General features: G+C 61.8%; 108 protein-coding genes and 5 pseudogenes (2 of these 113 only partly in view). 51 read left to right on the top strand and 62 right to left on the bottom strand.

The window, feature by feature from the left end; genetic code table 11:
- From ACOI7D_RS10245 to ACOI7D_RS10215, 7 genes are all read left to right on the top strand, one after another.
- Window positions 1–945, top strand: the 3' portion of a protein-coding gene (locus tag ACOI7D_RS10245; RefSeq protein WP_109547252.1) for an ABC transporter substrate-binding protein. It extends 759 nt beyond the left edge of the window; 945 of the gene's 1,704 nt are visible here — the last part of the coding sequence; its start codon lies off the left edge, out of view; its stop codon occupies window positions 943–945.
- Window positions 946–989: 44 nt separating this feature from the next.
- Complete coding sequence (locus ACOI7D_RS10240) at window positions 990–1,949, top strand: ABC transporter permease (RefSeq protein WP_008804589.1); 960 nt, start codon at window positions 990–992, stop codon at window positions 1,947–1,949.
- Complete coding sequence (gene opp4C / locus ACOI7D_RS10235) at window positions 1,946–2,896, top strand: oligopeptide ABC transporter permease (protein ID WP_072421577.1); 951 nt, start codon at window positions 1,946–1,948, stop codon at window positions 2,894–2,896. The genes ACOI7D_RS10240 and opp4C overlap by 4 nt, the downstream gene beginning before the upstream one ends.
- A complete protein-coding gene (locus tag ACOI7D_RS10230) occupies window positions 2,893–3,873 on the top strand; it encodes an ABC transporter ATP-binding protein (protein WP_109547251.1) in 981 nt (326 codons plus the stop codon). Before opp4C ends, ACOI7D_RS10230 begins: the two co-directional genes overlap by 4 nt.
- Window positions 3,870–4,841, top strand: a complete 972-nt coding sequence (locus ACOI7D_RS10225; RefSeq protein WP_109547250.1) for an ABC transporter ATP-binding protein — start codon at window positions 3,870–3,872, stop codon at window positions 4,839–4,841. The genes ACOI7D_RS10230 and ACOI7D_RS10225 overlap by 4 nt, the downstream gene beginning before the upstream one ends.
- A 367-nt stretch (window positions 4,842–5,208) precedes the next feature.
- Complete coding sequence (locus ACOI7D_RS10220) at window positions 5,209–5,742, top strand: anti-virulence regulator CigR family protein (protein ID WP_023289974.1); 534 nt, start codon at window positions 5,209–5,211, stop codon at window positions 5,740–5,742.
- A gap of 119 nt (window positions 5,743–5,861) precedes the next feature.
- Complete coding sequence (locus ACOI7D_RS10215) at window positions 5,862–6,350, top strand: DinB family protein (protein WP_032453143.1); 489 nt, start codon at window positions 5,862–5,864, stop codon at window positions 6,348–6,350.
- Between the two features lie 8 nt (window positions 6,351–6,358).
- On the opposite strand, the gene ACOI7D_RS10210 is transcribed toward ACOI7D_RS10215, so the two are convergent.
- From ACOI7D_RS10210 to ACOI7D_RS10200, 3 genes and pseudogenes are all read right to left on the bottom strand, one after another.
- Window positions 6,359–6,496 carry a hypothetical protein gene (locus tag ACOI7D_RS10210; RefSeq protein WP_229583961.1) on the bottom strand — a complete coding sequence of 46 codons (138 nt, stop codon included), beginning with the start codon at window positions 6,494–6,496 and terminating at the stop codon, window positions 6,359–6,361.
- 822 nt (window positions 6,497–7,318) lie between these two features.
- Window positions 7,319–7,432: pseudogene (locus tag ACOI7D_RS10205) on the bottom strand (LuxR family transcriptional regulator); the annotation flags it as partial.
- Between the two features lie 159 nt (window positions 7,433–7,591).
- Window positions 7,592–9,124, bottom strand: a complete 1,533-nt coding sequence (locus ACOI7D_RS10200) for an MFS transporter (protein ID WP_050533368.1) — start codon at window positions 9,122–9,124, stop codon at window positions 7,592–7,594.
- Between the two features lie 120 nt (window positions 9,125–9,244).
- Here ACOI7D_RS10200 and ACOI7D_RS10195 point away from each other — a divergent pair.
- The 3 genes and pseudogenes from ACOI7D_RS10195 to ACOI7D_RS10185 all read left to right on the top strand — a co-directional run bounded on the left by ACOI7D_RS10195 (window position 9,245) and on the right by ACOI7D_RS10185 (window position 11,505).
- Window positions 9,245–10,181: pseudogene (locus ACOI7D_RS10195) on the top strand (LysR family transcriptional regulator).
- 487 nt (window positions 10,182–10,668) lie between these two features.
- The gene (locus tag ACOI7D_RS10190; protein ID WP_130940495.1) at window positions 10,669–11,241 is read left to right on the top strand and encodes a hypothetical protein; all 573 of its coding nucleotides are present in this window, start codon (window positions 10,669–10,671) and stop codon (window positions 11,239–11,241) included.
- Window positions 11,242–11,331: 90 nt separating this feature from the next.
- Complete coding sequence (locus tag ACOI7D_RS10185; RefSeq protein ID WP_165453616.1) at window positions 11,332–11,505, top strand: hypothetical protein; 174 nt, start codon at window positions 11,332–11,334, stop codon at window positions 11,503–11,505.
- A gap of 626 nt (window positions 11,506–12,131) precedes the next feature.
- On the opposite strand, the gene ACOI7D_RS10180 is transcribed toward ACOI7D_RS10185, so the two are convergent.
- From ACOI7D_RS10180 to ACOI7D_RS10165, 4 genes are all read right to left on the bottom strand, one after another.
- Window positions 12,132–13,121: an isopenicillin N synthase family dioxygenase gene (locus ACOI7D_RS10180; RefSeq protein WP_101867504.1), complete on the bottom strand. Its 990-nt coding sequence runs from the start codon at window positions 13,119–13,121 to the stop codon at window positions 12,132–12,134.
- A gap of 20 nt (window positions 13,122–13,141) precedes the next feature.
- Complete coding sequence (locus ACOI7D_RS10175; protein ID WP_023289989.1) at window positions 13,142–14,560, bottom strand: amidohydrolase family protein; 1,419 nt, start codon at window positions 14,558–14,560, stop codon at window positions 13,142–13,144.
- Between the two features lie 11 nt (window positions 14,561–14,571).
- On the bottom strand, window positions 14,572–15,561 hold the full coding sequence (locus ACOI7D_RS10170; RefSeq protein WP_109547246.1) for an ABC transporter substrate-binding protein: 990 nt from the start codon (window positions 15,559–15,561) through the stop codon (window positions 14,572–14,574).
- Between the two features lie 295 nt (window positions 15,562–15,856).
- On the bottom strand, window positions 15,857–16,756 hold the full coding sequence (locus tag ACOI7D_RS10165; RefSeq protein WP_004202952.1) for a LysR family transcriptional regulator: 900 nt from the start codon (window positions 16,754–16,756) through the stop codon (window positions 15,857–15,859).
- A 205-nt stretch (window positions 16,757–16,961) separates the two neighbouring features.
- Between ACOI7D_RS10165 and ACOI7D_RS10160 the strand changes: the two genes are divergently transcribed.
- The 11 genes from ACOI7D_RS10160 (at window position 16,962) to ACOI7D_RS10110 (ending at window position 26,289) form a co-directional block, all read left to right on the top strand.
- Window positions 16,962–17,930, top strand: coding sequence for a PDR/VanB family oxidoreductase (locus ACOI7D_RS10160; RefSeq protein ID WP_050533360.1), 969 nt, complete (start codon window positions 16,962–16,964; stop codon window positions 17,928–17,930).
- Window positions 17,931–17,941: 11 nt separating this feature from the next.
- The gene (locus ACOI7D_RS10155; RefSeq protein WP_109547245.1) at window positions 17,942–19,225 is read left to right on the top strand and encodes an amidohydrolase family protein; all 1,284 of its coding nucleotides are present in this window, start codon (window positions 17,942–17,944) and stop codon (window positions 19,223–19,225) included.
- Window positions 19,215–19,694, top strand: a complete 480-nt coding sequence (locus ACOI7D_RS10150) for a RidA family protein (RefSeq protein WP_016161230.1) — start codon at window positions 19,215–19,217, stop codon at window positions 19,692–19,694. The genes ACOI7D_RS10155 and ACOI7D_RS10150 overlap by 11 nt, the downstream gene beginning before the upstream one ends.
- Window positions 19,691–20,572, top strand: coding sequence for a creatininase family protein (locus ACOI7D_RS10145; RefSeq protein ID WP_032453162.1), 882 nt, complete (start codon window positions 19,691–19,693; stop codon window positions 20,570–20,572). Before ACOI7D_RS10150 ends, ACOI7D_RS10145 begins: the two co-directional genes overlap by 4 nt.
- Window positions 20,572–21,555 (top strand): ABC transporter substrate-binding protein, encoded by a 984-nt coding sequence (locus tag ACOI7D_RS10140; protein WP_109547244.1) that lies wholly within the window; start codon window positions 20,572–20,574, stop codon window positions 21,553–21,555. Before ACOI7D_RS10145 ends, ACOI7D_RS10140 begins: the two co-directional genes overlap by 1 nt.
- A complete protein-coding gene (locus tag ACOI7D_RS10135; protein ID WP_023289995.1) occupies window positions 21,552–22,382 on the top strand; it encodes an ABC transporter ATP-binding protein in 831 nt (276 codons plus the stop codon). The genes ACOI7D_RS10140 and ACOI7D_RS10135 overlap by 4 nt, the downstream gene beginning before the upstream one ends.
- A 1-nt stretch (window position 22,383) precedes the next feature.
- A complete protein-coding gene (locus ACOI7D_RS10130; protein WP_023289996.1) occupies window positions 22,384–23,199 on the top strand; it encodes an ABC transporter permease in 816 nt (271 codons plus the stop codon).
- 26 nt (window positions 23,200–23,225) lie between these two features.
- Window positions 23,226–24,647, top strand: a complete 1,422-nt coding sequence (locus ACOI7D_RS10125) for an FAD-binding oxidoreductase (RefSeq protein ID WP_162543115.1) — start codon at window positions 23,226–23,228, stop codon at window positions 24,645–24,647.
- Window positions 24,648–25,038: 391 nt separating this feature from the next.
- Entirely contained in the window at window positions 25,039–25,515 is a 477-nt protein-coding gene (locus ACOI7D_RS10120) for a hypothetical protein (protein WP_109547594.1), read from the top strand.
- Between the two features lies 1 nt (window position 25,516).
- The gene (locus tag ACOI7D_RS10115; protein ID WP_032453166.1) at window positions 25,517–25,948 is read left to right on the top strand and encodes a hypothetical protein; all 432 of its coding nucleotides are present in this window, start codon (window positions 25,517–25,519) and stop codon (window positions 25,946–25,948) included.
- Between the two features lie 41 nt (window positions 25,949–25,989).
- The gene (locus ACOI7D_RS10110; RefSeq protein ID WP_109547243.1) at window positions 25,990–26,289 is read left to right on the top strand and encodes a hypothetical protein; all 300 of its coding nucleotides are present in this window, start codon (window positions 25,990–25,992) and stop codon (window positions 26,287–26,289) included.
- 89 nt (window positions 26,290–26,378) lie between these two features.
- Here the strand turns inward: ACOI7D_RS10110 and chrA are convergent, their stop codons facing one another.
- From chrA to ACOI7D_RS10090, 4 genes and pseudogenes are all read right to left on the bottom strand, one after another.
- The gene (chrA, locus tag ACOI7D_RS10105; protein ID WP_109547242.1) at window positions 26,379–27,746 is read right to left on the bottom strand and encodes a chromate efflux transporter; all 1,368 of its coding nucleotides are present in this window, start codon (window positions 27,744–27,746) and stop codon (window positions 26,379–26,381) included.
- Window positions 27,715–28,004, bottom strand: a pseudogene (locus ACOI7D_RS10100) (chromate resistance protein ChrB domain-containing protein); the annotation flags it as partial. The gene chrA and the pseudogene ACOI7D_RS10100, both read right to left, overlap by 32 nt.
- 172 nt (window positions 28,005–28,176) lie before the next feature.
- Window positions 28,177–29,370, bottom strand: coding sequence for an MFS transporter (locus ACOI7D_RS10095; RefSeq protein ID WP_226453144.1), 1,194 nt, complete (start codon window positions 29,368–29,370; stop codon window positions 28,177–28,179).
- Between the two features lie 198 nt (window positions 29,371–29,568).
- A complete protein-coding gene (locus tag ACOI7D_RS10090) occupies window positions 29,569–29,805 on the bottom strand; it encodes a tautomerase family protein (RefSeq protein WP_004202976.1) in 237 nt (78 codons plus the stop codon).
- Between the two features lie 60 nt (window positions 29,806–29,865).
- Here ACOI7D_RS10090 and ACOI7D_RS10085 point away from each other — a divergent pair, with 60 nt between their 5' ends.
- Both ACOI7D_RS10085 and ACOI7D_RS10080 read left to right on the top strand, forming a co-directional pair.
- Window positions 29,866–30,327, top strand: coding sequence for a winged helix-turn-helix transcriptional regulator (locus ACOI7D_RS10085; RefSeq protein ID WP_023290003.1), 462 nt, complete (start codon window positions 29,866–29,868; stop codon window positions 30,325–30,327).
- A 253-nt stretch (window positions 30,328–30,580) separates the two neighbouring features.
- Window positions 30,581–31,798, top strand: a complete 1,218-nt coding sequence (locus tag ACOI7D_RS10080; protein WP_048297674.1) for an MFS transporter — start codon at window positions 30,581–30,583, stop codon at window positions 31,796–31,798.
- Window positions 31,799–31,858: 60 nt separating this feature from the next.
- Here the strand turns inward: ACOI7D_RS10080 and ACOI7D_RS10075 are convergent, their stop codons facing one another.
- Window positions 31,859–32,767: a DUF535 family protein gene (locus ACOI7D_RS10075; RefSeq protein ID WP_050533352.1), complete on the bottom strand. Its 909-nt coding sequence runs from the start codon at window positions 32,765–32,767 to the stop codon at window positions 31,859–31,861.
- 289 nt (window positions 32,768–33,056) lie between these two features.
- Between ACOI7D_RS10075 and ACOI7D_RS10070 the strand changes: the two genes are divergently transcribed.
- Complete coding sequence (locus tag ACOI7D_RS10070) at window positions 33,057–33,197, top strand: hypothetical protein (protein WP_002908189.1); 141 nt, start codon at window positions 33,057–33,059, stop codon at window positions 33,195–33,197.
- Between the two features lie 45 nt (window positions 33,198–33,242).
- Here ACOI7D_RS10070 and ACOI7D_RS10065 read toward each other — a convergent pair whose 3' ends face one another.
- Window positions 33,243–34,133 carry a LysR family transcriptional regulator gene (locus ACOI7D_RS10065; protein ID WP_023290006.1) on the bottom strand — a complete coding sequence of 297 codons (891 nt, stop codon included), beginning with the start codon at window positions 34,131–34,133 and terminating at the stop codon, window positions 33,243–33,245.
- 140 nt (window positions 34,134–34,273) lie between these two features.
- Between ACOI7D_RS10065 and ACOI7D_RS10060 the strand changes: the two genes are divergently transcribed.
- From ACOI7D_RS10060 to ACOI7D_RS10035, 6 genes are read left to right on the top strand one after another with little or no spacing between them, the layout of a single operon-like run.
- Complete coding sequence (locus ACOI7D_RS10060) at window positions 34,274–34,981, top strand: CoA transferase subunit A (RefSeq protein ID WP_023290007.1); 708 nt, start codon at window positions 34,274–34,276, stop codon at window positions 34,979–34,981.
- Between the two features lies 1 nt (window position 34,982).
- Window positions 34,983–35,639: a CoA transferase subunit B gene (locus ACOI7D_RS10055; protein WP_021312467.1), complete on the top strand. Its 657-nt coding sequence runs from the start codon at window positions 34,983–34,985 to the stop codon at window positions 35,637–35,639.
- 9 nt (window positions 35,640–35,648) lie between these two features.
- Window positions 35,649–36,830: an acetyl-CoA C-acetyltransferase gene (locus ACOI7D_RS10050; protein ID WP_109547240.1), complete on the top strand. Its 1,182-nt coding sequence runs from the start codon at window positions 35,649–35,651 to the stop codon at window positions 36,828–36,830.
- Window positions 36,831–36,841: 11 nt separating this feature from the next.
- Window positions 36,842–37,765 carry a 3-hydroxyacyl-CoA dehydrogenase family protein gene (locus tag ACOI7D_RS10045; RefSeq protein ID WP_050533350.1) on the top strand — a complete coding sequence of 308 codons (924 nt, stop codon included), beginning with the start codon at window positions 36,842–36,844 and terminating at the stop codon, window positions 37,763–37,765.
- Window positions 37,766–37,809: 44 nt separating this feature from the next.
- Window positions 37,810–39,204, top strand: coding sequence for a GntP family permease (locus tag ACOI7D_RS10040; RefSeq protein WP_197743183.1), 1,395 nt, complete (start codon window positions 37,810–37,812; stop codon window positions 39,202–39,204).
- Window positions 39,205–39,227: 23 nt separating this feature from the next.
- Window positions 39,228–39,998, top strand: a complete 771-nt coding sequence (locus ACOI7D_RS10035; RefSeq protein WP_023290011.1) for a 3-hydroxybutyrate dehydrogenase — start codon at window positions 39,228–39,230, stop codon at window positions 39,996–39,998.
- Window positions 39,999–40,017: 19 nt separating this feature from the next.
- Here the strand turns inward: ACOI7D_RS10035 and ACOI7D_RS10030 are convergent, their stop codons facing one another.
- Window positions 40,018–40,890, bottom strand: a complete 873-nt coding sequence (locus tag ACOI7D_RS10030) for a LysR family transcriptional regulator (RefSeq protein WP_004145376.1) — start codon at window positions 40,888–40,890, stop codon at window positions 40,018–40,020.
- Between the two features lie 106 nt (window positions 40,891–40,996).
- Between ACOI7D_RS10030 and budA the strand changes: the two genes are divergently transcribed.
- Genes budA through ACOI7D_RS10015 form a run of 3 tightly spaced genes read left to right on the top strand, consistent with a single transcriptional unit; the run spans window position 40,997 to window position 44,259 of the window.
- Complete coding sequence (gene budA / locus ACOI7D_RS10025; protein ID WP_002908205.1) at window positions 40,997–41,776, top strand: acetolactate decarboxylase; 780 nt, start codon at window positions 40,997–40,999, stop codon at window positions 41,774–41,776.
- 9 nt (window positions 41,777–41,785) lie between these two features.
- Window positions 41,786–43,465, top strand: coding sequence for an acetolactate synthase AlsS (gene alsS, locus ACOI7D_RS10020; protein WP_244341687.1), 1,680 nt, complete (start codon window positions 41,786–41,788; stop codon window positions 43,463–43,465).
- A 23-nt stretch (window positions 43,466–43,488) separates the two neighbouring features.
- A complete protein-coding gene (locus ACOI7D_RS10015; RefSeq protein ID WP_004151179.1) occupies window positions 43,489–44,259 on the top strand; it encodes a (S)-acetoin forming diacetyl reductase in 771 nt (256 codons plus the stop codon).
- A gap of 172 nt (window positions 44,260–44,431) precedes the next feature.
- Here ACOI7D_RS10015 and ACOI7D_RS10010 read toward each other — a convergent pair whose 3' ends face one another.
- The gene (locus tag ACOI7D_RS10010; RefSeq protein WP_109547239.1) at window positions 44,432–44,794 is read right to left on the bottom strand and encodes a TonB family protein; all 363 of its coding nucleotides are present in this window, start codon (window positions 44,792–44,794) and stop codon (window positions 44,432–44,434) included.
- A gap of 74 nt (window positions 44,795–44,868) precedes the next feature.
- Here ACOI7D_RS10010 and ACOI7D_RS10005 point away from each other — a divergent pair, with 74 nt between their 5' ends.
- A complete protein-coding gene (locus ACOI7D_RS10005; RefSeq protein ID WP_142905842.1) occupies window positions 44,869–45,054 on the top strand; it encodes a hypothetical protein in 186 nt (61 codons plus the stop codon).
- Between the two features lie 1,808 nt (window positions 45,055–46,862).
- On the opposite strand, the gene ccmI is transcribed toward ACOI7D_RS10005, so the two are convergent.
- The 12 genes from ccmI to ACOI7D_RS09945 all read right to left on the bottom strand — a co-directional run bounded on the left by ccmI (window position 46,863) and on the right by ACOI7D_RS09945 (window position 57,372).
- Window positions 46,863–47,705: a c-type cytochrome biogenesis protein CcmI gene (gene ccmI, locus ACOI7D_RS10000; RefSeq protein ID WP_101992876.1), complete on the bottom strand. Its 843-nt coding sequence runs from the start codon at window positions 47,703–47,705 to the stop codon at window positions 46,863–46,865.
- Window positions 47,702–48,148, bottom strand: a complete 447-nt coding sequence (locus ACOI7D_RS09995; protein WP_162543153.1) for a cytochrome c-type biogenesis protein — start codon at window positions 48,146–48,148, stop codon at window positions 47,702–47,704. The genes ccmI and ACOI7D_RS09995 overlap by 4 nt, the downstream gene beginning before the upstream one ends.
- 11 nt (window positions 48,149–48,159) lie before the next feature.
- Window positions 48,160–48,714 carry a DsbE family thiol:disulfide interchange protein gene (locus ACOI7D_RS09990; protein WP_032453183.1) on the bottom strand — a complete coding sequence of 185 codons (555 nt, stop codon included), beginning with the start codon at window positions 48,712–48,714 and terminating at the stop codon, window positions 48,160–48,162.
- Window positions 48,711–50,663 carry a heme lyase CcmF/NrfE family subunit gene (locus ACOI7D_RS09985; protein WP_109547235.1) on the bottom strand — a complete coding sequence of 651 codons (1,953 nt, stop codon included), beginning with the start codon at window positions 50,661–50,663 and terminating at the stop codon, window positions 48,711–48,713. The genes ACOI7D_RS09990 and ACOI7D_RS09985 overlap by 4 nt, the downstream gene beginning before the upstream one ends.
- A complete protein-coding gene (gene ccmE, locus ACOI7D_RS09980) occupies window positions 50,660–51,118 on the bottom strand; it encodes a cytochrome c maturation protein CcmE (protein ID WP_049014463.1) in 459 nt (152 codons plus the stop codon). The genes ACOI7D_RS09985 and ccmE overlap by 4 nt, the downstream gene beginning before the upstream one ends.
- Window positions 51,102–51,332 carry a heme exporter protein CcmD gene (ccmD, locus tag ACOI7D_RS09975; protein ID WP_023290024.1) on the bottom strand — a complete coding sequence of 77 codons (231 nt, stop codon included), beginning with the start codon at window positions 51,330–51,332 and terminating at the stop codon, window positions 51,102–51,104. Before ccmD ends, ccmE begins: the two co-directional genes overlap by 17 nt.
- Window positions 51,329–52,066, bottom strand: a complete 738-nt coding sequence (locus tag ACOI7D_RS09970) for a heme ABC transporter permease (RefSeq protein WP_072413315.1) — start codon at window positions 52,064–52,066, stop codon at window positions 51,329–51,331. The genes ccmD and ACOI7D_RS09970 overlap by 4 nt, the downstream gene beginning before the upstream one ends.
- Before the next feature lie 49 nt (window positions 52,067–52,115).
- The gene (ccmB, locus tag ACOI7D_RS09965) at window positions 52,116–52,775 is read right to left on the bottom strand and encodes a heme exporter protein CcmB (RefSeq protein WP_023290026.1); all 660 of its coding nucleotides are present in this window, start codon (window positions 52,773–52,775) and stop codon (window positions 52,116–52,118) included.
- Entirely contained in the window at window positions 52,772–53,395 is a 624-nt protein-coding gene (gene ccmA, locus ACOI7D_RS09960) for a cytochrome c biogenesis heme-transporting ATPase CcmA (RefSeq protein ID WP_109548198.1), read from the bottom strand. The genes ccmB and ccmA overlap by 4 nt, the downstream gene beginning before the upstream one ends.
- Window positions 53,396–53,478: 83 nt before the next feature.
- Window positions 53,479–54,819, bottom strand: coding sequence for a c-type cytochrome (locus ACOI7D_RS09955; RefSeq protein ID WP_074186185.1), 1,341 nt, complete (start codon window positions 54,817–54,819; stop codon window positions 53,479–53,481).
- 10 nt (window positions 54,820–54,829) lie between these two features.
- Window positions 54,830–56,614: a GMC family oxidoreductase gene (locus tag ACOI7D_RS09950; protein WP_002908285.1), complete on the bottom strand. Its 1,785-nt coding sequence runs from the start codon at window positions 56,612–56,614 to the stop codon at window positions 54,830–54,832.
- Window positions 56,615–56,616: 2 nt separating this feature from the next.
- Window positions 56,617–57,372: a gluconate 2-dehydrogenase subunit 3 family protein gene (locus ACOI7D_RS09945; protein WP_004175724.1), complete on the bottom strand. Its 756-nt coding sequence runs from the start codon at window positions 57,370–57,372 to the stop codon at window positions 56,617–56,619.
- 501 nt (window positions 57,373–57,873) lie between these two features.
- Between ACOI7D_RS09945 and ACOI7D_RS09940 the strand changes: the two genes are divergently transcribed.
- On the top strand, window positions 57,874–58,245 hold the full coding sequence (locus ACOI7D_RS09940) for a VOC family protein (protein WP_060592596.1): 372 nt from the start codon (window positions 57,874–57,876) through the stop codon (window positions 58,243–58,245).
- Window positions 58,246–58,252: 7 nt separating this feature from the next.
- Here the strand turns inward: ACOI7D_RS09940 and ACOI7D_RS09935 are convergent, their stop codons facing one another.
- The 3 genes from ACOI7D_RS09935 to ACOI7D_RS09925 all read right to left on the bottom strand — a co-directional run bounded on the left by ACOI7D_RS09935 (window position 58,253) and on the right by ACOI7D_RS09925 (window position 62,248).
- Window positions 58,253–59,323 (bottom strand): ABC transporter ATP-binding protein, encoded by a 1,071-nt coding sequence (locus ACOI7D_RS09935; RefSeq protein ID WP_109547233.1) that lies wholly within the window; start codon window positions 59,321–59,323, stop codon window positions 58,253–58,255.
- A complete protein-coding gene (locus tag ACOI7D_RS09930; RefSeq protein ID WP_004189548.1) occupies window positions 59,316–61,085 on the bottom strand; it encodes an ABC transporter permease in 1,770 nt (589 codons plus the stop codon). The genes ACOI7D_RS09935 and ACOI7D_RS09930 overlap by 8 nt, the downstream gene beginning before the upstream one ends.
- A gap of 74 nt (window positions 61,086–61,159) precedes the next feature.
- Window positions 61,160–62,248, bottom strand: a complete 1,089-nt coding sequence (locus tag ACOI7D_RS09925; RefSeq protein ID WP_023290032.1) for an ABC transporter substrate-binding protein — start codon at window positions 62,246–62,248, stop codon at window positions 61,160–61,162.
- Window positions 62,249–62,551: 303 nt separating this feature from the next.
- On the opposite strand from ACOI7D_RS09925, the gene ACOI7D_RS09920 reads away from it, so the two are divergent.
- A complete protein-coding gene (locus tag ACOI7D_RS09920; RefSeq protein ID WP_023290033.1) occupies window positions 62,552–63,631 on the top strand; it encodes a malate/lactate/ureidoglycolate dehydrogenase in 1,080 nt (359 codons plus the stop codon).
- A 246-nt stretch (window positions 63,632–63,877) separates the two neighbouring features.
- Window positions 63,878–66,028, top strand: a complete 2,151-nt coding sequence (gene fdhF / locus ACOI7D_RS09915; protein ID WP_048335933.1) for a formate dehydrogenase subunit alpha — start codon at window positions 63,878–63,880, stop codon at window positions 66,026–66,028.
- Window positions 66,029–66,075: 47 nt separating this feature from the next.
- Here fdhF and ACOI7D_RS09910 read toward each other — a convergent pair whose 3' ends face one another.
- Complete coding sequence (locus ACOI7D_RS09910; protein ID WP_023290035.1) at window positions 66,076–67,233, bottom strand: M20 aminoacylase family protein; 1,158 nt, start codon at window positions 67,231–67,233, stop codon at window positions 66,076–66,078.
- 296 nt (window positions 67,234–67,529) lie between these two features.
- Between ACOI7D_RS09910 and ACOI7D_RS09905 the strand changes: the two genes are divergently transcribed.
- From ACOI7D_RS09905 to ACOI7D_RS09895, 3 genes are all read left to right on the top strand, one after another.
- Window positions 67,530–68,729, top strand: coding sequence for an MFS transporter (locus ACOI7D_RS09905; protein WP_044523748.1), 1,200 nt, complete (start codon window positions 67,530–67,532; stop codon window positions 68,727–68,729).
- Window positions 68,730–68,843: 114 nt separating this feature from the next.
- Window positions 68,844–69,278, top strand: coding sequence for a VOC family protein (locus ACOI7D_RS09900; RefSeq protein WP_109547232.1), 435 nt, complete (start codon window positions 68,844–68,846; stop codon window positions 69,276–69,278).
- 40 nt (window positions 69,279–69,318) lie between these two features.
- Window positions 69,319–69,711, top strand: coding sequence for a VOC family protein (locus ACOI7D_RS09895; RefSeq protein ID WP_109547231.1), 393 nt, complete (start codon window positions 69,319–69,321; stop codon window positions 69,709–69,711).
- A 129-nt stretch (window positions 69,712–69,840) separates the two neighbouring features.
- Here ACOI7D_RS09895 and ACOI7D_RS09890 read toward each other — a convergent pair whose 3' ends face one another.
- The 9 genes and pseudogenes from ACOI7D_RS09890 to ACOI7D_RS09850 all read right to left on the bottom strand — a co-directional run bounded on the left by ACOI7D_RS09890 (window position 69,841) and on the right by ACOI7D_RS09850 (window position 77,883).
- Window positions 69,841–70,428 carry a DUF1062 domain-containing protein gene (locus tag ACOI7D_RS09890; protein WP_162543152.1) on the bottom strand — a complete coding sequence of 196 codons (588 nt, stop codon included), beginning with the start codon at window positions 70,426–70,428 and terminating at the stop codon, window positions 69,841–69,843.
- Window positions 70,429–70,727: 299 nt separating this feature from the next.
- Window positions 70,728–71,450: an amino acid ABC transporter ATP-binding protein gene (locus ACOI7D_RS09885; protein WP_004189541.1), complete on the bottom strand. Its 723-nt coding sequence runs from the start codon at window positions 71,448–71,450 to the stop codon at window positions 70,728–70,730.
- Complete coding sequence (locus ACOI7D_RS09880) at window positions 71,437–72,201, bottom strand: amino acid ABC transporter permease (protein ID WP_004151161.1); 765 nt, start codon at window positions 72,199–72,201, stop codon at window positions 71,437–71,439. The genes ACOI7D_RS09885 and ACOI7D_RS09880 overlap by 14 nt, the downstream gene beginning before the upstream one ends.
- A gap of 63 nt (window positions 72,202–72,264) precedes the next feature.
- Window positions 72,265–73,032 (bottom strand): basic amino acid ABC transporter substrate-binding protein, encoded by a 768-nt coding sequence (locus tag ACOI7D_RS09875; protein WP_008804504.1) that lies wholly within the window; start codon window positions 73,030–73,032, stop codon window positions 72,265–72,267.
- Window positions 73,033–73,124: 92 nt separating this feature from the next.
- Window positions 73,125–74,058, bottom strand: a pseudogene (locus ACOI7D_RS09870) (MurR/RpiR family transcriptional regulator).
- Window positions 74,024–75,001: an ABC transporter substrate-binding protein gene (locus ACOI7D_RS09865; protein ID WP_072413321.1), complete on the bottom strand. Its 978-nt coding sequence runs from the start codon at window positions 74,999–75,001 to the stop codon at window positions 74,024–74,026. The pseudogene ACOI7D_RS09870 and the gene ACOI7D_RS09865 overlap by 35 nt, the downstream one beginning before the upstream one ends.
- Window positions 74,991–76,043, bottom strand: coding sequence for a FecCD family ABC transporter permease (locus tag ACOI7D_RS09860; RefSeq protein WP_109547228.1), 1,053 nt, complete (start codon window positions 76,041–76,043; stop codon window positions 74,991–74,993). Before ACOI7D_RS09860 ends, ACOI7D_RS09865 begins: the two co-directional genes overlap by 11 nt.
- Window positions 76,040–77,065 (bottom strand): FecCD family ABC transporter permease, encoded by a 1,026-nt coding sequence (locus tag ACOI7D_RS09855; protein ID WP_109547227.1) that lies wholly within the window; start codon window positions 77,063–77,065, stop codon window positions 76,040–76,042. Before ACOI7D_RS09855 ends, ACOI7D_RS09860 begins: the two co-directional genes overlap by 4 nt.
- Window positions 77,062–77,883, bottom strand: a complete 822-nt coding sequence (locus tag ACOI7D_RS09850) for an ABC transporter ATP-binding protein (RefSeq protein ID WP_109547226.1) — start codon at window positions 77,881–77,883, stop codon at window positions 77,062–77,064. Before ACOI7D_RS09850 ends, ACOI7D_RS09855 begins: the two co-directional genes overlap by 4 nt.
- Before the next feature lie 504 nt (window positions 77,884–78,387).
- Between ACOI7D_RS09850 and ACOI7D_RS09845 the strand changes: the two genes are divergently transcribed.
- Window positions 78,388–80,460, top strand: coding sequence for a TonB-dependent siderophore receptor (locus ACOI7D_RS09845; RefSeq protein ID WP_109547225.1), 2,073 nt, complete (start codon window positions 78,388–78,390; stop codon window positions 80,458–80,460).
- 850 nt (window positions 80,461–81,310) lie between these two features.
- Here ACOI7D_RS09845 and ACOI7D_RS09840 read toward each other — a convergent pair.
- The 7 genes and pseudogenes from ACOI7D_RS09840 to ACOI7D_RS09810 form a co-directional block, all read right to left on the bottom strand.
- On the bottom strand, window positions 81,311–82,099 hold the full coding sequence (locus ACOI7D_RS09840; RefSeq protein ID WP_109547224.1) for an ABC transporter ATP-binding protein: 789 nt from the start codon (window positions 82,097–82,099) through the stop codon (window positions 81,311–81,313).
- Window positions 82,093–83,088 (bottom strand): ABC transporter permease, encoded by a 996-nt coding sequence (locus tag ACOI7D_RS09835; protein ID WP_044523768.1) that lies wholly within the window; start codon window positions 83,086–83,088, stop codon window positions 82,093–82,095. Before ACOI7D_RS09835 ends, ACOI7D_RS09840 begins: the two co-directional genes overlap by 7 nt.
- Window positions 83,069–84,106 (bottom strand): ABC transporter substrate-binding protein, encoded by a 1,038-nt coding sequence (locus tag ACOI7D_RS09830; protein ID WP_109547223.1) that lies wholly within the window; start codon window positions 84,104–84,106, stop codon window positions 83,069–83,071. The genes ACOI7D_RS09835 and ACOI7D_RS09830 overlap by 20 nt, the downstream gene beginning before the upstream one ends.
- Window positions 84,103–85,077 carry an ABC transporter substrate-binding protein gene (locus tag ACOI7D_RS09825; protein ID WP_023290055.1) on the bottom strand — a complete coding sequence of 325 codons (975 nt, stop codon included), beginning with the start codon at window positions 85,075–85,077 and terminating at the stop codon, window positions 84,103–84,105. Before ACOI7D_RS09825 ends, ACOI7D_RS09830 begins: the two co-directional genes overlap by 4 nt.
- A 5-nt stretch (window positions 85,078–85,082) precedes the next feature.
- Entirely contained in the window at window positions 85,083–86,234 is a 1,152-nt protein-coding gene (locus ACOI7D_RS09820) for an acyl-CoA dehydrogenase family protein (RefSeq protein WP_060592570.1), read from the bottom strand.
- A pseudogene (locus tag ACOI7D_RS09815) lies at window positions 86,221–87,316 on the bottom strand (LLM class flavin-dependent oxidoreductase). The gene ACOI7D_RS09820 and the pseudogene ACOI7D_RS09815 overlap by 14 nt, the downstream one beginning before the upstream one ends.
- A 144-nt stretch (window positions 87,317–87,460) precedes the next feature.
- Window positions 87,461–88,354, bottom strand: coding sequence for a LysR family transcriptional regulator (locus ACOI7D_RS09810; RefSeq protein ID WP_060592568.1), 894 nt, complete (start codon window positions 88,352–88,354; stop codon window positions 87,461–87,463).
- Between the two features lie 106 nt (window positions 88,355–88,460).
- On the opposite strand from ACOI7D_RS09810, the gene ACOI7D_RS09805 reads away from it, so the two are divergent.
- On the top strand, window positions 88,461–89,063 hold the full coding sequence (locus ACOI7D_RS09805; RefSeq protein WP_032453221.1) for a cysteine dioxygenase: 603 nt from the start codon (window positions 88,461–88,463) through the stop codon (window positions 89,061–89,063).
- A 5-nt stretch (window positions 89,064–89,068) separates the two neighbouring features.
- Window positions 89,069–90,649 carry a rhodanese homology domain-containing protein gene (locus tag ACOI7D_RS09800; RefSeq protein ID WP_109547222.1) on the top strand — a complete coding sequence of 527 codons (1,581 nt, stop codon included), beginning with the start codon at window positions 89,069–89,071 and terminating at the stop codon, window positions 90,647–90,649.
- 12 nt (window positions 90,650–90,661) lie between these two features.
- Here ACOI7D_RS09800 and ACOI7D_RS09795 read toward each other — a convergent pair whose 3' ends face one another.
- From ACOI7D_RS09795 to ACOI7D_RS09760, 8 genes are all read right to left on the bottom strand, one after another.
- Entirely contained in the window at window positions 90,662–91,387 is a 726-nt protein-coding gene (locus ACOI7D_RS09795; protein WP_032453224.1) for a polyphenol oxidase family protein, read from the bottom strand.
- A gap of 102 nt (window positions 91,388–91,489) precedes the next feature.
- Window positions 91,490–92,686: a 3-(3-hydroxy-phenyl)propionate transporter MhpT gene (gene mhpT / locus ACOI7D_RS09790; RefSeq protein WP_044523792.1), complete on the bottom strand. Its 1,197-nt coding sequence runs from the start codon at window positions 92,684–92,686 to the stop codon at window positions 91,490–91,492.
- 71 nt (window positions 92,687–92,757) lie between these two features.
- Entirely contained in the window at window positions 92,758–93,774 is a 1,017-nt protein-coding gene (gene mhpE / locus ACOI7D_RS09785; RefSeq protein WP_032453226.1) for a 4-hydroxy-2-oxovalerate aldolase, read from the bottom strand.
- Entirely contained in the window at window positions 93,771–94,721 is a 951-nt protein-coding gene (mhpF, locus tag ACOI7D_RS09780) for an acetaldehyde dehydrogenase (RefSeq protein WP_023290061.1), read from the bottom strand. The genes mhpE and mhpF overlap by 4 nt, the downstream gene beginning before the upstream one ends.
- Complete coding sequence (mhpD, locus tag ACOI7D_RS09775) at window positions 94,714–95,520, bottom strand: 2-keto-4-pentenoate hydratase (RefSeq protein ID WP_023290062.1); 807 nt, start codon at window positions 95,518–95,520, stop codon at window positions 94,714–94,716. The genes mhpF and mhpD overlap by 8 nt, the downstream gene beginning before the upstream one ends.
- A 9-nt stretch (window positions 95,521–95,529) precedes the next feature.
- Window positions 95,530–96,396, bottom strand: a complete 867-nt coding sequence (mhpC, locus tag ACOI7D_RS09770; protein WP_048297720.1) for a 2-hydroxy-6-oxonona-2,4-dienedioate hydrolase — start codon at window positions 96,394–96,396, stop codon at window positions 95,530–95,532.
- A gap of 17 nt (window positions 96,397–96,413) precedes the next feature.
- The gene (mhpB, locus tag ACOI7D_RS09765; RefSeq protein WP_023290064.1) at window positions 96,414–97,358 is read right to left on the bottom strand and encodes a 2,3-dihydroxyphenylpropionate/2,3-dihydroxicinnamic acid 1,2-dioxygenase; all 945 of its coding nucleotides are present in this window, start codon (window positions 97,356–97,358) and stop codon (window positions 96,414–96,416) included.
- A 1-nt stretch (window position 97,359) separates the two neighbouring features.
- Complete coding sequence (locus ACOI7D_RS09760) at window positions 97,360–99,024, bottom strand: bifunctional 3-(3-hydroxy-phenyl)propionate/3-hydroxycinnamic acid hydroxylase (protein WP_109547221.1); 1,665 nt, start codon at window positions 99,022–99,024, stop codon at window positions 97,360–97,362.
- 177 nt (window positions 99,025–99,201) lie between these two features.
- Between ACOI7D_RS09760 and ACOI7D_RS09755 the strand changes: the two genes are divergently transcribed.
- The 4 genes from ACOI7D_RS09755 to ACOI7D_RS09740 all read left to right on the top strand — a co-directional run bounded on the left by ACOI7D_RS09755 (window position 99,202) and on the right by ACOI7D_RS09740 (window position 102,908).
- A complete protein-coding gene (locus tag ACOI7D_RS09755; RefSeq protein ID WP_109547220.1) occupies window positions 99,202–100,014 on the top strand; it encodes a DNA-binding transcriptional regulator in 813 nt (270 codons plus the stop codon).
- Between the two features lie 92 nt (window positions 100,015–100,106).
- Window positions 100,107–101,165: an ABC transporter substrate-binding protein gene (locus tag ACOI7D_RS09750; protein WP_109547219.1), complete on the top strand. Its 1,059-nt coding sequence runs from the start codon at window positions 100,107–100,109 to the stop codon at window positions 101,163–101,165.
- Window positions 101,155–102,162: a FecCD family ABC transporter permease gene (locus tag ACOI7D_RS09745; protein ID WP_109547218.1), complete on the top strand. Its 1,008-nt coding sequence runs from the start codon at window positions 101,155–101,157 to the stop codon at window positions 102,160–102,162. Before ACOI7D_RS09750 ends, ACOI7D_RS09745 begins: the two co-directional genes overlap by 11 nt.
- Window positions 102,159–102,908 carry an ABC transporter ATP-binding protein gene (locus tag ACOI7D_RS09740; protein ID WP_109547217.1) on the top strand — a complete coding sequence of 250 codons (750 nt, stop codon included), beginning with the start codon at window positions 102,159–102,161 and terminating at the stop codon, window positions 102,906–102,908. The genes ACOI7D_RS09745 and ACOI7D_RS09740 overlap by 4 nt, the downstream gene beginning before the upstream one ends.
- On the opposite strand, the gene ACOI7D_RS09735 is transcribed toward ACOI7D_RS09740, so the two are convergent.
- The 4 genes from ACOI7D_RS09735 to ACOI7D_RS09720 all read right to left on the bottom strand — a co-directional run bounded on the left by ACOI7D_RS09735 (window position 102,892) and on the right by ACOI7D_RS09720 (window position 107,791).
- Window positions 102,892–103,635, bottom strand: coding sequence for an extracellular solute-binding protein (locus ACOI7D_RS09735; RefSeq protein ID WP_109547592.1), 744 nt, complete (start codon window positions 103,633–103,635; stop codon window positions 102,892–102,894). The two genes, ACOI7D_RS09740 and ACOI7D_RS09735, sit on opposite strands and share 17 nt — an antisense overlap.
- 56 nt (window positions 103,636–103,691) lie before the next feature.
- Window positions 103,692–104,528 carry a shikimate dehydrogenase family protein gene (locus ACOI7D_RS09730; RefSeq protein ID WP_109547216.1) on the bottom strand — a complete coding sequence of 279 codons (837 nt, stop codon included), beginning with the start codon at window positions 104,526–104,528 and terminating at the stop codon, window positions 103,692–103,694.
- A 15-nt stretch (window positions 104,529–104,543) separates the two neighbouring features.
- On the bottom strand, window positions 104,544–105,866 hold the full coding sequence (locus ACOI7D_RS09725) for an MFS transporter (protein ID WP_109547215.1): 1,323 nt from the start codon (window positions 105,864–105,866) through the stop codon (window positions 104,544–104,546).
- A gap of 71 nt (window positions 105,867–105,937) precedes the next feature.
- Window positions 105,938–107,791 carry a bifunctional sugar phosphate isomerase/epimerase/4-hydroxyphenylpyruvate dioxygenase family protein gene (locus ACOI7D_RS09720; protein ID WP_050533313.1) on the bottom strand — a complete coding sequence of 618 codons (1,854 nt, stop codon included), beginning with the start codon at window positions 107,789–107,791 and terminating at the stop codon, window positions 105,938–105,940.
- Between the two features lie 126 nt (window positions 107,792–107,917).
- Between ACOI7D_RS09720 and ACOI7D_RS09715 the strand changes: the two genes are divergently transcribed.
- On the top strand, window positions 107,918–108,556 hold the full coding sequence (locus ACOI7D_RS09715; protein ID WP_023290070.1) for a TetR/AcrR family transcriptional regulator: 639 nt from the start codon (window positions 107,918–107,920) through the stop codon (window positions 108,554–108,556).
- A gap of 17 nt (window positions 108,557–108,573) precedes the next feature.
- On the opposite strand, the gene fumD is transcribed toward ACOI7D_RS09715, so the two are convergent.
- On the bottom strand, window positions 108,574–108,786 hold the full coding sequence (fumD, locus tag ACOI7D_RS09710; RefSeq protein WP_004203074.1) for a fumarate hydratase FumD: 213 nt from the start codon (window positions 108,784–108,786) through the stop codon (window positions 108,574–108,576).
- Between the two features lie 236 nt (window positions 108,787–109,022).
- Window positions 109,023–109,154, bottom strand: coding sequence for a hypothetical protein (locus ACOI7D_RS09705; RefSeq protein ID WP_032428887.1), 132 nt, complete (start codon window positions 109,152–109,154; stop codon window positions 109,023–109,025).
- Here ACOI7D_RS09705 and ACOI7D_RS09700 point away from each other — a divergent pair.
- The 3 genes from ACOI7D_RS09700 (at window position 109,099) to ACOI7D_RS09690 (ending at window position 111,254) form a co-directional block, all read left to right on the top strand.
- Window positions 109,099–109,284 carry a hypothetical protein gene (locus ACOI7D_RS09700; RefSeq protein ID WP_418133804.1) on the top strand — a complete coding sequence of 62 codons (186 nt, stop codon included), beginning with the start codon at window positions 109,099–109,101 and terminating at the stop codon, window positions 109,282–109,284. The genes ACOI7D_RS09705 and ACOI7D_RS09700 overlap by 56 nt on opposite strands.
- Window positions 109,285–109,291: 7 nt before the next feature.
- On the top strand, window positions 109,292–110,704 hold the full coding sequence (pykF, locus tag ACOI7D_RS09695; RefSeq protein WP_023290071.1) for a pyruvate kinase PykF: 1,413 nt from the start codon (window positions 109,292–109,294) through the stop codon (window positions 110,702–110,704).
- A 313-nt stretch (window positions 110,705–111,017) separates the two neighbouring features.
- Window positions 111,018–111,254 carry a major outer membrane lipoprotein gene (locus tag ACOI7D_RS09690; protein WP_002908860.1) on the top strand — a complete coding sequence of 79 codons (237 nt, stop codon included), beginning with the start codon at window positions 111,018–111,020 and terminating at the stop codon, window positions 111,252–111,254.
- 61 nt (window positions 111,255–111,315) lie between these two features.
- On the opposite strand, the gene ldtE is transcribed toward ACOI7D_RS09690, so the two are convergent.
- Window positions 111,316–111,608 carry the end of a L,D-transpeptidase LdtE gene (ldtE, locus tag ACOI7D_RS09685; protein ID WP_065881334.1) on the bottom strand. 694 nt of this gene lie beyond the right edge of the window, so the window shows 293 of its 987 coding nt (coding positions 695–987); the start codon falls outside the window, past its right edge; the stop codon is at window positions 111,316–111,318.

Here is a 111,608-nt window from a genome sequence, read left to right as displayed (position 1 = left end):
TTCCATGCCAATAGCCACTTTTACCGTGGGACGCCGCCAACGCCACGTTTTATCTATCGCGTAACCAATCCGTCGACCAACTTCCAGCTGTTCCAGACCGGGGAGACCGACTACGACGCCTTTACCTCACGTCCTGACGATATCGAACAGCTGAAGATGCTCGGCTTCGCCAACATTAACCTTTACGGCTCCAGCGACTACAGCCAGGTGGAATTCAACGTTCATCGCCCGGCGCTGCAGGATAAGCGGGTGCGCCAGGCGCTGATTTACGGCCTGGACCGGCAAAAGCTGATCGACGTGGTCTATCAGGGGTACGGCAAAGTCGCCATCGAGCCGATCGCCCCTATCTCCTGGGCCTTTAACGCAGAAGGCGTCAATCCTTACTCTTACGATCCGGCGCAGGCGAAAAAGCTGCTGGATGAGGCCGGCTGGAAAGCTGGCGCCGACGGTATCCGCGTCAAAGAGGGCCAGCGTCTGGAGCTGACCCTGCTGGTGAGCAAGAAGGTGCTCAACGATGCGTTGATCCCCATCGCCAAAGAGAACTGGCGGCAGATCGGCGTGCTGCTTAAGCCGCAGGTGGTGGATTTCAACGCCCTGATGGCGCAGCGCAAAGCCGGAAATTACGATCTGGCCTCGTTCAGCACCAGCACCCTCAACGACCCGCACGATGGGGTATGGGATTTCTACAGCAGCGAAGCGAAAGCGTCCGGCTACCACAACGCGGAGGTCGATAAGCTGATTAACGCCGGCAACGCGGTGCTCGACATCGAACAGCGCAAGCCGATCTATCACCAGCTGTACAAAGTGCTGGCCGACGATCCGCCGGTGATCCTGCTCGGCTATCGCAACATTCTTTCCGCCAGCAGCGCCCGCGTCACCGGCTTTAAACCGGATATCTACAACGGCCTGACCGGCAGCCTGCCGGATGTGAAAATCGTCAAGTAAATCCCCTGGCCGCCGGGTTAACCGGCGGCTGATGCGAGATCGTCATGAAAAATTTCATCCTGAGGCGCCTGCTGCAAACGCTGCCGATGCTGCTGCTGGCCTCGTTCATTATTTTTATGCTGTTTGCCAAAACCCCCGGCGACTTTATCGATGGCAATATCACCCTGACCGCCGCCCGCGCCGCGGAGCTCAAGGCGATCTATGGCCTCGACCAGCCGCTGTTCACCCGCTATCTCCACTGGCTGGGACAGCTGCTGCGCGGCGATTTAGGCTTTTCGCTGCAGTATCAGATCCCGGTCAGCCAGCTGCTCAACCAGTACATCTGGAACTCTTTTCTGCTGGCCAGCGTCGCGCTGGTCTTTTACTGGGGCATTGGCCTGGCGGTCGGCGTGGTGTCAGCCCTGCGACCCGGCTCCTGGTTTGATCATCTGGTGAGCGTCGCGGTGTTTGCCGCCATGTCGTTCCCCACCTTTTTCCTCTGCCTGCTGTTGATTAAATGGTTTGCCGTCGATCTCCACTGGCTGCCGGTAGGCGGGATGACCAATACCGGCAGCGACGAGAGCGGCTGGCAGTATGTGCTGCAGGTGGCGGCCCACCTGGCGCTGCCGGTGCTGGCGCTGGTGATGCTGCAGGCGGGCAGCCTGACGCGCTATGTGCGCGCCAGTATGCTCGACGTGGTGAAAATGGATTTTATCCGTACCGCCCGCGCCAAGGGGTTGCAGGAGCGCACGGTGATCCTCAAACATGCGCTGCGCAACGCCCTGCTGCCGATCATCACCCTGCTGGGCTTCGAGCTGCCGGGGCTGTTCTCCGGGGCGATCATTACCGAAAAGGTATTCAACTGGCCGGGGGCGGGCCACATCCATATCGACTCGCTGGCCGCCCGCGACTATCCGGTGCTGATGGGGTTCACCCTGTTTCTGGCGGTGCTGACGATCGTCGGTAATTTGCTCGCCGACGTGCTGTACGCCTGGGCCGATCCGCGTATTCGGGTGAGGTCATGATGATCCTGTCTTACTTTGCTTCCCGTCGTCGCCAGCGGCAGGCGGCTATCCCGGCGCTGGCGCACATTACCCCCTCTCCCTGGCGCCAGGGGTGGCGACAGCTGCGCCGTAACCGGCTGGCCATGTTCTGCCTGATCCTGCTGGCGGTCATGGCGGTGTGGTGCGCGCTGGGGCCCGTCTGGTCGCCGTGGAAAGAGGATGCCACCGACGCCCTGAGCATCAACCAACCGCCCGGTGCCGAACACTGGCTGGGGACCGATTTCCTCGGCCGTGATGTTTACACCCGCCTGCTGCTGGCCGGGCGCATCTCGCTGATTATCGGCCTGCTGACCATGGTGATGTCGGTATTCCTGGGCTATCTGCTCGGCGCTCTCTCGGGGTATGTCGGCGGGTTAACCGACAGAGTGATCATGCGCGTGGCCGACCTGGTGATGACCATCCCCGGATTGCCGCTGTTGATCGTCGCCGGGGCGATGCTTTCCGAGCTCGATTTTTCTCCGGACTCGCGCATCTATATGGTGGTGGTGATGCTCAGCCTGCTGGAGTGGCCCCGACTGGCGCGGCTGGTGCGCGGACAATGTCTCTCCCTGCGCGAACGCGATTTTATGCTGGCCACCCAGGTGCTTGGCCTGTCGGCGCGTCGCCGGCTGTTTGGCCACCTGCTGCCGAATACCATTCCGATTCTGGTGGTGATGGCGACCATGGCTGTCGCCAACGCCATCCTCAGCGAATCCGCGCTGAGCTATCTCGGCCTCGGCGTGGTGCCGCCGACGCCGTCGTGGGGCAATATGATGGACGCCGCCAATAGCCTGATCGATTTCCAGCGCCGTCCCTGGCTGTGGATGCCGCCAGGGATCGCCATCTTTATCACCGTGATCGCCATTAACGTGCTGGGCGATGGCCTGCGCGACGCCATGGATCCCAATATGAAACCGAGGCTGAAATGAGCATACCGTTAGTCTCCTTTAATCATCTCTCCGTCTCTTTCGCTGGCGAACGCCATCGCGTGCGCGCGGTGCAGGACGTCTCTTTCACGATTCAGGCCGGGCAAACCGTTGGCGTGGTGGGCGAGTCCGGCTGCGGCAAAAGCGTCACCGCGATGGCGCTGATGGGCCTCCTGCCGCCGCAGACCGCGCGCATCGACGGCGGCGAGATCCGTTTCGCGGACCGCGATCTGCTGCGGCTAAAACCCAGACAGATGGCCGACCTGCGCGGCCACCAGCTGGCAATGATCTTTCAGGAACCGATGTCGGCCCTGAACCCGGTGTTGACCATCGGAGAGCAGCTGTGCGAACCACCGATCCGCCACCTCGGCGCCACGCCGAAAGCCGCCTGGCAGCAGGCTACCCGGCTGCTCAACGAGGTCGGCCTGGCGCGCGGCGACAGCCTGATGGTCAGCTATCCCCACCAGCTTTCCGGCGGCATGCTGCAGCGGGTGATGATCGCCATGGCGCTGAGCTGTCAGCCCAAACTGCTGATCGCCGACGAACCCACCACCGCGCTTGACGTGACCGTGCAGGCGCAGATCCTGCGCCTGCTGCGGGACCGGGCGCGGGCCAGCCAGATGGCGATGATGCTGATTACCCACGACCTGGGGGTGATCGCGCAGATGGCCGAGCAGGTAGTGGTGATGTATGCCGGACGGATTGTGGAACAAGGCGCCACCGCGGAGGTATTACGCCATCCGCAGCACCCTTATACGCGTGGGCTCATCGCCTCCCGCCCGGTGCCGGGCGAGCGGCGTCGGCGGCTGTACTCGATTCCCGGGCAGGTGCCGGATCTGGCCGCCCTGCCGACGGGCTGCGCCTTTGCCGGGCGCTGCGAGCGGGCGACGCCGCGCTGCCGGGAGGCGATTCCGCCGCTGCTCGGCGAGCGCCAGCGGGCCGCCTGCTTTTACAGCGAATTTGCGGAGGCGACAGCATGAGCGAACGCTATGTTATTGAAGTGGATGGATTGAAAAAATATTTTCCGCTGCGCGACGGCCTGTTTGGCCAACAGACCGGCGAGCTTCGCGCGGTGGACGGCGTCAGCTTTAACATCCGTCCGGGCACCATTTTTGGCCTGGTGGGCGAGTCCGGCAGCGGGAAAACCACCGTCGGCCGAACCCTGCTTGGCCTGTACGAGAAGAGCGCCGGCAGCGTGAAATTTCACGGTCAGGAGCTGGCCGACCTGACCGCGCCAGCCCTGCGCGCCATTCGGCCGAGGATGCAGCTGGTATTTCAGGATCCCTACAGCTCGCTGAACCCGCGGCTGCGCATTGGCGAGGCGATAGGCGAAGCTATGCTGCAGCACAAGCTCTGCGCCCGCGATCAGCTGTATGACCGGGTGATCGACGTGATGAAGATCTGCGGCCTGGCGCCGGAACACTACGCCCGCTTCCCGCATCAGTTTTCCGGCGGCCAGCGCCAGCGGATCGGTATTGCCCGGGCGTTGATCCTCAACCCGGATTTTATCGTCGCCGATGAGCCCATCTCGGCCCTCGATGTGTCCATTCAGGCGCAGATCATCAATTTGTTTTCCGACCTGCGCGACGACCGCGGCGTCACGTTTCTGTTTATCTCCCACGACCTCGGGGTGGTGGAGCATCTATGTGACGATGTGGCGGTGATGTATCTCGGGCAACTGGTGGAAAGCGCCAGCCGCGATGCGCTGTTCAGCCGCCCCCTCCACCCCTACACCCGCGCGCTTCTGGCCGCGGTGCCGACCCTCGACCCGCACAGCGAACCGCAGGCGCTGGTGCAAGGCGAGATCCCGGATCCGGTCAATCCTCCCGCCGGCTGCCGTTTTTCATCCCGTTGCCCGCAGGTCGGCGAGCGGTGCCGCAGAGAAGCGCCGGCGCTGCGCGAGGTGGCCCCTGGCCATCGGGTCGCCTGCCATTGGATCGCGTCCTGAGCGCGGTGGGCCGGGTTATTTATTTCTAAACAAGCGGCCGATTGTGCGCAGCGGCGCCAGGATTTACTATCCGCTCCGTCTTGTGAGACGCGTTATGAATGAAGCGTAATATTTTTATTCATTTTTGCCCGATGGCTTCGGGCATTTTTTTGCGACACGCCCGGGAGCGATCCTGCCGGCGACACATTTAGCGGGGCGCGGTCGCCCGTCTGTCAAAACGCAGCAATGGAACTGCTCGTCCGCGCCCCGCTATCCCTTTGTGACCTTCCCGTGAAAACCCGGCAAAAAATAAGACTATATGAGATTGCCTGGGGCATAGCTTTATCTTATTTTTTATGCGTGTACTCCACATTAAGGAATCAAGATCATGCTTAAGCGTCGCACTATTAAAACAGCACTGGCGGCGGTTATTTCTCTCGCCGTCATGGCGGCTCCGGCCTATGCCAACCCGGGTAACGGCAATGGCAATGGCGGCGGCGGTGGTAATCACGGGAACAGTGGTAACCATGGCAATAGCGGCAATCATGGTAACAGCGGTAACAGCGGCGACCATGGCAATAAAGGACAAAATAAAGGTCAGTCCAATGACGATCATGGCAACCGCAAAAACTACGGCAAGCCCGACCACGTCGACAGCGATATTAGCTTCTCACGGGCGCGCTCCCTTGCGGTGAACTACGGTCTGGTCGGTTATCAGGCGCTGCCTCCGGGTATCGCCAAAAATGTCGCCCGCGGCAAACCGTTACCTCCGGGTATCGCGAAAAAGACCCTGCCCGCTTCTATGATTAACGACCTGCCCTATTATCCGGGCTATGAATGGCGCGCGGTCGGCGATGACCTGGTGCTGGTCGCCCTGAGCACCGCCATCGTTACCGCCGTGATTAACGGTGTGTTTGACTAAATCACCTGCTGATTAAAAAGCCTCGCCCCGGCGAGGCTTTTTTGTGCCTGGCGCGGGAGAGTGACAACTCGCTGGCATCATCGCTAAGATAATGGCTTACAACCAACCCGGGACCGACAATGGACAAAGACACCGTAGTGACGCTGTTGAAATACAAGCGCTGGATTGACCTTGCCACCTTGCAGGCGATCCGCGCGATAGACGGTACAGTACATGGCGAAAAGCGTCACCTGACCCTCCGGCTGATGAACCATATCCATGTCGTTGACATGATTTTCCGGGCGAATCTGCGCGGCAAGACGCACGGTTACACCGCGCTGAATACCCCCGGGACGCCAACCGTTGATGAGCTGGAAACGGCCATGACCGCCTGTACGGACGAATACATTCAGTACGTCAGCGCCATGACGCCCGCCGATTTCCACGAACGTATCGCCTTCAAATTTGTCGACGGCGGCGACGGCAATATGACCGCGATGGAGATGCTGAATCACATGCTCTTTCACGGCGCCTATCACCGCGGCGCGGTAGGCTGGATGATTGGCGAATGCGGCGGCGTGCCGCCGAAAGAGGTACTGACCGTTTTCCTGCGCGACCATCATTCCTGAGCAAGCTGTCAGCCGTGGATCGCGCGGATGATCAGCAACAGTTCTGCCTGATTACGGGTGTGGGTTTTCCGGTACAGGGCGCTGAGGTGGGTTCTGATGGTGGCAATAGATACGCCCAGATGTAAGGCGCACTCATCCGGCGTCATGCCCCGCACCAACAGCTCCGCCACTGCGTTCTCGGCAGGCTTGACGTTAAACAGCTCCATCACGGCGCTGCCGGTGAGAAACGGCTCGGGAATAATCACGCAGGCCACCCCGGCAAGGCGGGCCGCCGGGATCACCAGGATCGGTTTCGGCTGGCACCCGGCGGTATAGCACAGCCCTGCCCTTGGCGGCTCTGCCGTTCGGGTGGCCAGCTCGATAGCCCGTTTCAGTTTTTTGCTGTCGGTATCAAGGCACAGCGTATCGCCCCCGCTGTACCAGGAGAGGCGGGCGTTGGCGCGCAGGTAGCGTTCGGCATGCGCGCTGGCGTAGAGAATGTTACCGCCATGATCCACCAGCCATACCGGGTAGATCCCATTGTCCATCACCGCGCTCTGGTATTTTATGGTGTCCCGCAGCTGTTCAAACCGGGCGTGTAGCTGGCAGGCGGTTTTTAGCGCCGGGATCAAGCGCCTGAACAGCTCAAACTGCGCCGGCTGCGGATAAGCTGCCGTATTGGCCGTCATCAGTGACAGATAGGTGGCATAGCCATTGAGGGTGCACAGCTTGACGCTGGTAAGATTATTCAGATCGTTGGGGTGATGAAACTCATTGTAATAGACGCTGCCGGCAATAAACTTATCGCCTAAATACTCGCGGTCCCGGTACATCTGCCCGACCGGTAACGCGGTCAGTATTTTTTCGGCGGGATCGATGGCCAGAAACACGTCGCGATAGGCGGTGAAAACCTTCTCCTCCAGCAGGAGTGAATCGGTCAGCAGGTGCGCGTTGCCTTTATCGTAGAACAGAAATGCCGCGTACTGATGGCCGGTGAGGAACGCCAGTTTCTGCAGCGCCGATTTCCACAAATCAGGATCCAGGGTGGCCATCAGCACCGTTTCAAGGATCTCGATGTAAATCAGTTCCGGATCGCTCGCCATACCGCCACCTGTGAGTCACTGTTTCCGCTGCCGGAGCGGCGCATGTGGCCGCCCTAATCAGCATAGTTCCGCCAGAGAAACAATGACAGTCCCGGTTCGCTGAGCAGACCGGAAAAGGCGATTGCCGGGAGCGTGACGCCAGTGCACCGTCATGGCGGTTCAGGATCCGCTGTGGCGGGTCTGGATAGCGCCCCCCTTGCGGCATAGCGTCCGCCAGACCATCAGGGCGCACAGCAGGGTGACGACCGCCAGCCCGCTAAACAGTACCGTATAAGCAGTGTCATAGCTCTCGCGCAGCGCCCGAAGGGAAAAGTCAGGCAAAAGCGCAGCCGCCTGCGGCACATTACCAGCCCCCAGCCAGCCTGCGGCGCGGTGAATCACCTCGGGCGCATACCCGTGAACGCGACTCTGCAGAGTCAGGTTATTGCTTGCCGTTAATACCGCGGTGACGACCGCCAGGGCGATCCCCTCGCCGGCAACGCGAACGGTGTTGAACAGGCCTGCCGCCATACCGGCTTTGGCGACCGGCACTGCGGATATCGCCAGGCCATCCATCAATCCCCAGGGAAGCGCCGCCCCCGCCCCGCACAGGATCAGCGCCAGCACCAGCTGCGGGAGGCGGTGGCTGTGAAAAGCATCGCCCAGCAATAGCAACCCGACGGAGGCAATCATCAGCCCCCCCGTGGCCACCTGCCCCGGTGAAAACCAGCGGGTGAGCAGGGCCGCAACGGATGGGAAAATCAGCATCGGCGCGGTCAGCGCCATCAGATACAGCGCGCTCTGCGACTCACTCATCCCCTCTCCGCCCATAAAATGCAGTGGAACGATAATCAGCAGGACAACGTAGCAACAGCAGGTGGCGACAGGCAGCAACAGTACGCCGACAAAACGCGGATGGCGCAGCAGGGTGAGTTCCAGCACCGGGTTGTTCACTCTTCGGCAGCGCACGGCAAACGCAACGAACAGCCCCCCCGATACGATGAACAAGGCCAGCGTGGTCAGCGATAAAAAACCGCGGGCCGGAATGACCATCAGCGAGGCAGTGAACAGCATCAGGGCCAGCGTAAACAGGGTTAAGCCGAGATTGTCGGGTGTCCGCGGCTCGCTTTTTTCTGCCGCGGGCAGATACGCCAGACCGATAAGCAGAACCATCGCCGAGAGCAGCGCAAACAGGGCGTATACGCCGCGCCAGCCCACCGCGTCGATCATGAAGCCGATCAGCAGCGGACCGAACGCCAGGCCGGCGCCGAACACCGTGCCCAGGATGCTAAATGCCCGCGTCCGCTGAGCGCCGTCATACAGTTGGGCCAGCGCCGCACTGCCGCTGGCTAAAATCATCGCCGCGGCCAGACCTTGCAGAGCCCTCAGCGCGCCTGACAGGAAGAGATCGTCCGTCAGGCAAAACAGCAGACTGCTCAGGCAAAACAGCGCGGCGCCGGCGAGAAAGATGCGTTTTCTGTCAATGGCATCCGCCGTCACGCCAGCGGCCAGCAAAAAGCTGCCGAAGGTCAGCATAAAGCCATTGGTCAGCCACGACAGCGCAGCGGGAGAGCCGCCCAGCGACTGCTGTATCGCCGGGGTGGTCATGACGCCGCCGGTAAAACTTAACGGCAGCAGCGTGGCCGCCATAAAGACAGAAAGCGCGGCCAGGGCGCTGGCGGATCGGGAATGTGTTCTGGCGGTGAGTAACATCAGGCGGCCCTCATCAGTCGGCAAGGAAGGAATGAATAAACTGCCGCCATCCTATTGCGGATGTTAATGCCGATAAATAGACTGAAAATATCTTCTTAAGAGATATAAGGTTTATAATCGATGGACAGTCTCACCTCGCTAACGTCCTTTGTCCGCACCGCCGAAACGCTAAGCTTTGTTCAGGCCGCCAGGCTGCTGGGCATTTCAGCCTCGGCGGTGGGTAAGAATGTCGCCCGGCTTGAGCATAAGCTGGGGGTCCGGCTGTTTAACCGCAGCACCAGAAACGTCAGCCTGACGGCGGAGGGGGCCGCGTTTCTGACCCGCTGCCAGAGTATCCTGGAGCAGATCCAGGAGGCCGAGTCTGAGCTGACGAGCAGTCTCACACAGCCCTCCGGCAAATTGAGAATTTCACTGCCTGTCATCGGCTACCGCCTGCTGCTCCCTGCCCTCACCGCCTTTAGCCGTCTTTATCCGCAGGTTGAACTGGATCTCGATTTTAGTGACCGGCTGGTCAATCTGATCGATGAGGGATTTGATATCGCTATCCGCAGCGGTGAACTAGCGGACTCCCGCTTGATCGCCAGAAAGCTGGGGGGTTTTCGTTTTGTGCTCTGCGCCAGCCCGGCATATCTGGCGGAATACGGCGTTCCCGGCTCGCCAGCGGAATTGGCGGCGCACAAGTGCATTTTTTTTCGCTTCCCTTCGACGGGGCTGATCCAGCCCTGGGAACTGCGCGATATGCGGCTGACGGGGGATTTCAGGGCCGCTTCCGTGATGAGGGTCAATAACATTGAGGCTGCCATTCGCTTAAGCGCGGCGGGGATGGGTATCGCCTATGTCCCTGATTTTGTTGTGCGTGAGGCCATCAATGAGGGACACCTGCAAGAGGTATTGCCCGGCTGTTGCGTCAAGGATGGGCATTTCTCCGTCCTGTGGCCTGCCAGCCGCTACCTGTCGCCGCGAATACGCTGTTTTATCGATTTTATGGCTGCGGCAGAAATACCCTTGTCACCCGCATCGACAACCCCCGTCCCTTATGTCTAACAATTTGTGGTGATTAGCTACCCCCACTGAAGCAGAGTGAGCCGCCCCCTTCCCTTAAGGTCAGTAAAGTCAGCACCGCTGAACCTTGATTCGCAGCACATGGCCCTCTGCTTCACCTTTCACGCCAGCACATCAGGTTGAACGGTTACCGGGAGCTCGACTCCGTATATCCAAGGCGAACAGGTGTGGAGTAAATCCGAGTTCTTCGTTTCATGACAACGTTCCCCCTTGATTAAGGAAAGCGCTGCATCGACCGATTGAACTCACAGAACGAATCGGACGTACTGGGTAAGTTTAAAGTCTGCTGCGAGCGATCATCAGTCGTTCATAATTGTATCGACATAAATCTTGCGAGCAATGCCGTGTGGCAATCAGCTGGGAACAGTCATGTCAGCCCTCTAGAACCACGTATAGCGAGCGGAACAGGTCAGAATAACTCGCCTACTTCCACACTTGAACGATATAATTGCTGTAGGACAAAAGATAAAGGATGACATGAAGTGAGCTTCCTATCTACTCAGCAAATACATGATCAATGTCTAGCAACAACACAAGAAGCTATTGAATCACTTGGATGGACTAATATCTCTGTAGGCGTTTTGAGCGATGAAGAGAGACGCCAGCTTGAAGATGCAAGTTTACAAAGCCACTTGGACTGGCGATGGGCGATGCAGACCTATCGCGGTGACGCTGAAGATGGAATACTGGATATAACGTTAAAGCTGATCGACCGTGATGAGCCCGAACAGCTTCATGCGGTTATCATTTGTAAATACGACTGGCGGCGAGAGCAATTCTCAATTTGCATGTTAGAAAACTTCATTTCAGATGAGGATACCGACCTAACAGGCAATGTGTTGATCATCGCACTTATTTACGCGACTACCTTCTGCCAGATCGCGGAGCTTGACGACGTTTATATTCAAGATCCTACTGAAGATGCACAACCGCGTTACAGGAGCTACGGATTTGCCCAAGTATGGAATGACCACAGTAAGATGTCTGCAGATGTGTGCGACATCCTCGACACCATACGACGGAAAGTGAATGGCATTGACCCAGATGAAGAATGACAGTCTCAATCAGCAGTCGATGGGCTGTTTGTTTAATGAACGCATTTGTTATAAAATTACCCATAGGGTCTATAGCCAAAGAGGTTAACCATGATCAAACAACATAAAAAAATCACTTCTGATAAAGCTATGGCCAGTGCAAGACGCTCTCTAGACTTCTGGGCTTCCATCGATGGCAACAAACTTGCCAAAGTTGGTCAGAAGGAAAAAGACATGGATATGGTCGGGCCGAAGAAAGGTGTAAAGCCAGTAAGCCTCGGATAATATTCATCATCCCTATCAAAAAATAAGGCTCCCATTGGGAGCCTTATTCATATCATAACGGTTTCCCGTTACCAGATTCGCTCTTCTCTTTGCTGAGCTGCTGTTTAGCATATGTGACCTTTCCCAAGGACGTAGGAGTTGTTAGCTGATCTACTCCCCTTAAACGAATGAAGCATGATGTTAGGAACTTCCGCTCTTGGCACAGAGCAGACGTTAACACCTACAGCATCAGGAAGCTTCTGAATGCCGCGTCAGCGGCATGGAGGCCCAGATGAGGTTACATGTGTCTCTGGAGTCAAATGGCGCCGAAAGCCCGGCGTAGCCGTTTACCGAGCTATAAATTCTGCCTCCCCCTGCCCTGGTTAGCCTTAACCCACTAACAGCAACAAAGAAGTTAAGGTAATCCCTTTAACCCCGGTGAGCTGGCTTTACGGCGTTTACGACATAAAGGGCGTGATTTCAGGGGCCTTTACCAAGGTAGCTTGCTGCTGACGCTTAGGGGGATGTTCTTAAGATATTTCAGCAACACCAGGAAACTTAACACGGTAGCTGAAAAGCCCAGCGCCGGATATCCTGCCGCGCGGCCAGCGAAAGCCGGCGACAGGAAAACCACTCAAGAGTACATCCTACCCTTTGGCGAAATTGGCCTGGATCCGCTGCTGCAGATAATCCTCGGCGCTGATGGGCGGGTACTTCCTCTGCGGCCCAAGGATCTCGACATCTTTATTGGCCTGGCAGAAAAACGCCAGGCTGTAGCGCGGCCCCTGATATTCGTGGGGCTGCGGGTTTCTCACCCGGTGGAAGTTAGACGGCAGCTGGTCGTCGCTCCAGCGCATCAGCATATCGCCGATATTGCAGGTGATGACCTCTTCCCTTGGCTCAATGCTGGTCCACTGCTGGCTTTCGCGGTCCTTGCCAGGGCAGACCTGCAGGCCGCCCTGACCGGGGCGCTGGAACAGCAGCGTCAGGCAGTCAAAATCGGTATGCGCGCCGGCCCGCCACATCCCCTGCTGCGACTGCTCGGTTGCATAGTAGTGCAGCATGCGCAAGGTGCTCTGATAGGTGTCACGCTGCGGATCGTGCGCGGTGGTAAAAAACGATTCCGGAAAACCGAGCTTTAAAGCAAAGCAGGAGAGGATCTTCATCCCCAGCTGCCAGCACTGCGATTCAAATCCGAGCATCGTCTGTCGGAAGCCTGGCAGCTCCCGATCGCTGGGCCAGCGCCCGTCCATCAGCGGACGGGTTATCTGATATGACTCTTTTTGATCCGGCGTGCGGGTCGATGGCCGGACCTGCGCCTTGCTCTCCCAGCCGGCGTTGCCGGCCAGCGGATACTGGCGCTTCACCTCGTCGGGCAGGTCGAAAAACGCCTCGGTCGTGCTGAACGCCTGGCGGATCGCCGCCAGCGGAATACCGTGATGGCTGACCTGGAAGAAACCGATCTCCACCGCCGCCTCCCACAGTTGTTCGGCAATGTCATTTTTTCTTTCGGCAAAGTTAGACAGGTCGATACAGCGCACTTCGCGGGCGAAGGTCTCTTCGCCCTGGGCGCCCATCAGCGCCTCTTTTTCCAGTTCCTGTAAGGCATAGCGTTGATTTTGGGTGGTTGTGTTCATCGTCATTATCCTGTGATCAGTTAAACAGCGGCGCGCTGTTGAAGGGTACGGACTGCCGCCAGCGCGTCGTGGCGCATCGCGTCAAGGTCGAGACCGGGAATGGCGTCATCTTCCACGATGGGCCGGCCATTCAGCAGCAGCGCCTTCAGCGCGGCGCGGCCGCCGCAGGCCACCGGGCCAATCGCCATATCATGCAGGCCGAAGTAGCGCGGATCGTCCAGCCGGTAAATGGCGAGGTCCGCCTGCATCCCGACCTGCAGGGTGCCGCTCTGCGCTAAGCCAAGGATCTGCGCCCCGCCGGCGCTGCCCCAGCGCACCACATCCTCCACCGTGGCCGCATCGGCTCCGCCCTCGAAGGTGCCTCCGGCGTAGCGCGGCTGCGCCAGCATCCCTTTGCGCGCGCGCTGCAGCAACCATGCGGCATGGGCTTCGCTTTGCATATCCGCCGCTTCATTGGAGGCAGCGCCGTCCACCCCCAGCGAGACCGGGACCCCGGCCTGCTCCAGCGCCAGCAGATCGGCGATGCCGCTGCCCAGCCGGCCATTGCTTTGCGGACAATGAGCAATGCCGGTTCCGGTGCGGCCCAGCAGGGCAATCTCCTCCGGCAGAAGCTTCACCAGATGGGCAAACCACACGTCATTTCCCAGCCAGTCGTGCTCCGCGCAGAACTGCACCGGCGTCATGGCGAATTTCTGCCGCGCGGCGTCAAGATAATCGACGGTTTCCGATAAATGGCTGTGCAGCCGGATCCCCAGCTGGCGGGCCAGCTTCGCCATCTCCCGCAGCTGGGCGCCCGGCGCGGAGTGCAGGACGGTAGTGGGCGCCATCACCACCCGGCGCAGCGAGTCGGGCCGCGGGTCGTGATAGCGGCTGACCAGCCGTTCAATATCCGCCATATAGCCGTCGAAGGTTTCCGGACGCAGCGCCACCGGCAGATCCTGCTCCACCGCCCGACCCTGGGTCGCCCCACCCCGGCACAGAACGATGCGCATCCCCAGCGCTTCCCCTTCGCTGAAGAGAATCTCCGACGTGTCGAAAGGCATATCCGGCCAGTACAGGTAGTTGTGATCCGCCACGCTGGCGCAGCCCGAGCGCAGGAGCTCCACCAGACCAATGCGCACCGCCAGACGAAAAGTATGTTCATCGAAAGCCGCGCGAAAGCGGTACGGCGTGGCGCTCAGCCAGGCCGTCAGGCTCTGGTTCAGCCCCTGCGGCTCGCCCTTCAGCAGCGACTGAAAAAGATGATGGTGCGTATTCACCCATGCCGGATAGATTACGCAGTCGCGGGCGTCGATCAGTCGCTCTTCCGGCAGCGGCGTCAGGCTGCCGATGGCCGCAATCTTGCCGTCGCGGATGCGAATATCCGGCCCGGCCAGCCGCGCCGCCTCTCCGGACAGACCGCTGAGGATGGCATGGGCATTTTTAATGATGAATGACATGGCGTCGCTCCTCAGGGTTTTACCTGCATGGTCTGGACAAAGTCGGTGGTATAGGCCTGTTTCCAGTCGGTGGCCGCCGCCAGCAGACCGGCGCTGACCATAAAATCGCGCGTCTTTTGCCAGCGGGCGTCGGTCATCGTCCCCCAGCCCTGGCTGGCGGCATCCCCGCCGTCGATCAGATGATGCTCACGGATCTGGGTCACGCCCCAGGCGAGCAGATCGTCGGTCATTTTCGGGTTGTCCTGCTTAATCAACGCATTTCCCGGCGCCGGATCCTTGAGATAGCTCACCCAACCCTCCATTGAGGCGCGGACAAACTTCGCCATCGCCGCTTTACGCTCAGCGATGGTGTCCGGGCGGGCGATGAGAATGCCGCCATAGGGAGGGTAACCATGCTCAGAAAAGAGGAAGAAGTTCGCCTTCACCCCGGCCTTCTGCACCTGGAACACCTCGGAGCTGACATAGGCCTGCTGGGCGACAGCGTCGTCGACGACAAAGGGTTGAATATTGAAGGTATAGGGGCGAACCTGAGCGTCGCTCAGCTGGTATTGCGCCTTCAGCCACGGCCACCATGTCGCCTGACCGGAGCTGGAGACCAGAATGGTTTTGTCTTTCAGCCCCTGCAGGGAGGTGACATCGGCGTGGGTCAGCAGCCCCTGGGGATCGTACTGAAAGGGCGCGGCAATGGCTTTCGCCTGGAAGCCGCGCTGAATGCCTTCCAGCAGCTGCAGATCGTAACCGATGATCACATCGGCCCGCTTCGACAACAGCAACTGCATGCCGTTGACCTGCGGTCCACCGGAGCGGATCTCGACGTCGAGACCATATTTTTTGTACAGCCCAGTGGCCTGAGCCTGATAATAACCCCCCTGCTCCGCCTGAGCGTACCAGGAGGTCAGCAGAACGATTTTTTCCTCGGCCTGAACGGCCAGCGAGACACCGCTGAGGGCCATCAGGCCCAGCCAGCGTAAGCCCCGGGGAAGGCGTGCGCCTGTTTTCATTATCCCTCTCCTCTTTACGCCGGGAGGGGGAGCGAGCGAATGTGGCTCAGCCTCCCATCCCGGTCAACATTGAACCGCGACATGGTGACTGAGCAATGTACCGTATGGATAACCCGTACTGACCGCTTCTACTCACACTCAGATATACAAAAACAATGCCAGATTTGATGGCCCGCGAGCGGCCGCGAAAAATCGCCTGCGCCGCCGCCCTTGGGCATGCAACCTTTGATTCATGCACACAATAAATGCACCACTTTGGTGCGTTGATGAATGATTTTAGTGCCTGTCCGGTCTCTCACAGCTGGCTGAAGAGCATCTCCAGCTGGTTCAGCATCATCGAGGCGGCAAGGGAAAGCTGGCGGGCGGGCGAGACGCACAGCGCCAGGGTGAAAGGCTTAAGCTGCGGATCGGTTAGCGGCACAAACGCCAGCTGGCCGGACTCGATCTCATCGAGAATATCCAGCCGGCACAGGATGCCGATGCCCATCTGCTCTTTGATCAGGGTGCGGATCATGTGGATGTTATTCGATACCGCCACCTCCTTCACCTCGTTGCCGCTGATGTTCACCAGCGCCTCCACCGGTTCGCTGATCATCAACGGGGCGGATGGCAGGATAAACGGGTAGTCGATGCACTGGCTAAAGCGCACAGCGCTGCGGCTGGCCAGCGGATGGCCGGTCGGCACTACGATCCCCATATTCATTTCGGCAAACGCCCGCACCTGCAGTTCGCGGGAGGTCTGCGGATTGAGCATGATGCCGAAATCCGCCTCGCCGGAGATCAGCGCCTGCTGGATGTGGATATTGTTGATGGTGGTCAATGTAAAAGAGATGTTGGGATAATGTTTGTGCACCTCTTTGAGCATCGTCGAAAAGAAATGCCGGTTAATGGCATCGATAGTGGCGATGCGCACATGCCCCCGCCGCAGTCCGCGCAGGTCATCCAGCTGCTCGCAGACCCGGGTAAAGTCCTTTTTCCAGTTATTGGCCGCGTGCAGCAGCAGCTCCCCGGCGGCGGTCAGCCGCAGCCCGGTGGGATGGCGCTCGAAGAGCGGCATCGCCAGCTCCTGTTCCACGCGCAAAATCTGACGGTCAATAGAAGACGCAGACACATGCAGCGCCTCTGACGCTTTACGAAACGACCCCTGACGGGCCACTTCGGTGAAATAGAGCAGAAATCGGGAGAAGGCAAACATCGTTTGGGTGCTCTCTTTTTTGCAACGGGTTGTGCGAATCAAAGCTCTGGACGCAACAGTTTTATCACAATACCGTAGCATTTATAGCGGAGAAACGATCGTTTCATCCATTTTTGCACGCCGGACAGTCACCGCGAAGGAGCGGGTATCCCTTCGCTGCCCCTGGCCGCCCTGCAGACAGCGGATTGAGGGAGAGAAAACGGTAATGCACAGCCACGATCTTATTTCGGTCTCGGTGGGGGAAATACGCCCCAACGGCGAGGGAAATCTATCTTTAATATTGCAGGCGGCGGCCGGGGAAATATTACCGGCCTACTCCGCCGGGGCGCATATCGATATTATTATTCCCGGCGTTGGCCCGCGGCAATATTCGCTGTGCGGCATGCCTGACCGCGGTAATCATTATGAAGTTTGCGTCCGGCTGACGGATGCGTCCACCGGCGGCTCACGCTATTTGCACCAGCAACTCAAACACGGCGATCGGCTCTCCATATCGTCGCCGCGCAACCATTTCCCCCTGCCGGAGGCCGGGCGCTACCTGCTGTTTGCCGGCGGTATCGGCATCACGCCTTTGCTGGCGATGGCCGAAGCGATTGCCGCCAGAAAAGGGGCGCTGGAGCTGCATTATTATGTCGCCAGCTCGCGCCAGACGGCCTTCACATCGCGCCTGGCCCAGCTGGCCGCGAGCGGCACGGTGGCGATCCACTGCAGCGAGGAAGGCGCGTCGTTTCGCCAGCGGATCCCCGAATGCTTAACCACGCCCCACCCTGATACCGCAGTGGTGGCCTGCGGCCCGGAGGGCTTTATTCAGCGACTGCGGTCAGTCATGGAGGAATATCGCTGGTCGCCGTCGCAATTCGTATTCGAGCGCTTTACTCCCGCGGCGGAAAATAATATCGCGGCGAACAACGCATTTTATATTGAGCTGGCCTCCAGCGGGCAGCGTCTGCTGGTCGCCGCGGATCAAACCATTGCTCAGGTATTACAGCATGCCGGGGTGGAGGTGATGCTCTCCTGCGAACAGGGAATGTGCGGATCGTGTATTACCGGGGTTCTCGACGGGCTCCCCGAACACCGGGACAGCGTGCTGACGGCGGAAGAGAAAGCCGGCAACGACCAGATCACGCTCTGCTGTTCGCGGGCGAAATCGCCGGGTCTGGTTTTGGATCTGTGAGGAGACTGACGATGACGTTCCCCTCCTCTTGCGCGCCGCTCGCCGGCATCAGCCGCGCCCGACTTCCGGCCTGGGCGCTGCCCGACGGCTGGCCGACGCAGGCCAACGGTGAACCGCGGCTGGCGGACCTGGCCTTTCGCGATGGACGGATCGCCGCCGTGACGCCGTCCGCCGAGCCGGCTCCCGGCCTGTGGGACCTGGCGGGGGCCCTGACGCTCCCCGGCCTGGTGGAACCCCATGCCCATCTGGACAAAACCTTTACCATTGAACGCTGCCGTCCGGCGCAGGCCGGGCTGCTGGCGGCGATCCACGCCATGCACGAGGATCGCCGACACTGGACCATGGCGGATATTCAACGTCGGGCGTCCGCCGCGCTGGCCCGGGCGGCAGCAAATGGCGTGACCCATTTACGCAGCCATATCGACTGGTTTACCGCCGACGCGCCGGACGCCTGGCAGGAGATCGCCCGTCTCGATACCGGCGGCATCACCCTGGAACGGGTGGCGCTGGTCCCGCTGCCCCTGTTTCGCGATCCGGCGGACGCCGAGGCCATTGCCCGGACGGTCGCCAACAGCGGGGAGCGCTGCCTGCTGGGGGGCTTCATTCACTCCTCCAACTGGGACGCCGCCGCCATGGCAAACCTGCTGCGCAGCGCGGCCCGCTGGGAACTGGATCTGGATTTGCATATCGATGAGGAGCTCAGCAAGGTGTCTCAGGGGCTGACCTGGCTGGCGGATCATCTCTCCCGCCACCCATTCCCCGGGCATATCTGCTGCAGCCACGGCTGCGCGCTGGCCGCCGGCAGCGACGCGCAGGCGGCGCTGATCCTGCGCCAGCTGGCGGCGCACGGCGTCACCCTTATCGCCCTGCCGATGACCAACCTGCTGCTGCAGGATGCGACGTTCGGCCGCACGCCGCGCCAGCGGGGGATCACCCTGCTGCACGAGGCGCAGGCCGCCGGCGTGGCCACCCTGCTTGGGTGCGACAACGTGCAGGACGCTTTTTGTCCGGCGGGAAGCTACGACCCGCTGGATACCCTGGCCTGCGGCCTGTTCAGCGCCCAGCTCAGCGACCCGTTCGACCGGCAGTCTCGGCTGATCTGCGATCGCGCGGCGCTGACCGGTTCGCCGGCAGACGCGGCCCCTTTTGCCGTCGGGGCGGCGGCCAGCGTGGTGATTTTCCCGGGTAGCGACCGTTTTACCTGGCCTTTAAACAGCGCCGCCCGTCTGGTGGTTAACCACGGCAGGTTAACCCACCGGCGAGTGTGGCAGGAGGAGATGGCACATGAGTCTTGAAGCAGGCGCAGGGGCGCCGCTGGCGCGGTATGCCGCCTGGCGCAGAGCCGGCGATTTTATTTTTCTCTCCGGCATTATTCCGGTCAATCCCCTGACCGGCACCATCGTCAACGGCTTTCAGGATGTGCCTGAGCCGGTGCGGGAGCTGCTGGGGGCGACCGGGGAATTTTCAACCGATGCGAAACAGGGGCCGATCCTCGCCCAGAGCTGGTACGTACTGGAAAGCATCCGCCGCACCGTGGCGTCCGCGGGGGGGCAGATGAGCGACGTTATCAAGCTGGTGCAGTACTTTCGCAACCTTGACCATTTTCCCTATTACAGCCGGGTCAGGAAGCTGTTTTATCCCGACCAGCCGCCCGTATCCACCGTGGTGCAGGTCAGCGAAATGCTGCCCGACGCCACGGTATTGATTGAAGTCGAAGCAACCGTCTGGTTACCCCAGCCAATTCACTCCGAGGCACCGCGATGATTAACGGTTACATTCCTGCAGCGCGCTTTCTCCCTTTCCTGAGCTGGACGGACGTGGCCGCCCTGCCGGATAAAAGCAATACGGTTATCGTCCTCCCCACCGGGGCGATCGAACAGCACGGCCCGCATCTGCCCTGCTCGGTGGACAGCGTGATATCTTCCGGCGTGGCGGGCCATGCCCTCGCCCGGCTGCCGGCGGCGATCCCGGCCTACGCCATCCCGCCGATCGTCTACGGTAAGTCAGAGGAGCATCTGCATTTTCCCGGCACCCTTACCCTCAGCGGCGATACCCTGCTGCATACCCTGCTGGAGATCGCCGAATCCCTCTATCGGGCCGGTTTTCGCAAGCTGCTGATGATCAACGGCCACGGCGGCCAGCCGCAGATCCTGCAGATCGCCTGCCGGGAAATGCGCCTGCGCCATGGGGATTTCATCGCCATCCCGCACGACGTGTTCAACGTGCCCAACTGCGAAAAACAGTTCCTCAGCCCGCATGAACAGCGGATGGCAATGCACGCCGGGCATAGCGAAACGGCGCTGATGCTGGCGCTGGCGCCGGAGTGCGTTCATATGGAGCGGGCGGTCGCCAACTTCCCGCCGGAATTCCCCTGTCCGACCCTGTCGAAAGGCCGCCCGGCGGCGGCGTGGGCGTCCTATGACTTTGGCCCCAGCGGGGTGATTGGCGACCCAACCCCGGCGACGCGGGAGCAAGGCGAAGGGCTTCTCGACTCCCTCGCCGCCAGCTGGGCGCAGGCAATCATCGAGATCCACCGCATGGCCTGGGTCGAACGTCGCGAACCGACCTGGGGCAAACAGCACTGGCACGGCTTTGTACAGTCCCTACCACCCTCTTTCGCTGCTGAATCCAAGGAGCCCTGATGAATACCAGATCAACGCCAGTTTTTACCCTGCTGACCGTGGCCGCCCTCGCGGCCTCAGCCTCCTGCGTCGCGGCGGAGAAGTTCACGTTTCTCACCAACTGGTATGCCCAGGCGGAGCATGGCGGTTTTTACCAGGCCCAGGCCACCGGGCTGTATAAGCACGCCGGACTTGATGTCGAGATTAAAATGGGTGGCCCGCAGATCAACGTCATGCAGCTGATGGCGGCCGGTCAGGCGGACTGCACCCTTGGCGACAACGGCCAGGCGCTGGAGACCTGGCAGGCCGGGGTGCATGCGGTAACCGTCGCCACCGTGTTCCAGCACTCGCCGACGGTGTTTATCACTCATGACAAAGTGAGCAACCCGGCGGAGCTTAAAGACAAAACCTTCCTGCTCGCCACCGAGGCCTATACCTCCTTCTGGCCGTGGGCGAAGAGCGAGCTGGGTCTGGCTGGCAGCAAAGTGCGCCCCTATACCTTTAACGTCCAGCCGTTCCTCGCCGATAAAAATCTGGTGCAGCAGGGCTACGTGACCTCCGAGCCGTTCTCCGTCGCCAAAGGCGGGCAGCCGTTCTATGTCTATCCGCTCAGCGACTGGGGCTACCCGCCCTACGGCAACTCGATTATCTGTATGGCGGACACCGTCCGCAAACGTCCGGCGGCGGTGGCGGCCTTCGTCAAAGCCTCCATGGAAGGGTGGAAAAGCTACCTGCAGGATCCTGGCCCCGGCAACAGCCTGATCGGCAAAGCGAACCCGCAAATGAGCGCCGAGCAGATCGCTTTTGGCATTGCCCAGATGAAGCAGTACCAGCTGGTGACCGGCGGCGACGCCATGACCGGCGGCATCGGCATCATCACCGAGCCACGGCTGAAGAAAACCTGGGACATGCTGGTGAAAAACAACCTGATCGACGCCAGCAAGGTGCCGTTTGAGCAGACTTACACCCTGGAGATGGTCAAAGACGCCGGAGTGATGCCATGAATACCGCCCCGAAACTGACCGTGATGAGCGACACCCGCTTTATACCCGCCTCCGCCACGCCGGCCATCGAGGTGCTGTCGGCGGAGAAGATCTACAGCAACGGCACCCGGGCGCTGCTGCCCGTCAATCTGACCATCAACCAGGGGGAGTTCATTACCCTGCTCGGCCCGTCCGGCTGCGGGAAGAGCACCCTGCTGAAGATGGTCGCCGGCCTGGTGGAGCCCAGCGACGGCAAGCTGATGCTGTGGCGGCGCGACAGCCGGGAAAAAGCCCAGCATCCGCTCTCGTTCGTCTTCCAGGAGGCCACCCTGATGCCCTGGAGCAGCGTGCGCAATAACGTCAGGCTGCCGCTGGATCTGGCCGGCGTGCCGCGCGCGGAGGGCAACACCCGGGTGAGTGAAGTCCTTGAGCTGGTGGGGCTCGGCAAGTTCGCCGACGTCCTGCCGCGCGAACTCTCCGGCGGCATGCAAATGCGCGTCTCCATCGCCCGCGGCCTGGTCACCCGGCCAAAGCTGCTGCTGATGGATGAGCCCTTCGGCGCGCTGGATGAAATTACGCGGAACAAGCTCGACAGCGATCTGCTGCGCCTGTGGCAGGAGCAGAATCTGACGGTGGTCTTCGTCACCCACTCGATCCACGAAGCGGTGTTTCTCTCGCAGCGGGTGATCATGATGGCGGCCCGTCCCGGACGGGTGGTGGAAGATATCGCCATCCGGGAGCCGTTCCCGCGCAGCGAGGCGTTCCGCGTCAGCCCGGCATTTTCCCTGTATGCCCGTCAGCTGCAGGACAGTCTGTTGCAGGCCAGCCAGTCCGGTATGGAGCCATAATATGAAGACCACAACCTCAACGCCGTGGATCCAGCATCCGCGTTTTCTCAAAATTCTCTATCCGACCCTCGTCGCGGTGGCGGTGGTGCTCCTCTGGCAGGGCGCGGTAAGCTATTTCCGCATCCCGGCCTTTCTGGTGCCGTCGCCGCTGGTGATGCTGGACAGCCTGTGGACGCATCTCACGCCGCTGCTGCTGGCGCTACTGTTCACCCTCAAGATCACCCTGATCTCGTTTCTGCTGTCGATTGTCATCGGCGCCGCCGTGGCGTTTATCCTGGTGCAGAACCGCTTTGTGGAGACCGCCCTGTTTCCCTACATCGTGTTTTTGCAGGTGACGCCGATCGTCGCCATCGCCCCGCTGATCATCATCTGGGTGAAGGACGCCACCCTCTCGCTGGTGGTGTGCGCCACCCTGATGGCGGTCTTCCCCATCATCTCCAATACCACCCAGGGACTGCGCAGCGTCTCCCCCGGCCTGCTGAGCTATTTCCGCCTCAATCACGCCAGCCGCTGGCAGACCCTGGTGCGGCTGCGTATCCCCTCGGCGCTGCCCTATTTCTTCGGCGCGCTGCGTATTTCCAGCGGGCTGTCGCTGATTGGCGCGGTGGTGGCGGAGTTTGTCGCCGGCACTGGCGGGACCAATACCGGGCTGGCCTATCAGATCCTGCAGGCCGGCTACCAGCTGGATATCCCGCTGATGTTTGCCGCGCTGCTGCTGATCTCTCTCGCCGGGATCGCGCTGTTCGGCGTGATGTCCTGGGTCTCGCGCCGGGCGCTCAGCGCCTGGCATGAAAGCGAAGCCGTGCAATCTCATTAATGTTTTGCTGACGAACAGGAAAAAGAATGATGACTGATGAACGACGTCAACAAGCGGTCGCGGCGATCCAGCAGGCACTCCCGGCGCTGGAGTGGACCCTGCAGCCGGCGAAACTCAAACGGCTTTCCCGCGATTTTCACTGGTTCAGTCCGGTACTCGCCGAGCAGCTGGCGGGAAAACAGGCGGACGCGGTGGTTCGCCCGCGCGATGAAGAGGAGCTGCGCCAGCTGGTCGCCGCCTGCGCGCAGCATCAGCTGCCGCTGACCTTGCGCGGCAGCGCCACCGGCAACTATGGACAGCTGGTCCCTCTCGAAGGAGGGATGCTGGTGGATATGACCGGGCTCAACCAGATCGTCGCCCTCGGCAACGGCACGGTGAGGGCCCAGGCCGGCATTCGCCTGGCGGACATCGAAACCGCCGCCCGCCCGACGGGCTGGGAGCTGCGCTGTATGCCGTCGACCTATCGACTGGCGAGCCTGGGCGGCCTTTACGGCGGCGGGTTCGGCGGCATCGGCTCCATCAACTATGGGCCGCTGGCGGCGCCAGGCAATGTGCTCAGCGTCAAAGTGATGACCGTCGAGCCGGTCCCTCGCGTACTGACCGTCCCGGCTCCCGAAGCGCTGCTGCTGCATCACGCCTACGGCACCAACGGCATCATTCTTGAGGTTGAGCTGGCGCTGGCTCCCGTGCACCAGTGGATAGAACGCCTGGACGTGTTTGACGATTTCGCCGATGCCCTGAACTATGCCAACGCCTGCGTCCGCTCGCCGGGGCTGGTGAAGCGCCAGGTCGCGCTGCTGGCCACGCCGATCGCTGACTATTTTAGCCACCTCAACGATCGTTACCGCGCCGGGCAGCATGCGGTTATCAGCCTGATCGCCGAAGAGAGCGAAGGCGTGTGCGCCAGCCTGTTACAGCGCCATCGCGGGGACAACGCCATCCGCCAGGCCAGCGATGAGGCCCGGGCGCACAATGGCTCGTTAATGGAATACTGCTGGAACCACACCACCCTGCATGCGCTCAAGGTGGACAATACACTGACCTATCTGCAGACCGCGTTTGATCCGCAGCGCTATCCGCAGCAAATTTTACAGATGGAACAGCATTTCGCCGGGGAGGTGATGTCTCATATTGAATTTCTGCGCGATATCGAAGGCAACCTCACCGCCAGCGGTCTGCAGCTGGTGCGCTATACCACGCCCGAACGTCTCAACGCGATCATGCAGATATTTCGCGATAACGACGTCAAAATTAACAACCCCCACGTGCTGCAGGTTGAGGACGGCAAACAAGGGGTGATTCGCCCTGACGTGGTGGCGGTGAAACAATCTCTCGACCCCGCGGGATTGCTTAACCCCGGCAAGCTGCGCGGCTGGGCGCTGCGCGACCAGCTGGAACTGGACAGCAACCCGCTGGCGCGGGCCACCCGCGAAACTCCCGCGACCTGATCGCGCCGCCCCGCTCCGCGTGCGGGCAAACGCGGAGCGGGCCCGTTTCTCTTCCCCCTGCCCGCACGGCGAGTTTTTTTACGCCACTCATTCATATGAATGAGTGGCGTCTCTGTTTCCTCCGTTATACTCATCAAAAAAGCGACGATAAATTTATTATCGCGGGTTAAATTCACGGTTCAATATTGCTCTCGAGTTAAATTGTCATTTCTGGCAGGTACTGGCAAATAGTTTATTATTCGCGATCATTAAATTATCACTTGCCCCTTGCCTACCTGAACAATAAAAAATGACCGTGAAACTTACCCGCCAGGAATTATTCCTGTGCAGTAAACACTTGTTAAAAACGTTGTCATTTATTTTTATTCAACACAGAAATAGTGAGGGTGATATGAGCGATGCCATTTCTTCGCAACTTGAAAACATCATTACGATGCTGATCGCCATTAGTATCGCCTCGGAAAGAGTGGTAGAGATTATTAAAGGATATTTTCCCTGGCTTAATCTGGAAAAGCAGGATCCAGTCATAGAAGGAAAACGCAAATCTGCCCTGCAGCTATTAGCGGTGGTGGCCGGAATTGTGACGGCGTTTTTGACGCAACCCTTCGTCGCCGGCAGTTTTTCGGCCTTTAAACACCCGGATCTGATGACATTATGTATTGGCTTGATGGCGAGCGGCGGGTCTGCGTTCTGGAACGCTATCCTTAATTATCTTTTGCAAGTGAAGAACCTGAAGAAGCAACAAGTCAACAGCGTGAAGGCGGATGCAGTAGTCGATCCTCTCCCCCCATCTCCGGTTTATCAGGACGTGGTTCCTGGCGCAGAACCGGTCAGCTCAAACCCCTGTTTCAATCCGGAGGGTAAATAACATGGTATGGCGTGTCGCAAAGAGTCTGCTGATACTCAGAGATCAGATTAATCAATATGCTCCGCACCGCAATAAGGCCAGCGATGGCACCATTGGTGATGAACATCATGCCCACACCAACTCGGATCATAACCCGCAGGTGTTGGATGGAAATATTGGTGTGGTTACGGCTATCGATATTACGCACGATCCCGCTCAGGGGTGTGATGCTCAGGCGATTGTCAATGCACTGGTCGACAGCAAAGACAAACGAATTAAATACATTATCTGGAACAAACATATTATTAGCGCTTCTGTCCAGCCATGGGTATGGCGCGATTACCATGGCGCCAGCCCGCACGATAAGCATTTCCACTTATCCGTAGTGCCGGTTAAAGCGCTGTACGATTACACCTTACCGTGGCTTTTCTTTAAGCCACAAACCTGGAAGTAAAAATGAGTTAATCCTCTTTCTCCTGTTACTACGAGGCTAATATGACACAACAAACTGATATTGAGAAAATAAAAGCGGCACTCAACGCCATCGAAGAACTCGAACAGATTGCCCGTTCAACGCAGCCAGCCGATATAAAGAATTTTTGCGTGGAATATAACAAAACATGGAAAAAGAAAGTGGATGCCGCGCTGACGCTGCTTGACGGATCTACGGGCTCACTGCTTGTTAAGTTCGTTCCGTACTTACCCATGCTGCTAATGATTATTAAGATGCTTAAAGAAGGAGTTGAACAATATTGTCAATTGCAGCTCGCGGTGGAGCCTCCCGTAGATAAATAAGTGCTCACCATCCGACCAGTGCCTGCACAGGCACTGGCCTCTTCCCCGCTACCGCATCTGGCGACGTTTCTCACAGCCCGACGCCGACCTTATCCTGCGCCGGACAGTCCCGCCATATGGACGATAAGGCCCACCGCGGCGGCGGCGGCCAGCACCCAGGTCAGCTTCCACTTATAGCGAAACAGCAGCCCGGCGGCGCCCAGGGCAATGGCCGCAGACCATGGGTCGAAACCGGACGGTCCCCAGACGCTATGCCAGATAAAAAACAGCGCCAGATTCAGGATAACGCCCACCACCGCGGCGGTGATAGCAGTCAACGGCGCGGTAAATCCCACTTTATTATGCGTGGTTTCAATAAACGGCCCGCCGGCGAGAATAAAGATAAACGAGGGCAAAAAGGTAAACCATGTCACCAGGCACGCCGCCGCGATGCCCCCCAGCAGCGCATCATCGACGCCCAATACCGCTTTGGTGTAGCCGCCGACAAACCCGACAAAGGTCACCACCATGATCAACGGCCCGGGGGTGGATTCCCCAAGGGCGAGGCCGTCCATCATCTGCCCTGCGGTCAGCCAGCCATAGTGGGTTACCGCCCCCTGGTAAACGTAAGGTAAGACGGCATACGCCCCGCCAAAGGTCATCAGCGCGGCTTTGGTAAAGAACCAGCTCATCTGGGTCAGCGGATGCGCCCAGCCCAGCATTAGCGTCAGAGCGGCCATCGGCACCAGCCACAGCAGCATCCCGGCGATCAGTACCTGGGCGGTACGCCGCCAGCTGAAAATGGCATGGGCCGGGATCGGCGTCGCGTCATCAATGATGGCGGCCCCGCCGGGATGACTCTGCGCAGGGTGGGCGTCGGCTTTGCCGAATGTCGCCGGCGCCATCCGTCCGCCGATAAACCCGACGATCGCCGCGGTCAGGACGATCAGCGGAAAAGGAACGTTCAGCGCAAAAATAGCGACAAAGGCTGCGGCAGCGATGGCCCAGTAGGCGCCATTTTTCAGCGTCCGCGAGCCGATGCGGTGCGCCGCCTGCAGCACGATCGCCGCCACGGCGGGTTTGATGCCATAAAAAATCCCCGCCACCACCGCGACATCCCCCCAGACGAGGTAGATCCACGCCAGCGCGATGAGTAACGCCAGCGAGGGCAAAATAAACAGCACCCCGGCGATGACGCCTCCCCAGGTTTTATGCATCAGCCAGCCGATATAGGTCGCCAGCTGCTGCGCCTCCGGGCCGGGCAGGACCATACAAAAGTTGAGCGCGTGCAGGAATCGTCCTTCCGAGATCCAGCGGCGGTTATCCACCAGCTCCTGGTGCATCATGGCGATCTGCCCGGCAGGCCCGCCGAAGCTGATAAAGCCGAGCTTCAGCCAGAAGCGAAAGGCCTGCCAGAAGGAGACGGAGGCGACGACGGAAGGACTGTCACTCTGCGGAAGAACCACCGTTTTGCTCATGATTGCCAGACCTCATTTCACAGGATCTCAGTATGCCGTCGAACAGCGAGCAGGCTGCCGCCAGCAGTTGGTCATCGTCCGTAATGGTTTCCCGCAGCTCTGCAAGAATGCTTTCTCCCCCCGCCTCCGGGGTCGGTTCCCCACCGACGTCCAGGAAGTGGATAAGCCGCCCCAGGGTATCGGGATCGCGGCCTCCAGAGCACTGCGTCGGGCCAGAACGTCGAAGGTCACCCGCGTGCCGACGTGCTCTTCAGGGCTCAGCGGCTTGAGACATCGTCAGGTTGAGGGTCAGGAGATGCATTGTCATGCTGTAGACATTACTACAGCATGTCGCGTATGTGACGTTTTCCCACGCGCTGGCTTTGATAAAGTTCGGCAACGCATTTGCGAAAAGCGCAAAAAGACGGCCCGCGCAGCAGCAGGCCAGGCGCTAAGCGCGGGGCGGCGATAACGGGCGCAGCAGCAGGGTGAACAGCGCCAGCCCCACCGGCACCAGGGAGCCCCACAGCACCGCGTTCCAGCCGAAGGCGTTGAGCAGAACGCCGGACGAAAACGAACCCACGATCATCACGCCGAAGACCAGAAAATCGTTGAGCGACTGCACCTGGGTCTTCTCTTCCGGGTGGTGGAAATCGATGATTTTCGCCGAGGCGCCGGTGAAGCCAAAGTTCCAGCCGATGCCGAGCAAAATCAGCGACAGCCAGTAATGATATACCCCGACGCCGCTGAGACCGACCGCCACCGACGCGCCGGTGATCAGCAATCCCGCCGCCGCCATGCGCACGGCGCCGAAGCGCTGGATCAACCGGCCGGTGACAAATCCCGGGCCGTACATCGCCATCACATGCCACTGGATCCCGAGGTTGGCGGCCTGCTGGGAAAGACCGTGCATATGCATGGAGAGCGGCGCGGCGGTCATCAGAAAATTCATCACCATATAGGCCACCGCCCCGCTGAACACCGTGGTGGCGAAGCCCGGCTGGCGGATAATCTCGCGCAGCGGCCGCCCTCCGCGCACGCTGGCCGCCGCGGGCTCTGCCGACGTCACGCCTGCCAGCAGAATGGCGGCGAGCGCCGCCACCAGCGCCTGAGCGAGAAAGGTGAAGGCGAAGGTATGGGTCGGCCAGAGGTGCATGGTGCCGGTGACCAGCATCGGGCCAATGATCCCGGCGGCCACGCCGCCGCCCATCACCAGCGACAGCGCGCGGGCGCGACGTTCCGGAGCGACGCCGTCGGTGGCGGCAAAGCGAAAACTGAGCGCCACCGCGGCATAGGCGCCGCCGAGCATCGCGGCGAAGCAAAACAGCAGAAAAGAGCCCAGCACCACCGCCAGAGCGGCCGCCAGACCGGTGACCACCCCGGCGCCGGTACCGGCCATAAACGCGGCTTTGCGGCCCCGCTTTCGTGCCAGCGCGCCGAAAGGCAAAATCGAGGCCGCCATCCCCAGCACAAACAGGGTGATCGGCAGCGTGGCCAGCGACGGGCTGGGGGCGAGGGTATTGCCGACGATAGCGCCGGTGGCGTAGAACACCACCGAGCTGGCGCCGGCCAGCGCCTGAGCGGCGGCCAGGCGGATGATATTTTTGTTCTGCGCCGCCAGCGGCAGCATCTGTTCTGTAGACATCCGTTGTTTTCACCGGTGTGAGAGTGACGCCAGGCTGGCCGTCTGGCATCGCGCCCTGTTTGTTGGGTTCCCTGACCGTTACCTTAGCCGCAAAATACGCTTTTGCACCATAGCGAATAGCAATATTACCCGGCGTTCTGACTCCTCTTCTGCGCCAGATCGCCGGGCCGGGCTTCGCAGCCCGGTTTATTCAGGGGATCAGTCGCGCCGCGCCGCGGCGAATTTAGCCGCAATCATCGCGGCCGTCGGCTGGACGCCCCCCAGGCTCCACTGTTCCGGGTCATGTTCATCAATGCGGATCCATACCGACTGGCGGAACTGCGGATCGCCCTGCCCCTCAATCTCCACCAGCAGATCGGTCATCCGCCGCAGCAGCTCACTTTTCTGTTCCGCGGTCATGATCCCTTTAATGGTTTGCACGTTAACAAATGGCACGCTATGCTCCTTAGCATCTAAGTCTAAAATTCAAACTCAGAGTAGAAGGTCAATCTCGCGATGTCAAAAAATAAATCACTGCCCTACCTCGATCCGGAGCTGTGCGGCCTGGCGGAAGGAGCCAAAATACTCGGTGACCGCTGGGTGCTGCTGATCCTCCGCGAGGCGTTTTACGGTGTGACGCGCTTTGAAACGATGCAGACGCATACCCATATCACCCGCCAGACGCTCACCACCCGGTTGAAAACAATGACCGAAATGGGATTGCTCCGCAAAGTCCCCTACCGGGAAGCGGGGGCTCGCGAGCGCTATGAATATGTTCTCACCGATAAAAGCCGTAGCCTGGCGCTGGTGCTGTTCGCCCTGATGGAATGGGGCCACCAGCAGGTGCTGCACAGCGCGCCGCATATTGCGCTGGTGGATAGCGTCAGCGGCGAGGCCGTCCATCCGGGGTTCGTCACCGCCAGCGGCAGCGTGGCGAATCCCGCCGCGCTGCAGATCGTTAAAGCAGACGAACGCTGATAGCCCCGCGGCGCAGGCAGCGGCGCGGTTGCCCCGTTACAGAACTTTCGTAGACCTCTGGCGGAAGCCACGACGAGCAGGTATGTTGCATTGCCACGTTACCCGAAGACAGCGGGACATTTTGCTTTCATCGAACGGTGCGATAAAGGATGACGCTCTCTGCCGGGTCCGTTCCCGGCCATTATCCGTGGCGCACGCCATGACCGCCCTGGTCCGCCGCTGATCCGCGGATCGCTCATGCTAAAGGTAGAAAATGTCGCTTCGTTCACTGCGGGCTTTATGTTTGACCAGCTTCTTTATCGCCGACGTTCGCGACGGCCTTGGGCCGTTTCTGGGGATCTTTCTCACCCAGCGTCATTGGCAGGCGGAGGATATCGGCCTGTTGATGACCATCGGCGGCGTTGCTGGCCTGCTGGCGACCCTGCCCGCCGGCTTCATCACCGACACCTCGCGGCATAAGCGCGTGCTGCTGGCCGTGGTCTGCCTGGTGATAACCCTGACCACCCTGCTGCTCTGGTTCAGTCAGAAGACCAGCGTGGTGGCCCTTTCGCAAGTCGCCAGCGGGATCTGCGCGGCCTTTGTCGGACCGTTAATCGCCGGGATCACCCTTGGGCTGACCCGACAGCGCGGCTTTAGCGCCCAGATGGGCAAAAACGAAGCCTTCAACCACGCGGGGAATTTCTTCACCGCGCTGATTGCCGGGGCCATCGCCTGGTACTGGGGCATCGGCGGCATTTTCATTCTGATGGCCGGTACCACCCTGTTCACCCTCATCGCCCTGCTGGCGATCCGCGGCAGCGATATCGACGATGACGCCGCCCGCGGCCTCGAGTCGGCCGTCCCGCCCTCTCTGCCTGGGTTTGCCATCCTGTTCCGCCATACGCCGCTGCTGATCGCCGGCGTGACCCTGATGCTGTTCCATCTCGCCAACGCCGCGCTGTTGCCGATGCTGAGCATGCGGATCGCCGCCGCGCCGGGACACCTCAATCCGGGGCTGTTTGCCGCCGCTACGGTGATTATTTCGCAGGTGGTGATGATCCCGGTAGCCATTCGGGTCGCCGGCAGCATCGACAAATATGGTTACTGGCGATGCATTCTGCTGGCGCTGCTGATCATGCCCATCCGCGCGGCGCTGGCGGCCTCCAGCGACGCCCCGGCGATGATGGTCCCGGTGCAAATTCTTGATGGTCTGGCGGCAGGGATTTTGGGGGTGGCGGTGCCCAGCTTTATCGTCTCGCTGCTGCGCGGCAGCGGGCACGTCAACGCCGGACAGAGCGTGGTGATGCTGATGCAGGGGGCCGGGGCGGCAATGAGTCCGGCGTTAACCGGCGCTATCGCCGGACGCTACTCCTTTGCCACCGCCTTCGGGGTGCTGAGCGTCATCGCGCTGGTCGCGCTGATGGTGTGGTGGCGCAGCGCCCCGCTGCTCGCCGCCTCCGCGTCGCCGCCGGTCGGCGAAAGCGGCCAGTAAAGAAAGGATTTCGTCAGGCGGACAACAGCCCCCTGCTGTCCGCTTGACGTATAAGAGGCGTTAATTCACCCGCGAACGCAAGGTGATTTGCCGCAGGGCGTTGGCCATATCGAGCTGAATCAGCTCTTTAATGCCTTCGCGCTTAATAAACTGGCTGCGGTGTTTACTTTTCACCTCTTCAATACTTTTTTTGATCTCTTGCGCCGGCAGTTTATACCAGCCGCGAGCCTGTTTCTCACCGCCCATTTCCAGCCACAGCGATGAGTAACTGGCTTTCACCAGATCGCTTTTCACGTGGTAATCGGAATCGATCGCGTAGACCGTGGTGATGTTGAAATAGCCTAAGAAACCATACAGCACGCTCATGATGATATTTTTCGGCCGCGCGCCATGCAGCTCTTTGGTCAGCGCCTTCACCTCTTCATTGGTGATATCTTTCCCGCCCTGAATACCGCCGATATAGGCGCGGCCATCGTCGGTACAGGAAAAACAGACGCTATAGACGCGACGGTCGCCGAGAAACAGCTGCAGCATCAGTTCACCCTCCTCCTGAAACGGCGACGCCAGCAGCTTAACGTCAAGCTTATCGCCAGTTTTCAAAGGAATAGCAAACATCGCCCGGCCAAAATCCGCCACGTTATAGAGCTGCGGCAGCACATCCGGCTGAAATGTTTTCTCGATAAAATTCAGCGAACCGTGGGCAATATCCAGCTTGCGCCGTTTTGACATCCGTTTATTAAGATAGGCCTTAAAGGGTTTATCCTCGAAAGGCACCAGCCCCTGGGTTACGGCGGTCAACCGCGCGCACTGATATTTGGCGCAAAGTCCTTGATATTCTCTGTACTTACCTCCTGCGAGCGAGAGCTCTCTGCATTTTCGTAAAATTTTTTTATAGTTTATTTTGACCTGACCGATCACTTTATTATGTTTACGCCATTCTTTGATGGCGCCTGCAACAGTATGTCCCATTGATTAAGATCCATAGATTCATCCATAATCGCGGCCATATTAACATAAAAGATATTCGTCAACGCTTAATTACACCTTCGTTGTCCTTTCATTTAATATTGCGGCAGGAAATTGTTCTGTCGACGATAATTAAAATTAACGCCATCCTGTCAACGGTTAATTATGGTAGGTGATGCCCGCCGCCCAGCGACTTAACGCTCTGTGCGTTCGGCGCGAAGCGCGGGTACATCCGCGGGCGGTTTTGCCCTATACTTGACGCTGATCCAAAACCAGCAACGATAGGTAACTTATGGAAATTGATCTCGACAACCTGGTCTTCAGCGGCCTGGATGAAGCGGAAGAGCGCAACGCGGAGCGTCTGGAAGAAGCGGACAAAAAAGCCCAGGCGATCGTTGCCGATGACGATTGCGGCGACGCCTGCAAAATCTGATTATCAAACCGGCCCGCGGGCCGGTTTTTTTTGCCTCCCGCTCCCTCAGCTGGGTAAAAACCCTTTCAGCGTATCCAGCAGCGCCTGCGCCGCCTTCGACAGCGGCAGATGTCCGGCATAAATAGCCCCAACGCACTTTTCAATCGGCGGATCGCTAAGCGGAATGCACACCGCCCCCAGCGAGGCCATCTGCGTTTTGCATAGCGCTGGCACCGCGCTGCCCCCCAGCCCGCTGGCCACCATTCTCCCCACCGTCACCAGCTGATGGCTCTCCAGGGCCACGTCCAGCTGACGCCCGCTGCGCGCCAGCGCCTCCTCCAGCATCAGGCGCACCGCCGAAGGGCGCTGGAGGGTAATAAAGTCGAGGGTTAACAGCTCCTGCCAGGTGAGCTTTTTTTTCTTCGCCAGCGGCGATTGCCGGGGAACGATCGCCACGAAGCGGTCCACCGCCAGCGGGGTAAACAGCAGGTTGTGGCTGGGCGATGGCTCGAAAGCGATACCCATTTCCACCCGCCCCTCGCGCACCATCTCGATCACCTGCTCATTTATCACGTCATGCACCGTGACGTTCACCCCGGCATAGCGGTCGCGGAAGGCTTTCAGCGCCTCCGGCAGAACGTTGGCGGCGAACGACGGCATCGCGGCGACCGAGATTTTGCCCCGCTGCAGGGTAAAGCTCTGACGCATCGCCTCCTCGACGTTATCCCAGTCGGCCAGCAGCTGACGGGCCATCGGCAGAAAGAGTTCCCCCTCCTGGGTGAGGGTCACTTTGCGGGTGCTGCGCTGCAGCAGCGCGCCCCCCAGCGCCTCCTCCAATCCTTTGATGGTCAGGCTGAGAGCTGGCTGCGACAGATTCAGCCTTTCGCTGGCGTGGGCGAAATTGAGAGTGTGAGCTACCGCTAAAAACGCGCGTAACTGTTTGACACTCATTCTCATTTTTCATCCTGTTAACTAATTGAAAGAAATTAGTTAACAGGAAATTAATAAAATTTCCAAATGAGTGGGTCACAAATTCAAAATTATCAAATCAGTCGCCAGCGCCAATGATAAGGCTATCGCAAGGCAGGAGAGACAAGATGGCAGGACTGGATAAACGCGTCGCCAGCTACGAAGCGGCGCTGGAAGGGTTAACGGACGGCATGACGCTGCTCGCCGGCGGCTTCGGCCTGTGCGGTATACCCGAAAATTTGATCGCCGAAGTGAAGCGCCGCCAGGTGCAGGGGTTGACGGTGGTTTCCAACAACTGCGGCGTCGACGGCTTCGGTCTCGGCATGCTGCTGGAATCGCGCCAGGTCAGCAAAGTGGTGGCCTCTTACGTCGGGGAAAACGCGCTTTTTGAACAGCTGGTGCTGAGCGGCGAGCTGGCGGTAGAGCTCACCCCGCAGGGAACGCTGGCGGAAAAAATCCGCGCCGGCGGCGCCGGGATCCCCGGCTTTTACACCGCCACCGGCTACGGCACCCCGGTCGCCGAAGGCAAAGAGGTGCGCCAGTTCGACGGTAAAAATTACATTCTCGAACAGGCCATTCGCGGCGATTTTGCCCTCGTGAAGGGCTGGAAAGCTGACTGGTACGGCAACGTGGTTTACCGCCACACCGCGCAGAATTTCAACCCGCTGATGGCCACCGCCGGGCGCATTACGGTGGTGGAGGTGGAAGAGATCGTGCCGCCGGGCGAACTGCCGCCCTCCGCCATTCACACCCCGGGGATCTATGTCGACCGGCTGATCGTCGGGCAATTCGAAAAACGTATTGAACAGCGCACCCTGCGCGCCGGAGGGCATTGAGATGCTAACCCGTGAACAAATGGCGATGCGCGTCGCCCAGGAGCTGCGCGACGGCGACTACGTTAACCTCGGGATCGGTATCCCGACGCTGGTGGCCAACTATATCCCCGCTGGTATTGAAGTGATGCTCCAGTCGGAGAACGGCCTGCTGGGGATGGGCGAATTTCCCGATGAGGAAACCATCGACGCCGACATGATTAACGCCGGCAAACAGACCGTCACCGCGCAAACCGGGGCGGCGATCTTCGATTCCGCCCAGTCGTTCGCCATGATCCGCGGCGGCCACGTCGATCTTACGGTTCTTGGCGCCTTTGAGGTCGACGTCGCGGGGAATATCGCCTCATGGATGATCCCCGGGAAAATGGTTAAGGGGATGGGCGGCGCCATGGACCTGGTGGCCGGCGCGCAGAACATCATCGTGGTGATGACCCACGCCTCAAAGAACGGCGAATCCAAACTGCTGCCGCAGTGCACCCTGCCGCTCACCGGCGTGGGCTGCATTCGCCGGGTGCTCACCGACCTGGCCCTGCTGGACATTGTCGACGGGGCGTTTGTCCTGCGCGAAGTGGCTCCGGGGGTCAGCCCCGACGAGGTGATGCGTAAAACGGCGGGACGGCTGATCGTCGCCGACGACGTGCGCGAAATGCGCTTCAGCTAAGGAGAGACCATGACCGATATTGCCATTGTTGCTGCAGTACGTACCCCGGTCGGCAGCTTTCGCGGCGCCTTCGCCCCGCTTTCCGCCGTCGACCTCGGCGCGGCGGTAGTGCGCAGCCTGCTTGAACGCTGCCAGCTGCCCGCCGCGGCGGTCGATGAACTGATTTTCGGCCAGGTGCTCACCGCCGGCTGCGGGCAGAACCCGGCGCGCCAGACCGCGCTGCGGGCCGGCCTGCCGGTGGACACCCCGGCGGTCACCGTCAATCTGGTGTGCGGCTCCGGGTTGAAAGCGGTTCAGCAGGCGGTGCAGGCGATCCGCTGCGGCGACGCCGGGATCGTTATCGCCGGCGGCCAGGAGAGCATGAGCAATGCTCCCTATTTGATGCACGGCGCCCGCGACGGCCTGCGTTTCGGCCACGCCAGCCTGCAGGACAGCATGATCCAGGACGGCCTGTGGGACGCCTTTAACGACTACCACATGGGCATGACCGCCGAGAACCTCGCCGATACCTTCGATATCAGCCGCGAGCGCCAGGATGCCTTCGCCGCCAGCTCCCAGCGCAAAGCGGCGGCCGCTATCGCCGCCGGACGCTTTCGCGAGGAGATCGTCCCGGTCAGCGTTCCGCAGGGCAAAAAGCCGCCGCGTGTCGTGACCGACGATGAACAACCGCGCCCGGAGACCAGCGAGCAGCAGCTGGCCCAGCTGCTCCCGGCGTTTCGCCCGGCTGACGGCAGCGTCACCGCCGGGAATGCCTCATCCTTGAACGACGGCGCCGCGGCGGTCCTGCTGATGAGCGTCGATAAAGCGCGCGAGCTTGGGCTGCCGGTGCTGGCGCGCATCGTCAGCGCGGCGGTCGCCGGGGTCGACCCGTCGGTGATGGGCATCGGCCCGGTGAGCGCCTGCCGCAAAGCGCTGCAGCGCGCCGGCTGGACGCTGGACGAGGTGGATCTTATCGAAGCCAACGAGGCCTTTGCCGTCCAGGCGCTGGCCGTCGGTCAGCTGCTCGAATGGGACAGCGAGAAGGTCAACGTCAACGGCGGCGCCATCGCCCTGGGCCATCCCATCGGCGCCTCCGGCTGCCGGATCCTCGTCAGCCTGGTGCATGAGATGCAGCGCCGGGGCGCCAGTAAAGGGCTGGCCACCCTGTGCGTCGGCGGCGGCCAGGGCATCGCCATGACCCTTCAACGTTAACAGGAGCCACTATGTTTACACCACGTCTGGCGGTACTCGGCGCGGGACTGATGGGCGTCGGCATCGCCTGCCATTTCGCCCGTCACGGTCACGCCGTCCGCCTGTATGACACCGATCCGCAACGTCTTGCCGAGGTGCCCACTGTGGCCGGGGCGATCCTGCGCGAGCTGGAGGCGAGCGGTCAGCAGGATCCCGCCGACCGCGACGCCGTGCTGAGCCGTTTAATCCCCACCCCGGCGCTGCAGGCGCTGGCCGACGCCACGCTGCTGATTGAAGCGATCCCCGAACGGCTGGCGCTGAAGCACGCCCTGTATGCCGAACTGGAAACGCTGCTCGCCGACGAGGCGATTATCGCCAGCAACACCAGCGGCCTGCCGCCGGATCGGCTGGCGCAGGGCATGCGCCTTCCGGAACGCCTGCTGATCGCCCATTTCTGGCATCCGCCGCACCTGATCCCGCTGGTGGAAGTGGTGCCCGGGAGCGCCACGCTGCCCCATCTGGCGCGCCAGGTAAGCGACTTTTGCGCCGGCTGCGCGCTGGAAGCGGTGGTGCTCAACCGCGCCGCGCCGGGCTTTGTCGGCAACCGACTGCAGTTCGCCCTGCTGCGCGAAGCGCTGCACATCGTCCACAGCGGCATCGCTTCCCCGGAGGTGGTGGACCAGGTGATGCGCGCCTCGCTGGGCCGTCGCTATGCGATGGTCGGCCCGCTGGAGGCGGCGGACATGACAGGCCTGGCGACGGTCCAGGATATCTGCCAGCACCTGCTGCCGGAGCTGGCCAGCGGTACGGAGATGATGTCGCTGGTGGCGGAGAAAGTGGCGCAAGGCGACACCGGCGCCCGCAGCGGGCAAGGCTTTTACCGCTGGGACGAGGCGCGGCGCCAGCGCATCCAGTCGCGCCGGGAACACCAGCTGCGCTTCGCCCTGAAACCCTAGTATCGCGTTCTGTACCCCTACAATAACAATGAGAGTGAGACGTCGTGATGAGTGTGATAATAGCCCTGGCCGCGCTGGCGTTACTGATGCTGGCAGCCTACCGTGGATACAGCGTGATCCTCTTTGCGCCGATCGCCGCCCTCGGCGCGGTGCTGCTCACCGACCCGGGCGCGGTCGGCCCGGCCTTTACCGGCCTGTTTATGGAAAAAATGGTTGGCTTTGTAAAGCTCTATTTCCCGGTGTTTCTGCTGGGCGCCGTGTTCGGCAAGCTGATTGAGCTGTCGGGATTCTCACGGTCGATTGTCGCCGCCGCCATCCGCATCCTCGGCCGCCGCCACGCGATCCCGGTGATCGTGCTGGTGTGCGCCCTGCTGACCTACGGCGGGGTGTCGCTGTTTGTGGTGGCCTTTGCCGTCTACCCTTTCGCCGCCGAGCTGTTTCGCCAGAGCGGGATCCCCAAGCGGCTGATCCCCGCCACCGTCGCCCTCGGCGCGTTCTCGTTTACCATGGACGCCCTGCCCGGCACGCCGCAGATCCAGAATATTATTCCCACCAGCTTCTTCGGCACCAATGCCTGGGCGGCCCCGTGGCTGGGGCTTATCGGCTCGCTGTTCATTATCCTCTTCGGTTTGCTGTGGCTGGAGCGCCAGCGCCGCAAAGCGCAGGCCAGCGGCGAAGGCTATGGGACCGATCTGCAAAATGAGCCGGAGACCCCGGATGACATCGACCTGCCGCATCCGCTGATCGCAATCGCCCCGCTGCTGCTGGTGGGGGTGCTGAATCTGCTGTTTACCCACTGGATCCCGCAATGGTACGGCGCCAGCCATGAGCTCACCCTGCCGGGTCTGGCGAAGCCTGTCGTCACCGAGGTGGGGAAAATCACCGCCATCTGGGCGGTGCAGGCAGCGCTGCTTTCCGGCATTGTGCTGGTGCTGGTCTGCGGCTATCGCAATATTCGCGGCCGGCTGGCGGAGGGGAGCCGGACGGCGGTGGGCGGGGCGATTCTCGCGGCAATGAACACCGCCTCTGAGTATGGCTTCGGCGCGGTTATCGCCGCCCTGCCGGGTTTCCTGGTGCTGTCGAAAGCCCTCGCGGCCATTCCCAATCCGCTGTTAAACGAGGCGATCAGCGTCACGGTGCTGGCCGGGATCACCGGCTCGGCCTCCGGGGGAATGAGCATCGCCCTGGCGGCGATGTCCGAAACCTTTGTCGCCGCCGCCCACGCCGCCAATATTCCGCTGGAGGTCCTGCACCGCGTCGCCGCCATGGCCAGCGGCGGCATGGACACCCTGCCGCATAACGGGGCGGTGATCACCCTGCTGGCGATCACCGGCCTGAGCCATCGCCAGGCCTACGGCGGCATTTTCGCCATCACGGTGATCAAAAGCCTCGCGGTGCTGTTTGTCATTGCCACGTTCTATGTGACCGGCATTGTCTGAGACCCGATTGAAGGAGTAATAAAATGAATTTAGACGGTAAAACGGCGCTGGTCACCGGCTCCACCAGCGGCATCGGCTTAGGGATCGCCAAAGTGCTGGCGCAGGCAGGCGCCCAGCTGGTGCTCAATGGCTTCGGCGACAGCAGCCACGCCCGGGCTGAAGTCGCCGCGCTGGGCAAGATCCCCGGCTATCACGACGCCGACCTGCGCGACGTCGGGCAGATCGAGGCGATGATGCGCTATGCCGAAAGCACCTTCGGCGGCGTCGATATCGTGATCAATAACGCCGGTATTCAGCACGTCGCCCCGGTGGAGCAGTTCCCGGTGGACAAATGGAACGACATCATCGCGATCAATCTCTCCAGCGTCTTCCACACCACCCGCCTGGCGCTGCCAGGCATGCGCCAGCGCGACTGGGGGCGCATCATCAACATTGCCTCAGTGCATGGCCTGGTGGCGTCGAAAGAGAAATCGGCCTATGTCGCCGCCAAGCACGCGGTGGTCGGCCTGACCAAAACCGTGGCCCTGGAAACCGCGCGCAGCGGCATCACCTGCAACGCCATCTGCCCCGGCTGGGTGCTGACCCCGCTGGTGCAGCAGCAGATCGATAAGCGCATCGCCGAAGGGGTCGACCCGCAGCAGGCCAGCGCGCAGCTGCTGGCGGAAAAACAGCCCTCCGGGGAGTTTGTCACCCCGCAGCAGCTGGGCGAAATGGCGCTGTTTCTGTGCAGCGACGCCGCCGCCCAGGTGCGCGGCGCGGCGTGGAACATGGACGGCGGCTGGGTGGCGCAGTAAACCGCAGGCGTCGCGACGATCAGAACATCGCCAGAAAGCGTTTCACCGTGCGCGAGCGCTCGAAGCGCCGCCAGGCGATGGCGATATCGGTCTTCAGCGGCGCCCCGCTGAGCGGGTGATAGCTGACGTTCGGCTGTTGAATGCAGGTCATCGACTGCGGGACCAGCGCGAAGCCGAACCCGGCATTGACCATGCTCAGCGATGACGAAATCTGCGACGACTGCCAGGCGCGCTCCATATCGATGCCGGCGCGCAGGCAGCTGTTGTACACCAGCTCATACAGCCCCGGGGCCACCTCCCGCGGGAAGAGGATCGGCGCCACGTCGCGCAGCTGCTCCAGGGCCAGGGTCGGCTGCGTCGCCAGCGGGTTATCGCGCGGCAGCGCGATAACCATCGGCTCCTCATCGATAATCCGCAGATTAAAGGCTTTACTGCTCTCGCACGGCAGACGGACGAAGGCGATGTCCAGCTCGGCCTCGCTCAGGGCGGTCATCAGATTGGCCATATTGTCTTCCATCTGGTGCAGGGTCACCCCGGGGTGATCGAGCTGAAAACGGTGCAGCAGCGTGAAGATTTGCGGGTGGAAAGCATCAGAACTGGTAATGCCTAGCGACAGGCTGCCGTTCATCCCGCGGGCAATGCCCTTGGCCTTCTCCAGCGCCGCATCGCTCATGGCGAGGATCTGGCGGGCATCCTCATAGAACGACTCACCGGCCTCGGTGAGCTCCACCCCGCGGGTCAAACGCCGAAACAGCGGGGTCCCCACCTCGCGCTCAAGCCGCTGAATTTGCTGACTTAACGGAGGCTGTGAAATACCCAGTTCCTTGGCGGCCTGGGTGAAGTGCCGCGTCCTGGCGACGGCGACAAAATAGCGAAGATAACGAAGTTCCATATCGAAAACGTCTCAAACCAGCATGGTTTCTATATTGGAACTGTGAGCTGAATCGGGTCAACATTTATTTAACCTTTCTTATATTTGTTGAACGAGGAAGTGGTATATGAATCATTCTGCTGAATGCACCTGCGAAGAGAGTCTATGCGAAACCCTGCGGGCGTTTTCCGCGCAGCATCCCGAGAGCGTGCTCTATCAGACATCGCTCATGAGCGCCCTGCTGAGCGGGGTTTACGAAGGCAGCACCACCATCGCGGACCTGTTGAAGCACGGCGATTTCGGTCTCGGCACCTTTAATGAGCTGGACGGGGAGCTGATCGCCTTCAGCAGTCAGGTCTATCAGCTGCGGGCCGACGGCAGCGCGCGCAAAGCCCAGCCGGAGCAGAAAACGCCGTTCGCGGTGATGACCTGGTTCCAGCCGCAGTACCGGAAAACCTTCGACCATCCGGTGAGCCGCCAGCAGTTGCACGAGGTGATCGACCAGCAAATCCCCTCTGACAACCTGTTCTGCGCCCTGCGCATCGACGGCCATTTCCGCCATGCCCATACCCGCACCGTGCCGCGCCAGACGCCGCCGTACCGGGCGATGACCGACGTCCTCGACGATCAGCCGGTGTTCCGCTTTAACCAGCGCGAAGGGGTGCTGGTCGGCTTCCGTACCCCGCAGCATATGCAGGGGATCAACGTCGCCGGGTATCACGAGCACTTTATAACCGATGACCGCAAAGGCGGCGGTCACCTGCTGGATTACCAGCTCGACCACGGGGTATTGACCTTCGGCGAAATTCACAAGCTGATGATCGACCTGCCCGCCGACAGCGCGTTCCTGCAGGCCAATCTGCATCCCGATAATCTCGATGCCGCCATCCGTTCCGTAGAAAGTTAAGGGGGTCACATGGACAAACAGTATCCGGTACGCCAGTGGGCGCACGGTGCCGATCTCGTCGTCAGCCAGCTGGAAGCCCAGGGGGTACGTCAGGTGTTCGGCATCCCTGGCGCCAAAATCGACAAGGTATTCGACTCACTGCTGGATTCCTCCATTCGCATTATTCCGGTACGCCACGAAGCCAACGCCGCGTTTATGGCCGCCGCCGTCGGGCGCATTACCGGTAAAGCGGGCGTGGCGCTGGTCACCTCCGGTCCGGGCTGTTCCAACCTGATCACCGGTATGGCCACCGCCAACAGCGAAGGCGACCCGGTGGTGGCCCTGGGCGGCGCGGTGAAACGCGCCGATAAGGCCAAACAGGTCCACCAGAGTATGGATACGGTGGCGATGTTCAGCCCGGTGACGAAATACGCCGTCGAGGTGACCGCGCCGGACGCGCTGGCGGAAGTGGTCTCCAACGCCTTCCGCGCCGCCGAGCAGGGCCGGCCGGGCAGCGCTTTCGTCAGCCTGCCGCAGGATGTGGTCGATGGCCCGGTCGGCGGTAAAGTGCTGCCGGCCAGCGGGGCCCCGCAGATGGGCGCCGCGCCGGATGCCGCCATCGACCAGGTGGCGAAGCTTATCGCTCAGGCGAAGAACCCGATCTTCCTGCTCGGCCTGATGGCCAGCCAGCCGGAAAACAGCGCGGCGCTACGCCGCTTGCTGGAGGCCAGCCATATTCCGGTCACCAGCACCTATCAGGCCGCCGGGGCGGTGAATCAGGATAACTTCTCTCGCTTCGCCGGCCGGGTCGGGCTGTTTAACAACCAGGCCGGGGACCGTCTGCTGCAGCTCGCCGACCTGGTGATCTGCATCGGCTACAGCCCGGTGGAATATGAACCGGCGATGTGGAACAGCGGCAACGCGACGCTGGTGCATATCGACGTCCTGCCCGCCTATGAAGAACGCAACTATACCCCGGACGTCGAGCTGGTGGGCGATATCGCCGGCACCCTCAGCAAGCTGGCGCAAAATATCGATCGCCGGCTGGTGCTCTCCCCGCAGGCGGCGGAGATCCTCCGCGACCGCCAGCACCAGCGCGAACTGCTGGACCGCCGCGGCGCGCAGCTGAATCAGTTTGCCCTGCATCCGCTGCGTATCGTTCGCGCGATGCAGGATATCGTCAACAGCGACGTCACGCTGACCGTGGACATGGGCAGCTTCCATATCTGGATCGCCCGCTACCTTTACAGCTTCCGCGCCCGTCAGGTGATGATCTCCAACGGCCAGCAGACCATGGGCGTCGCCCTGCCCTGGGCCATCGGCGCCTGGCTGGTCAATCCTGAGCGCAAAGTGGTCTCCGTCTCCGGCGACGGCGGTTTCCTGCAGTCGAGCATGGAACTGGAGACCGCCGTCCGCCTGAAAGCCAACGTGCTGCACCTGATCTGGGTCGATAACGGTTACAACATGGTGGCCATCCAGGAAGAGAAAAAATATCAGCGCCTGTCCGGCGTCGAGTTCGGGCCGATGGATTTTAAAGCCTATGCCGAGTCCTTCGGCGCCAAAGGGTTTGCCGTGGAAAGCGCTGAGGCGCTGGAGCCGACCCTGCGCGCGGCGATGGACGTCGACGGCCCGGCGGTAGTGGCCATCCCGGTGGATTATCGCGATAACCCGCTGCTGATGGGTCAGCTGCATCTGAGTCAGATTCTGTAAGTCATCACAATAAGGAAAGGAAAATGAAAAAAGTCGCACTTGTTACCGGCGCCGGCCAGGGGATTGGTAAAGCTATCGCCCTTCGTCTGGTAAAGGATGGATTTGCCGTGGCCATTGCCGATTATAACGACGCCACCGCCAAAGCGGTCGCCTCCGAAATCAACCAGGCCGGCGGCCGCGCCATGGCGGTGAAAGTGGATGTCTCCGACCGCGATCAGGTGTTTGCCGCTGTCGAACAGGCGCGCAAAACGCTGGGCGGCTTCGACGTCATCGTCAACAACGCCGGCGTGGCGCCGTCCACGCCGATCGAGTCCATTACCCCGGAGATTGTCGATAAAGTCTACAACATCAACGTTAAGGGGGTGATCTGGGGCATTCAGGCGGCGGTCGAGGCCTTTAAGAAAGAGGGGCACGGCGGGAAAATCATTAACGCCTGTTCCCAGGCCGGCCACGTCGGCAACCCGGAGCTGGCGGTGTATAGCTCCAGTAAATTCGCCGTACGCGGCTTAACCCAGACCGCCGCTCGCGACCTCGCGCCGCTGGGCATCACGGTCAACGGCTACTGCCCGGGGATCGTCAAAACGCCGATGTGGGCCGAAATTGACCGCCAGGTGTCCGAAGCTGCCGGTAAACCGCTGGGCTACGGTACCGCCGAGTTCGCCAAACGCATCACCCTCGGTCGTCTGTCCGAACCGGAAGATGTCGCCGCCTGCGTCTCCTATCTTGCCAGCCCGGATTCTGATTATATGACCGGTCAGTCATTGCTGATCGACGGCGGGATGGTATTTAACTAATAAATAATAAGCTCTGACATGGCTTGCCCCTGCTGATATGCAGGGGCTTTTTTTGTTTGAGAGTAAGCTTACGGTAAAACGAACCCTCTATTGATAGGTAGAGTCCCCTCCAGGCGCCCCGGGGACGTTAAAGACGTAGACGTTGCGTCAGGCGACTAGTCATTAAAAGTGCTTACTGCTTATTCGCGGGACCGCCGTCTGATTTGGGTGGGATCTTGACGACTAATCTTTGAGCTATTCCCGGTTTGCCCTTTTCAAAGCGCCATTTTTTAATCATTTTATCAATGATTTGATGTTCCAACTCCGGAGTCGTTGTCGATTCAAGTATCTTTACATTCTGAACTCTGCCATCTGAATCAACATCGTACTGAATCCGCAGGAAACTCGGCAGTAGGTTTCCGTTCTTATCACGAGTGGTAATTGATGTGTTTGCAGAGGAAATGCTGCCTGAAGGTGTGCTGGCGCTGGCCTCTGTGCTGGCGCAGAGTGTCAGTAACAATGGCAAAATTAAAGTGAATAGTCTGCTAGTTTTCATTAATCGTCTGAGTTCCAAAGTTAACCATGAATATTCACGTTACCAACGGCGCGAGTGACAGGTTACCAGATGAGATGATCCGTGAACACCGCGTCTTCAGCGGCAATCACGTTGACCACCTGACTAGGCGCTTCGTACTACATCCATTCCCGAGGACGTTTGGCTATCAGGACAAGTGGGCGCTGAGCGACTATATCAACGACTCTTTTGCCAGCTGTCAGCAGCGCGATCCGGCTCGTCGGGGAACATGGGCGAGCTAACCCCCTCAGGTGATTAGCATGGATTTGCGTCCCGCGCTGAAGACGTTCAGCTAATCCTTTTTCACTCCGGTGCTCGGGATCTACCGCGCTTGCAGCGTTAAGGGAGGGATATCCGGGGCCTAAGCGGCAGCCTGCTGCTGATGCTAAGGGGGATGTACTTCAGTGATTCATGCGACACCTGAAACTTAACACGGAAGCGGCTGAGCATCGCGCCAGCAGGGAGAATCCCGGAGAGCGATGCGTGACGCCTTATCCCGGCTACGCTGTTGGGCCGTATTTGTGCCGTATTTTTGCCGGGTGGCGGCTGCGCCTTACCCGGCCTGGAGGGTTCGTGCGACCTGTCGTTAATATATTCACCATGGCTACTGAAACTGCCGGTGCTGGCGGCCTCAAAATCGCTGAGACGTTCCCGGAAGGCCGGGGCAGCCCGCATGGATGCGGGCTGAGGGCCGTGTTTTGCACGGACGCTGCCTCGGCCCGACCCGAAGCCTGCAGGGATAAGTCGAAGGGACCACGCAGTGGCGATTTTGCTGGCCGGAGCCCGGGGGTACAGGGGGCGGCGGCGACTGGCCGCCCCCTGTGCGCTCCCTGCGCCATGCCAGACATAACGCAGACGATTAACCGGGAGCGCAAACTACGCTGAAGCCACGCGTGATAAACGCTTTCCCCGGGCTGAGAACCTGTAAAACCAATAACCGTCTCCCCCGCCGCCGGGCAAGCTATCGCTCCGTGGCCGCCATGTTGCCGGGTGGCGGCTGCGCCTTACCCGGCCTACAAAGGCCTCCCGTCAGCTCATATCCCTCAGGCCTACGCAAACGCGGCGCCTCCGGGCAAGCTATCGCTCCGTGCCCCCCATGTTGCCGGGTGGCGCTTCGCTTACCCGGCCTACAAAGGCTGCCCGCGATTTGGTGCTCTATTCGCGCCCTTCGTAGGCCCGCGCAAGCGTAGCGCCGCCGGGCAAGGACAGCTGGTACGGAGCCGATTTTGTGCCGGGTGGCGGCTGCGCCTTACCCGGCCTACAGGGTTCGTGCGACCTGTCGTTAATATATTCACCATGGTTGCTGAAACTGCCGGTGTTGGCGGCCTCAAAATCGCTGAGACGTTCCCGGAAGGCCGGGGCAGCCCGCATGGATGCGGGCTGAGGGCCGTGTTTTGCACGGACGCTGCCTCGGCCCGACCCGAAGCCTGCAGGGATAAGTCGAAGGGACCACGCAGTGGCGATTTTGCTGGCCGGAGCCCGGGGGTACAGGGGGCGGAGGCGACTGGCCGCCCCCTGTGCGCTCCCTGCGCCATGATTGACATAACGCAGAAGACTAACCGGGAGCGCAATACCCGCTGAAGCCACAGATAACATAAAAGACTTCCCAGCAGTACTTTCCCGCCCCTGGCCCTCTCCCGGAGGGAGAGGGAACCGTCCGGCAGTCGTTGCCGCTGCCATACTGCTCCCTGCGCCACGGAAAACCGGGTGCAGCAACACGAAGCGGGAGCATAAAGTACGCTGAAGTCACGCGTGATAAACGCTTTCCCCGGGCGGAGAACCTGTAAAACCGATAACAGTCTCCCCCGCCGCCGGGCAAGCTATCGCTCCGTGCCCACTATGTTGCCGGGTGGCGGCTGCGCCTTACCCGGCCTACAAAGACCTCCCGTCAGCTCATATCCCTCAGGCCTACGCAAACGCTGCGCCGCCGGGCAAGCTATCGCTCCGTGCCCGCCATGTTGCCGGGTGGCGGCTGCGCCTTACCCGGCCGACAAAGGCCTCCCGTCAGCTCATATCCCCAGGCCCGCGCAAGCGCAGCGCCGCCGGGCAGTTACTGCGCCTGCTGCTGCGCCTGCGCCAGCTGGCGGACAATCGCCTCGCGCCGCGCATCCCCTTCCGGCAGCCGGGCCAGCAACGCCTGCAGGGCCGCCACGGCTTCGGGGTAATCTTCATTACGCACCGCGCTCAAGGCCAGCATCTCCAGCACCGGCAGGCTGGTCGGCTGTCGCTGATGCAGGTCGCGCAGCAGCAGCTCGCCCATCCGGACCTGACCGCTATCCCCCGCCCGCACCAGCGCGCTGGCATAATCGAAAGCCGCCGCCGGGTCGTCCGCCGCCAGCGCATGCGCCCGGCCAAAAGCGCCGATCGCCGTCTCGCCATCGTTCAACAGCAGGCCCAGCCGCCCAAGCAGCTGCCAGCCGGCGAGGTCGTGCGGGGTATTCTGCAGATGGCTGCGCAGGCCAAGCCGCAGCTCCGCCAGCTCATCCATACGCAGAGGCGGCGCGGTCGGGTCCTTAACCTGCTGCAGCAGCGCAGGATAATGCCGCTCCGCCTGCTGCCAGAGCAGCACCTGGCCAATATCACTGGTTTTCAGATACAGGCCCAGGCTCAGGACCACCAGCAGCAGCGCGCCCGGAAACAGCGCCCAGCGGCTTAGCGGCCGTTCGCCAGGCTGTGCCTGGGGCGGGATATCCGTCAGCAGCGTGCGCTGCAGCTCGACGACCAGCGCCGGGTTGTCCTCGCCGCGCTCCTGCGCCAGCTCCTGCAGGCGCGACTGATACAGGGCGCGGTTGAGGGTATCGCGGTCCACCGCCCCTTTGCCCGACCACGGGAAGTACAGCAGCCCCAGCGCGCCAGCCAGCAGCAGCCCGGCGATAACCACCAACAGGCTCATCGTTCTTTTCCTTCTTTCAATAATGCCGCCAGCCGCTGGCGCTCTTCGGCGCTGAGCGCCGCGTCAGGAATGTCGCGACGACGCGCGCGGGCGATAATCACCCCCGCGCCCGCCAGGATGAACAGCCCCGGCCCCAGCCACAGCAGCGCCGTTCCCGCGGTCAGCGGCGGCTCGTAGCTGACAAAATTGCCGTAGCGGGCCACCATATAGTCAACGATCTGCCCTTTCGTTTTACCCTGCTGCATCAGCTCGTACACCTTCTGCCGCATATCGGCGGCAATCATCGCGTTCGAGTCGGCGATGCTGTTGTTCTGGCATTTCGGGCAGCGCAGCCGGGAGGTGATCTCGCGGAACGCCTGCTCCTGGGCCTCGTCTTTAAACTGCCAGGTATCGATGGCGGCCCACGCCTGGCCGGTCAGCATCAGCGCCAGCAGGATGGCTATGACACCTCTCATCAGCCCGCCCCCCGGTTGTATTGATTCCACAGCGGCTGGAGCTCCTCGCGCCACACCCGGTCGTTCAGGTCGCCGGCGTGCCGCCAGCGGATGATGCCCTGACCGTCGATGAGAAACGTCTCCGGCGCGCCATAAACCCCCAGATCCAGGCCGAGCATGCCGTTGCCGTCGTACAGGCTCAGCCTGTACGGATTACCCAGGCGCTGCAGCCAGCTGATCGCCTTCTGCCGATCGTCTTTGTAGTTCATCCCCACCACCCGCACGCCCTGCTGCGCCAGGCCGTTGAGAAACTGATGCTCGGCGCGACAGGTTGGGCACCAGGTGGCCCAGACGTTAAGCAGCAGCGGCTTGCCGTCAATCAGCGTCCGTCGGTCCAGCGTCTGGCCGGGGGTATCCAGCGCTTCAAGGCGAAATTCCGGCAGCGGTTTGCCAATCAGCGCCGACTCGAGGGTCGTCGGGTCGTCGCCATCGGCGTTACGCATCAGCTGCCAGAACAGCGCGGCGGCCAGCGCCAGAAACAGCACCAGCGGGATAAACAGCAGCTTCCGGTTCATGAGGCCTCCTGCAGTTTCTTACGCATCCGGTAGCGCGGGTCGAGCATGCAGCACAGACCGCCGAGGGCCATCAGCACCCCGCCGTACCAGATCCAGCGAACGAACGGTTTGTAGTACAGACGCACCGCCCAGCTGCCGTCGCTCAGTTCTTCCCCCAGCGCGGCGTACAGATCGCGGGTCAGCCCGCCGCTGATCGCCGCCTCGGTCATCATTATCCGGCTGGCGGTGTAAAAGCGCTTCTCGGCATACAGCGTCGCTTCCGGGCGGCCGTTGCGGGTCACGGCAATAATGCCTTCCCCGCCGGTCCAGTTGGGGCCGACGATATTGCGCACGCCGTTAAACACAAAGTGATAGCGGTGGATATCGATGCTGTCGCCGGGGCGCATCCGTACATCGCGCTCCACGCTGTAGCTCTGGCTAAAGGTGATGCCGATAACGGTCACCGCCACGCCGACGTGACCGAGCACCATCCCCCACTGGCTGCGGGTCAGCGTCCGCAGGCCGCGCCAGAAGCCGTGGCGATGGGTGGCCCGTTCGTGAACCTCCATCAGGGCGAAGATCAGCACCCACAGGGCCATCATCAGGCCAATGACCGCCATCGCGGTGATACGATCCTGCAGCAGCCACGGCAGCGCCAGAGAAAGTGACAACGTCACCACCAGGGCGATCACCAGGCGCTTAATCTGCCTGGCGACGTCATCGCGCCGCCAGCGGATCAGCGGTCCCAGCCCCAGCAGCAGCGCAAACGGCGCCATCAGGGCGGTGAACATGGTGTTAAAGAACGGCTCGCCGATGGAGATGCTGCCGAGGCCCAGCTCTTTATGCACCAGCGGCAGCAGCGTTCCGAGGAGCACCACCAGCATCGCGGCCATCAGCAAGATATTGTTGCCAAGCAGGAACGACTCGCGCGACCACAGCGTATGTTCCACCCGCGCCCGCACCCTGCCGCCCTTCAGGGCGTACAGCAGCAGCGACCCGCCGATGGCGACAATCAGCAGCGCCAGAATAAACAGCCCGCGCGATGGATCCGAGGCGAAGGCATGCACCGAGACCAGCACGCCGGAGCGCACCAGGAAGGTGCCCAGCAGGCACAGGGAGAAGGCGGCGATGGCCAGCAGCACCGTCCAGGCGCGGAAGCTGCCGCGCTTCTCGGTCACCGCCAGGGAGTGCAGCAGCGCGGTCCCTACCAGCCACGGCATAAACGAGGCGTTTTCCACCGGGTCCCAGAACCACCAGCCGCCCCAGCCCAGTTCGTAATAGGCCCACGCCGAGCCCAGCACGATGCCGAGAGTGAGGAACATCCACGCCGCCTGGGTCCAGGGACGCGACCAGCGCGCCCACGCGGTGTCCAGCCGCCCCGCCAGCAGCGAGGCGATGGCGAAGGCGAAAGCCACCGAGAAGCCGACGTACCCCATATAGAGGATCGGCGGATGAAAAATCATGCCGATATCCTGCAGCAGCGGATTAAGGTCGCGGCCGTCAATGGGGTACTGCGGCAGGCCACGGCTGAACGGGTTGGAGGTAAAGAGGATGAACAGCAGGAACCCAAAGGCGATCATCCCCATCACCGCCAGCACCCGGGCGACGGCGTCGAGCGGCATCCGGCGGCTGAAGAGGGCGACGGTGAAGGTCCAGACGCTGAGCAGCAGGACCCACAGCAGCAGCGAGCCCTCGTGCGCCCCCCAGGTCGCCGCCACCCGATACCACACCGGCAGCGCGCTGTTGGAGTTTTCCGCCACGTAGCGGACGGTAAAATCGTTGACCACGAAGGCGTGCACCAGCAGCAGGAAGGCGCCGCCGATACAGGCGAACAGCCCGCAGGCCAGCGGTCGGGCCAGGGCCATCAGCCGCCGGTCCTGCCGCGCCGCGCCCCACAGGGGATAGACGCTCAGAAGCAGCGCCAGCCCCACCGCCAGACACAATAAAAAGTTGCCCAGCTCCGGCATCATGGCTGCGCCTCCGCTTTCGCCGGCGTCATGGCGTTTTTCACCTCCGGCGGGGTGTAATTTTCATCATGCTTGGCCAGCACCTGCTGAGCGGTGATATGCCGCTCGCCGTCCAGAACGCCCTGGGCCACCACGCCCTGTCCTTCACGGAACAGGTCCGGCAGAATGCCCTTATAGCTGACGTCCACGACCCCGCGGGCGTCATACAGCTTAAAGCGCACGTCGAGGGTTTGCGGGTCGCGCTGCAGGGAGCCTGGCTGAACGTAGCCCCCCACCCGCAGGCGCTGCCCGATCTGGGGCAGCGCCCGGGTTTCCGTTTTGCCGTAGATAATTTCCCCCGGGGTGTAGAACAGATCGATATTGCTGCTCAAGGCGTACAGCGTCAGGCTGACGGTCAGCCCAAGGCCGGCGAGCACCGCCAGCACGATATACAGCCGGGTTTTACGACGCGCTTGCATCCGCGGCCTCCTTGTCATGTTCGCGAGCGGCCGCGATCCGCCGCTCGCGCGCCTGCTGGCGTCGCACCTCCTGGAATAGCGCCCGCCGCGCCCACAGGGTATGAACCGTCAGCAGGCCAAAGGCGGCGATGGCCACGGCCACCGCCAGCCAGACGTACAGGGCATAGCCGCCCATATTCAGGAAGGCGGCGAACGAAGAAAAAGCGGGGCTCATCGGGCGGCTCCTTTGTTAGCCAGCGCCACCACCCACGGCCGACGACGTTCCTGCTGGAGGATCAGGTTACGCAGGCGCATCAGGGTCAGGGTGACCGACAGCGCGAGGAAAGCAAAGATACAGATCCGCAGCGGCAGACGCATGCTCGGGTCGATGGTTTGCTGCAGGTTGGTCGAACCCTGGTGCAGGGTGTTCCACCAGTAAACCGAGTAATGAATAATGGGCAAATTGACCACCCCGACCAGGACGAGGATCCCCGCCGCGCGCCCGGCCAGGCGGCGGTCGTCAAAGGCGTGCCACAGGGCGATGACGCCGGCATACAGAAACAGCAGCACCAGCTCCGAGGTCAGGCGGGCGTCCCAGATCCACCAGGTCCCCCACATCGGCTTGCCCCACGCCGCGCCGCTGACCAGCGCCACCAGGGTGCAGACCGCCCCTACCGGCGCCAGGGCGGCGATCGCCAGGTCGGCCATTTTGATCTGCCAGACCACCCCGACGAAGGCCGCGACGGCCATCGCCAGGTACAGCCCCATCGACCACATCGCCGCCGGGACGTGAAGATACATGATCCGGTAGCTTTCCCCCTGCTGATAGTCCGCCGGGGCGAAGCCAAAGCCCCACCCCAGGCCGATGACCAGCAACAGCGCGCTCAACGCCGCCAGCCAGGGGATCCAGCACCCGCACAGGCGGTACAGCCGCTCGGGGATCGCCAGTTGATGTAACGCTTTCCACATAGACGCTTACTCACACGGTTATGATGGCCGCGCCCGCAGGCGCAGCGAATTATTGCACGGTCAGCCGCAGCGCGGCGGCGGTGGCGAACGGGCACAGGGTGGCGCTGGCGGTTAAGAACGCCGCCAGCATCGCCAGATAGCCGCCGACCGGAAGCCCGGCGGCCGCCGCCTGGCAGGCCGCGGTGGCGAAAATCAGCAGCGGCACCGCCAGCGGCAGCACCAGCAGGCTCAGCAGGACGCCGCCGCGCTTCAGGCCGACGGTCAGGCCAACCCCCACCGCGCCAAGAAAACTGAGCGTCGGCGTGCCAAGCAGCAAGGTCAGCGCCAGCACGCCGGCGTCGTGCAGATTCATCCCCAGCAGCAGCGCCGCCAGCGGCGAGACGATCAGCAGCGGCAGGCCGCTCATCATCCAGTGAGCGACCACCTTCACCAGCACCACCGCCACCAGCGGCGTCGGCAGAAGCATCAGCTGCTCCAGGGAACCGTCCTGCCAGTCGTCGCGAAACAACCGATCCATCACCAGCAGCGCCGCCAGCAGCGCGGCGACCCACACCACGCCCGGCGCAATCTGCGCCAGCAGCTGCGGCGCGGCGCCAACGCCGAACGGAAACAGGGTGATGACGATCAGAAAGAACCATAGCGGATTGAGGATCTCTGCCCCGCTGCGCCACGCCAGGCGCAGTTCCCGGGCCAACAGCGCTCTCATCATTGCCGCCTCCCGCCGTCGTCGCCGAGGCGCAGGGTGCGCAACGGGCAGCCCAGCGGCCGCAGCGGCTGATGGGTGGTGAGGATCGCGCTTCCCCCCTGCCGGGCGTGCTGCTCCAGGCGACGGGTCAGGGTTTCTATCGCCGTGGCGTCGAGGGCGGTGAACGGCTCATCGAGGATCCACAGCGGCGCGTCGGTTAACCACAGGCGGGTTAACGCCACCCGGCGCTGCTGCCCGGCGGAGAGCTGGCTTAAGGGGAGATCTTCATAGCCCGCCAGGCCGACGGCGGCGAGGGCGCTTTCCCGCTGCTGAAGGCGGCTGGCCGGAAAGAAGAAACGCAGGTTTTCATCGGCGGTCAGCGCCGCGTTGACGCCGGGCTTATGGCCCAGCCACAGCAGCTGCCGGTGAAATGACTCCCGCACCTGGGCCAGCGGCTGGCCCTGCCAGCTCACCACCCCGCTTTCCGGGCGCGCCAGGCCGCAAAGGATCCGCAGCAGCGAGGTTTTCCCCGCGCCGTTATCACCGGCGACCTGCAGCAGCTCGCCGGCAGCAAGGTACAGCGTCAGCTCCGCAAACAGCGGTCGATCGTCAACGATGCAGGTCAGTCGCTCTGCATGCAGCATGAAGGCAAACTCCTTGATTCAGACAGTATTTTACGTCCTGGCTAAGTCAGGGTTGCGCCGCGCGGGCGACGCAACCCTGACGGTTACTGTCCGGCCCCCGGCAGCTTCGAGATATCGGCGTTGCCTAACGCCTTCTCATTGTGCGCCGCGGTCTCCTTACGCACCTTCGCCACATCGCTGGCGCTGACCGCCGGCGCATTGTTGCCCCAGCTGGTGCGGATGAAGTTGACCACATCCGCCACCTGCTGGTCGTCCAGACGCCAGCCGAACGACGGCATGGTCAGGTTGGAGACCGCATCTTTCACCGCCGGCGTGGTGCTCCCGGTCAGAACGATGTGGATCAGCGAAGTGGCATCTTCGGTCTGTACCACCGGGTTGCCCTTCAGCGACGGGAAGGCGCGCTGGTAGCCCGCGCCGTCGGTACGGTGGCAGGCGGCGCAGTTATCGACATACAGCGCGGCGCCGGTTTTGCTGTCGTTACCCTTCCACAGATCTTTCGCCACGCTGTCTTCCACCGGGGCTGGGGTCTGTTTGCCGCCGCGCGGCGGGAGCGACTTCAGATAGCGGGCGATGGCGGTGATGTCGTCATCAGAGAGATACTGCAGACTGTGCTCCACCACATCGCTCATGCCGCCGAAGACCACCGATTTATCGTTACGTCCGGTTTTCAGGAACTCAGCCAGCTCGGCTTCGCTCCAGGTCCCCAGACCGTCGCGATTTTCGCCGCGCAGGCTGGAGGCGACCCAGCCGTCAATCGGCGCATTGCTGCCCGCCAGGTAATCATCGCCTTCGCTTTCGCTGAGCGCTTTTTCCTGCATCGTCAGGCTACGCGGGGTATGACAGGCGCCGCAGTGACCCAGGCCTTCCACCAGATAGCGACCGCGCTCGAGCACCGGGTCAACCTGCGGGTTGGCGACAAAGTCGCTCGGCGTCGGGGCGAAGATGCCGCGCCAGAACGCCAGCGGCCAGCGCATCGACAGCGGCCACGGGATGTCGGTGTCCTTGTTGGCGACATTCACCGGCTCCACGCCGTGCATAAAGTAGGCGTACATGGCACGCATGTCCGCTTCACTGATCCGCGCGAATGAGGGATACGGCATTGCCGGATAGAGCGTGGAACCGTCTTTCCGCACACCCTTGCGCACCGCGTCGTCGAACTCTTCGAAGGTGTACCCGCCGATGCCGTGTTCTTTATCCGGCGTGATATTGGTGGAGTAGATGGTGCCGATCGGCGTCTCCATCGGCAGACCGCCGGCGAAAGGTTTGCCCGCTTTGCCGTTGGTGTGGCAGGCGACACAGTCCCCCGCCCGCGCCAGATACTCCCCTTGCTTAATCAGATTGCTGTCCGCAGGCGCCTCTTCGGCGAAGGCCGCGCAGCTCAATGCCCCAAGCACCAGGGCCGATAACCATTGCATTTTCATCATCTGCCTTCCTTTATGCCTGCACCAGGGGACCCGGATTTTTCAGATACTGCTCGCGGATCGCCTTCGCTGACCAGTACGCCAGCGCGGCCACCGTGCCGGTTGGGTTATAGCCCAGCCCCTGCGGGAAAGCGGAGGCGCCGATGACGAAGACGTTATGCACGTCCCAGCTTTGCAGATAACGGTTAACGGCGCTGGTTTTCGGATCCTCCCCCATCACCGCCCCGCCGTTCATATGGGTGGTCTGGTAGGTGGTGGTATCAAAGTGGCTGTTGGCGTTTTTCGGGCTGCCGAGGATATATTTCGGCTTCATCGCTTTGGCGATCGGCGCCATCTTATCGAACATAAATTGCGCCATCTTGATGTCGTTTTCCTGCCAGTCAAAGGTCATGCGCAGCAGCGGCTGGCCAAAGACGTTTTTGTAGTTCGGATCAAGATCGAGGTAGTTCTGCCGATAGGACTGGTGCGCGCCGTGAGCATCCATCGACAGGTGATGGGTGTAGGTATCGGCCACCGCCGCTTTCCATTTGCTGCCCCACGCCGGGGTGCCCGGCGGTACCGGGAAACCGGAGATGGGCTTGGTCCCGGCCTGGTTGACCCAGAACGGCGAACCGCCGACAAAGCCCGCCGCGCCGTGGTCGAAGTTGTCGGCGTTGAAGTCGTCGACGCCGACGCCGTTGCCGCCCGCGCCGATAAACGGGTTGGTGTAGGTGTCTTTGTCGAAAATGGCCTTGATGGTGGTCATGTTCTGGTAGGCGAAGTTACGCCCCACCACCCCTTCGCCGGTCTCAGGATTGTAGGGTTTGCCGATCCCGGAGAGCAGCATCAGGTGCACGTTATGGAACTGGAAGGCGCCGATGATCACCAGGTCCGCCGGCTGCTCCATTTCGCGCCCCTGGCCGTCGACGTAGGTCACGCCGGTGGCACGGGATTTGTCGTCGGTCAGGTTGACCTTCAGCACGTTGGCGTTGGTCCGCAGCTCAAAGCGTTTTTCCTGGCGCAGCGCCGGCAGAATGTTCACGTTCGGCGAGGCTTTGGAGTACATGTAGCAGGCGTAGCCGCTGCAGAAACCGCAGAAGTTGCACGGGCCCATCTGCGCGCCGTACGGGTTGGTATAGGAGTCGGAGGTGTTGGCCGACGGCAGGTTGTAGGGATGGTAGCCCACCTCGAGCGCCGCTTTTTCAAACAGCTGCGCCGACCAGGTGTTTTTCTGCGCCGGCAGCGGGAAGTCATCTGAACGGTCCGGGGCGAAGGCGTTGCCGCCGCGGCCTTTGCCGACGACCTTGCCTTTGATCGACCAGGCGGTCCCGGAGGTGCCGAACACTTTCTCCGCTTTATCGAAGAACGGTTCCAGCTCGTCGTAGGTGACGCCGAAATCCTGGATGATCATATCCTGGGGAATGAAGTTTTTGCCGTAGCGCTCTTCATAGTGGCTGCGCATCCGCAGTTCGATGGGATCGACGCGGAAATGGACGCCGGACCAGTGCAGCCCGGCGCCGCCCACGCCGGTACCCGGCAGGAAGGCCGCCAGCTGGCGATACGGCACCGCCTGCTGGCTGGTGTTATGCCGGATGGTGACGGTGCTTTTCGACAGGTCCTGGAACAGCTTGCGGCGGATGTTGTAGGTCAGCTCATCAATCACCTGCGGATAGGCGCCGTCCGGCCAGGTGTCGCGCATCGGGCCGCGCTCCAGCGCCACGACGTTGAGCCCGGCTTCGGTCAGCTCTTTGGCCATGATCGCCCCAACCCAGCCGAAGCCGACGATCGCGACATCGGTTTTTTTCAATACGGTGGCCATGATTACGCCCTCTCCCCATTAATTGATACCGGCGGGAAGGGGTAGCGTTCGCCCCGTTCAACCCAATCCATAAAGTCGGCGCGCGCGCCGGGAAAATTAATCAGCGTCCAGCCGACCATGCCTTTGTTACCGCCATGGATCGGGTCGCTGAAGAAGCCTTCGCGGGTGTTCTGCAGCAGATAGGTGAAGAACAGCGAAGCCGGCAGCTGTTTGAACTCGGCTTTGCCCGATTCCCACAGGCCGAGCGCCTCGTCCTGCTGCTCGCTGCTCAGTTCAGCAAAGGTCTTGTGATACTTGTCCTGACACCAGGCCTCGGCATCAGCGATCCCGAGGTTATAGATCTGTTTGGGCACCAGCGGCAGCTGATAACCCATCTCTTTCGGCACGTCGGGGTTGAAGGGCCCCTGCATATACCAGATGGAGCCGGTGGCGTAAGGGGTATTGAGCTGGCGGTCGATAAACTCCGGCACGCCGGCCTCTTTAGCGCCGGGGCCAAGTTCATCCGCCGGGATTAAGCGAGCGACAGCGGCGTTGATAAACGCCCACTCACGATCGTTGAAGAACTGCGGCTTCCAGTCGCTGGCCGCCGCCGTGTTCCCGGAGGCTGGCTCTGAAGCGGGGGCCGCCTGCGCGGTCGCGCTGGTGGCCACGCCAATGGCCCCTGCTCCCGCGCCGCCGATCACCACCGTCGGGATCAGCGCCATCGATTTCACCAGGAAATCACGCCTGGAATTGTTAGTTTTCTCGCTCGACATCATCACATTCCTGTCATTGAAAATTACTGTTTTTGTCGCTGACAAAACCAGTGAATGTCGTGCTGGAACCGATACCATTGCGCTTTTAAACCGCTTAGCGTCTGGCCCGGACCGGCAAGTCGGATAAAACATCGCCAGAGGCGATATCATTTATAGGGTTATCGTTTGGATAGTAGACGATTCTCAACGAAACGCGGGAAATCGGAGAGAAATTCACCGGAATGTCATCGTGAGAAGGGTGCTGCCATAACCTTGAGGCGGTAAACCGGCGGCGTTCACACCGCGCTGAGCTTACCCATGCGCCAAAAAAGAGTGACTTGTATCACAAATGTTATTTTTTGTTTATGGTACATGGCAGATTAAACGTCTGTAAATACTCGTATTAGGAATAATTAAACATTTTGAGCTGTTAAAAAAGTTACTACCCGTTGTTAACTATTTTGCATCTATTTCCCGGCTAACGCGTTCGGCTGGCGATACCCCGTCCACAGGAGAAGAGAAGAGATGTTCGATCATGTGAAATTCGGCGTCAGCGACTATGCCGCCAGCAAAGCGTTCTTTTTACAGGCTCTGGCCCCGCTTGGCGTAACGCTGGTCGGCGAAGGCGATCCGACCTACGGCGCAGAGCTGGCCGGCAGCGGCGATGTCTCTTTGTGTCTCTATCAAAGTGCGGACAAACCGGCGCCGCTGCATATCGCCTTTCGCGCCGACAGCCGCGAGCAGGTAGACGCCTTCTGGCAGGCGGCGCTGGCCGCCGGAGGAAAGGACAACGGCGCGCCGGGGTTACGGCCCAACTACCACGCCGGGTACTACGCCGCCTTTGTGATTGCGCCAGACGGGCACAATATTGAAGCCGTGTGCCATCTGGCGTCTTAACAAACGGTTACCGCTGCGGAAAAATCCACACATCCTCCGCCGGGAGCGTCAGATGGCAGTGTTCAGCATCGCGCAGCGTGGTTCCGTAGGCGCGTAGCGGAAAGTCGTCACCCTCGGTGCGGAACAGGTACTCCCAGCGGTCGCCGAGGTACATGCTGGTCAGCAGCGGTAGCTGGAGACTGTTATCCTGCGCCGCGCCGTCAAGACGCAGGCGCTCGACGCGGATCACCGCCGTCGCCGGCTCGCCGACGCTGACCCCCTCGCCCGCTCGCCCCCACAGGCTCCAGCTGGCGCCTTCGATGCGCGCCCTGCCGTTCTCCAGCGCCATCACCTTGCCGTGCAGGCGATTATTGCTGCCCATAAACTCGGCGGCGAACAGCGTCGCCGGGCTGCCGTACATCTCCTGTGGCGTCCCCTGCTGCTCGATGACGCCATTGTTCAGCAGCAGAATACGATCGGAGATGGCCATCGCTTCATTTTGATCGTGGGTGACCATCAGCGCCGAGAGGCCCAGCTTGATGATCAGCTCGCGCAGAAACACCCGCGCCTCCTCGCGCAGCTTGGCGTCGAGGTTAGAGAGCGGCTCATCCAGCAGGATCACCGGCGGGTTGTAGACCAGCGCCCGGCCAATGGCCACCCGCTGCTGTTGGCCGCCGGAGAGCTGGTGCGGATGACGGTTGCCAAGATGCCCCAGCCCCAGCTGATCCAGCACGCGCTGCACCCGCTCTTTAATCTCCCCGGCGGCGACTTTACGCAGCTTCAGCGGATAGGCCACGTTGTCGAACACCGTTTTGTGCGGCCACAGGGCATAGGACTGGAACACCAGGCCGAGGTTACGCTCTTCGGCCGGGATTTCGCTGCGCGGCGTGCCGTCGTACACCGTGCGGTTGCCGATGGCGATCCGCCCGCTCGTCGGCTTCTCCAGCCCGGCCACCGCCCGCAGCAGCGTGGTTTTGCCGCTTCCCGAAGGCCCCAGCAGCGACACCACCTCTCCCCGGCCGAGCGTCATCGACACCCCTTTCAGCACCGGGTTGTCGCCATAGGTGAGATGCAGATTTTCAACCGATAACTCAATCATGTAATTTCACTCCAAAGCGCAGGGCGATGCCAAGGCCAATCACCACCAGCAGAATATTGATAAAGGAGAGCGCCGCGACGATATCGATGGCCCCCGCCGCCCACAGCGACACCAGCATCGAGCCGATGGTTTCGGTACCCGGCGACAGCAGATAGACGCCGGTGGAATATTCGCGCTCAAAGATCAGAAACATCAGCAGCCAGGAGCCAATCAGCCCATAGCGCGACAGCGGGACGGTGACGTGGCGGGTGATCTGCCCCCGCGAGGCGCCGGTGCTGCGCGCCGCCTCCTCCAGCTCCGGTCCCACCTGCAGCAGCGTCGAGGAGATGAGCCGCAGGCCATAGGCCATCCATACCACGGTGTAGGCCAGCCAGACGCTGAAGATGGTATTGCGCAGCGCGCGCAGCTGCACGATAAGGTGCTCCCGCAGCCAGTCCGCCACCGGCAGCGCCGAGAGCCAGCCATGCTTCAGCGACTGATCGAGCCACATCGGCACAAACAGGAACACCCACAGGAAGGCCAGACCGGCCAGCAGCCCCGGCACCGCGCGCGGGACCAGCACGCTGTAATCAAGAAAGCGGGTGACGTTGTCCGCTTTGCGGTGCATGGCGATGCCGACAAACAGATAGCAGATCACCGCCAGCGCGCCGCCGACGATGCCGATAGCCATCGAGTTGACGATCGCCCGCAGCAGGTTGGGCTGCTGCCAGATATTGTGGAACGTCGTCAGCGACAGCTCATCCCACAGCGATACGCCGACGCCCCAGTTGGAGATAAAGGCGCGCAGCGCCACGCCGAGCAGCGGGACGCCGATGGTCACCGTCAGCCAGGCCACCACCACCGCCCCGGCCACCCAGCGCCATTTGCCCAGCGGCAGCGCCCGCGCCTGCGACGCCTTGCCCTTCATGGTGACAAAGCGGTTGGCGGTGCGCATCAGCCGACGCTGGAGCATGACCAGCGGGATGGTGATGCAGATCAGCACCACCGCCACCGCCGCCATCAGATGGTAGGAGGGGGTGCCAAGCTTATTGGTCAGCTTGTAGAGATAGGTCGCCAGCACCATGTTGCCCTCGGGGTCGCCCAGCACCAGCATCAGACCGAAGACTTCCAGACCAAGGAAAAAGAGCAGCACGCAGGCGTAAAGAATGGAGGGCCGCACCATTGGCAGACTCACCGAAGTCATCACCTGCAGCGGCGTGGCGCCGACGGTGCGCGCCGCCTCTTCCACGTCCGAACCAACGCTGCGCAGCGCCGAGGAGATATAGAGATAGGCGTGCGGCACGTGGGTTAAGCCGGCGATGACCACAATGCTGAACATCGAGTAGATATTCCACGGCACAAAGCCGATCAGCTGCTGCGCCCACTGGGAAAAGAAGCCTACCGGCCCGGCGGCCACCACGTAGCCAAAGCCCAGCACCATCGGCGAGACGAAGATCGGCACCAGGATCAGCGGCTCAATGAACCGCCGGCCGGGTAAATCGGTGCGTACCATCAGAAAGGCCAAAATACCGCCCAGCGGAATGGCGATAATCACCAGGCCAAAGGCCAGAATAAACCCTGACCTTAACGCCAGATAAAAATCCGGGTCGGTAAAAATAAAGGCGAAGGCTTCCAGACTCCAGGATTTGGAGCGGGAAAAGAACGGCGCGGAGAGAAAACTCTGCACCACAATAAATAACAGCGGGACGTAAATCACCAGCGCCGTGATGCACACCACCACGCCGCGCGGCAGCCCCTGCCACTTTCTGCGTAATACATTCATGGTTCATCCCTTTGGTCAGGTGAATAAACCCGCCGGGTGTGAATAAGGGGCATCGGCGATGCCCCGGGGGAGGATTATTTCGCGGCGGCGCTGCGCCATTGTTTAATAAACTGCAGACGTTTTTGCGGCTGTAAATAATCCAGCAGCGTTTCGTTGACCGGGATCGGTTTTAACGCTTTGCCCAGCAGCGTGGTCATGCCGTCGATATCATTTTTGCCTTCAATATCGCGACGAAGAGAGGGAATATCCGCCTGGCTGGCGAGGATCTGTTGGCCTTTTTCCGACAGGACATAATCCAGCCACAATTTCGCCGCATTGGGATGTTCGCTCTCCTGGCTAATAAACGAGACGCGGGAAAGCACCAGCACGTAATCTTTCGGATAGGCGATGCCTAAAGAGGGATCGTTTTTCGCCCGCGCTTCGGCATAGGAGCCAAGAATGTTATAGCCGATCAGGTTTTCGCCAGAGGAGACGCGCTCCATCATCGTGCCGGTGGAAGACTGCACCGTCAGGCCGCCTTTGGCGATATTCGCCAGGTCGGTAAAATAGTTCGCGTCGGCCTGGCTGTCCTGGACCGCCAGCATAAAGCCGAGGCCCGATTTTTCGATATCGTAGGTGGTGACTTTGCCTTTAAATTTATCGGCCTGGCTGGCGATCAATTTGGCCAGCGCGGTGTGCGAGTCCGGCACCTCATTCTGCGGGATCAGCCGTTTGTTATAGATAAATACCACCGGTTCGTAGGTGGTGCCATAGGCTTTCTGCTGCCACACCGCCCAGTCGGGTAATTGCTTCACCTCCGGCGAGGCATATTGTTCCGCGTACTCGGTGGCTAATTTCAGCGCCGTATCCATCGATGAGCTCCACACCACGTCCCCGCTGCCGCCCCCGGCGGCCTGCTCGCTGATATAGCGGTTATACAGCTCGGTGCTGTTCATGTCGTTATATTCGACTTTTACGCCCGGATATTGCGCTTCAAATCCTTTAATTAACGGCCCGGCCGCTTTGGTATCGGTTGTGGAATAGATCACCACCTTGCCCTCTTTGACGGCGGCATCAACCGTTTTTTGATAATCCGCCGGATAGCCCGCAGGCACCTCCGCCCAGGCGGCACAGGCGAAAACGGCCGTCAGTGAAACCACTAAACCACTTATTTTCTTATACATGATACCAACCTTTAATCATCAATTAATAAACACAAATTTAACATATAGTGGTATCAGCTCCCCTTGCAACGCCGGGGCTGGCTTTTTTATGGCTTTTGTGACAGTGGCAGAATTTAAAAATGTGGTGTTTATGACGTTAATTAAAACGCGATCCCGGACCGGTTTTTTATCGTCTGTCGTATAACCCAGGCGCTGGCGCAGTGGCCTGTCGCCGGGAGAGTCCGCCCTTGACCTTCTGCGCCGGGCGGCGCAGCATAAAACGGCAAACATAACAAAATAACAACAGACTACAGGAGAGAATCAGTGCCAACAGGACACCGCTTTCTGGCGACGGATCTGCATCAGTTTGTCGTCTCACTGTTTACCCATCTCGGCAGCCGCTCAGAAGAAGCGACGCTGGTCGCCGACCATCTGATCGCCGCCAACCTGGCCGGGCATGACTCCCATGGCGTCGGGATGATCCCAAGCTATGTCAAATCCCACGCCGGCGGCTTTCTGCAGCTCAACCGCCACGCCACGGTCACCAAAGACGCCGGCGCCGTGGTCACCCTCGACGGCAACGCCGGCTTCGGCCAGGTGGTCGCCCACGAAGCGATGCAGTTAGGCATCGAAAAGGCGAAGCAGCACGGCATGGCGGCTATCGCCCTGCGCAATGCGCATCACGTCGGACGCATCGGCTACTGGGCGGAGCAGTGCGCCGCCGCCGGGCTGATCTCCATTCACTTCGTCAGCGTGATCGGCGACCCGATGGTCGCCCCGTTCCGCGGAAAAGACAGCCGCTTCGGCACTAACCCGCTGTGCGTGGTGTTTCCCCGCGCGGGCCATCCGCCGCTGCTGCTGGACTACGCCACCAGCGCCATCGCCTTTGGTAAAACCCGCGTCGCCTGGCACAAAGGAGAAGCCGTGGCGCCCGGCTGCCTGATCGACGCCCAGGGGCTGCCCACCACCGACCCGGCGGTGATGCAGACCTCGCCGCTGGGCGCCCTGCTCACCTTCGCCCAGCACAAAGGCTATGCCCTGGCGACACTGTGCGAAGTGCTCGGCGGCGCGCTCTCCGGGGGGCAAACCACCCATCAGGAAAGCCTGCAGACCAGCGTCGACGCCATCTTTAACTGCATGACCACCGTGATCCTGCGCCCGGACGCGTTCGATGCCCCGGACAGCCAGGCGCAGACGGAGGCCTTTATCGCATGGTGTAAACAGTCGCCGCACGATCCCGATGCCCCGGTGCTGGCCCCCGGCGAATGGGAGGCCGCCAACCGCGAAGCGCGTCTGGCCGAGGGGATCCCGCTGGATGCGGGCAGCTGGCAGGCAATCTGCGCCGCCGCGCGCGACGTCGGCCTGAGCGAGTCGCATATCGCCCGCTGCCGCCCTCTCGCGTAGCGGCATTATCCCCTGCAGAGCGTCTGACGTCGGCGCTCTGCGTCATCGTCATTAGTGACGAGGTCACGCTCCCGTCATCCTTTCCCTGTTATTTTTCATTGTAAATCAATAAATTAAAATCTGGCACGAGACCTGCATAGCGCAGCGGGCCTGCGTCCGCATCACCACCAGGCGATACCGCGATCGTTGCCCGTCGGGCCCGGCGCGACAGCGATCCTCTGTTCACTGTTAACAGGTCTGTTACTGATGAAAAAAATCACGAGCGTGTGCCCCTACTGCGGGGCGGGTTGCAAACTTAAACTGGTTGTCGACAACAATAAAATCATTCGCGCGGAAGCCGCCGACGGCGTCACCAACCAGAACCAGCTGTGCCTGAAAGGCTATTACGGCTGGGATTTTCTTAACGACACGCAGCTCCTGACGCCCCGTCTTAAACAACCGATGATCCGCTACCAGAAAGGCGGCGCTTTCACGCCGGTCAGCTGGCAGGAGGCGATTCGCTATACCGCCAGCAAGCTCAGGGAGATCAAAGAGAAGCATGGCCCGCGCGCCATCATGACCACCGGCTCCTCGCGCGGCACCGGCAACGAAACCAACTATGTGATGCAAAAGTTCGCCCGCGCGGTGCTGAACACCAACAACGTCGACTGCTGCGCCCGCGTCTGCCATGGCCCTTCCGTCGCCGGGCTGCAGCAGGCGCTGGGCAACGGGGCGATGAGCAACTCGATAAGCGACATCGAAAACTCGAAGTGCCTGTTGGTCTTTGGCTACAACTGCGCCGACTCCCATCCCATCGTCGCCCGCCGGGTGATCAAAGCCCGGGAAAACGGCGCCAAAATCATCGTCTGCGATCCGCGACGCATTGAAACCGCACGCATAGCCGACCGTCATCTGCAGCTTAACAACGGCAGCAACATGGCGCTGGTGAACGCCTTCGGCTATGTATTGCTGGAAGAAGAGCTGTACAACAAAGCCTATGTCGAACGCTATACCGAAGGGCTGGATGCCTACCGCGAGGCGGTGAAAGATTACGCCCCGGAAGCAGTGGAAGGGATTGTCGGGGTCAGCGCGCAGGCGATCCGCGAGGCAATGCGCATGTTTGCCGCCGCCCCTTCCGCCACCATTATGTGGGGCATGGGGGTCACCCAGTTTGGCCAGGCGGTGGACGTGGTGCGCGGCCTGGCAAGCCTGGCGCTGCTCACCGGCAACCTGGGACGGGCGAACGTCGGCGTGGGCCCGGTCCGTGGGCAAAACAATGTACAGGGCGCCTGCGATATGGGCGTGCTGCCGAACCTGTTCCCCGGCTATCAGGAGGTCACCGACCCGGCCGTGCGGGCGAAATTCGCCGCCGCCTGGGGGATCGACCCGGCGCAGATGGATGACCAGGTCGGCACCCGCATCACCGAGGTGCCGCATAAGGCGCTGACGGGCGAGATCAAAGCCTATTACATTATGGGCGAAGATCCGCTGCAGACCGAAGCCGACCTCGGCCTGGTGCGCAAAGGCATCGAGGCGCTGGACTTCGTGGTGGTGCAGGATATCTTCATGACCAAAACGGCGGAGATTGCCGATGTCCTGCTGCCGGCCACCTCCTGGGGCGAGCACGGCGGCGTCTTCACCTGCGCCGACCGCGGGTTTCAGCGGTTTGAACAGGCGATCCCGCCGGCGGGGAATGTGAAGCGCGACTGGGAGATCATCAGTCTGCTGGCCAGCGAAATGGGCTATCCGATGCACTATGACAACAACCAGCAGATCTGGGACGAGATGCGCGAGCTCTGCCCGCTGTTCTACGGCGTGACCTGGGAGAAAATGGGCGATATGGGCCATGTTCAGTGGCCATGCCCGACCCTCGACCACCCCGGCACGCCGTGGCTGTATAAAGACAACCGCTTCGACACCCCATCAGGTAAAGGGCAGCTGTTCGCCACCGCCTGGCGCGCGCCGGCGGAGCGTCCGGATGATGAATGGCCGCTGGTGCTCTGCACGGTGCGGGAGGTGGGGCACTACTCCTGCCGCTCGATGACCGGCAACTGCGCCGCGCTGCAGTCGCTGGCCGACGAGCCGGGACGGGTGCAGATGAATCCCGTGGATGCGCAACGGCTGGGGATCGCCGACAAACAGCTGGTGTGGGTAAGCTCCCGGCGCGGAAAGGTCATCACCCGCGCCGACCTCAGCGATCGCATCAACCCGGGCGCGGTCTATATGACCTATCAGTGGTGGGTGGGCGCCTGTAATGAGCTGACCCAGGATAACCTGGATCCGATCTCCAAAACGCCGGAAACCAAATACTGTGCGGTGAAAGTGGAAGCGATTGCCGACCAGCAGTGGGCGGAGCGCTATGCCTGGACCGCCTACAGCGACATGAAGGCACGACTGAAAGCCGCCGCCGACGTCTGACCTCAGGGAGCGCGCGCGCTCCCTTCCCTCCTGCCGCTGCCGGCGGGTTACGCCGCCGGCAGCTGTTTCTCCACCAGCGCCACCCACATCGCCACCCCGTGGCTAATCAGCGCGTCGTTAAAGTCATAGCTGGCGTTATGCAACGGCTTCGACGGCGTTTCGCCATCGGTGCCGATCCAGAAATAGGCCCCCGGACAGACCTCCAGCATGCAGGCAAAATCCTCAGAGGCCATCGACGGCGCCTGGTTCCAGCGCACCGCCTCCGCGCCGAGGGTGGCGACCGCCACCTCGCGCAGCAGCTGCGCCTGCGGCGCATGGTTTTTGGTCACCGGATACCCCGGAAACCAGCTAATCTCGCCCCGGACATCGGACACCTGCGGCTGGGTCGCCACATAGCTTTCGATAAGCTCCCGCACGCGGGCGCGAACGCGGTTGCTCAGGCAGCGGAAGGTGCCGCGCAGCACCACGGTGTCCGGCAGGACGTTGATCGCCTCGCCGCCGTTTATCTGGGTGATGCTGACCACCGCGGAATCCTGTGGCGACAGGCGACGGGAGGGGATGGTCTGCAGCGCCATAATCAGCTGCGCCGCGGCGACGATGGGATCGGCCCCGCTCTCCGGCATCGCCGCATGGCAACTTTTGCCGCGCAGGGTAATCTCGAAGGCGTCGAGGGAAGCCATCATCGCGCCATCGCTGAGCGCCACTTCGCCGAGGGGGATCCCCGGCCAGTTATGCAGCGCGTAAATCGCATCCATCGGGAAGCGTTCGAATAACCCCTCTTCCACCATTTTGCGCGCGCCGCCAAGGTTCTCTTCCGCCGGCTGGAAGACAAAGTGGACGGTACCGCTGAACTGGCGGGTCTGCGCCAGATGGGCTGCGGCCGCCAGCAGCATCGCGGTGTGGCCATCGTGGCCGCAGGCGTGCATTACCCCGGCGCGGCGCGAACGGTAGCTGACGCTCCCCAGCTCGGTGATCGGCAGGGCGTCCATATCGGCGCGCAGGCCGATAACCGGCCCGGGGCCGTTTTCCAACGTCGCCACGACGCCGGTGCCGGCCAGCCCGCGATGAACCTGCAGGCCAAACGAGACCAGCAGCTCGGCGACGCGGCGCGAGGTCTCCTGCTCCTGATATCCGAGCTCAGGCGCGGCGTGAAACTCACGTCGCCAGCCTGTGGCTTCGGCGATCAGTGACGGCGATACGGCCATGTATTACTCCTTTCCTGCATAGCGTAATGCTGAATAATTGGGTCATGCGTTGCGTTTTTCCCCGTCGCTCACCGGCGCCGGGTCGCTGCCGCTCCCTCCGTTATATCCTGTCGTTAACACGCTGACAACGTCACGAAATGCGGCGGCGGCGCGGCGTACACGCCAGCCGCGGCCGGGCGGACCTTTTTTGGTAGTGATTTCAACGGTGACAACGGCCAGGCGATTAATTATTATGCAACTCAGGACGGCAATTTGCCGAAGGATCCACTACTGACCTCTCCGTCATCGGAAATAAAATGTTTAACCCAGACCAGAATCGTCTTGCCCCCACGCTGGCGATGATCATGGCCGCGTCGCTCGTGGGATTTATCACCGGCTATACGGTGCCGTTAATCAGTCTTGAGCTGGCGCAGCAGCAGGTTGCGCCGCTGTACGTCGGCCTGCTGGCCGCCCTGCCGCCCGCCGGTATGATGATCTCCTCTTTCCTCTCTCCTGCGCTGTGCCGGCGCGTTGAGATGGGCGTGCTGCTGAGCGGCAGTCTGATCCTGCTGGCGCTGGCGACCATCGCCTCATGCATGACCACCGATATGACGCTGCTTCTGCTGCCGCGCCTGCTGACCGGCCTGGCCTCCGGGGTCATTATCGTACTGGGCGAAAGCTGGATCACCGGCGGCGCGGCGGGCAGCCAGCGCGCCACCCTCACCGGCATCTACGCCTCGGCCTTTACCGGCTGTCAGCTGGCCGGGCCGCTGCTGATCTCCGTCGGCCCCGCCTGGCAGGCCTCGGCGCTGATGGCGATCGTCGCGGTCACCGCCGTCTGCCTGCTGATGCTGCGCCATCTGCCCACCGGCACCCGCGAAAGCCTTGGGGAGCGCGCCAGCTGGCGCAGCCTCGGCGCCTTCCTGCCGGTACTGGCCTCCGGGGTCTTCTGCTTCGCCTTCTTCGACGCCAGCATCCTCGCCCTGCTGCCGCTGTACGGCATGGACAAGGGGCTTAATGAAGGAATGGCGGTGCTGCTGGTGACCGTGGTGCTTACCGGGGATGCGATGTTCCAGACCCCGCTCGGCTGGCTGGCCGACCGGGTCGGCATTCGCCGCGTGCATCTGGCCTGCGCGGTGGTCTTCAGCCTGTCGCTGCTGGCCCTGCCGCTGATGCTCGGCTCACGGATTCAACTGATGGCCATTTGTCTGCTGTTGGGCGCCGCGGCGGGGGCGCTGTATACCCTGTCGCTGGTGCGGGCGGGGAAAACCTTTAGCGGGCAGAAGCTGATTATGATTAACGCCCTGTTCGGCTTTTTCTGGTCCGCCGGCAGCGTCGCCGGACCGGTAGTCAGCGGCATGCTGATCGGCATCACCGGCTACGATGGCCTGATCGCCACCCTGGTGGCCAGCGGCGGGCTGTTCCTGCTGATCCAGTGTCTGTGTAAAAACGAGAAAACCCTGCTCGCCAGCGAGCAGGAAGAGGACATGGACGAAGCGACGGAGTCCGCGCAGTAGTCCTGACGGCTGGCCTGGCGCCAGCCTTTTTTATGGCCCTTACCGGAGGGTATCCTGTTTTTGCTGGCTCACTGCTGTTAACCATTGCCGGCCCCCCTGCCAGGAGGAAATCATATGGAAAGTAATACGTTACATCGTGGCAGATTGATCGATCATATTCTGCTGGTTGTCGAAGACTTTGAGGCAAGCAAAAACTTCTATACCGCCGTACTGTCGGCGCTGGAGATCCCGGCGATCGCCACCGCCAATGAATACTTGCTGGCCGACGAACTGGTGGTGGCCTCACGCCACAGCCCGGAGGCCGCCGGGAAACTGACAGGGCGCCACCATCTGGCGTTCCAGGCCAGAGATCGCGACATGGTGGACGCTTTTTACCATGCAGCGCTGACCCATGGCGGCCGCGATAACGGCGCGCCTGGCGAACGACACTATCATTCTGGTTACTATGCCGCTTTTGTGCTGGATCCGCAGGGGAATAATATTGAGGCGGTGTACCATGGCGAGGCTGAGCGCAGCGCCGGGTCTGTTGCCATCAGCTTCACGCAGTAAGCGGGCGAAAGTCACCTTTTGCCCGCAACAGGAGGACACTATGTTTTCATACATTATGCTGGGAACGAACGATCTACCACGCGCCATCAAGTTCTATGACCCGTTAATGGCATTGCTGGGGCACGCCAAAGCCGGCCGTAACGAACAAGGCGCCTCATGGGGCACCTTCAACGGCAACCAGGCCTGCGGGCTGTGCGTGGGCGTCCCCTTTGATCAGCAGCCTGCCGGGGTGGGCAATGGAACGATGGTGGCGCTTAACGCCCGCTCCGTCGAACATATTGCGGAACTGCATGCCCTCGCCCTGCAACTCGGCGGACGTGACGAAGGTGCGCCCGGTCACCGGCCGCAGTATGGCGACGGCTTTCACAGCGCCTACGTCCGCGATCCCGACGGCAATAAACTGGCGTTTGTTTATTATGCGTCGGCAGCTTGACTGGCTGCTGCGGAAGTGCCTTTTTCAGGCAGTAATGAGTAATTCAGGACGGCCGACTTCGCCGTCCTGATTTCATTGAGAATAACGAAAAACCGCGGTTAAAGCGCTACGGCTTATCTTCCGGACGAGTTATCTACGGCGAAGTGATAACGTAATCCGGCGTCGCGCATACAGCGTTTCCGCCGCCAGCTGAAAATGATATTCCATCGCCTTCAGCTTTTTCGTCTTGAGCTGTTTTAGTGGGATACCTTTGATCTGCCCTGTCGCGACCAACCACCGGATATCAGCCGTACTCAGCTTGAGCTGCTTTTTCAGTATTGATAGCAGGCTGACGCGAAAAGGCTGAAGGACCCGAACGCGCACCATTATTTGCGGGCAAGCCATTAGCCTGACTGACCAATGCTCCTGAATACGAAAATCAGGTTGCCCCGACAGCACAGCGCCGTTGCGCTTCAGCGTCGCGAGGTCAGCGGCATAATAGCGAACCATGGCAGCATCGTTCTGCCTCAGGCGCTGAAGCCGTTCGCGGTTAATCTTGCTGACGTGCAGCCTGGAAAACAGGGCGATATTCCAGGTGTAATCGCAGTGCGTGCATTTATAGATGCTCCAGATATCCAGCAGCTTCTTTTGCGAATTCACCCGGATGGCGCCGGAAGGCGCGAAGTCGCGTTTTACATTGCAGGAGGGGCAGCGTTTGGCAATGTGCTGATACCCCACGGGCGTGACCGTCCATGTAACTGTCATAACGTACCTTTTTTAACCCATACGAAACCGAGTCCGTCATTAACGGACCATGATTTTTGGCGTATGAAAAATAGTTAGTCGCTATTTTTCAGTGGGTTAAAAAAAGATTTCCAACGTTATATTCCTGGAGAAGCCCAAACCGATACCCGGAGATTAACAAAGGAGTCGTCGCGGGATTTATGAGTTCAGTCAATGTTTATACTAATGATGAAAAATATCATCAATATATCTGACAACACTCAGCGGGCTGGCCTGGCGCCAGCCCGCCCGGTTTACAGCACCTTGCTGAGGAACGCGGCGGTGCGCGGGTTGGTCGGCGCGCTAAAGATCTGCCCCGGCTTGCCCTCTTCCTGAATCACGCCCTGGTCGATGAAGATCACCCGGTCGGCCACTTCGCGGGCAAAGCCCATTTCGTGGGTCACGATCACCATGGTCATCCCCTCGCTGGCGAGGTTTTTCATCACCTCCAGCACGTCGCCCACCAGCTCCGGATCCAGCGCCGAGGTGGGCTCATCGAACAGCATAATCGACGGCTTCATCGCCAGCGCGCGGGCAATCGCGACGCGCTGCTGCTGGCCGCCGGACAGGCTCGAGGGCCAGGCGTCGCGCTTATCGCTTAAGCCCACCTTCGCCAGCAAGGCTTCCGCCAGGTCGACCGCCTGCTGGCGCGGCATATTGCGCAGATTCATCGGCGCCATAATCAGGTTTTCCAGCACCGTCATGTGCGGGAACAGGTTAAAGCGCTGGAACACCATGCCGACGCTTTCGCGCATCTTGTTGAGGTCGGTAGTGCGGTCGTGGGCGGCAAAGCCGTTGACCACCACCTCGCCTTCGCTGACCGTCTCGAGGGCGTTCATACAGCGCAGAAAGGTACTTTTCCCCGATCCGGAGGGGCCGATGATGCACACCACTTCCTGCGGTTTAATGTCGCAGCTGATGCCGCGCAGCACGTGGCTGTCGCCGAAGCGCTTATGTAAGTTATTAATGTGAATCACTTTTGCCAAACCTCTTTTCCAGACGGTTAACCAGCTGCGCCAGCAGGAAGGTGATCACCCAGTAGACCAGAGAGATGGTCAGGTAGGGTTCCCAGTAGGTGGCGTAGGCGCCGGAGACGGTGCGCGCGGCGTAGGCCAGATCGGCCAGGCCTATCGCCGAGGCCAGCGACGAGTCTTTGACTATGGCGATGGCGTTGTTGCCCAGCGGCGGCAGAATGCGGCGAAACGCCTGGGGCAGGATCACCTTGCGCATGGTTTTCCACCACGGCATGCCCAGCGCGCGGGAGGCCTCCATCTGCCCTTTGTCGATCGACTGGATGCCGGCGCGGAAAATCTCCGACACATAGGCGCCAGCGTTAAGGGTGATCGCCACAATGCAGGAGAGGAACGCCCCGTAGCTGGCGCGCAGCTCGCGGGCAAAGTCGGCGCTCATCAGGCCGCTGGTCACCAGCAGGCCGTCGCGCGGGTTAATAAACAGCGGCACCAGCGCAAAGTGCACCACCATGATCTGCACGAACAGCGGCGTACCGCGGAAGGCGCTAACGTAAAAGCGCACCGGAAACTGCACCAGGTAGCGGAGAATATATTTCCATGGCCCGTGCTCGGCCTTCGCCATCCGTCCGAGACCGAGGGTTAACCCCCATAGCGTCCCGAGGATCACGCAGATAATGGTACATTTAATCGTCATCAGGGCGCCGTCCACAAACAGCGGGCCGTACTCCTCGATGATCTCCCAACGGAATCCCGTCATAGTCCTTCCCTAAAAAATACGGCTATCGCCTGGGCGATAGCCGTGGTCACTGAAAAAGGTGGGTTATTGCGCTGGCAGCGTCGGCACGTTGTCGTCGAACCAGGTTTTATAGATTTTGGCGTAAGTTCCGTCGGCAACAATCTTCTGCAGACCGGCGTTGATTTTGCCCAGCAGTTCGCTGTTGCCTTTCGCCACTGCGATACCGAAATACTGGCGTTCAAATTTGGCATCCGGCACCAGCTTGAACTGCTTCTCCGGGTGTTGCTTGATGTAGTACTTCACCACCCCGACGTCACCCACCGCGGCGCTGACGCCGTCCTCGAACAGCTCCTGGAGCATCAGCGGGGTATTGTCGAAGCGCTTGATCGCCGTGCTGTTTTTGCCCAGTACCTCAGAGACCACGATATCGCCGGTGCTGGAGTTCACCACCCCGACCTTCTCGTTTTTCAGGGCCGCGAGGGAATCGACCTGCGAATCCTGGGCGACGACGATAGACTGCTCGGCCGGGAAGTACGGCGCGGAGAAATCGACCATCTGTTTGCGTTTATCGGTGATGGTGATCCCGGAGATGATGATGTCGCGGTCGCCGGTGTTCAGCGTGGCGAAGATACCTTCCCATGGGGTATTGACCAGTTTGACGTCAAAGCCTTCGGCTTTGGCGATGGCTTTGATGATGTCGATATCAAAACCTTCCAGCTGTTTCTGGCTGTTTTCAAATTCAAATGGCCGGTAGGTGCCGCCGGAGCCGACGGTGTAGGTTTCCGCAGCCGCCTGTCCGGCTGCCGTCAGCGCGGCCATCATGAAACACGCTTTGAGCAAATTCTTAACCATGAGATATCCTTTTTATGCATTTATTTTGCATAAAAATACACACACTTACTTTTGTATGCAACCGGAAACCTTCCCGCTGGTGAATTATCTTATCAACTGGTCCGTTTACCGCCGGATTTACCGATGGCCCGGTGCAGGTCGTTGATTCGCTTCAGGGATTTCACCGTTTTTTGTGGCGTGGTCGAGGCCACCGACAGGACAATCATCTCCAGACAGACCAGCACCGTGCCGTGCAGCGGCATCCGGCTACTGTCCCCGCCGCGCGGGACGTCGATCACCACCTGCGCCTCCTGGCTGAAGCGCGAGTCCACCGCCTGGGTCAGCAGGATGGTCGGAATACCCAGCCGCTTCGCCTCGCGCAGGGTGGTCATCCCTTCGCGATGGGGGGATTTTTGCCCCATCATGATCAGCACATCGCCGCGCTGCAGGCCGATAAGCTGTTCGGCGAGGCTAAAGCCCGTGCGGTTCATCACGTAAGCCGGCAGGCCAATGCGGCTGAACAGCCGGGCGGTGTACTCGGCGAGGATCCCCGAGGCGCCGATGCCGAAGATCCCCACCTGGCGCGCGTCGCTGAGCAACGCCACCGCCTGGGCCACCGCCGCGCGGTTGTCGGCCCGCGACAGGACCTCGCAGACCCGCTGGTGCCCTTCAAGCACAAAATCAATACTGGAATTGACGTCGCTGGCGAGTGCGGTGACCGTCGAGCGCATCTTTTCCGCCGAGGTGACCGAGGTGCCGAACCAGCGCTCCATAGTCTGCTTAAGCTCGCGCAGCCCGGCGAAGCCCAGCGCCTGGATGGCGCGCACCACCGTGGCGTCAGAGGTCTGGGTCGCGGTGGCGATCTCCATCGCCGTCTGCTCCAGCACCACCTCGCGGTTGTCGTTGATATAGCTGACCACGGCCCGCAGGCGGGGAGAGAGCTGATGCGCCCGGGCACGATAGCGTTCGCCGAACAGGTCGACCCGCCCCTTCTCTTTTTTTACCGCGCTTTTCATTTGGCCACCGCCGGGATCGGCCTGCCGGCAATATGCGACTGCACCTGGGCCACCATCAGGGAGAGCGCGGCGTAGGAGTTGGAGATCACCTCTTCACGCGGCAGCAAAATATAGCGCCCGGTGCGGCAGGCGCGCATAAAGTCGCACCAGCCGGGCATCACGCCTTCCATCGCCTGCAGCTCATCCTGCGGCTTACCGCCGGTATCCGACCGCCAGGTGGCGAAGACAAAATCGGCGTCCAGCTCCGGCAGCTGTTCCGCGCTGACGTCAATTCGCTGGCCGTCGGGGATCCGCTCAATCAACGGCGGAAAGCGGAACCCGGCGTCGCGCAGCACCCGGCCCAGCGCGTGGTAAGAATGATGCACCGTGACCTTGCCGTTGTTTGCCTGGATCACCGAGACGCTGTACTGCGACGGGTTGACCATCGCTTTCAGCTGCTTGATTTGCTCCTGATAGCGGCGCTCGAGGATCGCCAGCCGCGGCTGGGTGCCGGTCAGCTGCGCCAGCTTGCGGTAAATCTCCGGGGCGCTGCCCTGCAGATGGTCGATGCTCACCGTCGGGGCAATCTTCTCCAGCTGCTCCACCGACACGTGACGGCTGGGCTCGGTGATGATCAGATCCGGCCTGGCGGCGGCCACCGCTTCCAGATCGATATCGGCGGTGCCAATAAAGCGGATATCGCTATTGTCGAAATCGACGCCGGTGAGCTGGGCGCTGGAGCGCAGATAGTGGCTGCCGTCCGGCCGCGTCCGGCCGTGGCTGGCGATGGGCGGCGCCCCGAGCTCAATCAGCGGAATGGTAATGTCGAGATCGTGCATCGAAACGATACGCTGCGGATGGAGCGGGACGGTGACCGTGCGGCCTAAATCATCGGTAAAAGTCTGAGTTTGTGGGTCGGCGGCGCTGACGGCCCCCGTCAGCAACAGCAGCAATGAGACGAACCAACGCATAATACCTTCCTGGTTAAAGGGCATCGCGGCGACGCCAGAGCAAGACAACAAAAAACGGGCAGCCCACCAGGGCAATAACAATCCCCGCCGGGATCTGCAGCGGCGCAAACGCCAGCCGGCCAAGGGTATCGGTCACCAGCACCAGCAAGGCGCCAATCAGCGCGCTTCCGCTCAGCAGCGATACCTGGCCGCCGCGCAGCACAAAACGCGCCATATGCGGCGCCATCAGGCCAACAAAGCCCAGGCTGCCGACACAGGAGACACTGGCCGAGGTCAGCAGCACCGGGGCGAAAAAGCGCAGCAGCGTGAGCTGCTGCAGACGCACCCCAAGGCCGATGGCGGTCCGGTCGCCCAGCAGCGCCGCGTCCGCCGCCCGGGCGGTACAGAACAGGATGATGGCTCCGGGCAGCGCCCAGCAAAAGGCCACCGCCAGCAGCGGCCAGGTAGCGGCCTGCAGGCTGCCCGCCAGCCAGATCATCGCCGTCTGCACGTCGCGAACGTCGGCGGTGGTCATAAAGATGCCGACCGCCGCCGCCAGGGTCCAGGAGACGCCGACGCCAATTAAAATAAAGCGCGGTCGCGAGCAATCGCGCGCCAGCGTAAGGACCAGCAGGGCCACCGCCACGCCGCCGACCATTCCCGCCAGCGGCCGCCAGACCAGGCCTACCGCCGGGAAAAACAGCACCATCCCCAGGACCACGATGCTGGCCCCCTCTTTGACGCCGATCAGCCCCGGGTCGGCCAGCCCGTTGCGGGTAATGCTCTGCATCGCCGCGCCGGCCAGCCCCAGCATAGCCCCGCACAGCAGCGCCATCAGGATCCGCGGCAGGCGGATATCAAACAGAATAAAGCGCGGCTGCTCGCCAATCTCCTGCGGCGCCAGCAGGGCCCGCGCCAGCGTCGACGCGGGCAGCGGATAGCTACCGCGGCTGAGGCTGTACAGCCCCAGCGCCAGCAGCATCAGCAGCATTAAGGCGGCAATGTTAAGCGCCGCCGGGCGCAGCAGCAGTTGGCGGGAAGCGAAAACCAGCGGCCGAAAACCGGCCCGATGGACGGCGCGCATCATTTAAAAAACCTCGCGGCGATAAAGATAAACAGCGGCGCGCCCACCAGGGCGGTCATCGCCCCGGTGGCCAGCTCCTGAGGGGCGACCAGCGTCCGGGCGGCGATATCCGCCAGGAGCAGCACCAGCGCCCCCACCGGCGCCGCCAGGGGCAGCGCCAGGCGGATATCTTCCGTCACCAGACGACGCACCACGTGCGGCACCACCAGCCCGACGAAGCCGATCGGCCCGGCCACCGCCACCGCCGCGCCGCAGAGCAGCGCAATCGCCAGCAGGCCCAGCAGCCGGGTCTGGACGAGGTTCACGCCGAGGCCCAGCGCTACCTTATCCCCCAGCGCCAGCACGTTGAGGCGCGGGGCAAGGAACAGCGCAACGCCAAGGCCGATCAGCGCCGGGACCAGCGCCGTCCGCAGCGTGCTCCAGTTCAGCCCGCCCAGATCGCCCGCCAGCCAGGTGCGCATCGCCAGCAGCGTTTGTTCATCGAGAATTAATATCGCCGCCGTCACCGCCGACGCAAACGCCGACAGCGCTACCCCGCACAGCGTGATGCGCAGCGGCGTCGCTCCGCCGCGACCGGCAGAGGCCAGCGCCATCACCCCGCCGAACAGCAGCGCCGCGCCGCAGGCGGCGGTCAGCGGCCGCGCGGCGGGGAAAGCGCCGAAGGAGAGCCCCAGCGCAGAGGTCGCCACCACCGCCAGCGACGCGCCGGCGTTAAGGCCGAGGATATGCGGCTCGCCCAGCGGGTTGCGGATCACCGTCTGCAGCAGCAGCCCGGCGACGCCGAGCGCCGCGCCGGTCAGCAGCGCCGCCGCCAGCCGCACCAGGCGCAGTTCGACGATTATCCGCTGATCGAAGTTACGCGGGTTGTACTCCAGCAGCGCCTGCAGCACCGTCTGCGGGGCGATCCAGCGGGCGCCCAGGCCAAGATGCACCAGCGAGCCGGCAATAAGCAGCAGCGTAAGCAGGAGCAGCGCCAGCCGGGGACGGGCGCGCCGCCGCGCGGGATGCAGGCTAACCACGCTCATTGTGCCGCCGCCTGGCGGGCGCGAAACGGCATAAAGAACGGTTTGCCGGTTTGCGGATTAATCGACATCTGCACGTCAACGTCAAACACGCGTTTAATCAGCTCAGGGTTACAGACTTCACCGTCGCTGATCGTGCCAGCGATGCGCCCCTGTTTAAGGAATACCAGCAGATCGGCATAGTTGACGGCAAAGTTAAGGTCATGGAGCACCGTCACCACCGTGCGGCCATGCTCGCGGGTCAGGGTCTGGAGCAGTTCGAGAATATCGACCTGATAGCGCAGGTCGAGCCAGGTGGTCGGTTCATCCAGCAGAATGGTGGCTGTTTGCTGGGCCAGCGCCATGGCGATCCAGCAGCGCTGACGCTGGCCGCCGGAGAGGCTGTCCACCGGCAGATGAGCGAACTCGCGGGTGCCCGTTAAGCGCAGCGCCTCTTCCACCGCCAGCTCATCGGCGTCGGACCACTGGCGCATCAGCCCCTGCCACGGGAAGCGACCGCGCGAGACCAGTTCGAAAACCGTTAACCCTTCCGGCGTCAGCGGCGATTGCGGCAGGATGCCGAGCTGGCGCGAGACGGCCTTCGTCGGCATCTGATGAATGGCTTGCCCGTCCAGACGCACGCTGCCGCCGAGCGGTTTCAGCATCCTGGCGATGGTCGACAGCAGCGTGGATTTGCCGGAACCGTTCGCCCCGGCCAGCACCGTCATTTTGCCGGTGGGGATGGTCAGGTTGATGTCGTCAACGATCAGGGTCTGGCCGTAGCCGGCCGACAGGGCATCCAGTACGATCCCCTGCTCTGCAGGTGTCACCCGCTGTGGCATAACTCGCTCCTGCGCCGCAGCGTTCCAGGCGAGACTGGACATTCTGCAGTCAAATCAAAATAAATCTCATTCTCTTTTGATCATGACGGGGATGAATGTAGTAGTCAATAGTCGCCATCGTCTTCAGACGCGGACGATGACTACAGCGAGGCCGCGCCAACGCAATAGAATTAAAATAAAATAATATCAAAGAGATAACCACAGGATATTCCCTGATGGAGGTGTTTAAAACGCCCTGTACCCCGCCGCTGATTTTTTATCTTGCATAACGTTTACTACTACATTCCTTCATGGTTGAATGATTCTCAATTACACACTTAAAGGCGCGTTCAGACGCTAAATCGCGTGTTTTTATTATTCAGGGCAATGATTTTATTGGCTTTATCTGACCGCAAAGGCAGATTCGTTCACGAGAAAAAGATAATGACTCAACCCCATGTCGCCTTCACCTCGTTGCAAGGGCGGGCGCTTTTTTCGCTTCTTTTTTTAGCCTCACCGGGATTAATGGCCGCGGAAAATAACGCGGCGAAAGGTAACAACGACGCGGAAGAGACCATCACCGTGGTGGCCGACGGCGCCCAGCAGAGCGCCACCAGCGGCTATCAACCGCTCAGCTCCTCTACCGCGACGCTGACCTCGATGCCGCTGCTGGATATTCCACAGGTGGTGAATACCGTCAGCGACCGGGTTCTCGAAGATCAGCACGCCACCTCGCTCGACGAGGCGCTGTATAACGTCGCCAACGTGGTGCAAACCAACACCCTCGGCGGCACCCAGGACGCCTTTACCCGCCGCGGCTTCGGCGCTAACCGCGACGGCTCGATCATGACCAACGGTCTGCGCACCGTTCTGCCGCGCAGCTTTAACGCCGCCACCGAACGGGTGGAAGTCCTGAAGGGACCCGCCTCGACGCTGTACGGTATTCTCGACCCCGGCGGGCTGATCAACGTCATCACCAAACGTCCGGAGCGGCAGTTCTCCGGTTCGGTTTCCGCGACGTCCACCAGCTTTGGCGGCGGTACCGGCAGCGTCGACGTCACCGGCCCCATCGAAGGCACGAATCTGGCGTACCGGCTGATTGGGGACTATCAGAATGAAGATTACTGGCGCAATTTCGGTAAAAACAAAAGCAGCTTTTTCGCCCCTTCCCTGACCTGGTTTGGCGACCGGGCGACGGTGACCGCGTCCTATTCGCACCGCGACTACAGCGCGCCCTTTGACCGCGGCACTATTTTCGATCTGAATACCGGCCATGCGGTGAACGTCGATCGCAAAACCCGCTTCGATGAAGCGTTTAATATTACCGATGGCTATTCCGACCTCGCCCAGCTCAACGCCGAGTATCGCCTTAACGACGCCTGGACCGCGCGCTTCGATTACAGCTACAGCCAGGATCACTATAACGATAACCAGGCGCGAGTAATGGCTTATGATTCGGCGACCGGCAACCTGACCCGCCGGGTCGATGGTACCCATGGTTCCACGCAGAAGATGCACTCGACCCGCGCCGACCTGCAGGGCAACGTGGTGGTGGGCGGCTTTTATAACGAACTGCTGACCGGCGTCGCCTATGAGAATTACGATCTGCTGCGCACCGATATGCTGCGCTGCAAGAACGTGAAAGGCTTTAATATCTATCATCCGGTCTACGGCACCCTCGACACCTGCAATACCGTCTCCGCGTCCGACAGCGATCAGCGGATCCAGCAGGAGAGCTATGCCGCTTACGTGCAGGACGCGCTGTACCTGACCGACAACTGGATCGCCGTCGCCGGCGTGCGCTACCAGTATTACACCCAGTACGCCGGTAAAGGCCGACCGTTTAACGTCAATACCGACAGCCGCGATGAGAAATGGACGCCGAAAGCCGGCCTGGTCTACAAAGTGACGCCGAACGTGTCGCTGTTCGCCAACGTCGCCCAGTCGTTTATGCCGCAGTCGTCGATCGCCAGCTATATCGGCGAGCTGCCGCCGGAAGAGTCCACCTCCTACGAAGTGGGCGCCAAATTCGACCTGCTGGAGGGCATTACCGCCAATATCGCGCTGTTTGATATTCATAAGCGCAATGTGCTGTACACCGAGAGCATTGGCGATGAGACGGTGGCCAAAACCGCGGGCAAGGTGCGTTCCCAGGGCGTGGAAGTGGATCTGGCGGGGTCCATCACCGATAACCTCAGCGTGATCGCCAGCTACGGCTACACCGACGCCAAAGTGCTGGAAGATCCGGATTACGCCGGGAAACCGCTGCCGAACGTACCGAAACACACCGGTTCGCTGTTCCTGACCTATGACATTCATAACGTCTACAACAGCAACACCCTGACGGTGGGCGGCGGCGGCCATGCGCTCAGCAAGCGCTCCGGCACCAACGGCGCGGATTATTATCTACCGGGCTATGCGGTGGCGGACGTGTTCGCCGCCTATAAGATGAAGCTGCAGTATCCGGTGACGCTGCAGGTGAATGTGAAGAATCTGTTTGATAAGACCTATTACACCTCTTCCATCGGCACCAATAACCTCGGCAATCAGATTGGCGATCCGCGTGAGGTACAGTTCACGGTGAAGATGGATTTTTAATCTTTCTCATGGCGCCGGATGCCCATTGCCGGGCGGCGCTGCGCTTGCACCGGCCTGCGGTCCTTCCCCTTCTGTGGAGTTCGCAGGCCCGGTAAGGCGCAGCCGCCACCGGGCAAAACGTGGCGCATGGCGCCGGATACCCATTGCCGGGCGACGCTGCGCTTGCACCGGCCTGCGGTCCTTCCCCTTCCTCTCGAGTTCCCAGGCCCGGTAAGGCGCATCCGCCACCGGGCAAAACGTGGCGCATGGCGCCGGATACCCGTTGCCGGGCGGCGCTGCGCTTGCACCGGCCTACGGTCCTTCCCCTTCCTCTCGAACTCGCAGGCCCGGTAAGGCGCAGCCGCCACCGGGCAAAACGTGGCGCATGGCGCCGGATACCCATTGCCGGGCGGCGCTGCGCTTGCACCGGCCTGCAGTCTTTCCCCTTCCTCTCGATCTCGTAGGCCCGGTAAGGCGCAGCCGCCACCGGGCAAAATCGTGGCGCATGGCGCCGGATGTCCATTGCCGGGCGGCGCTGCGCTTGCACCGGCCTACGGTCCTTCCCCTTCCTCTCGAATTCGCAGGCCCGATAAGGCGCAGCCGCCACCGGGCAAAATCGTGGCGCATGGTGCCGGATGTCCATTGCCGGGCGGCGCTGCGCTTGCACCGGCCTACGTTCTACGGTCCTTCCCCTTCCTGTCGAGTTCGCAGGCCCGGTAAGGCGCAGCCACCACCGGGCAAAATCGTAGCGCATGGTGCCGGATGTCCATTGCCGGGCGGCGCTGCGCTTGCACCGGCCTGCGGTCCTTCCTCTTCCTCTCGAGTTCGCAGGCCCGGTAAGGCGCAGCCGCCACCGGGGAATGCGTTTACCCTACCAGTCCTCCTCCTGGCCGAGGATGCGCAATATATCCTGACGATGCAGCAGCAGCTGCGGGTTATCGCGGTGGCGGGGAAAGGCCAGCGGCAGCGCGAACTCGGCGATAATCCGCCCCGGACGCGGCGACATCACCAGCACCCGCTCGCACAGCAGCAGCGCCTCTTCGATATCGTGGGTCACCAGCAGGCTGGTATACCCCTGCTGCTGCCAGAGGGCGATCAGCTCCCGCTGCATGCTGATGCGGGTCAGCGAGTCCAGCTTGCCCAGCGGCTCGTCGAGCAGCAGCAGGCGCGGCTCGTTCAACAGCGCGCGCGCCAGCGCGGCGCGCTGCGCCATCCCCCCTGACAGCTGCCTCGGCCACGCTTCGCTGAAGGCCTGCAGACCGATGCGGTCAATCAGCGCGTCGGCCTTTGCTTCCAGCCCTCTTTTGCCCTGCGCCTGCGGGCCCAGCAGCACGTTCTGCCGCACCGTCAGCCAGGGATAGAGCGTCGGGTCCTGAAACACCAGTATGCGCTCCGGCCCCGGAGCGCCGAGCGGCGCGCCGTCGAACTGCATCTGTCCGTTCTGCGGGGCTTCCAGCCCGGCCAGCAGCCGCAGCAGGGTGGATTTACCGCAGCCGGAAGGGCCCAGCAGCGCCACGCTTTCCCCTGGCCGCAGCTGCAGGCTGATATTCTCCAGCACCGGCACCGCCTGTTTGCCGAGCGTAAACGCGTGATGAAGATGGCTTATCGATACCGCCGCGCCGCGCGCTATCGTCTGCGAACCTGACGTCGCGGTTACCATTGCATCCCTCCCCGCTGCCAACTCAGCAGCTTATCGCGCAGCATAAATAATCCGCTGATCAGGCCGGAGCACAGCAAGGCCATCACCAGCAGCGCGGCGTACATATTGGGATAGGCCGCCCAGCCCTGGGCCCACTGGAGGTAGAAGCCGATCCCCGACTTCACCCCGACCATTTCAGCCACAATCAGCACCGAAAACGACGCGCCAAGCCCCATAAACAGGCCGACAAAGACGTTCGGCAGCGCGGCGGGGATCGCTACCCGCAGGATCAGGAAACGCTGGCTGGCGCCGAGCGTCCGCGCCACGTCGTACCACGCCTTGTCAATGCCGATAACCCCGGACCAGGTCAGCACCGTGACCGGGAACCAGGTGCTCAGCGCAATCAAAAACACGCTGGCGCCGAAGCTTGACGGAAAGATAAACAGGCACAGCGGCAGCAGCGCGGTGGACGGCACCGGCCCCAGCAGGCGTAACACCGGATGGACCCAGTAGCCTATCCGTTGCGACCAGCCAATGGCCAGACCGGTGACGAACCCGCTGCTGGTGCCGAGCAGCACCCCAAGCCCCAGCAGCCCCAGGGAGTGCAGCAGGCTGTCGAGCAGACGCGGCCAGTCGTCGTGCAGCACCTCGATCAGCGCCTGCGGCGGCGCGAAAAACGGCACCGGCAGCACGCCGCTCTTGGCGGTCAGCCCTTCCCAGGCAGCGAACAGCACCGGCAGCAGCGCCAGCCACTTGCCGGCATGCAGCACGCGCGCGCCGCGCGCTCGCCAGTAGCGATAGCTCAGCGCCAGCAGCAGCAAGCCGCCGCCGAAGGCGAACTGCGCCAGCGCCCAGCCCTCGCTAAACGGCCAGCGCCGCCCGGCATCGGGCCAGGCCAGGGTGAACAGACCGCCCAGCAGCCACAGCGCGGCGGCCAGCAGCCCTTCTCCCCACAGCGGCGCGCGGCCGGTTGGGCGCGCCAGCGCCTGCTCAGGCGAATACGTTGGCATAGATACTCTCCGCAAACTGATGGGGATCGGTGCCCGGTTTGATCACCTGCACCCGCTGCAGGTCGACCGCATACTGCGTCAGCTCTTTCACGAACGCCTCCCCCACCGCGTGGTGGCCGTGCCCCTGTCCGTGCAGAATGCCGCTTACCTCCGCTTCACTGGTGTTGAGCGCATGGGCGAGGAAAGATTGCGCCACGCTTTCCGGATGTTCGGCGGCATAGCTGTGCGCTTCAAGGATTGCCTGGGTGAGCGCCGCGGCGGCCGGTTTATGGTCCCGCGCCAGGCTCCCGCTCACCCCCAGCACGCAGCAGCTCAGATTGGCATAGTCCCCGGTCATATTGCTGGCGATCAGCTGATACTTGCCGGTCTCCAGCAGCCGATAGCTGAACGGCTCGCTGCCGCTGATGGCGGCGATCTCGCGCTTATCCAGCGCCACGCTGAGCAGATCCGCCGGGTAGACTTTCCACTGCACGTCGCTTATCGGATCGATACCGTGGCGCTTAAGCAGGATGGCGAAGAAGTTTTTATCCGGCCCGGCCATGTCGGTGACGCCGATGGTTTGCCCTTTCAGGCTCTCAAGGCCGTTGAACGGCGACGCTTTGGCCGTCAGCAGGTTCAGGCAGCCGCCATGGGTCCCGCCGGTGAGCTTGACGTCAAAGCCCTGCTCCAGCGCCTTCAGCCAGCGCAGCGCCATCCCCACCCCGGCGTCGGCCTTGCCGGTGGCGATCGCCTCCAGCAGCACATCGGTGGAGTTGCCGAAGTTAACCAACTCAACGTCGAGGTTATATTTACTGAAAATCTTCTGCTGCTCGGCGACGGCGACCGGCGCGAGGCAAACCGCGCTTTTGTTGATCGCCAGCTTGATCTTGTACGGCTGCGGCAGGCGCAGCGCCGGATGAGCATCGCCGCTGGCCATCTCCGCCATATCGTGAGCCCACAGCGGCAGGGAAACCCCGGCCAGCGCCAGGCCACCGCTTAGCTTTAAAAAACGACGACGGGAAAAAGCGGACGGGGTCATGGCGTTACCTCCGCGTGGGCCGGCCCGGCGGGCACGCTAAAGCTGGGGTCAAAGGTCGGCTTCACGTCCAGCCGGGTGCGGATCAGGCCGTTGGCGAGATAAAAGTCCGCCGTCGCCTGCTGCTGGGTCACCGTTTCCTCCGCCAGCGACTGCCACTGCGACTGGCGGTTGGCAAACTGCGCGCGGGCGATCTCCGCCGGGAAGCGGATGATCTCCCCCAGCGTTTTGCCGTAGCTGTCGAGATTGGCGTAGGCCCAGCGCTCGGCGCCGGCCAGGCGCTGGAGATAATCCTGCAGCGCGGCGCGCTTTTGCGGGTCGTTAAGCGCTGAATCCGTTGCCGCAAGGAAGGTATTCCCCGGCAGCAGCCCTTTGCCGCTCACCAGGATCTGCCCCTCGTTGGTCTTCACCATCTGGGTGGTGTAGGGCTCCCAGGTCGCCCAGGCGTCCACCGAACCGTTAAGCAGCGCCACTTTGGCGTCCACCGGACCGAGGAACACCCACTGCACCTCCTTCGGCGAGATGCCCGCCTGCTCGAGGGCTTTCAGCGCCACGAAATGGCCAATCGACCCTTTGCCGGTGGCAATGCGCTTGCCTTTTAACCCGGCTGCGGTTTTTATCGCGCTGCCGGGAGAAACCAGCACCGCGGTCCCCGCCGGGTTGCTTTTGTCCACGGCGATCGCTTTTACCGGCGCGCCGTTAGCCAGGGCGAAGAGCAGCGGCGCATCGCCGATGATCCCCGCGTCCACCGCGCCAGCGTTAAGGGCTTCCGCCAGCGGCGCGGCGGCCGGAAATTCGGCCCACTTAATGTCGTAGGGGAGGTTTTGCAGGGCGTTGGCCGCCTCCAGCTGCGAACGCATGCCGCCTTTTTGATCGGCGATGCGCAGGGTAAGCCGCTCCTGCGCCGTCGCGTAACCGCCCAGCGCCAGCAGCATCAGCGCTGCCGCCACCCGGCCTGAGAATGATAGACGCATCGTGATTATCCTTGTGATTGAAAGACGAAGTGGCCGGCTGCCAGCCAGGCGCTGTCGCTCTGCGGGGTATGCACCCGGCCGCAGAGCACATTGCGGTAGTGGCGTTCCAGCGGGTTTTGTCGGCTGAGGCCATGATTGCCGGTCAGCCCGAGCGCGATATTCACCGCCTGAATGGCGTTGTCGGTGATAGTGACTTTCGCCAGGTTGGCCTCAATGGCGGAAAAGCGCAGCGCAGCGGCCTGCTCCAGCAGGCTGCGGTTAACCAACAGCAGTTCGGCGATCTGCCCGACCTTCTCCTGCACTCGCGGCAGGCGGGAAAGCGGATGGCCGAGACCCGCGGGCACCCGCCCCGCCAGCCACCTCACCAGCCAGTCGTGAGCGGCGCGGGCGATGCTGTCATAGATCGCCGCCAGCAATGCCGTCTGTCGGTTGGCGAACAGGCGCAACGGTTCCGCCTGGGCGGCGGGTGGCGCATCGACCGGCCAGACATCCACCGCATGCTCTGCCGCCACCCGCACGTGGCGAAAAATCACCTCATGGCTGCCGGTAGCCCGCATCCCGGCGTGATCCCAGCTTTTCACCACGCTAATCCCCGGGCTGTCGCCAGGCACCAGCCAGGTGCCCACCCGCGGCGGGTTCTCATCGCTTCTCGCCCAAACCGCCAGCCAGCGCAGCCCTACAATGCCGGTGGTATAGATTTTATGGCCGTTGATGTCCCAGCCGTCCGCGCGGCGGCTCGCCACGGTGTCCGGCAGGCCGCCGCGCGCCGGGGAGCCCAGATCCGGCTCAACGCGCAGACTGTTGATCAGGCCGCCGTGTTCGACGGCATCATGAAAAACCTGCTGGCGCAGCGGCGCGTGCCAGGCGTCGTTTTCCGCCAGCCGCAAATGGTGCAGATACTGCATGCAGACGATCAGCGCCGTCGCCGGCTCACCCCAGGCGATGGCGGCGATGGCCTGCTGCAGCTGGGCCAGGCTGGCGCCCGCGCCGCCGTAAGCACGCGGCACGGCGAGGCTTAACCAGCCCCCCGCGCGCAGAGGGTCGATATTGCGCCAGGGAAAGTCGCCGCTGGCGTCAAGACTGGCCGCCTGCTCCGCCATCTGTTGGCGTACCGCCGTCAGCTGCTGCGCCCAGTCGTCGCGCTCAGGATGGATCACGATGCGCGCTCCGCCACCGCACGCCGCGCGGCTTTTTCACGAGCGATCGGCAGCAGCGCCCGGCCGTAGTCTGCCGCATCGTTCAGCGGGTCGAATCCGCGGATCAGGAAGTTGCGCACCCCGAGGTCGTAGTAGTCGAGCAGCGCATCGGCCACCTGCTCCGGGGTGCCTACCAGCGCGGTGGAGTTATGCCCGCCGCCCACCAGCTGGGCGATGCCGGTCCACAGGCGTTTGTCCACCACTCTGCCCTGCGCGGCGGTGGCCCGCAGCCGCTGGGCGCCGATGCTGTCCGGTTTGGCCTTGAACCCGCCCCCGCGCTGCGCCGCCTGCTCGGTGGCGACGTGCAGGATATGCTCGGCTTTCTCCCAGGCCTCGGCTTCGCTGTCGGCGATAATCGGCCGGAACGAGACGCTGAAGCCAATATCACGCTGGTGTTTCGCCGCTTCGGCGCGCACGCGCTGGATGGTCTCGCCGGTTTGCGCCAGCGACTCGCCCCACAGGGCGAAGACGTCGGCGTGTTTGCCGGCGACAGCGATGGCCGCTTCCGACGAACCGCCGAAGTAGATGGGAAGGTGCGGCTTTTGCAGCGGACGAATGGCTGACCAGGCCTGTTCGGCCTGATAAAAATCGTTGTGAATATCTACCGGCTGCTCACTGGTCCACACCTGGCGTACGACGTCAAGGAAGGCGTCGGTGCGGGCATAGCGCTGGTCGTGGTCGAGGTAATCGCCGTCCCGGCGCTGCTCGGCGTCATTGCCGCCGCTGATGATATGCACCGCCAGCCGGCCCCCCAGCAGATGCTCAAGGGTGGCGAATTTGCGCGCGGCAAGGGTCGGCGAGACAAAACCGGGGCGATGGGCCAGCAGGTACTGAATTTTCTGCGTCGACAGTCCGGCCAGGGCGGTCACCAGAAAGCCGTCGGGTTGATCGGACCAGTGACCCACCAGCAGGCGATCGAACCCGGCGGCTTCATGGGTTTGCGCAAAGCGAACGATATAGTCGCGGTCAAAGATCGGCCCCACCGGGGCAATCGTTTCGGAAGAGAGGCGATGGCCAATCATGCCGAGAAACTGAATGCTCATGAACAACTCCTTGCGTCAGGGTAATGGAGTGGCCGCGACGGCGGCGCTGGTCATTACCCTATACAGGGTGTGTTAATGAACAAAATGCATTTTTATCATATCTTAATATGCAAGACTGGCATTAAACAAAAATACATAGTGCTTTCAGTCGGATACTGTCAGCTGCTGCACCACTTTGCTGGCGAAAAAGGTCAGCGGCGACTGCAGGTTTGCCAGATACCGGGCGTGGATCAGCCACAGCGACACCGTAGGCTGAAAGTCGCTGAGGTTGACGACCTCGAGCTCGTCCCGCCACGGGCTGGCCGCCAGCGCCGCCCGCGGCACCAGACCCAGCCCCAGTCCCTGCGCCACCAGCGCCATCTGCAGCTGGGCGCCCGCGCTCTCGACGTTAAGCTTCAGGCGCAGACCCTGGCTTTGCAGCTCGCGGATGAGCCCGGCGCGCAGTCCACAGCCGTCGGGGTTAAGGATCCAGCCGTGTTCGACGCACTCCCGCAGCGACGACGCCCGCAGTTTCAGACGCCGGGCGGCAATCGGCACCACCTCCAGGGGACACAGCAGCCGCCCGCTGTAGCCCTCGGCGAGGGTCTGCTGGGCGGGGCCCATCGCCAGCATGCCGTCCAGTTCGCCGTTTTCCAGCCGGCGTTGCAGCTCTCCGCTCCAGCCGCAGGCGACCTGCGGGGACAGTGCGGGAAACTGCTGGCTCAGCGCCGCCAGCGCCGCCGGCAGCGCGATCTCGCTGATACTCTGCGGTACGCCGAGACGCAGCGCGCCGCGCGGCTCGCCTTGCGGATCCAACAGGCTGTAGAGCTTTTTCGTCTCGCGCTTAATGCTCAGGCACTGCTCGTACACCCGCTGACCGGCGGCGGTCAGGGTCAGCGGGCGGGTCTGACGCGCCAACAGCGTGACGTTCAGCTCCTGCTCCAGACGCTGCAGGCGCCGGGTGATAGCCGACTGGGTGATCCCCAGATAGTCCGCCGCCTGATTGAGGGAAGAAAACTGCACCGTGGCCAGCAGAGCGTCAATATCGTCGATGCGCATAGGATCCTCATGTGTAATTTGCATATTAATATATGCGTAAATTGCATTTAAATAATATTAACGCCTCTGTTAGCGTTTTGACCAGTCCCTCTGACAGGAACCGCACATGACTGGACCACGACTGGAAAAATTACGCCATTTTATTCATGAGGTTGATCGCCTGCACCGTGAACACCACCAGACCGCGCCGCTGCTTGACGCCGTGGCCCAACGGCTGGCGGCGCTGGTACGTCACGACGACTGGCTGCCGGAAGAGTACACCCTGCCGCACCCGCACCATTACCAGCAGTATCTGCTGCATGCCGACTCCGGGGAGCGCTTCTCGATCGTCAGCTTCGTCTGGGGGCCGGGACAGGCGACGCCGATCCATGACCACCGGGTATGGGGGGCCATTGGTATGCTGCGCGGCGCGGAGGAGAATCAACGCTACCAGCTGGATGCAGACGGCATACCGCGGCCGCTGGGCGCCGCCACGCTCCTGCAGGCAGGTCAGGTGGAGAAAGTCTCCGTTGACGATGGCGATATTCATCGCGTCAGCAATGCGCTGGCGGACCGCGTCTCCATCAGCATTCATGTTTACGGCGGCAACATCGGCGCGGTGAAGCGCGCGGTGTATACCCCGGAAGGCCAGCAAAAACCGTTTATCTCCGGCTACGCCAACCGCCATGTGCCCAACATCTGGGATCCCTCCCGCGAACACCAAGGATAACCATTATGTCCACTTACGCTTACCGTCAGGCCGCCGGGATCCGCCAGGCGCTGCTCGACCGTCGTGAACTGGCGCTCATCGACGTCCGTGAAGAGGCCGATTTCGCCACCGCTCATCCGCTGTTTGCCGTCAATCTGCCGCTCAGCAAACTGGAGCTGGAGGTGCGCCGGCGGATACCGCGCTTCACCACCCCGATCACCGTCTACGACAATGGCGAAGGGCTGGCGGAGATCGCCGCCGAACGGCTGCGGACCTGGGGCTATCAGGATGTGGCCCTGCTGGCCGAGGGTCTCGCCGGCTGGCGCCGCAGCGGCGGCGAGCTGTTTCAGGACGTCAACTCCGCCAGTAAAGCCTTTGGCGAGCTGGTGGAAAGCGTGCGTCACACGCCGTCGCTCAGCGCCCGGGAGGTTCAGGCGCTCATCGACAGCCGGCAGGAGGTGGTGATCGTCGACGCCCGGCGCTTCGACGAGTACCAGACCATGAGCATCCCCGGCAGCATCAGCGTGCCCGGCGGCGAGCTGGCCCTGCGGGTGGAGAGCCTGACGCCCTCCCCGCAAACGCCGGTGATCGTCAACTGCGCCGGACGCACCCGCAGCATCATCGGCACCCAGTCGCTGATCAACGCCGGCGTGCCGAACCCGGTCCATGCCCTGCGCAATGGCACTATCGGCTGGACGCTGGCCGGCCAGACGCTGGCGCACCAGCAGCAGCGGCAATACGATCCCTCCGCCCGCGCCTCTGGCGCCCGGGCCGCCGAGGTGGCGCATCTCGCCGAACGGGCCGGGGTGGCGGTCATTGATGAGGCGACCCTGCAACGCTGGCTGCAGCAGAGCGACCGCACCACCTTCCTGTTTGATGTGCGCAGCCCTGAGGAGTACGCGGCGGGCCACTATCCTGGCTGCCTGAGCGCGCCAGGCGGCCAGCTGGTGCAGGAGACCGATCACTTCGCCAGCGTACGAGGGGCGCGAATGGTGCTGCTGGATGACGATGGCGTCCGGGCGGCGATAACCGGCTCGTGGTTGGCGCAGATGGGCTGGGAGACGGCGCGGCTGAACGCCCTGTCGGCCAGCCAGCTGAGCGAGCGCGGGGTACCAGCCGCCGAAGTGCCCCCCGCCCCGCAGGCGGAGGAGATAAGCCCGGCGCAGCTGGCGCAACAGCTGGACGACCCCGGTACGGTGGTGCTCGATTTCACCACCAGCGCCAACTTTGTCGCCCGCCATATCCCCGGCGCGTGGTGGCTGACGCGCTCGCAGCTGCGCCAGGCCCTGGAAGCGATCCCTCCCGCTCAACGTTACGTGGTGACCTGCGGCAGCAGCCTGCTGGCCCGCTACGCGGTGCCCGAGGTGGCAGCCTTAACCGGTAAGCCGGTACAGGTATTGCGCGGCGGGACGCTGGCATGGATCGCCGCCGGTCTGCCGCTGGCCCATGGCGACGCCGGCCTCGCTGTCGAGCGCCGGGACCGCTATCGCCGTCCCTATGAAGGGACCGATAATTCCGCAGAGGCCATGCAGGCCTATCTGGAGTGGGAGTACGGCCTGGTGGATCAGCTGGCCCGCGACGGCACCCACGGTTTTCGGGTGATCTAACGCCAGCGCGACTCAGGCCTCACGCATGATCCACGAGTATTGAAAGCTCTTCGGCGCCGGAAAATGGGTCCGGCGCCGGTAGGAGCCCAGCGACTGCGGCGTGCAATAGGTGCAGCTCCCCAGCCATTCAACGCTCGTTGACGCCACCCCCGCCTCTGCGAAGATCGCCTCAGCGAAAGCACGCAGATCAAACCACAGATTATCGCTGCCGCGCGCCGCGGCTTTGAGCGGATCGCTGACCGGGCCAGAACGGGAATGGAACAGCCGCTGGCGGTGCCGGGCCACCCGGTCACCGCCGGGCTGGTCCAGCAGTTGCTGATAAAATCCGGCGGAGACTTCGTAACAGCAAGGGTGAATATGCGGCCCCACGGCGATGACCAGATCGGCCAGCGCCGCCCCCTGCTGGCGAAAAGTCGCCAGACTGTTGTCGACAATGCCGCTGGCCAGCCCCTGCCAGCCGGCATGCACGCTGCAGATGAAGCGACCGTCGCGCGAGGCGATCAGTATCGGCAGGCAGTCGGCGGTTACCACCCCCACCTTTTGCCCGGCGACGGCGGTAAACACCGCGTCGGCATGCGGGCGCGTCGGCAGCGGCTGCTGATAATGATGAACCTCATTGCCATGGACCAGCTTCACCGGCGCCATTTCGGCATAGGGAAAGGCGGCGGTTTCGTGGACGTCGAGAAACGCGTGGCGGATGCCAGGGATAGCGTCGAGTAAGCGGGAGCGGTAAGCCATAGAGACGATAAGCGACAGAGAATGATGTCTTACCTTAGGCCAGGGCACGCGCAGAGGCAAGGCGGCGGCCCGGCATTTTTTCGCCGGACCGCCGGACAGGCTTCAGACAATGGCCGCGCGCTGCTGGCGATGCATCAGCCAGAACACCGCCACGCCGGCCAGCACAATACCCGGCGCTGAGGCCGCCATCACCCCGACGGTGCCGGTGCCGAGGGCCAGCATCTTGCCGGCCAGCAGCGGACCGCTCATCGCCCCGAGGCGTCCCACCGCCACGGCGGTGCCGACCCCGGTGGCGCGGATCGCCGCGGGATAGAAGAGCGGCGCCAGCGCGTAGAGCACACTCTGGCCGCCGGTGGCGAACAGCCCGGCGACAAACCCCGCCAGCAGCATCCCGCTCAGCGACGACGCGCTGCCCAGCGCCAGCAGCGACGCCAGAATGCCGCTGTATATCAGCAGCGACATGCGCAGCGGAGTAAGCTTATCCATCAGCGCCCCCAGCAGCAGGGTGCCGCAGGCGGCGCCGATCTGCAGAGAGAACATCACTCCCGCCGCCTGGCTGGCGCTGAATCCCTGGCCTACCAGCAGCATCGGCAGCCAGTTGATCAGCATATAGACCACCAGCAGAGTAAAGAAATAGCCCAGCCACAGCAGCAGCGTGGCGGCGGCATGCCCCGGGGCAAACAGGGTGCGCAGCGGCACGCTGGTCTCCACGCGTTGAAACGCCTGCGATTCCGGCAGCCAGCGCATCAGCAGCGGGATCAGCAGCAGCGGAACCACGCCGCCAATCCAGAAGATGGTCTGCCAGGCCGCGGCGAGGCCAAAGAACCCCAGCGCCGCCGCCAGCGCGGCGCCAATGGGCACCCCGCAGTACATCAGGCTCACCGCCCGGCCGCGAAAACGGGGACCAGCGGCTTCCGAGGTTAAGGCAATCAGGTTCGGCAATGCCGCCCCCAGCCCGACGCCGGTGAGCAGGCGCGCCAGCAGCAGCGTCGGGAAGCTCCAGGCCACCGCGGTGGCCAGCGAGAACAGGCCAAACAGCAGCACCGAGCCCAGCAGGATGCGTTTGCGCCCGTGGCGGTCCGCCAGCATGCCGCCCACCAGCGCGCCGGGCAGCAGGCCGAGGATCCCGGCGCTGAAGATCCAGCCCATCTGCATTTTATCCAGCGCAAAGGCCTGCGCCATGCCCACGGCGGCGATCCCCGCCGCCTGCAGATCCAGCCCCTCCATCAGGGCCACCATAAAACAGAGCCCGATGGTGACCACCAGGCGCGAGGAGTTTGCGGTCGTTATCTTGGTCATAGGGTACCTTTGCGATAGCCGGACAAACGGAGCAGGTGATGGGCGGCTGATGCATGGTCAGCCGCCCGTTGTTATTTTTGGCGGTTAAGCAGATCCAGCGCGACGTCGACGATCATATCCTCCTGGCCGCCGACCATCCGCCGTTTGCCCAGCTCGACGAGAATATCCACCGCGCTGAGGCCATAGCGCGCCGCCGCCGCTTCGCTGTGGCGCAGGAAGCTGGAGTAGACCCCGGCGTAGCCCAGCGCCAGCGTTTCGCGGTCGACGCGCACCGGGCGGTCCTGCAGCGGCCGCACCAGCTCGTCGGCGGCATTCATCAGCGCGTAGAGGTCGGTGCCATGCCGCCAGCCGAGCTTGTCGGCGGCGGCAATAAATACCTCCAGCGGCGCATTGCCCGCCCCCGCCCCCATCCCGGCCAGGCTGGCGTCGATCCGGTCGCAGCCCTCTTCCACCGCGGCGATAGAGTTAGCCACCCCGAGGCTCAGGTTATGGTGGGCATGCATCCCGGTGGCGGTCTCCGGCTTCAGCACCGCCTTCAGCGCGCGGAAGCGGTCGCGAATGTCGTTCATGTTCATCGCCCCGCCGGAATCCACCACGTAGATGCAGGTCGCCCCATAGGATTCCATCTTCAGCGCCTGCTGCGCCAGCGCCTGCGGAGAGATCATATGGCTCATCATCAGAAAACCGACGGTGTCCATCCCCAGCTCGCGGGCAAAGGCAATATGCTGCGCCGCGACGTCCGCTTCGCTGCAGTGGGTGGCGACCCGCACCACCCGCGCCCCGGCCTGATACGCGGCTTTCAGGTCGTGCAGGGTGCCGATGCCCGGCAGCAGCAAGGTGGCGATTTTCGCCTGGCTGACCGCCTCCGCCGCCGCTTCAATCCAGGCGATATCGCTGTGGGCGCCAAAGCCGTAGTTGAAGCTCGATCCCTGTAGCCCATCGCCGTGGGCGACTTCGATGGAGTCCACCCCCGCCTTATCCAGCGCGCCGGCAATCTGCTGCACCTGCGCCAGGGAATACTGGTGACGAATCGCATGCATACCATCGCGCAGCGTCACATCCGAAATGTAGAGTTTTTTACCGTTCATGCTGTCGCTCCCGCCGCGCTGTTCATTGCCCCGGCCATTTTCTCCGCCGTCGCCAGCGCCGCCGAGGTCATAATATCGAGGTTGCCGGCGTACGCCGGCAGATAGTGCGCCGCCCCTTCCACTTCGAGGTAAACCGCGGTTTTCAGTCCGGAAAAACGGCCCACGCCGGGCAGGTTGACCGGATTATCCTCGGGGATAACCTCAAACTGCACCTGCTGCTTCAGCCGGTAGCCAGGCACGTAAGCCTGCACCGCCGCCGCCATCTCGGCGATCGAGGCGGCAATCACCTCCTGGGACGCCATCTCGCTCAGCACATACACGGTATCGCGCATCATCAGCGGCGGCTCCGCCGGGTTCAGCACGATAATCGCCTTGCCCTTGCCCGCGCCGCCGACCTTTTCAATCGCCTGCGAGGTGGTTTCAGTGAATTCGTCAATATTCGCTCGCGTCCCCGGCCCGGCGGATTGACTGGCGATGGAGGCCACGATCTCCGCGTAATGCACCTTCGCCACCCGCGAGACCGCGGCGACCATCGGGATGGTGGCCTGCCCGCCGCAGGTCACCATATTGACGTTGCCCTGGTGGAGATTGGCCTCAAGGTTGACCACCGGCACGCAGTACGGGCCAATCGCCGCCGGCGTCAGGTCGATGACGCGGATCCCTGGCTTCGCTTCGCGCAGCGCGGCATCGTTTTTGACGTGCGCGCCGGCGCTGGTGGCGTCGAAGACAAAGTCGATATCGGCAAACTCCGCCATCTGCATCAGGCCGCCCACCCCTTCGTGGGTGGTCGCGACGCCCATGCGCCGGGCGCGGGCCAGGCCATCCGACTGCGGATCGATGCCGACCATCACCGCCATCTCCAGTTGCTGGCCGTGGCGCAGAATTTTAATCATTAAATCGGTGCCGATATTCCCGGAGCCGATAATGGCGACTTTACGTTTACGCATCACGATGTCCTTCTCCGGCGGCGACGAAGCGTGCCGCGACTGAGCCAATACCTTCAATATGGGCGACAAAGCTGTCCCCCTCGTTAATCGCCACCATCGGGCCTAACGCCCCGGTCAGCACGATATCCCCCGCCCGCAGCGGTTCGCCGAGGCTGGCCATCTTGCGCGCCAGCCACACCGCGGCGTTCAGCGGATGCCCCAGGCACTCGCTGCCCCGGCCGCTGGAGACCAGCTCCTGGTTGCGGGTCATCTGCATGGCGCACGCTTTCAGATCCAGACCCGCCGGTCGCTGCGCCGGGCCGCCGATGACGTACAGGCCGCAGGAGGCGTTATCGGCGACGGTGTCGACAAAGCCGATTGACCAGTCGCGAATGCGGCTGCCCACCACCTCCAGCGCCGGCAGTACCCATTCGATGGCGTTATACAGCTCATCAAAAGTGGTATCGGCATGGGGTAGATCATGTTTCAGCACCAGGGCGATCTCGGCCTCCACCTTGGGCTGCAGCACGCGGCCAAACGGCACATCGGCGTTGTCGCCGTAGCACATGTCGGCAAACAGGGTGCCGAAATCCGGCTGGTTGACCCCCAGCTGCTGCTGCACTTTGGGATGGGTCAGGCCCACCTTGCGGCCCACCACCCGTCGGCCATGGGCCACGTGGTGCTGCACGTTCAGGCGCTGGATAGCGTAGGCGGCGTCGGCGTTGTCGACGCCGAGGATATCGCGCAGCGGGGCGATCGCCTGGCCGGTTCGTTCGGCGTCGCGCAACTGTTGCGCCAGCGCGTCAAGAGAAATAGTCATCATCACTCCTTAAGCCCGTGCGAGGAAATTGAGCACCAGCTGATTAAAACTGTCGGCATGTTCCCACTGCGCCCAGTGGCCGCAGTCGCGGTAAATGTGCAGCTCAGAGCCGGCGATCCCGGCGAGCAGGCGTAGTCCGGCGTCCATCGGCACGAAGCGGTCATTGCGTCCCCAGACGATGAGAGTTTGCGCAGCGATCTCGCCGAGCCGCGGGCCAAAGTCAGGGAATTGTTTCGGGTTGGCTTCGAGGCTCTTGACGAAGTTGTCCAGATGGTCGCGGCGCGACAGCATATTGTTCAGCCGCGCCTCGAACAGCGCGTCGGTGAGGTCACGGGTATCGAAGACGAAAATGCTCATCATCTTCTTCAGGTTTTCAATGGTCGGCTCGCGGTACAGGGCGTTCAGCAGTTTGATGCCCTCCGTCGGCATCGGCGTGAACAGGCTCATGCCGCCGGTTCCCCCGCCCATCAGCACCAGCTTCGCCACCCGCTCCGGCCAGCTCAGGGTGAAGGCCACCGCGCTGTGGCCGCCCATCGAGTTGCCCAGCAGATGGACTTTATCGATCCCCAGCTGATCGACCACGCTTTTCAAAATGCGGGCGTTGAGATCCGAACGCGAACCGCTGTTGACAATCGAATCGCTCTTCCCCCACCCCGGACAGTCCAGGAGCAGCACGCGATAGCCCGCCTCGACCAGCGGGTCAATGTTGCGGCTGAAGTTGGCCCAGCCGGTGGCCCCCGGCCCGGAGCCGTGCAGCATCACCACGGTCTCTTCCCCGTCGCCGCAGTCATTGATATGGATGCGCAGCGTGCGGCCTCCCTCGTCGACGTTGAGGAATCGGCTGGTGGCGTCTTCGGTTTGCGGTTGATAGCTCATGTTAGTCTCCCGGTTAATCAAATCTCGGTGGTGGCGCTCAGCGAGCCGAATCCGGCGATCCACTCGGGGATCGGCCGGTAATAGCGGCCTTCGCTGCGCCAGCGGCCAAAAGCGGATAGCGCGGCAAAGGCGGCCACCCAGGTCTTAATTTCGTGCGTCGATTTGCCGGCCATCGCCGACAGCTCGTCGTTGCCGATCGCGTCCAGTTCGCTCAGCCGCCCCTGCTCCAGCAGGCTCATAAAGCGGTTGTCCCAGACCGGGTTGAGGGGATGGAGCGAGCGCTGGTCTTCGGTAAACCGTCGGGCGGCGCTGATCACCCGCTGCTGGCGCAGCTCGCGTTCGTCCGGCGGCAGCTGTTTGCCGCTGCCGAGCAGGCGGTCGCGCAGATGGGCGTCCGCCTTCGCCAGCTCCGGCACCGGCGGCTGGTGCGAAAGCCCGCCAGAGCCGAGGATCAGCACCCGCTTATTGAGGGTGTTGAGGAAGCGGCCCATCGCCTCGCCCAGCAGCCGGGTGCGTTGAAACCCCGGCAGCGGCGCGGCGACGCCGTTAATAAACACCGGCAGCACCGGCAGGCGATCCAGCCCACCCAGCAAAAACTCCAGCGGCTGGGCGAAGCCATGGTCCACCTGCATGTTGTACGACACCGCCAGGTCGATACCGCTGTTGATCACGGCGTGGGCGCAGGCTTCCGCCAGCTCGGTGGGCACCGGCAGGTCGCCGGCGGCGCTGGCGAAGTCGCCGATGGCGGTGGCGCCGACGCCCAGGCAGAACGGCGGCATCACGTCATAGAAAAAACCGTTGTAGTGATCGGGGGCGAAGAGCACCACCAGCTCGGGATCGAATTCAGCGATCCGCCGCCGGGCGTCGGCAATCACCCCGTTCACCTCATCGAGGACCGCCTGCTCCGGGTCAACGAATCCCACCAGCGGGGTGTGCGACAGACAGTGTAAATAGGCATGCATATCAGGCCACCTTCTCTTCAGCGTGGCCGGTATCCCCGGCCGCAAGGGTCATTTTTTCCGCCAGGGCGGTCAGCTGCGCGCCGAGGGTTTGCGGGATAGCGAGAGCGGCGACAAAGCGGTCCGGCCTGACCACGGCGATGGCGGTGTTATGTTGCGCAAACCAGCTCTTCAGACGGTTTTGCTTATCCCCCACCCGCAGCGTGCCCGGGGCGTTATCCTGCTCGCGATGGATCTGCACCTCCGGCACGACCTGGATAAAGCGCACCCCTATCGCGCGCCAGCGGGCGATCTGCCCGGCGTCGAGCCCCCACTGCGGGTTGCAGCCCCAGCCGATAATGGCGAAATTCGCCCCGATAACCTCATCGAGCAGGAGACTCTCGCCGTTCTCCAGCGTCACCTGCGGTTGAATAAACATTTTGCCCACCGGCGAGGCTTTGCCTGCGCCGTCGGTCAGCAGCGCCCCTTCGCGATACTGCGGCATCGGCTTAAAACGCATTTCGAGGAAGTAACGTTTCACCGGCGGCAGGTAGTTCAGCAGCCAGGAGAGGCCATCGCGCGCCGCGCCCTGCCAGCGCTTCGGCGGCGCCAGCACGTGACCGGCGGTGACCGACAGGTCAATCATCGCCTTCGCGTGGTCGCGACGCTCCTGCTGGTAGCTGTCAAGCAGCGCCTCTCCCGCTTTGCCGTTGACCACCAGCGCCAGCTTCCACGCCAGGTTGAAGGCGTCACGCATGCCGCTGTTGTATCCCTGGCCCTGCCAGACCGGCATGATGTGCGCGGCGTCGCCGGCCAGCAGCACCCGGTCAATGCGAAAGCGCTCGGCAAGGCGCGCGTTATGGGTGTAGACCCGCTGGCGGATCAGCTCGACGCGATCCGGGTACGGCAGCACTTTGCTCAGCAGACGGCGCATATTGTGCGGCTCGCTGAGCTGGGCTTCGGTTTCCCCGGGCATCACCATAAATTCAAATCGGCGCACGCCGTGGGGCAGCGCGGCGGAAACGTAGGGCCGCACCGGGTCGCAGCACAGGTAGACGTGCGGGGTGGCCAGCGGATCGTTGGCGATATCGATGACGATCCACTGGTTCGGCGCGGTCTTGCCTTCGAAAGGGACGTTCAGCGTGCGGCGAATAAAGCTGGCGCCGCCGTCGCAGGCCACCAGCCAGTCAGCGCGCACCGTCTCCCGCTCGCCGTCCGGTCCTTTGATATTTAACGTGACACCGTCACTGCTCTGGCTAAAGGCTTCCACCTCGCGGGAAAAGAGGCAACGGACCTGCGGGAAACGCTGCAGGCCGTGATACATCACCGCATCCACCTGCGGCTGAATAAAGGCATTGCGCCGCGACCAGCCAAACTCATCGGTCATAGGCTGGATGTCGGCAAAGCAGCGGCCCTTCGGGGTCAGAAAGCGCATGGCGTGCCACGGCGTGGTGTGCGGCAGCACGTCATCCACCAGCCCCACCGCCTGCATCGCCCGCAGCGATTCATCGTCAATACCGATGGCCCGCGGGTAATCGATCAGTTTGTCGAGCTTTTCCACCAGCAGCACGCTGATGCCCATCTGGCCAAGGTAGTTGGCCATCATCAGGCCTACCGGACCGGCGCCGGCAATGGCGACCTGGGCGGTATGCTGCACGGCGGGTTGAATATCGGGTGTAGATGTTGTCATTCTTAGCGACCTCACGACTCGGAAACTGCCCGGCTGACAGGCAATTTGTTAATCATGTGTAAACGTATTTTTATAATGGGCTGAGTATAGGGCGGGTGTTTTCGGCTACAATCAAAACATCGCTGAATGTGCACTAGGTGCACATCGCTGTTTATAAAGCGTTTTAAGGAAGGATTTATGCGTGATGATGGGGCCACTGAGTACAAAACGGTGCGCGGATTAAGCCGGGGTTTATTGTTATTAAAATTGTTAAATAAATTCGACGGCGGCGCGACGCCCGGCCTGCTGGCGGAGTTTAGCGGCCTGCATCGCACCACCGTGCGCCGGCTGCTGGAGACGCTGCAGGAGGAAGGTTTTGTCCGCCGCAGCCGCTCCGATGACAGCTTTCGTCTGACCATTAACGTCCGCCAGCTGAGCGACGGATTTCGTGACGAACATTGGATTTCTGCCCTCGCCACGCCGCTGCTCGGGGAGCTGCTGCGCGAGGTCCAGTGGCCGACGGATATCACCACCCTCGACGTCGACGCCATGGTGGTGCGCGAAACCACCCACCGCTTCAGTCGGCTGTCGTTTCACCGGGCGATGGTCGGACGGCGACTGCCGCTGCTGCTCACCGCCTCCGGTCTGACGTGGCTGGCCTTTGCCCCCGACGCGGAGCGCGACGCCATTCTCAGCATGCTCGCCGCCCGTCCGGAAGCGGAGTATCAGCTGGCTCGCGAACCGGAACGGCTGGCGGCGATCCTCGCCCGCACCCGCCAGAACGGCTATGGCGAAAATTTCCGCGGCTGGCGGCAGGAGGAGAAAATCGCCTCTATCGCCGTGCCGGTCTGCAGCCAGCAGCGGGTCATCGGCTGCCTCAACCTGGTCTATATCGCCAGCGCCATGACCATTGAGCAGGCGGCGCAGAAGCATCTCTCCGCGCTGCAGAGGGTGGCGGGCCAGATAGAAGCCCGTATGGAAGATGAAGAGGTGTTATACGACATTCCTTGATCGTGAAGGGGTGAAAGGCGATCAATTATTGCCCCCGGCATCGTTATATAATTTAATATATATCGAATTTTTCAAGCCACTCGAGCCACGCCATGTCAAAACACCCCTTACTGCTGGGCCTGACGCTGCTCAGCGCCAGCCTGTTCACCGGCCAGACCTTCGCCGACCGTACCGTCACTGACCAGCTGGGTCGCCAGGTCACCCTCCCCGACCACGTCACCCGCGTAGTGGTTCTGCAGCATCAGACGCTCAATCTGCTGGTGCAACTCCATGCCGCCGAGGATATCGTCGGCGTCTTAAGCAGCTGGAAGAAACAGCTCGGGCCGCAGTTCGTCCGCTTTATGCCGACAATCGCGCAACTGGCGACGCCGGGCGATCTCACCCAGGTCAATATTGAAAGCCTGCTGGCGCTACGTCCGCAGGTGGTTTTCGTCGCCAACTATGCGCCGCCGGCGATGATCGCGCAGATCCAGCAGGCCGGGATCCCGGTGGTGGCCATCTCGCTGCGCCACGATGCCGCCGGGGAAAAAAATAAAATGAACCCTACCATGGCTGACGAAGAGCAGGCCTATAACGCCGGGCTGGTGGAGGGGATCCGCCTTATCGGCGAGGTCGTCGAACGCCAGCCCGAAGCCGAGGCGCTGATTCACTACACCTTTGCGGCGCGCCAGCAGGCCAACGCGCCGGTGGCCGATATTCCGCAGAACCAGCGGGTGCGGGTCTATATGGCCAATCCCGATCTGAACACCTACGGCGCCGGAAAATACACCGGACTGATGATGGCCCACGCCGGGGCGCTGAACGTGGCGGCAGCGAGCGTTAAAGGCGCCCGCCAGGTATCGCTGGAGCAGCTCCTGGCGTGGAACCCGCAGGTGATCTTCGTCCAGGACCGTTATCCGCAGGTGGTCAAACAGATAGAGAGCGACCCGCAGTGGCAGACGATCGATGCGGTGCAACATCATCGCGTCTGGCTGATGCCGGAATACGCCAAAGCCTGGGGATACCCAATGCCGGAGGCGCTGGCGCTGGGCGAGCTATGGATGGCGAAAAAACTCTATCCTGCACGCTACCAGAACATCGATGTGGACAGCAAAGCCAGGGATTACTATCAGCGTTTTTTTCGTGTGACGTGGTCACCCGATGCGCGTTAATTCCCGTCCCTGGCTGTTGCCGCTTTGCCTGGCGCTGATGACGCTGACGATCGCCGTTGCCTCTCTCGGTGTCGGCCAGTATCCGTTAAGCCTGAGCGCCGTCGGGCATACCCTGATCCAGCTGCCGCCCGGTGAAGGGGTGGTTGGGCAGATCGTCTGGTCGGTTCGCCTGCCGCGCGTGGCCATGGCCCTGCTGGCCGGCGGCGCGCTGGGGCTGTGCGGCGCCACCTTACAGGGGGTGTTCCAGAATCCGCTGGTGGATCCGCATATCATTGGGGTGACCTCCGGCTCCGCCTTCGGCGGCACGCTGGCGATCCTGTTGGGATTCGGCAGCCTGTTGATGATGGCCTCGACCTTTTTCTTCGGCCTCATCGCGCTGGGGCTGATTTATCTCCTCGCCGCCCTGCAGGGGCGGGAAAGCACGCTGGGGCTGATTCTGTCAGGGATCATTCTCAGCGGTTTTTTCGCCGCCCTGGTCAGTCTGATGCAGTACCTCGCCGATAGCGAAGAAACGTTACCGAACATTGTCTTCTGGCTGCTCGGCAGCTTCGCGACCGCCAACTGGCATAAGGTATTGCTCATGCTTTTGCCAATGACCGTGGCTGCCGGGCTGCTGTGGCAGCTGCGCTGGCGCATCAACCTGCTGGCGCTGGAGGAGCGGGATGCCCGCAGTCTTGGCGTTCCGGTGGCCGCGCTGCGTCGCGGCGTGCTGGTCTGCTGCGCGGTGCTGGTGGCCGCCCAGGTAGCGGTCAGCGGCAGCATCGCCTGGATGGGGCTGGTGGTCCCTCACCTCGCCCGCCTGCTGGTGGGGGCCGATCATCGTCCCCTGCTCCCCACCGCATTCTGGCTCGGCGCCGCCCTGATGCTGGTGGTGGACGATCTGGCGCGCACGCTGACCCAGGCGGAGATCCCGATTGGGATTATCACCGCCCTGCTGGGAGCGCCGCTGTTTACCTTTTTGCTGGTGCAGTCCCGACGCCGGAGGATGGCGCCATGAACATATCCTTATCGCTGGAAGCGCTACGCTACGGTCGCCGTCAACCGCTCTTCGACCCGCTGACACTGGCCTGCCGGTCCGGTGAGATCTGGGCGGTACTCGGCGCCAATGGCCGGGGAAAAAGTACTCTGCTGGACACCCTGAGCGGCGTATTGCCCCCGCTTGGCGGCCAGATGCAGTGCGAGGGCGGCGTGGCCCTTGTCCCGCAGTCGTTTCGCCCCGCTTTCAGCTGGCGAGTGAGTGATGTGGTGCTGATGGGCCGCGCCCGTCACGTGGATCTCTTTGCCCAGCCGGGCGAGGAGGACGCTCGACGGGTTGTGAAAGCCCTGGCGCAGCTGGGCATTGCCCCCCTGGCCCGACACGATTTTAGCTCTCTCTCCGGCGGCCAGCAGCAGCTGGTGCTCATCGCCCGCGCGCTGGTCAGCGCCAGCCAGAATATCCTGCTGGATGAACCCTGTTCTGCGCTGGACCTTGGTAACCAGCAGGTGGTGTTGCAGCTGATCGACGACCTCGCTCACCGTCAGGCGCGCACCGTCCTGTTCACCACCCATGACCCGAACCATGCCCTGCAGGTGGCCAGCCATACGCTCCTTCTCCTGCCGGAGGGCCAGTGGCTGGCGGGCGAGACGGCCGACGTGCTAAGTGAAACGCACCTCCGGCAAGCCTACGGCCTGCCGGTACGTTTGATCCACCATCCCGCGGCCGCTTATCCTCTGCTGGCCCCCGGGTTTACCCTGCGTCGCTGAAGGATAAAAACCCCGCCCGCCGGAGACAGGCCTGCCCGGCCTCGCCGAGGATAAAGCGATACAGGGCTGTGGCGGCGGGGTCGGCGCTAAGGCGCGCCAGCTGATAGTCGCAGCAAATGTTCCACGGCGCGGGGATGACCAGGGTGCGCAGATCATCGCAGGCGGCCAGCGCGGCCCCATAGTGCGCATAGCCGATAAACAGATCCGCCAGGTTCTGGCGAATAAGCCACGCGCCGGCTATCGCTCCCGGCGGCACGCTCAGCGAATCTCTGCCGCCGACCAGCGGCTGCGCCCGCCCGGACAACGCTTTGCCCAGCCCCGGATAGCGCGCCTCAAGGCGGGTAAACAGCTGCCAGGTATAATCTCCCGACGGATCGCAGCCCGGGGTGGAGGTCGCCAGCCGCAGGCGGGGCGCGCTGAGCAGCGCCAGCCAGTCCAGCGCGTCGTTCTCCGGCGACCGCCGGACGGTGAGCATCAACTGGTTACGGGCCAATCCCCGGCACTCCTGCGCCAGACCCGCCTGCAGCAGCGCCTGCGGGTGCGCCGCGTTGGCGGAAGCGAAAACCGCGCACGGCGTCCCGGACTCAATCCGCTCGCGCAGCAGGCCGGCGGGGCCAAACTGCACATCGACCGCCAGGCCGGTGTGCTGCTGGAACTGCGCCACCAGCGGCTGGAAAGCGCTTTTCAGGCTTCCCGCCGCCAGCAGCATGAGAGGAGGAGAGATCATCGTCATTCGCTATAAAACAGATAATATAACGCTATCTTACCCGAACTGACGCCGCGTCAGTAGCGAATTTCCGCCAGCGCCCGCAGCTGTTCGGGGGTGGCTACCGGCAGGTCGAAAAAGCGCAGATAGGCAGGGATCATTTCAAACAGCATGTCGGTCCCGCGCTGGATGTGGCACTGTCGCGCCTGGGCGGCTCTCAGCAGCGGAGTATACTCCTGGGTCATCACCACCTCCCCCACCCAGGTGCCTGGCGCCAGACGGTCAACGTCCAGCGGTAGCGGATCGCTGACCTTCATCCCCAGCGGCGTGGCGTTGACCACCAGCTCGTGTCCGGCAGGATCGTGCTGCATCAGAGTGATATCGAGCTGTGGATAGTGCTGATGCAGCCGTCCAGCGAGAGCGTGCGCCACCTCGGGACGGGTATCGTACAGGGTCAGGGCGCTGACCCCTGCCGCCGCAAGGGAGGCGGCGATAGCCGACCCCACCCCGCCGCTGCCGACCACCAGCGCCCGCGTCCCCTCAGGCTGAAATCCCTTACGGCGCAGGCCCAGCACAAAGCCGTCGCCATCGAACATGTCCCCGGAGAGGCTGCCGTCCGCCTCGCGACGGATGGCGTTGCAGGCGCCGGCGATAGCCGCCGTCGGGCTCAGGCGTTGCACCAGATCGCAGGTGGTGATTTTATGCGGCATCGTCACCAGCGCGCCGATGATATTGGTCATCGTAAACAGCGGCGGAATAAACGCGGCATAGTCCTCCGGCCTGACGCCCATTGGCACCACCTTCACGTCCACCTGCTGGTCGACAAACCACGGGTTGTAGATCATCGGCGCCTTAAAACTGGCGGTCGGATAGCCAAGATGCGCTATCAGCCGCGTATTCCCACTAATCACCATGCCTTGCTCCTTTGCTTACTGCGATAACTCGATACGTTTGACGTCGCCGAGGATAAACAGATAGGCTGCCACGCCCAGCAGCGCGGCGCCGCCGATGTAGATCAACGCGTAGAAGAAATTGCCGAACCCGGCGACGATAAAGCCGATCACCAGCGGGGTGAGGATCCCCGCGAGGTTGGCGCAAAAGTTGAACAGGCCGCCGGTGAGCCCGCCCAGCCCCTTCGGGGCGATGTCGGAGATCAGCGTCCAGCCGAGGCCCACCATCCCCTGGCCAAAAAAGGCAAACGACATCACCAGGATCACCGCCAGGTCGCTCTGCAGCCAGTTGGCGGAGATGATGCAGCTGGCCATCAGCAGGCCGGCGACGATCGGCAGCTTACGCCCCAGGTTGGCCGACCCGGTGGCTTTAAGCAGCTTGTCGGAGATCCAGCCGCCAAACATCACCCCGCCGGCGGCGGCGACAAACGGCAGGATGGAAAAGAAACCGACCTTCAGCCACGGCATATGGCGTTCGGTGGCCAGCCAGGTGGGAAACCAGGTAAGAAAGAATACCAGCACCGTGTTGCCGGCAAACTGGCCGATACTGGCGCCGATGATCTGACGTTTGCTCAGCAGCTGGCGGACCAGCGGCCAGCTGAACGCCACCTGCTGGTCGGCTGGGGCGCTCAGGCCGCCGCCGTTTTCGATATGCTCGCGCTCCTGCTGGCTGAGACGAGGGTCTTCATGCGGTTCGCGGTAGCAGCGCCACCACACCAGGGCGAACAGAATGCCGACCACGCCGACGCTGACGAACAGCACCCGCCAGCCGAAGCCGTCCATGATCCAGAACAGCAGCGGGGCAAAGCAGGCCAGCCCGAGGTATTCCCCCACGGTGTACACCGCCGTGGCCTTCGCGCGCTCCTGCTGCGGGAACCAGGCGCTGACCACCCGGCTGTTCACCGGAAAGCACGGCGCTTCGCTGACGCCAAGCCCGAAACGGCACAGCAGCAGCGTCTTCAGCCCCACCGCCATGCCGTGGAACAGGGTAAACAGCGACCACAGGGTCAGCGACAGAAAATAGGTCACTTTGTTGCCAAAACGGTCGAGAAACAGCCCGCCGGGGATCTGCGCCAGAGCGTAGGTCCAGGCGAAAGCGGAGAAGAGGATCCCCATGAGCGCAGGGTCAATCCCCAGCTCACCGGTCAGCTTTGGGGCGGCGATCCCCAGCACGGTGCGATCGAGGTAGTTGATCATGGTGCCGATGGCCAGCAGCGTAAGAATGCCGATGCGCCGCCGGGAGCGGCGCGCGGTGACGGCTGGCTGGGCGGCGGCCGTCGGGTTAGGGCTATATGAGCTCATAGTCGGTTCCTGTCTCGGGTACAGAGGGTGTTGTTATTGTGTTTCAGGCATAATGAACCATTTGATTCAGGCTAACAATACTGCATCGCCGCCAGACGGACGGCCGCATTCGCCGCGCCATAGAGCGCGTAGCCTGCCCGTCGTTCGGTTAATTCAAAGAAGAAGCGCCCGGCGATGAAGGGCCGGGTATACAGATGCAGGAACGCTCCGCCCTGCGGATCGCGGTCGTAGAGGAGCTGCCGCCGCTGGAGCTGCCCGACGTCCAGCTCGCCGCCAAAGCGCGCCAGCAGATCGTCATAGTAATTGGCCGGGATCGGCAGCGCATGATCGGCAACCGCGGCGAGCTGGTCGCAGGTGGCCGGCAGATCGCGGCAGGCAAAGGCGGCATGCTGCAACCCCGCCCCCTGGTAGCAGGCGACCGAGCGGGCGATCTGCGTCGCCCGGCTCTGGGAGATATTCAGCGCCAGGCGGATCTCCCCCTGCGGGCTGCGCACCGCCAGACTACGCACCAGTCCATAGGGATCCGGCAGCGTCTGCTCATGTTCGAGCGTAAAACCAAACACCGTGCGGAAGAACATCACCCAGTTGTCGCGGCTGTCGGCTTCCATCCCCAGCGCCAGATGGTCGATGCCGAGGTAATCTTCGCGCACCGTCACGCCATCGCGCAGGAGAAAGTCGCGCTCGTAGATCGCCTCCCCGGCATCGATGAGATAGACCAGGCTGCCGTCAGGGGCGCAGATCGCCGGGATCGGCGTTTCGTTCGGCCCGGCGTCGCCCTGCCAGGTGGCATACCCCAGCGCGCGGGCGCGAGCGACAATCGGCGCGCTGCTGTCGACCCGCAGCGCCATCGCGCAGAGCGATACCCCGTGGCGTTGATAAAAGTGATCGGCCCAGCTGTGCGGCTGATGGTTTATCACGATCCGCGCCCCGCCGTTGCGCCACAGCGTGACCTGTTTGGAGCGGTGGCTTCCCTCGTGCTGAAAACCCAGCGCCTGCAGGTGCTGCCCCAGGCGCTGCGCCTCGGCGACGCTGGCGGCGAATTCGATAAACTCCAGCCCGTGACAGACCGGCGGTGGCGGCGGTGAAAACAGATCGGCATCGCACGCCGGGAGCCGGCGACGAGTCTGCTCCTCCAGCCACAGCAGCGAACGATAGCCATCTTTGGCCGTCGCGCCGTTCGGCGAGGCGCGAAAACCGTCATTAAAGATCTCCAGCGACCAGGGGCCGCGATAGCCGCAGCGGGTGATCTGCTCGGCAAACGCCTCCAGCGGCAGCTCCCCCTGCCCGGGGAAGCAGCGGAAATGGCGACTCCACTCCAGGAGATCCATTTTCATATACGGCGCATCGGCGAGCTGAACGAAGGTGATTTTCTCCACCGGCACCGATGGCAGCGCGTCGAGGGTGTCTCCCCGGGCCAGGATATGGAAGCTGTCGAGCACCAGGCCCAGCGCCGGGCTGTCCACCCGCTGCACCCGCTCCCAGGCCTGCTGCCAGCGGTTCACATGGGTTCCCCAGGCCAGCGCCTCATAGCCGATAGCGATCCCCTCCTCTTCCGCCAGCGTGGCCAGCGCCCGCAGGTCCGCCACCTGCAGTTCGCTATCCGCCGAGCAGTCCGGCTGCACATTGCTGCACAGCAGCAACGTGTCGCAGCCCAGCTCGCGCATCAGCGCAAATTTGCGTCTGGCGCGGGCCATATTGGCCGCAAACTGCGCCCGGCTGGCGCCTTCAAAATCGCGAAAGGGTTGAAAAAGCGTGATTTTTAACCCTAAATCGGCGGCCAGCTGGCGGATTTCCGCCGGCGTCCCCGTATAATAGAGCAGATCGTTCTCGAAAATTTCCACACCCTGATACCCCGCCGCCGCAATAGCGTGCAGCTTCTCTGGCAGGGTGCCGGAAATCGAAACGGTGGCGATAGAGCGCAGCATAAGGTCCTCGGGTCAACAGCTGACGTGAGCCTTGAATATGTATCATTTGGTTCATTTGCGCCATACCAGGTTGCTAAATTGTGATCATTATGTGTATTTTTTGTCACCCAAGAAAAAGGAGTTGCCATGACCGCCGTTGCTCATGATGAAGCACAATCTCTGAAGGAGCGGATCTTCAGCGCCGCTATCGCCGTCTTTGCCGAACACGGGCTGTCAGGCGCCCGCATGGAGCAGATCGCCACCGAGGCGCAGACCACCAAGCGCATGGTGGTCTACTATTTCAAAAGCAAAGAGCAGCTCTATCAGGAGGTGCTGCAGCATGTGTATGCGCGGATCCGCGAAACCGAGCAGCAGCTGGGGCTGGAGAATGTGCCGCCGGTAGAGGCGCTGGTGCGGCTGGTGCGCTGGAGCGTGCGCTATCACGCCACCCACGCGGACTATATGCGGGTGATTTGCATGGAGAACATGCAGCGCGGCAAGTGGCTGAAGACCTCGGGAGAGCTGAAGCCGCTGAATCGTACCGCCCTGTCGATTCTCGAAGACATTTTGCAGCGCGGCCAGCAACAGGGGGTCTTTCAGGCGGGGCTGGAAGCGCGCGATGTGCACCGGTTAATCAGCAGCTTTAGCTTTTATCAGGTGTCGAATTTCTACACCTTCAGCAGTCTGTACCTTGACGATCCGCTGCCCGCCATTGACGATGAAGCGATGGTGGCCCACCACTGCGACATTGCCGTCCGGGCGGTGGTCCGCTTCGTGATTTCCTGACCCGCCGGCGAAAGGCGTCAGTGTCCGGAGAGGGCGTGAATGACCTTCGCCATTGCCTCCTCGGTGAGCGGTGAACGCTGGATTTTGCTGTTCGCCAGCGAGGTGCGCAGCACGCCGGCGATGACAATGTGTTTCGGCTCCTGGCCAAGGTCACGCATCTCCAGCACCACTTTGCCCACCACGCGGCACATTTCCTGGTACAGCTCGTCGTCTTTCGCTTTATTTCCCATTGAGTCTGGCTCGCATTTTCTCATTATCAATCAAATCATTATTGATAGATTTTTCCGGCAACGCAAATCATCCTCCCGTTACCGGGTCAATGGCGCATTTTACCGCCTCATAACGGGAGAAAATTCCCTTTCCGCCGCCCCTTTTCATCCCGCCTGTTGAAAAAATGTGTTGCATAGTTTTATGCATAACGTGCCGGTTTTGTTACGCGTTTTGTCCATAATTTGAAACGAGGTTTTTATTTTCCTTTTTGATTTCGCCAGCGTATAATGCGCTTCGATTCTTTCTTGAATGGTTTCAGCGCATTGGACTGCATGATAAAACGCATAACACCTTGCCACATTTCATGGGCTGAACCGCCAGCACACATTCTTCTGCACGCTTCAGGGTTGTCACCTATCCTTAGGGCGTGGCTTAGCAACTTTCGTAATACAGGTTTGGCTCCCCGGCAGTGCGCCCGCGGAGCGAGAATTCCATATCCTTCACAACTTAAAGACTAAAACTGTCATGAAAAAGACCAAAATTGTTTGCACCATCGGTCCGAAAACCGAATCTGAAGAGATGCTGACCAAAATGCTGGAAGCCGGCATGAACGTGATGCGTCTGAACTTCTCCCACGGTGACTATGCGGAACACGGTCAGCGCATCCAGAACCTGCGCAATGTGATGAGCAAAACCGGTAAGAAAGCCGCTATTCTGCTGGACACCAAAGGACCGGAAATTCGTACCATCAAGCTGGAAGGCGGCAACGACGTCTCCCTGAAAGCGGGCCAGACTTTCACCTTCACCACCGATAAATCGGTCATCGGCAACAGCGAAATCGTTGCGGTAACCTATGAAGGCTTCACCTCTGACCTGAGCGTCGGCAACACCGTTCTGGTGGACGATGGCCTGATCGGCATGGAAGTGACCGCTATCGAAGGCAACAAAGTTATCTGTAAAGTGCTGAACAACGGCGACCTTGGCGAGAACAAAGGCGTGAACCTGCCGGGCGTCTCTATCGCCCTGCCGGCGCTGGCGGAAAAAGACAAACAGGACCTGATCTTCGGTTGCGAACAGGGCGTGGACTTCGTCGCGGCCTCTTTCATCCGTAAGCGTTCCGACGTCGTCGAGATCCGTGAGCACCTGAAAGCCCACGGCGGCGAAAACATCCAGATCATCTCCAAAATCGAAAACCAGGAAGGCCTGAACAACTTCGACGAAATCCTCGAAGCCTCTGACGGCATCATGGTTGCTCGTGGCGACATGGGCGTTGAGATCCCGGTTGAAGAAGTTATCTTCGCGCAGAAAATGATCATCGAAAAATGTATCCGCGCGCGCAAAGTGGTTATCACCGCGACCCAGATGCTGGACTCCATGATCAAAAACCCACGTCCGACCCGCGCTGAAGCCGGCGACGTGGCCAACGCCATCCTCGACGGCACCGATGCGGTAATGCTGTCCGGCGAATCGGCGAAAGGTAAATACCCGCTGGAAGCGGTCACCATCATGGCGACCATCTGCGAACGTACCGACCGCGTCATGACCAGCCGTCTGGATTTCAACAACGACAACCGTAAACTGCGCATCACCGAAGCGGTGTGCCGCGGCGCGGTAGAAACCGCTGAGAAACTGGAAGCGCCGCTGATCGTGGTCGCCACCCAGGGCGGTAAATCCGCACGCGCTGTGCGCAAATACTTCCCGGATGCCACCATCCTGGCGCTGACCACCAACGAAACCACTGCTCGCCAGCTGGTGCTGAGCAAGGGCGTTGTGCCGCAGCTGGTGGAAGAGATTGCCTCTACGGATGATTTCTATCACCTGGGTAAAGATCTGGCGCTGAAGAGCGGCCTCGCGCGCAAAGGCGACGTGGTGGTGATGGTCTCTGGCGCATTAGTCCCGAGCGGCACCACTAATACCGCTTCCGTGCACGTGCTGTAATAATTTACAGGTTAATTGGTTTTTTTTTAATAAAGCGCCTCTCGGGGCGCTTTTTTTTATTCATCGACTAGCTCTTCCTATTAAAAATGCAAATCGGAATTTACTATTTAATAAGAGATTATCTAAGATGAATCCGATGGAAGCGTGCTGTTTTCACTCGCCTTTTTCAGCGATTTTGACCAATTCGATGCTTCTTTGAGCGAACGATCAAAAATAAGTGCGTTCAGGTAAAAAAAATATTCTCATCCCAAAAAAGTTTGTGTAATACTTGTAACGCTACATGGAGATTAACTCAATCTAGAGGGTATTAATAATGAATCGTACTAAACTGGTACTGGGCGCGGTAATCCTGGGTTCTACTCTGCTGGCTGGTTGCTCCAGCAATGCTAAAATCGATCAGCTGTCTTCTGACGTTCAGACTCTGAACGCTAAAGTTGACCAGCTGAGCAACGACGTGAACGCAATGCGTTCCGACGTTCAGGCTGCTAAAGACGACGCAGCTCGCGCTAACCAGCGTCTGGACAACCAGGCTCACTCTTACCGTAAGTAAGAGTTCTGGTAATAAAAATGGCGCACTCTGTGCGCCATTTTTTTTGCCCTCGCGCTGAGGGCTACTGGGTGAGCAGGCCGTTGTCAGACGAACTGTTCTGCGCCGACAGCGACGTCGCCGCGCTACCCGCCCCCGTCGATACCACCACCGGATAGCCCGCCCTTCTCGACATCGCTTTTTTCAGCTGCAGGTCATCCACCGCTTTATCCTCTGCGAAGGCGTGAAACGCCGCTGGCAGCGTGTAAGCGATGGTCCGGGTGTTTTCCCCTTCCGTCTGCGACAGCGGCCTGTGGACCTCTACATAACGTTTACCATCCGGCTCGACGGCAAACTTCACCGGCTGATTGATGATCC

Origin of the sequence: Klebsiella sp. C360, assembly GCF_048822415.1 — a bacterium.
Lineage (GTDB): Bacteria > Pseudomonadota > Gammaproteobacteria > Enterobacterales > Enterobacteriaceae > Klebsiella > Klebsiella quasipneumoniae.
Note: the sequence above shows the minus strand (reverse complement) of the source record. Positions and strands in the feature narration are given on the sequence as shown.

Bases quoted from the DNA above. Each gene is read 5' to 3' on its own strand.
- ACOI7D_RS10115 (WP_032453166.1), top strand. From the start codon at position 25,517: ATGGTATGGCGTGTCGCAAAGAGTCTGCTGATACTCAGAGATCAGATT.
- ccmE (WP_049014463.1), bottom strand. From the start codon at position 51,118: ATGCAAGCGCGTCGTAAAACCCGGCTGTATATCGTGCTGGCGGTGCTC.
- ACOI7D_RS10125 (WP_162543115.1), top strand. From the start codon at position 23,226: ATGATGACTGATGAACGACGTCAACAAGCGGTCGCGGCGATCCAGCAG.
- ACOI7D_RS09840 (WP_109547224.1), bottom strand. From the start codon at position 82,099: ATGGTAACCGCGACGTCAGGTTCGCAGACGATAGCGCGCGGCGCGGCG.
- mhpE (WP_032453226.1), bottom strand. From the start codon at position 93,774: ATGAACGGTAAAAAACTCTACATTTCGGATGTGACGCTGCGCGATGGT.
- ACOI7D_RS10140 (WP_109547244.1), top strand. From the start codon at position 20,572: ATGAATACCAGATCAACGCCAGTTTTTACCCTGCTGACCGTGGCCGCC.
- ACOI7D_RS09845 (WP_109547225.1), top strand. From the start codon at position 78,388: ATGGCCGCGGAAAATAACGCGGCGAAAGGTAACAACGACGCGGAAGAG.
- ACOI7D_RS09750 (WP_109547219.1), top strand. From the start codon at position 100,107: ATGTCAAAACACCCCTTACTGCTGGGCCTGACGCTGCTCAGCGCCAGC.
- ACOI7D_RS09735 (WP_109547592.1), bottom strand. From the start codon at position 103,635: ATGATCTCTCCTCCTCTCATGCTGCTGGCGGCGGGAAGCCTGAAAAGC.
- ACOI7D_RS09990 (WP_032453183.1), bottom strand. From the start codon at position 48,714: ATGAACCGGAAGCTGCTGTTTATCCCGCTGGTGCTGTTTCTGGCGCTG.
- ACOI7D_RS09940 (WP_060592596.1), top strand. From the start codon at position 57,874: ATGTTCGATCATGTGAAATTCGGCGTCAGCGACTATGCCGCCAGCAAA.
- ACOI7D_RS09700 (WP_418133804.1), top strand. From the start codon at position 109,099: ATGATAAAACGCATAACACCTTGCCACATTTCATGGGCTGAACCGCCA.
- mhpT (WP_044523792.1), bottom strand. From the start codon at position 92,686: ATGACCAAGATAACGACCGCAAACTCCTCGCGCCTGGTGGTCACCATC.
- ACOI7D_RS09880 (WP_004151161.1), bottom strand. From the start codon at position 72,201: ATGACGGGATTCCGTTGGGAGATCATCGAGGAGTACGGCCCGCTGTTT.
- ACOI7D_RS10055 (WP_021312467.1), top strand. From the start codon at position 34,983: ATGCTAACCCGTGAACAAATGGCGATGCGCGTCGCCCAGGAGCTGCGC.
- ACOI7D_RS10215 (WP_032453143.1), top strand. From the start codon at position 5,862: ATGGACAAAGACACCGTAGTGACGCTGTTGAAATACAAGCGCTGGATT.
- mhpF (WP_023290061.1), bottom strand. From the start codon at position 94,721: ATGCGTAAACGTAAAGTCGCCATTATCGGCTCCGGGAATATCGGCACC.
- ACOI7D_RS09875 (WP_008804504.1), bottom strand. From the start codon at position 73,032: ATGGTTAAGAATTTGCTCAAAGCGTGTTTCATGATGGCCGCGCTGACG.
- ACOI7D_RS10050 (WP_109547240.1), top strand. From the start codon at position 35,649: ATGACCGATATTGCCATTGTTGCTGCAGTACGTACCCCGGTCGGCAGC.
- fdhF (WP_048335933.1), top strand. From the start codon at position 63,878: ATGAAAAAAATCACGAGCGTGTGCCCCTACTGCGGGGCGGGTTGCAAA.
- ACOI7D_RS10165 (WP_004202952.1), bottom strand. From the start codon at position 16,756: ATGTTTGCCTTCTCCCGATTTCTGCTCTATTTCACCGAAGTGGCCCGT.
- mhpD (WP_023290062.1), bottom strand. From the start codon at position 95,520: ATGACTATTTCTCTTGACGCGCTGGCGCAACAGTTGCGCGACGCCGAA.
- ACOI7D_RS09910 (WP_023290035.1), bottom strand. From the start codon at position 67,233: ATGGCCGTATCGCCGTCACTGATCGCCGAAGCCACAGGCTGGCGACGT.
- ACOI7D_RS10080 (WP_048297674.1), top strand. From the start codon at position 30,581: ATGTCGCTTCGTTCACTGCGGGCTTTATGTTTGACCAGCTTCTTTATC.
- ccmA (WP_109548198.1), bottom strand. From the start codon at position 53,395: ATGCTGCATGCAGAGCGACTGACCTGCATCGTTGACGATCGACCGCTG.
- ACOI7D_RS09740 (WP_109547217.1), top strand. From the start codon at position 102,159: ATGAACATATCCTTATCGCTGGAAGCGCTACGCTACGGTCGCCGTCAA.
- ACOI7D_RS09865 (WP_072413321.1), bottom strand. From the start codon at position 75,001: ATGCCCTTTAACCAGGAAGGTATTATGCGTTGGTTCGTCTCATTGCTG.
- ACOI7D_RS10070 (WP_002908189.1), top strand. From the start codon at position 33,057: ATGGAAATTGATCTCGACAACCTGGTCTTCAGCGGCCTGGATGAAGCG.
- ACOI7D_RS10200 (WP_050533368.1), bottom strand. From the start codon at position 9,124: ATGTTACTCACCGCCAGAACACATTCCCGATCCGCCAGCGCCCTGGCC.
- ACOI7D_RS09860 (WP_109547228.1), bottom strand. From the start codon at position 76,043: ATGATGCGCGCCGTCCATCGGGCCGGTTTTCGGCCGCTGGTTTTCGCT.
- ACOI7D_RS09715 (WP_023290070.1), top strand. From the start codon at position 107,918: ATGACCGCCGTTGCTCATGATGAAGCACAATCTCTGAAGGAGCGGATC.
- ACOI7D_RS10030 (WP_004145376.1), bottom strand. From the start codon at position 40,890: ATGGAACTTCGTTATCTTCGCTATTTTGTCGCCGTCGCCAGGACGCGG.
- ACOI7D_RS10010 (WP_109547239.1), bottom strand. From the start codon at position 44,794: ATGAAAACTAGCAGACTATTCACTTTAATTTTGCCATTGTTACTGACA.
- ACOI7D_RS10015 (WP_004151179.1), top strand. From the start codon at position 43,489: ATGAAAAAAGTCGCACTTGTTACCGGCGCCGGCCAGGGGATTGGTAAA.
- ACOI7D_RS09900 (WP_109547232.1), top strand. From the start codon at position 68,844: ATGGAAAGTAATACGTTACATCGTGGCAGATTGATCGATCATATTCTG.
- ACOI7D_RS09945 (WP_004175724.1), bottom strand. From the start codon at position 57,372: ATGATGTCGAGCGAGAAAACTAACAATTCCAGGCGTGATTTCCTGGTG.
- pykF (WP_023290071.1), top strand. From the start codon at position 109,292: ATGAAAAAGACCAAAATTGTTTGCACCATCGGTCCGAAAACCGAATCT.
- ACOI7D_RS09955 (WP_074186185.1), bottom strand. From the start codon at position 54,819: ATGATGAAAATGCAATGGTTATCGGCCCTGGTGCTTGGGGCATTGAGC.
- ACOI7D_RS09805 (WP_032453221.1), top strand. From the start codon at position 88,461: ATGACTGGACCACGACTGGAAAAATTACGCCATTTTATTCATGAGGTT.
- ACOI7D_RS10035 (WP_023290011.1), top strand. From the start codon at position 39,228: ATGAATTTAGACGGTAAAACGGCGCTGGTCACCGGCTCCACCAGCGGC.
- ACOI7D_RS10060 (WP_023290007.1), top strand. From the start codon at position 34,274: ATGGCAGGACTGGATAAACGCGTCGCCAGCTACGAAGCGGCGCTGGAA.
- ACOI7D_RS10175 (WP_023289989.1), bottom strand. From the start codon at position 14,560: ATGTCATTCATCATTAAAAATGCCCATGCCATCCTCAGCGGTCTGTCC.
- ACOI7D_RS10130 (WP_023289996.1), top strand. From the start codon at position 22,384: ATGAAGACCACAACCTCAACGCCGTGGATCCAGCATCCGCGTTTTCTC.
- ACOI7D_RS09905 (WP_044523748.1), top strand. From the start codon at position 67,530: ATGTTTAACCCAGACCAGAATCGTCTTGCCCCCACGCTGGCGATGATC.
- alsS (WP_244341687.1), top strand. From the start codon at position 41,786: ATGGACAAACAGTATCCGGTACGCCAGTGGGCGCACGGTGCCGATCTC.
- ACOI7D_RS09835 (WP_044523768.1), bottom strand. From the start codon at position 83,088: ATGCCAACGTATTCGCCTGAGCAGGCGCTGGCGCGCCCAACCGGCCGC.
- ACOI7D_RS09690 (WP_002908860.1), top strand. From the start codon at position 111,018: ATGAATCGTACTAAACTGGTACTGGGCGCGGTAATCCTGGGTTCTACT.
- ACOI7D_RS10045 (WP_050533350.1), top strand. From the start codon at position 36,842: ATGTTTACACCACGTCTGGCGGTACTCGGCGCGGGACTGATGGGCGTC.
- ACOI7D_RS09950 (WP_002908285.1), bottom strand. From the start codon at position 56,614: ATGGCCACCGTATTGAAAAAAACCGATGTCGCGATCGTCGGCTTCGGC.
- ACOI7D_RS09970 (WP_072413315.1), bottom strand. From the start codon at position 52,066: ATGTGGAAAGCGTTACATCAACTGGCGATCCCCGAGCGGCTGTACCGC.
- ACOI7D_RS10085 (WP_023290003.1), top strand. From the start codon at position 29,866: ATGTCAAAAAATAAATCACTGCCCTACCTCGATCCGGAGCTGTGCGGC.
- ACOI7D_RS09935 (WP_109547233.1), bottom strand. From the start codon at position 59,323: ATGATTGAGTTATCGGTTGAAAATCTGCATCTCACCTATGGCGACAAC.
- ACOI7D_RS09705 (WP_032428887.1), bottom strand. From the start codon at position 109,154: ATGTGTGCTGGCGGTTCAGCCCATGAAATGTGGCAAGGTGTTATGCGT.
- ACOI7D_RS10120 (WP_109547594.1), top strand. From the start codon at position 25,039: ATGAGCGATGCCATTTCTTCGCAACTTGAAAACATCATTACGATGCTG.
- chrA (WP_109547242.1), bottom strand. From the start codon at position 27,746: ATGAGCAAAACGGTGGTTCTTCCGCAGAGTGACAGTCCTTCCGTCGTC.
- ACOI7D_RS09895 (WP_109547231.1), top strand. From the start codon at position 69,319: ATGTTTTCATACATTATGCTGGGAACGAACGATCTACCACGCGCCATC.
- ACOI7D_RS09760 (WP_109547221.1), bottom strand. From the start codon at position 99,024: ATGACAACATCTACACCCGATATTCAACCCGCCGTGCAGCATACCGCC.
- ccmD (WP_023290024.1), bottom strand. From the start codon at position 51,332: ATGAGCCCCGCTTTTTCTTCGTTCGCCGCCTTCCTGAATATGGGCGGC.
- mhpC (WP_048297720.1), bottom strand. From the start codon at position 96,396: ATGAGCTATCAACCGCAAACCGAAGACGCCACCAGCCGATTCCTCAAC.
- ACOI7D_RS09745 (WP_109547218.1), top strand. From the start codon at position 101,155: ATGCGCGTTAATTCCCGTCCCTGGCTGTTGCCGCTTTGCCTGGCGCTG.
- ccmI (WP_101992876.1), bottom strand. From the start codon at position 47,705: ATGAGCCTGTTGGTGGTTATCGCCGGGCTGCTGCTGGCTGGCGCGCTG.
- ACOI7D_RS10225 (WP_109547250.1), top strand. From the start codon at position 3,870: ATGAGCGAACGCTATGTTATTGAAGTGGATGGATTGAAAAAATATTTT.
- ACOI7D_RS09830 (WP_109547223.1), bottom strand. From the start codon at position 84,106: ATGACCCCGTCCGCTTTTTCCCGTCGTCGTTTTTTAAAGCTAAGCGGT.
- ACOI7D_RS10110 (WP_109547243.1), top strand. From the start codon at position 25,990: ATGACACAACAAACTGATATTGAGAAAATAAAAGCGGCACTCAACGCC.
- ACOI7D_RS10240 (WP_008804589.1), top strand. From the start codon at position 990: ATGAAAAATTTCATCCTGAGGCGCCTGCTGCAAACGCTGCCGATGCTG.
- budA (WP_002908205.1), top strand. From the start codon at position 40,997: ATGAATCATTCTGCTGAATGCACCTGCGAAGAGAGTCTATGCGAAACC.
- ACOI7D_RS10210 (WP_229583961.1), bottom strand. From the start codon at position 6,496: ATGACGCCGGATGAGTGCGCCTTACATCTGGGCGTATCTATTGCCACC.
- ACOI7D_RS10005 (WP_142905842.1), top strand. From the start codon at position 44,869: ATGATCCGTGAACACCGCGTCTTCAGCGGCAATCACGTTGACCACCTG.
- ACOI7D_RS10135 (WP_023289995.1), top strand. From the start codon at position 21,552: ATGAATACCGCCCCGAAACTGACCGTGATGAGCGACACCCGCTTTATA.
- ACOI7D_RS09800 (WP_109547222.1), top strand. From the start codon at position 89,069: ATGTCCACTTACGCTTACCGTCAGGCCGCCGGGATCCGCCAGGCGCTG.
- ACOI7D_RS10220 (WP_023289974.1), top strand. From the start codon at position 5,209: ATGCTTAAGCGTCGCACTATTAAAACAGCACTGGCGGCGGTTATTTCT.
- ACOI7D_RS09795 (WP_032453224.1), bottom strand. From the start codon at position 91,387: ATGGCTTACCGCTCCCGCTTACTCGACGCTATCCCTGGCATCCGCCAC.
- ACOI7D_RS09720 (WP_050533313.1), bottom strand. From the start codon at position 107,791: ATGCTGCGCTCTATCGCCACCGTTTCGATTTCCGGCACCCTGCCAGAG.
- ACOI7D_RS09985 (WP_109547235.1), bottom strand. From the start codon at position 50,663: ATGATGCCGGAGCTGGGCAACTTTTTATTGTGTCTGGCGGTGGGGCTG.
- ACOI7D_RS09925 (WP_023290032.1), bottom strand. From the start codon at position 62,248: ATGTATAAGAAAATAAGTGGTTTAGTGGTTTCACTGACGGCCGTTTTC.
- ACOI7D_RS10065 (WP_023290006.1), bottom strand. From the start codon at position 34,133: ATGAGAATGAGTGTCAAACAGTTACGCGCGTTTTTAGCGGTAGCTCAC.
- ACOI7D_RS10150 (WP_016161230.1), top strand. From the start codon at position 19,215: ATGAGTCTTGAAGCAGGCGCAGGGGCGCCGCTGGCGCGGTATGCCGCC.
- ACOI7D_RS09755 (WP_109547220.1), top strand. From the start codon at position 99,202: ATGCGTGATGATGGGGCCACTGAGTACAAAACGGTGCGCGGATTAAGC.
- ACOI7D_RS09825 (WP_023290055.1), bottom strand. From the start codon at position 85,077: ATGCGTCTATCATTCTCAGGCCGGGTGGCGGCAGCGCTGATGCTGCTG.
- ACOI7D_RS09730 (WP_109547216.1), bottom strand. From the start codon at position 104,528: ATGGTGATTAGTGGGAATACGCGGCTGATAGCGCATCTTGGCTATCCG.
- ACOI7D_RS10155 (WP_109547245.1), top strand. From the start codon at position 17,942: ATGACGTTCCCCTCCTCTTGCGCGCCGCTCGCCGGCATCAGCCGCGCC.
- ACOI7D_RS10185 (WP_165453616.1), top strand. From the start codon at position 11,332: ATGATCAAACAACATAAAAAAATCACTTCTGATAAAGCTATGGCCAGT.
- ACOI7D_RS10170 (WP_109547246.1), bottom strand. From the start codon at position 15,561: ATGAAAACAGGCGCACGCCTTCCCCGGGGCTTACGCTGGCTGGGCCTG.
- opp4C (WP_072421577.1), top strand. From the start codon at position 1,946: ATGATGATCCTGTCTTACTTTGCTTCCCGTCGTCGCCAGCGGCAGGCG.
- fumD (WP_004203074.1), bottom strand. From the start codon at position 108,786: ATGGGAAATAAAGCGAAAGACGACGAGCTGTACCAGGAAATGTGCCGC.
- mhpB (WP_023290064.1), bottom strand. From the start codon at position 97,358: ATGCATGCCTATTTACACTGTCTGTCGCACACCCCGCTGGTGGGATTC.
- ACOI7D_RS10145 (WP_032453162.1), top strand. From the start codon at position 19,691: ATGATTAACGGTTACATTCCTGCAGCGCGCTTTCTCCCTTTCCTGAGC.
- ACOI7D_RS09930 (WP_004189548.1), bottom strand. From the start codon at position 61,085: ATGAATGTATTACGCAGAAAGTGGCAGGGGCTGCCGCGCGGCGTGGTG.
- ACOI7D_RS10230 (WP_109547251.1), top strand. From the start codon at position 2,893: ATGAGCATACCGTTAGTCTCCTTTAATCATCTCTCCGTCTCTTTCGCT.
- ACOI7D_RS09725 (WP_109547215.1), bottom strand. From the start codon at position 105,866: ATGAGCTCATATAGCCCTAACCCGACGGCCGCCGCCCAGCCAGCCGTC.
- ACOI7D_RS10075 (WP_050533352.1), bottom strand. From the start codon at position 32,767: ATGGGACATACTGTTGCAGGCGCCATCAAAGAATGGCGTAAACATAAT.
- ACOI7D_RS10180 (WP_101867504.1), bottom strand. From the start codon at position 13,121: ATGAACACAACCACCCAAAATCAACGCTATGCCTTACAGGAACTGGAA.
- ACOI7D_RS09810 (WP_060592568.1), bottom strand. From the start codon at position 88,354: ATGCGCATCGACGATATTGACGCTCTGCTGGCCACGGTGCAGTTTTCT.
- ACOI7D_RS10160 (WP_050533360.1), top strand. From the start codon at position 16,962: ATGCACAGCCACGATCTTATTTCGGTCTCGGTGGGGGAAATACGCCCC.
- ccmB (WP_023290026.1), bottom strand. From the start codon at position 52,775: ATGATGAGAGCGCTGTTGGCCCGGGAACTGCGCCTGGCGTGGCGCAGC.
- ACOI7D_RS09850 (WP_109547226.1), bottom strand. From the start codon at position 77,883: ATGCCACAGCGGGTGACACCTGCAGAGCAGGGGATCGTACTGGATGCC.
- ACOI7D_RS09855 (WP_109547227.1), bottom strand. From the start codon at position 77,065: ATGAGCGTGGTTAGCCTGCATCCCGCGCGGCGGCGCGCCCGTCCCCGG.
- ACOI7D_RS10095 (WP_226453144.1), bottom strand. From the start codon at position 29,370: ATGTCTACAGAACAGATGCTGCCGCTGGCGGCGCAGAACAAAAATATC.